We start from the raw sequence: 113,274 nt of genomic DNA, 5'->3' as shown, positions 1-113,274 counted from the left end.
GTGTCGTCGTCGGCGGCTGGGTCGTCGTGGGCGGCTGCGTGGTCGTCGTGGTGGGCGGCGGCGTCGTGGTCGTGGTGGTCGTCGTCGACGGGGTCGTCGTCGTCGACGGGGTCGTCGTCGTGGTGGTCGTGGAGGTGGTGGTCGTGGTCGTGGTCGTCGAGCTGGTGGTCGACGGATCGGTGGTGGTCGTGGTGACCGGCGCGTCGGTGGTGGTGACGGGGTTGGTCACCGTCGACGTCTCCACCTGGCCATTGGGATTCGTCTGTGTCACAACGGACTTCGTGGCCTTGTAGGTGCTCGTGGTGATGGAGCCGTCAGGACCGGTGATGGTGGTCGTCACGTCGACCGTCACCGGGCCGGACGGGGTGTCGTTGCTCGTGAGCCCGACGGCGGCCCAGCTGCCGCCGGCGACCAGGAACGCCGCCGCGGCGGCGCCGAAGATCAGCGGTGGGCGCCGGTACCAGGGGACCGGTGCCACGTCGGGCAGGTTGTCCTCTTCTTCGTGGGCGAAGTCCATCACCGGCCGCGCCGTGGTCTCGCCGTAGGGGGCGGCCTCGGCGTAGCCGGTCGAGAAGTCGGTGGGGTACTCGCCGCCGACTGCGGCGCCGGGGTCCTCGTCGTCGGACCAGGCGAGCGACGGCCCGACGGTCGAGGACGGGTTCGCGTCGGCCGGCGGTACCGGAGCGGCCATGGTCGCGGGCCCGCCTGCCCATGCCGCGCCGCCGGCTGCCCAGCCCATCGTCGGGGCCATACCCGTCGGGGCGTCGGCGCTCATGGTGCGCTGATCCACCATCGGGGCGCCGCCCGCCGCGGTCAGCGCCGGCTGCGGTGAGGTCACCACCGGCACCCGGAAGTGCTCCGAAAGGCGTTGGGTGACAATCGGAATCGATGCACCGCCACCGGCAGTGGCCACGGCGGTCAGGACGCCGGCCGGAATCTGGTTGCGCTGCAGGGTTTCCTGCAAGACGGCGAGAAGACCGGCGAGGGCCGGTTCGAGCAGCCGTTCCAGCTCGGGGCGGGTGATGCGCAGTGCCGACGCGAAGCCGGGCAGGTTGGCGTTCACCGACGTCGCCGTCTCCGACGAGAGGCGCTCCTTGGCCTGCCGGCACTGGTCGCGCAGCTGGGACAGCGAGCCGACGGCTGCGGTGCCGGCCGGGTCCGCATCGGACGACTCGCTGATGCCCGCGATGACGTGGTTCAGCAGTGCCTGGTCCACCAGGTCGCCGGAGAACTCGGGGTAGCGCACGGTCTCGCCGATCTGGCTGAGCGTCGCGGCGTCGGCGATGGTGACGCTGGTGCCGCTGCCACCGAAATCGCACAGCGCCACGACGCCGTGATCAGGCAACCCCGCGCCGGCCTTGAGGCCGGCCAGGGCGGCGGCCGCGTCGGAGACCACGGGTGCGGCCGCCAGACCCGGCTTGCCACGCAGGGCCGCGGAGAGCGCGCCGATGGTGGACATGCCCCAGTGCGCCGGAGCGGCGATGACGATCGGGGCGCCGCCGCCCGCGGTGCGGGCCATCGAGTCGAGGGCCTCGGCCAGGACGGCTTCGCCGCGGTGCGCCGAGCCGTCGGGAGCGATCAGGGGGATCGGGTCACCGACCCGCTCCACGAAGCCGGTCAGCACCAGGCCGCCCGGCTGCGTCGGGATGCCGACTTCGGCGGGCCGGTCCGGGTACAGGGCCAAGATGGCGCGACGGCTCACCGGCGGTCGCCCGGCCGGCACGGCCACCAGGTTGGTCTGGCCGATCGACAAACCGAGGCTCATAAACGTCCACTCCTTTGACGCGCTATCGACTCAGGCCACCCTATGCGCTGGCAGCCCGGGGTTGGGACACAATCCCCTAACGATTGATGAATCCCTAATGGGAGTGCCCCTAACGGAAGGTGTCGGGTGCTGGGGTCAGCACCGATCTCTGGGAGCTATATCGGCGATAGCATCGAAATAGTTATCAAGCGGCCTACCTGGTGTAAGGGCCGAAACATCGATTCGACGGAAGGAGTAGGTGCCGTGGCAAATCCGCTACTGGATTTCGTCATGTCGGTGGTCCGTGACCCCGACGTGGCTGCGCACTACGCCGCCGACCCCGCCGGCGCCATCGCCGACGCCAATCTCACCGGCGTGACCACGGCGGACGTCGCGCACCTGATCCCGGTGGTGTCCGAGTCCCTGGGCACAGTGTCCTCCGCGGCGGGCGGCGTGCCAACCGCCGGATTCGACGATCCCGGCGTCAACGTCTGGACCAGCGGTGCCGCCACCGCGGCGTTCGACGCGTTCGATGCTTTCGACACACACGTGCCGACGGTCGTGTCGCCGCACGTCATTTCCGATCCTGACCTGGGCGGATTCGACAGTGGACCGGCGCTGCCGGACCACGTCGCAGTCCCGGACCTCGCAGTGTCGGACGACCTGGGCCTGCAGGGCGACGTTCCGGTCGTCGATGCCGGCCAGCTGTCGGATCCCGGTGCGCTCGACTGGCACCCCGTCGACACCGCCGACCCGTCTGCCGGTGTCGAACACCACCAGGGCTTCGACTTCTTCAGCTGAAGCTGACCACCAAATCACGCCGACAAACGCCGGTGGCCGTCATGGCCACCGGCGTTTTGCGTCTCTCACCGCATATTCAGCAAACACCCTAACTATCCCCTAATCCCCTAATAGGGGGAGCTTGGATACCCCACTAAGTTTTGTTGGGGGTAGGGGTGGTTGCCCCGTTTGCACGGCCCTTGACGGCCCCTAACGTTGTTCTCAGTTCGCCGGACAGCGGCGAGAAGAACTTCCAAAGAGCAACACCCCAACGAAAGGGACTCCAATGACCAGCCTGATCGAGTTCATCATCGACCTCTTCCGCTTCCCCACCATCGCGAGCTCGTTCGTCGCGAACCCCGAGCAGACCATGCGCGATGCCGGCCTCGCCGGTGTCACCTCCGCGCAGCTCGCCTCGGTGGCCGCCAGCGCCGTCCCGGCCGGCGTGGTCCTCGGTGGCGGCGACCCGGTCGTCGGCCTGCAGAACGCGGTTTCGGACTACTACAGCATGTCCTCGCCGTTCTCCCCGCAGACCTCCTTCGCCCCCGAGTTCGCCAGCCGCAACCAGACCGACTTCGCCAGCCACAACAACGTGCCGATCGCCAGTGGCAACGACATCCCGGTGCTGAGCCCCGAGCAGCACGCCGGCGCCAACGCCCAGCAGGGTGCCTTCAACCTGGGCTTCGGTGACATCACCCTCGGCGGCAGCCACGTCCAGCAGGGCGACGGCGGCGTCAACATCGCGGGCAACAACCACGGTGACATCGCCAGCGGCAAGGGCGCCGTGCAGGGCGACGGCAACACCGTCACCAACGGCGACATCCTGACCGGCAGCCACTCGCCGGTGATCGTCGGCACGGGCAACCACGCCACCGACAACTCGCAGACGGCGGGCGGCCACATCGTCCAGGGCAACTCCGGCCCGGTGGTCAACGACGTCAACACCGGTGGCGGCAACGGCGGCGGCGCGAGTGCCGGCGGCGGCCTGATCGGTGGCGGCCACGCCAGCGGCGGCAGCGGCGGCAGCGGCGGCAACATCGTCATCAACGACGGCAACACCTCGTCGACGCACGTCGGTGGCAACCAGACGACGGTCGGTGGCGACCTGGGCAGCGGCAACAAGAGCGTCATCGACGACTCGTCGCACTCCTCCACGGTCAACACCAGCCTGAACAGCGGGAACACGGCCAACACCAGCATCGGTAGCGGCAACAGCACCCACACCAACATCGGCAGCGGGAACACCACCCACACCGACCTGAGCGCCGACAACGCGGTGCACAGCACGGTTGCCGACAGCTCGGTGCACGAGGCCAGCATGAACACCTACGCACCGACCGAAACCCACACCACCACCGATTTCAGCCACACCACCCACGTCGATCCGCACATGCACTGATCGATCGCGACAAAACCGTCCGGCGGGGCCACCTACAGGCCCCGCCGGATGTTTGCGCATACCGTTAGACAGTGAGAATGCAGTCGAGGAGAGCCCAGTGACGCAGCCGAACGAGGCGAACCCGCGCCCGGTCGCGGTGATCGTCGAGTTGATCGACCACACCAGCCGGATCGCAGGGCTCAACGACCGCGACGACCTGGCGCAGCGGTTGCTGGCGGCCAAGACCCGGATCAGTGATCCACAGATCCGGGTGGTCATCGCCGGGCAGCTCAAGCAGGGCAAGAGTCAGTTGCTGAACTCGTTGCTGAACATGCCGGTCGCGCGTGTCGGCGATGACGAGAGCACCGTGCTCACCACCGTCGTCCACTACGGCGATGCGGCGGCCGCCGAGCTCGTGCTGGCCCCCGCGCAGGAGGGTGCCGACCCGTCCGTCGTCGCCATTCCGCCCAACCAGCTGTCGACCGATCTGCGCCACGCCCCGCAGGCCCAGGGCCGTCAGGTGCTGCGCGTCGAGGTGGCGGCGCCGAGCCCGATGCTCAAGGGCGGCCTCACGTTCATCGACACTCCCGGCGTGGGCGGGCTGGGACAGCCGCACCTGTCGGCCACGCTCGGCCTGTTGCCCGACGCCGATGCCCTCCTGATGGTCAGTGACACGAGCCAGGAATTCACCGAGCCCGAGCTCACGTTCATCCGGCAGGCCGTCGAAATCTGCCCGGTGGCAACCATTGTCGCCACCAAGACCGATCTGTACCCGCACTGGCGCGAGATCATCGCGGCCAACGCCGCGCACCTGCAGCGGGCCCGGCTGAACGTTCCCGTGGTTCCGGTCTCGTCTGCGCTGCGCACCCACGCGCTGGCGCTGAACGACAAGGACCTCAACGACGAGTCCAACTTCCCGGCGATCATCAAGTTCCTCACCGACAAGGTGCTCAGCCGCGAGAACGACCGCATCAAGGACCAGGTGGTCACCGAAATTCATTCGGCCGCAGAACATCTCAGGCTGGCGGTGTCCACCGAGCTGGCGGCGATCAACGACCCCGAGAAGATCGAGCGCATCAAGGCGGAGCTCGAGCAGAAGAAGGAAGAAGCCCAGAATGCGCTGCAGCAGACCGCATTGTGGCAGCAGGTGCTCAACGACGGCATCGCCGACCTGACCGCCGACGTCGACCACGACCTGCGCAACCGCTTCCGCAACATCACCGCGCACACCGAGCGCATCATCGACGGCTGCGATCCCACGCAGCACTGGGCCGAGATCGGCGCCGAGTTGGAGAATGTGGTCGCCACCGCTGTCGGCGACAACTTCGTCTGGGCGCACCAGCGTGCCGAGGCGCTCGCCGCGGAAGTGGCCCGCACGTTCGTCGAGGCCGGTCTGGATTCGGTCGAGCTGGCCGAGGTCCGGGCGCGGGACATGGGCGCGGGCCTGGGTGAGTTCAACCCCGTCGCGCGGCTGGAATCCGAGCCGATCCGGGCCGGCCACAAGGTGATCACCGGGATGCGCGGCTCGTACGGTGGTGTGCTGATGTTCGGCATGCTGACGTCGTTCGCGGGCCTCGGCATGTTCAACCCGCTGTCGCTGGGCGCCGGACTCGTGCTGGGCCGCAAGGCCTATAAGGAGGACATGGAGAACCGCATGCTGCGGGTGCGCGGCGAGGCGAAGATGAACGTTCGCCGGTTCATCGACGACGTGTCGTTCGCCGTCGGCAAGGAGTCGCGTGACCGGCTGCGAAACATCCAGCGGCACTTGCGGGATCACTACCGCAACATCGCCAACCAGACCACCCGCTCGCTCAACGAATCGCTGCAGGCGACCCTTGCGGCAGCGCAGATCGAAGCGGGTGAGCGTGACAACCGCGTGCGGGAACTGGAGCGGCAGTTGAACATTCTGCGCCAGGTCCTCGAGAACACGGTGAAACTGACTCCCGCACTCGCCCAGTGAGCACCAGTGCACGCGTCCGTGCCATCCTGGGCGGCGTCATCTCGGCCTACCGGTCCGACCCCGTCTACCAGCACCGGCCGCAGGCCCTGGCCGAGCTCGACTGGATCGGCCGCCGGCTCGATCAGCCGATCCGCATCGCCCTGGCCGGCACGCTCAAGTCCGGCAAGTCGACATTGGTGAATGCGCTTGTGGGCGAAGAGATCGCGCCTACCGACGCCACCGAGGCCACCCGCCTGGTCACCTGGTTCCGGCACGGCGCCACGCCGCGCGTCACCGCCAACCATCGGGACGGCCGCCGTACCGACGTACCGATCACGCGCGGTGACGGCCTCACCTTCGACCTCGCACGATATTCCGGGGCGCAGGGTGCCGCCAACATCGGAGACATCGTCGACCTCGACGTGCAGTGGCCCGCAGCGGAATTGGAACAGACGACCATCATCGACACCCCGGGCACGTCGTCGCTGTCACGTGACGTCTCCGACCGCACGCTGCAACTGCTGGTGCCGCGCGACGGCGTACCGCGGGTGGACGCCGTCGTTTTCCTGCTGCGCACCCTCAACGCGCCAGACATCGCGCTGCTCAAGCAGATCGGGGAACTCGTCGGCAGCGGCTCGGGCGCTCTCGGTGTCATCGGGGTCGCGTCGCGCGCCGACGAGATCGGGGCGGGGCGCATCGACGCCATGATGTCGGCCCGCGAGGTGGCCACCCGATTCACCGCGGAACTGGACCGCACCGGCGTGTGCCAGGCCGTCGTCCCGGTGTCGGGACTGCTGGCGCTGACCGCGCGCACATTGCAGCAGAGTGAATTCACGGCGCTGCAGAAGCTGGCCGCCCTGGACGGCGACGGCGCGACGGCGCTGACCAAGGCCATGCTGTCGGCGGATCGCTTTGCCCGACACGATGATTCGCTGCCCGTGGACGCCATCACCCGGGCCGCGCTGCTGGACAGGTTCGGCATGTTCGGCATCCGGATCGCGATCGCGGTGCTGCGTGCCGGCGTCACCGACTCCCAGGGGCTGGCCGACGAACTGCTCGAGCGTAGCGGGCTGGTGGCCCTGCGGGACGTCATCGATCAGCAGTTCGCGCAACGCGCCGACATGCTCAAGGCACACACCGCGTTGCGTTCGCTGCGGCGCTTCGTGGAAGCCAATCCCATCTACGCGACGCCGTTCATCCTGGCGGACATCGATCCACTGCTGGCCGATACGCACGCCTTCGAAGAATTGCGACTGCTCGGTCAGTTACGCTCCCGGCCAACCACTTTGAACGACGACGAGATGGCCTCACTGCGCCGCATCATCGGTGGCTCGGGGACCGATGCGGCGAGCCGGCTCGGGCTGAGCAACGACGCGCCGTACGACGGCCCGCGGGCGGCGTTCGCGGCGGTGCAGCGGTGGCGCCGCCGGGCCGATCACCCGCTCAACGACCCCTTCACCGCACGCGCCTGCCGGGCCGCCGTGCGCAGCGCCGAGGCCCTGGTCGCCGACTATGCGGCGCAGGGAAGGTGAGATATTCGAGATCGTTGGCAATTTGGTACCCCGCGCGGCTACCGTTTGCGGGTGGCTCAATCGTTTGATCCCTTCGGCCTGGTAGGACGCGCGGTGGACGCCGCTCGACTCGGTCTGGACGTCTACAGCTGGACCGAGCAGCAGATCGTCGGCGCGCTGCGCAAAGGCCTCAACGAACTGGAACCGGAAGACGATGCCGACGACGTCGTCGCGGCGGCCGATACGGCCAAATCGGCGCCCGCCGAAGAGTCGCTCAACTCCAAGATGAGCCAGCTGCTCAACAGGGCGCTCGACCAGAACACCGCCGGCAGCCAGACCGAGCTCTACCACCATCTCCTCGATCAGCTGGTCGCCGACGAGGCCCGCATCGTCGGCGCCCTGTCCGACGGCTCCGTATCCCCCTTGGTCAACGTCTACGACCGCACCCGCAAGCCCGTGCTGGAGAACGCGGCACTCGTCGGCCGGACCGCGAACGTCGCCCTCCCACAGATGACGCCGCAGTACGTCGGGCATTTGCTGGCGCTGCGCCTCGTGGAGATCGGTCCGGAGGATTCTGCGCTGAAAACCGAGTACGAGGTGTTGATGGCTGAGACCATCGTCCTCAACGCGATCAAGGCCGCGTCGAAGGGTCCGCTGCCCGCCAAGGTGGAGAAGCTGACGCTGACGCTGTCGCCGCTGGGCCGATCGCTGTGGGCCGCCGCCACCGCGGAGGACGACCAGAACGGGTGGCGCTGATGTCCCTGACCGAGATCCTCCTCGACTTCCGCGAGCACTGGATCATCTACTTCTCGATGCCATTGGTGGCCGCCTTCGTCGGGTGGAGCACCAAGATCGTCGCGATGGAGATGATCTACCGGCCGCTGGAGTTCAAGGGCATCGGTCCCATCGGCTGGCAGGGCATCATCCCGCGGCGGGCCGGCAAGGTCGGCTCGACCACGATCGAGCTGCTCACCGCGAATCTGCTCAAACCCGAGGAACTGCTGTCGCGGATCGACGCCAAAGAGGCAGTCGAGGTGCTGCGCGAACCGCTGTCGGCATCGATCAACGACATCGCCCGCGACGTCGCCGAGGAGATCCGTCCGGGGCTGTGGGATTCCCTGCCCGAGGCGGGCCGCCAGGCGATCCTCAACCGCATCCACGCCCAGGCGCCGCGCATCACCGAGAAGATGCTGAACGAGATGCAGTCGGACCTCAGCCGGTTCGTCGACCTGCAGTTCCTCGCGGTCACCACGCTGGTGCGCAACAAGGAGAAGCTCAACAAGCTGATGCGCGGCCTGTCCGACGACGCCATGGCGTTCGTCCGGCGCAGCGGCATCTACTTCGGCCTGATCATCGGTACCGCGCAGATGTTCGTCTGGGCCATCTTCAAGCTGCCGTGGATCATGCCGGCCTTCGGCTTCGGTATCGGTCTGATCAGCGACTACATCGCGCTCAACATGCTGTTCCGGCCCATCAAGCCGACCAAGTACCTGGGCTTCATCAAGTTCCAGGGACTGCTGCACGCCCAGCGCGAGAAGATCACCGCCGACTACGCGCGCATCCTCTCCGAGGACCTGTTCGCGCCCGACATCCTCTTCGACGGCATCCTCAAAGGTCCCGGCGCCGACAAGCTGTTCGCCATGATCGCGCGGGAGGTCGAGGCCGCCATCGACAACGAGATCGGCGGGTGGACCGGCACCGTCGTGAAGTTCGCCGTGGGCACGTCGAAGTACAACGCGCTGAAAGACCGCGTCGTCGATCTCGTCGTCGAGAGGCTGCCGGCCACGCTGCTGGACGCGCAGGACTACGCCATGAGCAAGATCGATCTGGAAAAGACGATCATCGAGAAGATGAATCAGCTCACCAACGAGGAGTACGAGTCGATTCTGCGGCCGGTGTTCAAGGACGACGAGCCGCTGATGGTCGCCATCGGCGCCATCCTCGGTGGCTGCGTCGGTGAGCTCCAGGTGCTGATGATCGAGTTCTTCACGCACTAGTGCGGGCGCGGCCCCGGCGGGTGGGTGCGCCGGGACTGGGTGATCGACGACGACGTCGTCGGGGTCCGGCTGGTGGTCGTGCTGTCGCCCCTCGGCGCGGACGTCGTGTCGGTCGTGTCCGTCGTCTCCGGGGTGAGCGGCACGTCGATGTCCGTGGTCGACGGCGTCACCGACGAGTAGCTGGTTGATGTCGGCGCGGTCGTGGTGAGCGTCGTGGTCGACGAGTGGCCGGTGTCATCCACGATGACGGGCACCGGCGGCGGCTGCGGCTCGTTGTAGTGCCGCACCAGCCAGGACCCCGCGAAATACAGCAGCGCGATCGCGGCGAGCGCGGCGAGGCTGGCGCCGACGACATGCGGGGTGCGCTCGTGCCACGGCCGCTCGGTCATGGCCGGTCAGCGTAGCTGGGGAATGACCTCCGTGCTGAAGAACTCGATGTGGTCGAGATCGGCCATGTCCAGCACCTGCAGGTAGATGCGCTCGACCCCGGCCGCGACGAACGGCGCCAGCTTGTCGACGATCTCCGCCGGCGTGCCGACGGTGGGGGAGTTGCCGCGCATCTCGTCGACCTCGCGGCCGATGGCGGCGGCCCGGCGCGCGATCTCCGCCTCGTCCCTGCCCGCACACAGCACGAAAGCCGCCGAGTACGTGATGCTTTCGGGCGCCCGGCCGGCCGCTTCGACAGCCGCCCGGACCCGGCCGAACTGGGTGGTCAGGGTGTCGATGTCGACGAACGGAATGTTGAATTCGGAGGCGAACCGGGCGGCCAGCGCCGGGGTCCGCTTGGCGCCGCCACCACCGATGATGACCGGCGGATGGGCCTGTGCCGGCTTGGGCAGCGCCGGGGAGTTCTTGACGGTGTAGTGCTTGCCGGTGAAGTCGAAGTGCTCGCCGACCGGGGTGTCCCAGAAGCCGGTGATGATCTGCAGCTGTTCTTCCAGCCGCTCGAAGCGTTCGCCCAGCCCCGGGAACGGGATGGCGTAGGCCTCGTGCTCTTCGGCGAACCACCCGGCGCCGAGGCCCAATTCGACACGGCCCCCGCTCATTTCGTCGACCTGCGCGACGGCGATGGCGAGCGGGCCCGGGTAGCGGAACGTGGCGGAGGTGACCATGGTGCCCAGCCGGATGGTGCTCGTCTCACGGGCGATGCCGCCGAGCGTCACCCAGGAGTCGGTGGGGCCGGGCAGCCCGTCGCCGGCCATGGCCAGGTAGTGGTCGGAGCGGAAAAACGCTGAGTAACCGAGCCTTTCGGCGGCCTGAGCGACGGCGAGCTGGTCGGCGTAGGTGGCACCCTGCTGTGGTTCGACGAATACCCGGAAGTCCATGCCGCCCAGCCTAATGAATCAGAACGACTTCACACCCGCCGTCGAGACGAACATCCCATGGCCCGTCGCCGCATTGGTGAAGCGGGTGCCTTCGGCTCCGGCGAGGATGGTCCAGCCCACCGCCGAGTAGGTCTGGTAATCCAGCGTCACGGTTGGAATGGCGCCGAGATTGCCCACCACCCAAGACAATTTGCCGTCGGCGGTGACCCGGACGCCATTGGCGCTCTCTCCGCTGACCTTGGGTGGGTTGGTGAAGGCCGACTCACAGTCGACTTCGGTCTTGCTGAGTTGGCACCGGGTCTGGCCGGATTTGGTCGCGATGAAGACATAGCCGTTCTGCGGAGCGAGCGCCTGGGCCGTCGGTGGCGCGGCGCTCGGTGCGGGGAGGGGGCTCACCGGCACCGGGCGGATCGCCTTCTCACTCGGGGTCGGCGTGCTGGTGGCAGACGTTTCTCCGCTGGGCAGCCCCGTCTTCGGGCTTCCGGGGGTGGTGCTGTCGCAGCCGGCAAGCAGCGCGGCCGTCAGCGCAGCGGTGGCAGACATGGTGAGCCGTGTGTGGTTCATCGGCCATCAGGCTACGGGAGATCTGATCGCGCTGATCCAGACCGCTGCCCCGGCGCGTCCTGCTGCCTAACGTCGATCTTCCGTAGTGAACAGAGGTGGCGATGAGCAGACAACACATATCCCCGCTCGGTGTGGTCGGCGTCGTCGCCATCGCGGTGGCCGGAGTTCTGATCGGGTTCAAGAACATTCACGGCTCGTCACCGGACGCGCTGCTGAACGTGTCGTACGACCCGACGCGTGAGCTGTACGCGGCGCTGGACCCGCAGTTCGTCGCGCAGTACCGCAAGCAGTCCGGCGTCACCGTCGACATCGCACAGTCGCACGGCGGATCCGGCCGGCAGGCGCGCAACGTCATCGACGGTACGTCGAAAGCCGGTGTGGTCTCACTGGCGTTGGTCAGTGACGTCGACAAACTGGCCAAGCGCGGGCTGATCGCCAAGGACTGGCAGCACCGGCTGCCCAACAACTCGGTCCCCTACACGTCGACCATCGTGTTCGTGGTCCGCAAGGACAACCCGAAGAACATCCATGACTGGCCCGATCTGGTCAAGGACGATGTCTCGGTGGTGACGCCGGACCCGCGCACCTCGGGCAACGGCAAGCTCAGCGTGCTCGCCGGGTGGGGGTCGGTGACGACCCGCGGCGGCTCCGAGGCGGCGGCCCACGACTACCTGGCGGCATTGTTCAAACACGTCGCCGTCGCCGACGAGGGCGCGCGCGGCGCGGCCACCAGCTTCGCCGTGCAGAAGATCGGCGATGTGCACCTGACATGGGAGAACGAAGCCATCCGCGAGGTGGCTGCGGCACCCTACGAGCTGCAGATCGTGTATCCACCGGTGAGTATCAAGGCCGAGCCCGCGGTGGCCTGGGTCGATGCGAACGTGGCAGGCAAGAAGACCGAGGCCTACGCCAAGGCCTACCTGAACTACCTGTTCACCGACCCGGCGCAGGACGTCATCGCGAAGTACGGGTACCGCTCCATCAACCCGCAGATCCAGGCCAAGTATCGCGCCCAGTTGCCGGACATCGCGCTGTTCCCGGTGACCGCGATCGCCAAGGACTGGGACGACGCCGCCGAAAAGTTCTTCGGCGACAACGGAATCATCGACACCATTCATATCCCTGCGCAGCGAACGGTGGTGGGATCGTGAGCCTGCTTTCCAACCTGAAACCCGTCTACGACCGCACCCTCGCCCGGCGCGATCTGATCGCAGGCCTGACGGTGGCCGCCATCGCGCTGCCGCAGGGCATGGCCTACGCCCTCATCGCGGGCGTCGACCCCAAATACGGTGTCTTCTCTGCGATCGTGGTGACGCTCATCGCGTCGATATTCGGCTCGTCGTCGCACCTGATCAACGGACCCACCAGCGCCATCTCGCTGTTGGTGTTCAGCTCGTTGGCGTTCATCGATCCAGAGAACCGCACCGAGCTGTTCGAGGCGCTGTTCGTGCTCGGGGTGCTGGTGGGCACCATTCAGATCCTGATCTCGGTGTTCAAACTGGGTGACCTGACCCGCTACATCTCCGAGTCCGTGATCGTCGGGTTCATGGCAGCAGCCGCGTTCCTACTTGCCTTGGGCCAGTTGGGAAATGCGCTCGGTGTCAAGGATCGGGGCAACGGCAACATGCAGGTGCTGTACCGCACCTACCTCACGCTGTTCCACGGCGACGCGATCAATTACCGAGCCGTGGTCCTGAGCGTCACAGCTGTCGTCGCGGCCGTCGTGCTCCGAAAGTTGGTGCAGCGCTACGGCTGGCCGCAGATCGACATGCTCGCCGTGTTGGTCATCGCGGCGCTGATCGCCTACTTCTCGGGCTGGTCGACGCCCGGCCACGGGGGTAAGACCGCCGTGTCGATCACCGGGAAGATTCCCGCCAGCCTGCCCGACTTCCACATTCCTGTGGTGCATTGGGAGTGGCTGCCGCATCTGTCGGAAGGCGCGCTGGCGGTGGCTTTCATCGGCTTGATCGAGGCGCTGTCGATCGCGAAAGCCATTGCGCACCAGACGCAGCAGAAGATCGACTACAACCGGCAGATCGTGGCGGAAGGGCTGGCCAACCTGACCGGTGGCTTCTTCCAGAGCCTGCCCGGTTCGGGTTCGCTGTCGCGGTCGGCCATCAACTTCCAGGCCGGTGCGGCCACCAGGTTCTCGGGCGTCATCGCGTCGGTGGCGGTGGCCGGCGCCCTGCTGCTGTTCGCGCCGCTGCTGAGCTACATCCCGAAGGCGGCGCTGGCCGGCCTGCTGCTGGTGACCGCGGTTCGCCTGGTCGATTTCCATCGCCTGGTGCACACCGTCAGGGCATCGCGTTACGACGCCGGCCTGGTGATCGTCACGGCGATCACCGGCGTGGTCGTCGATCTGGACAAGGCGGTGCTGCTGGGCGTGGCGCTGTCGATCCTGCTGTTCGTGCCGCGGGCCTCCAAGCTCAAGATCGCCGAGCTGGTGGTCACGCCGGAGCGTGTGGTCCGGGAACGGGTCGGCGACGAGCCCGACAATCCGGCGGTGCTGATCTACGACATCGAGGGCGAGTTGTTCTTCGGTGCCGCACCGGAAATCGAACACGCACTGGACGCGCTCACCGAGCGGGTCAAGAACGAAGGCACCCAATTCGTGGTGCTCCGCCTCAAACGCGCCCGCAACCCCGACGCGGTCGGCATCGAGCGTGTCGAGCGGTTCCTGCATGACCTGACCGAGTTGGGCGTCACGGTCCTGCTGGCCGGGGTTCGGCCCGACACCCTGGACGTCCTGAGCAACGTCGGGCTGCGCGACTGGTTCCCGGACGAGCGCATCTTCCCGGAAGAGGAGAAGGAGTTCTCTGCCACGCTCAAGGCGGTCCGCTACGCGGAGTCGCGGCTGGTCCCCGCCCGCGTCGGCAGCGACGAGGAGCTGTACTACCTGGTCTGACCGGACCCGCTACTGCGGCAGCAGCGGCGGACGGCAGATGTTGTTGATCGGGTCCCACCACGCGCCGTCGCGGCAGTCGAGCGGCGTCGTCGAGACCGGCGGCCGGCAGCTGTTGATGTTCGGGTCCCACCAGCCGCCGGGACAGTTCTGCACCAGCGGGGCCTGGCACCGGTTCTGCACCGGGTCCCACCAGGTGCCGTTGTCGCAGTCCGCGTTGCTGACGGCCGGTGCGATCGCAGCGGTGATGGCCATGGGTGCCAAGGCGGCCGCGGCGATGACGGCGGCTCGCTGCAGAGTCTTGTGCATGCCGTCAGCCTAAATGGCCTCAGTTACAAGGCAAGTCACCCGGTGTGTAGTAGGGCACCCCGGCCGGGGTGTAGCACGGTGGCCGGCCGGCGGCGGCCTGGGCGGCCGCGTCCTCCGGAGCCGCCGCGGCCACCGCCGCGTCGCCGGCGACGTTCGTGCAGCCACCGGCACTGACGTGGCGACCGCCGACGCTGCCGCACACATCGGCGTGTGCGGCCGGTGCGCCGACGGCCGGCACGGCCGCAGACGCCAGCAGGAACAGCACTGCAGCAATGCTTTTCTTCATGTGTCAATTATTGACGACTTCGTCAGGCCGGTGTCAGCTTTCCTTGTAACTGCCGTCGTCGGTCCGGGTGAAGTAGCGGCCGGGCGGGGGCAGCGGGTCGCGACGCAGCGGCCCGGCGACCGGGCGGTGCCACGGCGTCATCGGCACCTCGTCGACGACGCGGACGAACGCGGGCCGCTGCTGGAGCGGCAGGGTCGCGAGCGCCTCGTCCAGGTCGGCCGCGGAGATGTCCTGCCCGTCCAGCAGGGACACTGCCGCGACCGCCACTTCGGCGTCGTCCGAGGCGACTCCATAGGTGTGCACCAGGTCGACGGCGGGCAGCTTGCCGAGGGCCGCGGTGATCGGCAGGGACGCCACCACTTCGTCGGCGGCGCGGATCTGGGTGTCGACGGAGTCGATCAGCCAGTAGTCGCCGTCGGCGTCCCGGCTGACCAGGCTGCCGCTGGAGAACCAGGCGTCGCCGGCCTCGAACAGATTGCGCAGCGGCGGCGCCGACGCGGTGGTGGCCGAACTGATCTTCACCAGCAGCAGACCGGTCTCGTCGTCGGCGCACCGGATGGCGTACCCGTCTGCGCCCGAAACGACTTGCTGCGCTTCGGGATCCCACCGCACGACCTCGACCGTCGCGCTACCCGGGAGCGGCCGGCCCAGCGATCCGGGCTTGGCCGGGTTGACGTTGGCCAGGATGGCCTCGCCCTCGCTCGTGGACCAGAAGTCAAGAACCCCGGCCGGCGCGAACCGGTCCAGCACGCGGCGCCACAGGCCGCGCGGCATGCCGGAGCCGACGAACAGGCGCACCGAGTGGTTGCGCTCGGCGGGCTGCGGCGCGGCGTTGACCAGTGGCCGCAACTGCGCCCACGTGTAGCAGACGATGGTCACGCCGTAGCGGCGCACTTCAGTCCAGAACGTGGTCGGGTCCAGGTCCTTGGCCATCGCCAGTCGGCTACCACCGGCGACCGCACCGCCGATGCCGGTCAGCAGACCGGAGGTGTGGTAGATCGGGTTGATGCAGTAGACGGTGTCGGAGTTGTTGAGCGTCGCCGACGTCGCAGTGCCGTACGCCGACAAACCGAAGCGGCCGTTGGTGACTCGGATGGGGCGGGGATCGTCGTCCGGGCCGCCGAAGAAGATGAACGCGAGCTCGCCGGCGCGGCCCGGGTTGGGGCGGTACCAGTCCGGGATGCGCACGGCGTTGGTCTCGCCGATCTCCAGGGCGGTCAGGGTGCGGTCCCGGTTGAGGTACGGGGTGTCCAACAGGAATGTGTGCAGCGGACGGCCGGCGAAGTCGGCCTCGGAGTGTTCGGGGTCGGCGATGACGCGGTTGACCCTGCCGAGTTCGACCTCACGCGCGGTATCGGCGCCGGGGCGGAGCATCACCGCCACCGCGCCGATGCGGTTGAGCGCCGTCACCACCGCCAGCGCCGACGGGCGCGTGCCCATCAACACGCCGACGTGCTCACCGGCGCGCACGCCCGCGGCGAGCAGGCCGCGTACCACCGCGTCGATACGGACCTTGTTCTCGCCGTAGGTGTAGCTGCGGTCCTCGTACATGAAGCTGACGTCGTTGGGTGCGTGCTGCGCCTGCTCATCGAACAAGAGCGCCAACGAGATTCGGGTGTTCGCGTCCAGTCTCCGGATGCGCGCCAACCGGGGCATCTGCCGCGACACGGTGCCGAACATGCCGCGCACGTCCCCGACCGAACGGGCGACGGAGCCGGCAACCATGCACCCGGCGTCGATCAACGCCTGGACACCCTCGGCCGGTCCGGTCGGCGCCGGTTCGGCGGCGGTGGTCGCGGTGTCGACCTTGGTGACGTGCTCCGGCTGCGGGCCGTTGCCCTCGGCATACCGCATCCAGTCGGCGACCAGCGGCCACGTGTGCGACGTCGCCGTGCTGCCGACGACCAACCCGAAATGCCCGGCGTGCAAGGTGCTTTCGTAGATGTCCGCGCGTGGCGCCGCACCGAGGATGCCGCGCACCGAGGCCGGCGGGGCGATCTCGTCGACATCGCCGACGAACGCCAGGATCGGCGAGGTGATGTCGGCGAGCGTCACCGGCCGTCCGGCGATGCTGAACCCGCCCGTCAGCATCCGGTTGTGCATCAGGAACTGCTGCAGGAACTCGGCGAGCGCCGGGCCGGGCCACGCCACCCAGCCGTCGTTCATCAGGTAGCGGCGCTGCCCTTCGCGCGGCAGCAGGGCGTCGCGGTCGTGCAGTGCGGCCAGGAACTGCAGCTGGCCCGTCACCGCTTTCACGGGGTCGAGCAGCTGGAACCCGAGCCGCGTCGCCCAGCCCGGTACGGACCGGCCGCGCAGCACGTTCTCCATCACAAACCCCATGCCGGGGATCGCGATTTCTGCCGGGACACCCATCGGGGCGGTTTTGCTGAGATCGACCGGGCTGCCGAAGGTGATGACGCTGGCGATGCCGGCGCTGCGCCGGTACGCGGAGGTCTGATAGCAGAACATGCCGCCCTGCGAGTAGCCGGCGAGGTGGACGTCGCCGCCGGTCAAGTTGACCATCTCATCGATGGCCGCGTCGACCGCCAGCACATGGTCGGCCAGGTTGCGCTCGAGACCGCCCGCTTCCTTCTCCGGCGAGCCGAAGTCGATGACCCACGGGTCGATGCCGTTGTCGATCAGAGTGCGGACGCCGCTGGCCTGCGGCGATACGTCGAATACGTCGGCGGTGAGCATCAGCGGTGGCACCAGCAGCACCTGGGGACGGCCTGCCTCACCCGTGGTGCGGTACCGCCGGAGCTTGTGGATGCGGCCCTGGGCGACGATGTCGTACGGCGACGGCTCTTCGCCTGTCTCCAGTCCGCCGTAGCGGGCAACTTCCAGCCAGTTGCGAGTCGTCGCAACAACCCTGTCGAACATTCAGTCCGCCCTTTCGATCAACACTCGGTGCTGATCATGCCAAGCGGACGGGTTCACCACGGCAGTTTGACCGCCAGTTTGGGTGTCGGCGGGTTGGTCGACCGCAAATGCACGTCGGTCGAGCGGATCGGATCGAGCACGCGGGTCAGGAACGTCAGCTCGTCGGCGAGGGCCGCCTCGAAGCAGGGCCCGTCGTAGAAATCGAAATGGTCGGCGGGGTATTCGCACAGATGCGCCAGGTAGCCCGCCTTCTTCGCGGCGCGGCGAGCGGCGTCCGGCGGCGCGATGAGGTCGTTGGTCCCGACCTGCACCAGCAGCGGGCACTCCAACTGACTGGCGTGGACGGTCGGCCGGTTGAACGCGATCTCCAGCACCGTGCGGGCGGTGAATTCGTTGCGCCACGTCGGGCCGGACATGGCCACGTAAGCCTCTTCGGCGCCGGGAGTGGTCAGCACAGCAGTGGCGCCGTGCGGCCCCGTGAGGGCGACGTTGTGCGGCTTGCGCCCGAGGCGCGCTCCCGCGGCATCGAGCACCCCGTGGGCGACCAGACGGGCCAGCGGCCCCACGCCGCCCTCCTGGTACCCCTTCACCAACGCGGCCAGCCCGTCGGTCGCGGGACACAGTGCCACCACGGCGGCCACCCGCTGGTCCTCGGCGGCGACGGCGATGACGTGCCCGCCCGAATACGACGTGCCCCACAGCGCGATGCGGTCGCGGTCGACACCCGGGAGGTTTCGGGCGGCGTCGACGGCGGCGTGATAGTCCTGCCGCTGCTTGTTCACCGAAATATCCTGGCGGGGTTCGCCTTCCGAATCGCCGAAGCCGCGGTAGTCGAACAGCACCACGTCCATCCCGGCGGCGGCGAAAGGCTCGGCGAACGGCATCAGGCCGGAGTCGCGGGTGCCGCCGAAGCCGTGGGCCATGACCACGCACGGCCGTCCGGTCTGGCCGGTCAGCGCGTCGGTCCCGGCGGTCAGATGCCAAGCGGCGCAACGTTCGCCGTGGCTGAGGAAAAAGAAGTCGGATTTCATGATCGCTCCTTCGGTCAGACCATGGACAACGGGGCGGCGGCGGGCGTGAACACCAGAGCGGGGTCCTCGATGGGCCCGTTGCGCAGCCGCTCCTGGTCCATTTCGTAGGCATGCTTGAATGCCCACGGGCCGTAGGTGCCGCCCCGGGGGAACTTCGCGACCGCCCGCTGGACGTAGCCGGACGTCATGTCCAGCAAGGGAACTCGTTCCATGGTGCCGTCCTCCAGGATCGGGACCACGTTGGCGTACCCGTGCTCGTCCATGTAGTCGAGCATCCGGCAGAAGTGCTCGCAGACCAGGTCGACCTTCAACGTCCAGGCGATGTTGGTATAGCCGACCGCGAACGCGAAGTTGGGCACCCCGGACAGCATCATCGCCTTGTAGACCGTGAGGTCGGGCAGGTTGAGGGCGTGCCCGTCGACGCTCAGCGCGACCTTGCCGAACGGTGTCATGTTCAGCCCGGTCGCCGAGATGATGACGTCGGCGGCCAGCTCTTGCCCGGACTTCAGCAGGATGCCGTTCTTGGTGAACCGCTCGATGTGGTCGGTGACGATCGAAGCCTTGCCTGTCGACACCATCTTGAACAGGTCGCCGTCGGGCACCATGGCCAGGCGTTGCTGCCACGGGTTGTACTTGGGTGTGAAGTGCGTGTCCACGTCGAAATTCTTGGGCAGTTGTCGAGCCACGTTGGCGATCAACAGCTTTCGCATCAGCTTCGGGTAACGCATACACATCTTGAACAGGCCGCGGTTCATCGAGATGTTCTTGCGCCGCACGAGCTTGTATGCCCGCTCGTGGCCGAGCACCTTGTTGAGCACGTTGGCGATGGGATCGGACGCCGGGATCGAGAACACGTAACTCGGGGAGCGCTGCAGCATGGTCACGTGCGCGGCCTTGTCGGCCATGTTCGGGATCAGCGTGACGGCGGTGGCGCCACTGCCGATGACGACGACGTTCTTGCCGGTGTAGTCCAGGTCTTTCGGCCACAGCTGGGGGTGGACCAGCGGACCCTCGAAGTCCTCCTTGCCGGGGAAGTCGGGGATGTACGGGTTGTCGTAGTCGTAGTACCCGGTGCCCATGAACAGGAAGCGTGAGGTGAACGTCTCGGCTTGCCCGTTGTGCGTCGTATTGACGGTCCAAAGGCCTTGCTGAGAATCGTAATTCGCCGAGTCCACGTGGTAACCGAACCGGATGTGGCCGGCCAGGTCGTTCTCCTCGACGGTCTGTTGCAGGTAGTCGAGGATGATGTGCCCGTCGGCGATGGACTTGCGATGCGTCCACGGCTTGAAGCCGAAGCCGAAGGTCGGCATGTCCGAGTCGGAGCGGATGCCCGGGTACTGGTGCAGGCTCCAGGTGCCACCGATCGCGTCTCGTCCCTCGAGCACCACGAACGACGTGTCCGGGCGAAGAGTCTTGAGGTGGTACGCCATTCCGATTCCGGAGATCCCGGCGCCGATGACCAGGACGTCGATGGGAGCGGTGGTTGTCATGGGCACTCCTTTGCCGGTCCGGCGGGTGTACCTGCGACGTTAGTAGCGCGACGACGCGTCCACGCCGGGTTTTGCAGACTTGCCGCGCTTACCGCGTCCACTGCGAGTTCCGGCCCGGCCGGGGTCGCCGGGCGGGCGCGCTGTCCATCGACCCGGGCACGGATCGTCGACGGTTAGGTGGGCTCGGTGGTTCTGGCCGTGCCCATCCCGACTCGCGCTGCCCGGGTGTCCGATCCGCGCTGCGATCCTCGACGGTTAGGTGTGCTCGGTAGTTGGTGCCGGCTCGTGCCCGGCTCGGTTGGCTGTGCCGCGATCCTCGACGGTTAGGGCGGCTAATCGGTAGCGCTCGCCCGACCGCACCCAGCCCGGGCTCCGCACTCCGGGCCGCGTCGCGATCCCCATCGGTTAGGTCGCCTAATCACTGTCGGTCGCCTGACTGTCGCGGGTCCGGGATGGTCGGCGGCGCGTCCCGTCGGCGCCGTCTGCGTGTGTCGGGTGGCTAGTCGATCTAACCGTCGACGATCCCCTTCCCGTCGTTCCCACGGCGCCCGGCCGGGTCCAATCTGGCTGCGGCCCTTCTATTTAGCTGCTCTAACCGTCGCCGATGGGTCGCGTCCGCGGCCTCTAATTCGTGTCGGTGGGCAGGTATACATTCGAACGTATGAGCGAATCAAATGGTGATCCCCACGCCGCGGCCGCGGCGGTCGACGCGATCACCCTGGCCACCCGGCAAGAGAACGCCGCCGGCGCCCGCCGCCTGGGGGCGATCGGTGACCTGTGGGCGCTGCGGGCCCCCGACGACGACATCGAGAAACGGTATTGGGCGATCGACGGCTATGCCGGGCTGGTCGTCGAGGTCGCCGCCGCATTGGGGATATCCCGTAAGCGGGCCCAAGCCCAGGTGGACCGGGCGGTGACGCTCCGCACCCGCCTGCCGAAGGTGGCGGCCATCTACGCCAACGGCCTGATCGATGCGGTGATGGTCGCCATGATCGTCGCCCGCACCGACCTGATCATCGACGACGACGTCGCCGGGCAGGTCGATGCCGACCTGGCCGCCAAGATCGTGGCCTGGGGCCGGTTGTCGAAACCGAAAATGGAACAACGCATCGACGCCATCATCGCCGCGTCCGACCAGGCCGGGGTCCACCAACCCAAACCCCCGTCGCAGGCCCGCTACCTCGACATCCGCGCCTGCGGCCCCGGCGCAGCCAGCATCTGCGGCACGATAGACGCGGCGACCGCCGCCGTGCTCGACGCCGCCATCGACGACCTCGCCAAGAGTGTGTGCCGCAACGATCCGCGCTCCCATGATCAGCGCCGCGCCGCCGCCATCGACGCCCTCGCCCGCGGGCAGCGGCTGGCCTGCCAATGCGACAACCCGGACTGCCCCGCCGCCGCGGCCGCCATGGGGGAACCGCCGGCCGCGACCGTCGGCACCCGCGCCGTCATCTACGTGATCGCCGGCCCCAAAACCCTCGCCGGCCAAGCCCCGGGGTTCCTGCCCGGATACGGGCAGATCCCCGCCGAGCAGGTCGCCCGGCTCGCCGAGGGGGCGACCATCCGCGAGGTCGAGATTCCGCCGGATGCGGCCGAGCCCCGCTACCGTCCGTCGGCCAAGCTGGCGGAGTTCGTGCGCTGCCGAGACCTGACCTGCCGATTCCCCGGCTGCGACCGGCCCGCGCAAGCCTGCGACCTCGACCACACCGTCCCGTACCCGGCCGGGCCGACGCACCCGTCAGACCTCAAATGCCTGTGCCGGTTCCACCACCTACTCAAAACGTTCCACGGCTGGACCGACCACCAATACCCCGACGGCACCGTCGTCTGGGTCGCCCCCACCGGACACACCTACATCACCAAACCCGAAGGCGCCCACTGGTACCCACAACTGGCCACACCCACCGGAACACCCACAATCACCGAACAACCACCACGAACCCCCGGGCGCGGGCACTGCATGCCCAAACGCAAACGCACCCGCGCCCAAGAACGCCAACAACTCATCAACGAAGCCCGCATGGTCAACGAAGAACGCATCGCCAGCGAAGAATGGCACCGATACCGCGAACTCGAAACGGCCCGCGCCGCAGAGGAATGGGATGAACCCGCACCCTTCTAGGCGGCCATCGCGGCATACCCCTCGGCGAGTGCTCGCAATTGAGCCGCACCATCGCCGGCGTAGGACGAACCGTGCATGAGGGCAAGCGTCGAGGGGTTCAACGCGGCGAGTTGCTCGAGCGTCGGTGCGAGGTTCGTCGTCAGCCCGGTGGCGTGGAAGATGGCCTCTGCCTCGAGCGCCGGGGCCACGCAGTCGGATTCGGTCAGTGCCGGGCAGTGTCCGGTGTGGGTGAAGAGGTCGCCGGCGAGCAGGGTGGAGGTCGTCTCGTCGAACCACAATCCCGCTTCCCAATTGTGCGGGACATGCGGTGTGGCAATGAATCTCAGTCGGTGCCCGCCGATGTCCAGCGCCGTGTCAGGGGCGGGGACGGGAGGTCGGTCGCACATGTCGACCAACGACAGCATCAGAGCCAGCCCGCCGTGCACGACCTCGGCATGCGGTGCCGCGGCCAGCATGAGGTTCATCGCGCCGCACTCGTCGGCTTCGAGGTGTCCGAACGAGATCCAGCGCAGCGTGGGCAGTGGGATGACCCGGCTGATGGCATCCGAGACGAGTGGGAACAGTTGTCGCTGCCCGCAATGGAAGAGGAACGGCTCATCGCCGGTCAGGAGGAACTGGTTGAACGTGAAGCCGTTCTCGGTGATGTCCGGAATCCACGTGGAGAGCCGGTAGATGTCGGGGGCAATCTCGTCGACTGCCGTTTGCGGGTCGGCATTCATCTCACCATGGTGCGCCCTGCGCGAGAGCTGCGGCAGTGCATTCGGCGAAGCGCCTGGCGGTCGAGCGGTCGATCTGCGCGAAATTGACTGTGATGCCGTTTATTTCGGAGCCGGGATGCTGGGGAAAGGTCGACAGCGGCGAGACGAGCAGGCCATCGGCGCGGAGCAATTCGGCAACGTCGAGATCGGGGCAGCTATCGGGCAGCAGGATGGCGACGTGCAACCCCGCCTGGACGCCGAGCACTTCCAGTCCGGGGCGGCGCGCTTCGAGTTCGGTGATGAGAATGTCTCGGCGGCAACGGTATTCGCGGCTTGCGCGTGCCAGGTGTCGCTGTAGCTCGCCGCCGGTGATCAAGGTGGTGAGGGCGATGCGCGTGATGGTGGAGACCGCGATGCGGTGCTCGCGAAGGTAGGTCTGGACGGCGTTGTGCAGGGGCAGTGGCGGCACCAGCCAGGCGGCGCCCAGGCTCGGCGCCAGCATCTTGGACGCGGTGCCGACGTAGGCGACGTGTTCTCCGGCGCCCGGAATCGACCGAATCGCGGGCAGCGGCGCGACGCAGTAGCGGAACTCGCCGTCGTAGTCGTCTTCGATGACGATCGACCCGGTCCGCTTGGCCCACGCAACGAGTTCGGCCCGCCGATTCACCGAGAGCCGGTGTCCGAGCGGGTACTGGTGCGCCGGTGTGGTGTAGACGATGCCGGGTTCGTCACCGAGGCTGTCGACGCACAGCCCGTCGTGGTCGACGGGGACGAAAGCCAGATCCAAGCCGGCGCGGCTGAATTCGTCAGCGGCGGCGGGGTAGCAGGGCGATTCGAGATAACAGCGCGTGAGGCCACTGACGGCCGCCAGTGTCTGAAAGGCCGCGGTCGATCCGGGAACGTCGAAAACCGTGTCGGTGTCGATACCCCGATTGGTGCGCAGGTGGCGCGACATGGCGGCGGTGAAGGCATCGTCGGTGTCCTGCCACGGTGAGAGCGTCGTCGGTCGGGTCGACGCCGCGGCCCGCCACGCGCGGGCCCATGCCCGCATGTCGATGAGGCCGGTGTCCGGGGTGCCCGGACGGAGATCGACGGCATCGGTTTGGTGCGCCGTGACATGCGCTGCCGGTACGACGTTCGACTTCTCCAGGCGCGGTGCGCGGCTGGACAGCCCGGCGCGGGCGGCTGCGGTGGCGCCGACGGTTGTCCGGGTTCCGGCACCGGGCACACCCTCGAGAAATCCGGCGGCCACCAGTTCGTCGTAGGCGGCCGCGACCATCGTTCGCGAGGCGCCGACCTCATGCGCAAGGGCGCGGGTCGACGGCAGCCAGTCGCCGTCGCCGACCTGTCCAGCGGCGATCAGCGCCACCAACTGACTCGCGATCGCCCTGGCACTGAGATCGGTGGTGTCGAGGGGCAGATGGACCGCCCGTGTGTGCCGCGCCACCCAGTCAGAATACTGGCCTGCCAGAACTGGGTATTTCTGGCTATTCTAACCAGGCCGCAATCATGGTGATCTGAATTCATGGAAAAGGTCACTCGCAAGTACGGTCGTCAGTCCACGGCGCGCGCCGCTCTCGAGGAGTTCCTCGATGGGCAGTGGTGGGGCGTGCTCAGCGTCGGCGATGTGGCCCGTCCGAACGGCAAGGTTCGGCCCCTTGCGGTGCCGACGCTGTTCGTCCGTCACGAGGATCGGATTCTCATCCACGGCTCGACCGGTGCGGGCACACTGGGCGTCAAGGGGGCGGGGAAACAGGTTGCCTTCTGTGTGACGGCCATGGATGCACTTGTGGTGGCGCACAGCACTTTTGACTCCTCGGTGCACTACCGTTCCGCGGTGATCTACGGCGAAGTGCAACCCGCCGAACGCGAAGACCGGGAAGCCCTCCTGGAGCGCTTCAGCGAGCTGCTGATCCCCGGCCGTACTGCCGAGGTGCGCGCGATGCTGCCGAAGGAGGTCGCGGCGACCAACGTCATCTCCCTGCCGATCGTCGACGGCGACTGGGTGTACAAGGTCAACGGTGGTCCGCTGGCCGAACCGGACGAGGAAACCACCGCCTGGGCGGGCATCGTGCCCTTCTCGGTCACCTACGGGGAGCCGCGGCGGGCGGAGTGGTCGACAGCCGAATTGCCGGACTCGGTGCGGGCAATGGTCGCTGCTGGAGGTGCCTGACCAGCGTTGATGGCCCCGGATGGACATTTTTGGGGAATCGGGAATAGATCGCGAACCGCCCAGGTTGGACTGACCGACAACAAGTTGAGTGCAACAGACTCAAGTTCGGCTTGACAGACGGCCTCGTCCGATAGCAAGCTTGAGCGCAGTTCGCTCAGATCACCCAACAATGTCTATCAGGAGGCATCACTATGGCTCGTGCGGTCGGTATCGACCTCGGGACCACCAACTCTTGCGTCTCGGTGCTGGAGGGCGGCGACCCCGTCGTCGTAGCCAACTCTGAGGGCTCCCGGACCACCCCGTCGGTCGTCGCGTTCGCGCGTAACGGCGAGGTGCTGGTCGGCCAGCCCGCGAAGAACCAGGCAGTGACCAACGTCGACCGGACCATCCGTTCGGTGAAGCGGCACATCGGTACTGACTGGACCATCGACATCGACGGCAAGCAGTACACCTCGCAGGAGATCAGCGCGCGCACGCTGCAGAAGCTGAAGCGCGACGCGGAGGCGTACCTCGGTGAGGACATCACCGACGCCGTGATCACCGTCCCGGCCTACTTCAACGACGCTCAGCGTCAGGCCACCAAGGAAGCCGGCCAGATCGCCGGCCTCAACGTGCTCCGCATCGTCAACGAGCCGACCGCGGCCGCCCTGGCCTACGGCCTGGACAAGGGCGAGAAGGAGCAGACCATCCTGGTCTTCGACCTCGGTGGCGGCACCTTCGACGTCTCGCTGCTGGAAATCGGCGAGGGCGTCGTCGAGGTCAAGGCGACCTCCGGTGACAACCACCTCGGTGGCGACGACTGGGACGAGCGCATCGTGCAGTGGCTGGTCGACAAGTTCAAGGGCACCAGCGGCATCGACCTGACCAAGGACAAGATGGCGATGCAGCGTCTGCGTGAGGCTGCGGAGAAGGCCAAGATCGAGCTGAGCTCGAGCCAGAGCACCTCGATCAACCTGCCGTACATCACCGTCGACGCCGACAAGAACCCGCTGTTCCTCGACGAGCAGCTGACCCGTGCCGAGTTCCAGCGCATCACGCAGGACCTGCTCGACCGGACCCGTCAGCCGTTCCAGTCGGTGATCAAGGACGCCGGCATCTCGGTCTCCGACATCGACCACGTGGTCCTCGTCGGTGGCTCGACCCGTATGCCCGCCGTCACCGAACTGGTCAAGGAACTGACCGGTGGCAAGGAGCCCAACAAGGGCGTGAACCCGGACGAGGTCGTGGCCGTTGGTGCCGCGCTGCAGGCCGGTGTGCTCAAGGGTGAGGTGAAAGACGTTCTGCTGCTTGACGTCACCCCGCTGTCCCTCGGTATCGAGACCAAGGGTGGCGTGATGACCAAGCTGATCGAGCGCAACACCACCATCCCGACCAAGCGGTCCGAGACCTTCACCACGGCCGACGACAACCAGCCGTCGGTGCAGATTCAGGTCTTCCAGGGTGAGCGTGAGATCGCGGCGCACAACAAGCTGCTCGGCAGCTTCGAGCTGACCGGCATCCCGCCGGCTCCGCGTGGCGTGCCGCAGATCGAGGTCACCTTCGACATCGACGTCAACGGCATCGTGCACGTCACCGCCAAGGACAAGGGCACCGGCAAGGAAAACACGATCAAGATCCAGGAAGGCTCGGGCCTGTCGCAGGACGAGATCGACCGGATGATCAAGGACGCCGAGGCGCACGCCGAAGAGGACAAGAAGCGTCGCGAAGAGGCGGACGTCCGCAACCAGGCCGAGTCGCTGGTCTACCAGACGGAGAAGTTCGTCAAGGACCAGCGTGAAGCCGAAGGTGGCTCGAAGGTCCCCGAGGAGACCCTGACCAAGGTCGACGGTGCCATCGCCGAGGCCAAGACCGCGCTCGCCGGCACCGACATCGCCGCCATCAAGACGGCCATGGAGAAGCTGGGCGTCGAGAGCCAGGCCCTGGGCCAGGCGATCTACGAGGCCACTCAGGCCGAGCAGGCCGGTGCGGGTGCGGGTGCTCCGAGTGGCGCCGCCGCAGATGACAACGTCGTGGACGCCGAGGTTGTCGAGGACGATCAGGAGAACAAGTGAGCCAGGACGATTCGCACGAGCCGGTGACCATCACCGACAAGCGGCGCATCGATCCGGAAACCGGCGAACCACGTGAGGGCGCTCCGGCGTCGGCCCCTGAGGGGTCGGCGCCGGGCTCCCCGGCCTCCGGTGGGGCCGCCGAGTCTCCGGTGTCCGACGAAGCCGCCGAGCTCAAGGCAGACCTGCAGCGGCTCAAGGCCGAGTACGACAACTACCGCAAGCGGGCCATCCGTCAGGAGCAGGCCGCAGCCGAGCGGGCCAAAGCCATTGTCGTGCAGCAGTTCTTGCCGGTGCTCGACGACCTCGAGCGGGCCCGCGCCCACGGTGATCTCGAGTCGGGGCCGCTGAAGTCGGTGGCAGACAAGCTTTCCGGTGCGCTGGAGAGCCTCGGTCTGGCATCGTTCGGCGCCGAGGGCGACGCGTTCGACCCGTCGCTGCACGAAGCCGTTCAGCACGAAGGCGACGGCTCCAACCCGGTGTTGGGGACCGTCATGCGTCGCGGCTACAAGCTCGGTGAGCAGGTGCTGCGGCACGCGATGGTCGGTGTCGTCGACGCCGAACCCGCAGCTGATACGCCCGACACGCCCATCAATACCGACGCTGCGACCGAACAGAAATCAGAATCAAACGAGTAACCGAGCGACGCTGAGGAGGTGACGCGACATGGCTCAACGTGAATGGGTCGAGAAGGACTTCTACAAGGAACTCGGCGTCACCTCTGACGCCACCAAGGATGAGATCAAGCGCGCCGCGCGCAAGGTGCTGGCCGACAACCATCCGGACCGCAATCCGAACAACCCGGCGGCCGAGGAACGCTACAAAGCGGCGACCGAGGCCAAGGAAATTCTGACCGACGACACCAAGCGTGCCGAATACGACGAAACCCGAAGGCTTTTCGCCAACGGTGGATTCGGCCGCCGGTTCAGCGGCGGTGGAGGCGGCTTCGGAGGTTTCGGCGGCGACTCCGCGGAGTTCAACCTGGGCGACCTGTTCGACCAGGCGGGGCAGACCGGCGGCGCCAACATCGGTGACCTGTTCGGCGGCCTGTTCGGCCGGGGCGCGCAGCAGCCGCGCCCCAGCCGTCCGCGCCGCGGCAACGACCTGGAAACCGAAACCGAGCTGAGCTTCCTCGAAGCGACCAAGGGCGTGGCCATGCCGCTGCGCCTGACCAGCCCGGCACCCTGCACCAACTGCCACGGCAGTGGCGCGCGTCCGGGCACCAGCCCGAAGGTGTGTCCCAACTGCAACGGCGCCGGTGTCATCAACCGCAACCAGGGTGCGTTCGGCTTCTCGGAGCCGTGCACCGAATGCCGCGGCACGGGCTCGATCATCGAGCACCCGTGTGACGAGTGCAAAGGCACCGGCGTCTCCACCCGGACGCGCACCATCAACGTGCGCATCCCTCCGGGTGTCACCGACGGTCAGCGCATCCGGCTGGCCGGGCAGGGGGAAGCGGGTCTACGCGGGGCGCCCTCGGGCGACCTGTACGTCACCGTCCACGTCCGGCCCGACAAGGTCTTCGGGCGGGACGGCGACGATCTCACTGTCACCGTTCCGGTGAGCTTCCATGAATTGGCATTGGGGACAACGCTTTCCGTGCCGACTCTGGAGGGCAAGGTCGGCGTCAGGGTGCCCAAGGGCACGTCCGACGGCCGCATCCTGCGGGTGCGCGGGCGCGGTGTGCCCAAGCGCGGCAGCGACGGCGGCCATGGCGACCTGCTGGTCACCGTCAAGGTGGCCGTGCCGCCCAACCTCGAGGGTGAAGCGGCGGAGGCGCTGGAGGCGTACGCAAAGGCAGAGCGGGCCAGTGGATTTGATCCGCGGGCCGGTTGGGCAGGCTCGTTATGAGCGCAGCCCGGCGTAAGACAGAGGAAGCCCGGACCTTCCTGATCTCGGTGGCCGCCGAGCTGGCCGGTATGCACGCGCAGACGTTGCGGACATACGACCGGCTCGGCCTGGTCAGCCCGCAGCGCACTTCGGGCGGCGGTCGACGGTATTCGCAGCACGATGTCGACCTGCTGCGCGAGGTGCAGCGGCTGTCCCAGGACGAGGGCGTCAACCTGGCCGGCATCAAGCGCATCATCGAGCTGACCAATCAGGTCGAGGCGCTGCAGGCCAGGCTCGCCGAGGTCACCGCCGAGCTCGAACGCGTCCGTAAGCCCAGCACCGCACTGGTGCTGTGGGAACCGCGGCGGCGGGGGAATTCGCAGCGGAGCTGAACCCCAGCGGTTCAACGGGTTTGGCGGTCCACCTCGTCAGGGGTGTAGAAGAACTCGCGGTCGTCTTCGCGGTCGTCGAACATGCCGGCTTGTTCCAAGAGTTGGAAAAACACTCGATACAGCCGACGGTAAATCACGAGTTCTTGATCGATAAGCGCTGCCACCCACGGGTTGTGCTCGGGTGTGGCAGCCAGCCCGCCGACGCAATCGAGTTGCACCCGAAGAGGAACCTGGTCGCGGTGGGTTGTGAAAATTTCGCCAGCGGCAAGCAACACCCCGTAGAACGGGTCGTTCGACAGCGGTGGGATCGGGCCAAAGTCGACGTCCAAGAACGCAAATGCGGCGCGTCGGATGCACTCGGCGGACGCGACGGTGACGCGGCTCAGGTCCTCGTTGTCAGCCGCGGCGACTTCGTCGACAGTTACGTTGAACCAGGACCGCTGCCGCCGCCAATGACCGAGAATGCGCTGGACCCATTCTCCGATCTCTGGCGCACCGCGCTCGAACAGCTTTAGGGCGTGCCGGTCGATCGACTCGATCGTGGCGTCCGCATCGATGTTCAGAACCCATGGTTCACGTAGATGAGCGATTCGCTCAACTACCTCACGACTGCCAGCACCGATCGCAGCCGCGCGGCTAGCATCGTCGCCTTTTGCGATCGCCGACAGCAGCTGGATGTCCATGTGACGATAGAGCTCTGGGAAAACCTCGAACGGCCGGACAGCGGTACGTTCCCATCCGTCACTGTGGTCGCTCACGCTTGAACACTGCCAAGAACAGGATTCGTGGCGTCCTGGCAGATCGACGAAACGTGCTGCCAGTAAATCCAATCCGACATTGCCTCGCGCTGTGCGGCCACATGTGGGGCGGTGTACGCCTTGTACAGCTCGATGCTCTGCATGTGGTCGGCGTAAGCGATGAGCTTGGTCAGATGATCGACCGGACCGTTGGTACCGGTGGTGCGCAGTAGCGGCTTGATGGTCTCCACCCAGAGTTTCATCGTCTGCTTGGCGTCGGGCGGGGCATCCTGCACCGGTCGAGGCGGCAGGGCCTCGTACAGCGTGACGTCAGACCATTCCTCCAGTCGCGCAGCGGCTTCCGGCGCGATCACTTGCAGTCGGGACCGTCCCTGCATGGTGCCATCGGCGGGAATGTCATCGGGTGCCAACTCTTCGGCATGCATGCTCGACTTGTAGGGCTTGACCTCTTCAGGCGTGCCGATGATCGCGCGAAGCGTCTTGCCATGGAACTGCGCCCAGCCTTGTAATGCGAGGAACGGAACATTCACCCAGCGGCCGCGCTCAGCCGGCGAGATTGCCTCGTCCGCGCTGACCAGGGTCACCTGTCCCGGAAGTTTCACACCATCCGGGATGTAGCCGATCCCGTATGAGTTGGCCGCCAGTATCTGACCTTCAGACGTGACACCGACTGCCCACACGAATTGATAGCTGGCCGCCGGAATAGACGGCGGCGCATGCAATGCCGCGGAGATGCGCCGTGCGATCTCGATATCTGCGTCGGTGTTTCCCGCCGACTTACGTTGCAGCAGGCCGGCTTTGGCGGCAGCTGCCATGGCGTCGCGCTCTGCGCGCGCCGGACTGACCGGGATCGGCGCGGCTGCGGCAGCAGCCTGCTGATTATTCGTACCGGCTGCGGCGACACCTGGGCCTGTTGGTCCGACGGGGCCGCCCTGTCCGGGTTGTGCAACCGGTGCTGCCGGAGACGGTGTCGGGGCAGGGCCCAACGGTGCTGCCGGCGCGGCCGGTGTTGCAGCCGCTGGCCCGCCGACGGAACCGCCACCGCCCGCCGCCGACGCGGCGCCGACGGGAGCGGCACTCGTCCCGGACGTGCCGCCAGCTGCGCCAGTCGGGGTTGCCGGGGGCGGCGGCGTGGTGGGTTGTTGCGTCGCCGGTTGGGCTGCCGCCAGCGGTTGTGACGTGTTACCCGCGCCGCTCTGCAGACCCTGGCCGAATTGCTGCAATCCCTGCTGCAGTGGATTGTTCGGTTGGCCGCCCGGCTGCTGTGCTCCGGTTGGCTGGCCGCTTGGGTTGCTCGTCTGCGAGGCACTGGTGCTGCTAGGCGATCCCCCCAGCCCACTGACAGGACTGCTGCTTCCGCTGCTGGTGGCCGCGGCAGATGTGCCGCCGCCCGCAGGCGCGGGACCTGTCGGCCTCGCTCCCTGCGTTGACGAAGCTACGACGGGGGTTTGGGCGCTGCCGGGCACCGGATTGGCTGCTGCGACCGCTTGGTTTGGCAGCTGGCCCTGTGTCGGTTGACTTTGTGCTTCTGCGGGAACTGTGTCGCCGCGAGACTGAGTGGTTTTGCCTGGTGTGGCCTGTTGCGGGCTATTCTGCCCCTCATTCGCGGAAGTCTCACCACGCGTGGTGGGTGCCGGCGTTGCAGGAGCCGTGCCAGCCGTTGGGGCAGTCGCGGGCGGCAATCCAGCCGGGACCGGTGCACCTTGGGGCGATGTGACTTCGGTACTTCCCCTCTGTCCCGGAGTCGTTTCGGGCGTCTTCCCAGGCGTGGAACCGGCTGGTGGCTTGCTGGGCGACAGGTCTCTGCCCAGTAGCTCGTTGGTCGTTTGGTCGGGTTTGTACGTGTCGGGTGTCTGCACATCGCGTGCGGCATCGCCGACAATGCCCTGGTGTACTTTCAGATAGTGTTTCTTTAGATTATCTATCTGAGATTGAGCGTCTTCGTCCGTAGGCTTGACGGCGTTGATTTTTTCCCAAGCCTCCAACAGGCTATTGGTAATCCGGCTTTTAGCACTGCTGATAATGCCTGCAGTGTTATAGTTCCAGTTTGCCGCGCGGGTAAGAAGCTGCTCTTGAGCTGTGAACGCATCACTCAGGCTGCCGCCCTTAGTTGCCGCAGCACCGGACGCGCCCCCTATCCAATGTCCACCCCCATTGTGGAAGGTATCAGCAACCTGCCTATTCCAGGGGGCTGTCGAGTTTGTTCTCAGGGTTTGTAGCGCCCGCGTGTATGCATCGCCTACGCGATGGAATGCATCCTCGTCAGCGTCGGGCCAGCCACCGGGTTCGAGCATTTCATCGGAGCCGCTCGGTTTTCCTAAGCCCATTTAGCGATCACCAGCCACTTTGCAGGCTGCCGTAATTACTGCGGGGATCTTTCTGAATACGTCGTATAAATTTGAGTCAGCCTGAGTATAGGTCGGAATAGCCTTGACAAATGCGCGTCCGTATTGGGCGGCTAGAATCCCGAAGTCCTGAATTATCGGGTTAGGATTTTGGCGAGCTAATTTCTCATAAGCATCTGCAAATCGCAGCAGTACCGGCATTACAGAAATATTCTCTGTTTTGTATTCCGGTGACCAACTGCTAGCGGGTATGCTTGGATCTTCCTTATTCCATGCGGAATAAGCGGGATCGGAATTTAACTGGTCAACAGTGGTCCGCCAATCTGTGCATTGGCTATCGGCGGCAGTCAGAAATCTAGAAGGGTTCTGGGTATCGCCAGCCGGTGCAATATTGTCGGGTGCGGCCCCCGCTGGGACGAACGGAGCTCTTGAGGCAGCGGATCCGAAGGATATTGCTTGGCAGATGCCTGTGATTGTGTCCCCGAGCGTCGAGCCGACTCGGATGGCGTCGTTATCCGCTGCCACGTACTGTGGAATGCGATCAGAATAGTAGCGAATGTAGGCAATGTACTGTGAGTACAGTTCTCGCATGACTCGATGGGTAGTCAATTTGACAAGCGGCACTACCTCGTTCGCAGCGCTTTTGAGGGCCTCGCCCACTGCCTGATATTGCGTGCGCATTTCGGGTGTCCATGCGGTTGCTGGAATCGAATGATCGATTTGAGTCCAGCCGTTCTTTTCAGCGTTTGCGACAGTCGTCGCAATCGGATTCCACGGCGCGCACGACGGGTCCTCGGTTATCACCGAAACAGGTCCAGTGTCGTTAGCGCTAGCGATGTCGGATTTCGAACCCGGTGATGGTATACCGCCGCCGTTCCCATTGTTGGAACCATTGCCACCCGCGCATGACACCGCCACCACGGCGGTGACCGCGATGACAGCAATCAGGGCGATTGCACCGAGGATCCACTTCAGCGGGCCCTTCTTCTGAGGAGCAGGAGCTGGATTCGGCCACTGCTGTTGCGGGTTCCACTGCCCCCGCGGACCCGGCCCATGTTGTCCACCGGGGTAGCCCTGCCAGTTTCCGGGCTGCTGCGGGGGCTGAGCACCCCACGGGCCGGACTGCGGTGGCTGGGTCACAGTTGTTCCTCCACATTGGGTCGGGTCGGTGCCGCGTGGCGTGGTGCAGACGAGGACGGGGGGACGGGGGGAGCGCTTGAACCGTGGATCGGCGCTGCAGCATGCTTGCCCTCGACCGGAGCCTTCGGCTGCGCTTTCTCGGACTGCGCCTGCGACTTGTCTTTGTCGTCTGCCGACTTCTTTTCGTCGTCGGTTTTCTTGTCGTCAGCAGCTTTCTGTGCAGCGTCTTCTGGCTTGTCCTTGTCGGACTCGCCCTTCTTGCCGGCCATTTGGCCGATCTGCTGGCCCACTTGCTGGGCCATCTGCATCGCCGCTTGCGGGATTGCTCCCGCTGCCTGGGCCATCTGCATAGGCATCTGCAGCATCTGGCCGCCCATCTGGCCGAGTTGGCTCAGCTGGCTCATCGGATCCCCACCGGCACTTGGCGCGCCTGGTGCGGCCGCGGACGTTGCGCCAGCTTTGGCCGAATTGGCGGCGCCGCCGGGTGAGCCCGCCCCGCCGCCACCGCCTGGCACGCCACCGCCGCCGCCAGACCCTTGGCCTGCCGGATCATCGAGCTTTTGTTTCAGCACGTCTGCCGCGGCCTGTTGATCAGTCGTCGCGTAGGTGGACGCCGCGTCTTTGATATTCGCTGCATAGGCCGCGGTCTCGGTTTTCAGCTTGGGCAAGCCGGTCGTTATCGGGTCCGCGTACTTTGGGGCATTGGTCGCCGCGGCAGACGACAGCGCATCTGCAGCGGGCGGAATGTAGAAAGCCGGAGCAGCCGGCACCGCGTCCGACGCTGCTTGAAACGCTTGACCGGCAGCCGCGAGTTGGGTCGTATCAACCTTCAACGTAGGCGTCATCTGCTGCCCGCCCTGCGATGCGCCCCCAGCGGACGGTGACTACTCGACACCGAATTCCCCTCCCTGAGTCGGTCAGCCGAACTTGCCCTTGAGCTTCCCCTCGGCGGATTCCATCGAATCATGACCGCCCTGGATGGCGCCGATCAGCTTGTTCAAGGCTTCCAGCGCAGCGTCGGCCTTCTCACCCCACGAGCGCTCGGCAGCTTGCCACCCCTCACGAGCGGTGCCGTGCCAGATGTCGCTGCTGACCATCTGAATCCGAGCGCGCTCCTCGGCCAGAACGTCATTCAACCGCTTGTGCTCATCCTTGAGGTCGCCGACCGTCTGCTCGATCTTCGCAAAGTGCCACTCTTGCTCGGCCATTGATGTCCCCCTACAGATGCATTGCTTGGGTCAGCCCTGAGGCGGCGTTGGTGTCGGTCGAGTCGTAGGCCGCAACCGCGGAGTGCAGCTTTTCAGCAATGCCGTGTTGCTCGGTGCGCAGTGCGGCCATCGCCTTCTGATAGCTGCTCAGAGCCGCCGCGACGGCCTTGCCCGTGTCGCCCTTCAGTGCCTCACCGAATGAGTCGATGGCGTGCCCGACCGTCTTCTCATGCGACTCGAGATGACCGATAGTCTCCTCGAGTTTCGCCACCTGATGCCGCAGCATCTCTGTGTCGACCTTGACTACGTCCACGCCGCCCCCTTCACACGACAACCCCGGACCGATTTTACGCCGGGGCGGTTATCAGTCGTCCCAACAAGGATAGTGGGCCGGAAGAGCGGTTACCTGCACCAAAAGTGTGGGCAGATCGTGCGAGGCGCGTGGCTTCGCTGACTTTTCGAGTGGCGCGTCATGGCCCCGATAGGATTGGGCTGTCGTCGACAGCACAAGTTTGCGCTTGACGCTGACTGCGGCCCGACATCCATCCGAAGCAGATACCTAGAGCGATTCTTGCCAGTGGCCTCGACCGATCCTGCACCGAGATTGTGGGTGTCCGAAGACGCTCAGATTGGTGAACTCGTCGCTGGCTTTGATGCGGTCGCGAACCTGCGCATTCCGTACGGAAAGTTGCCGCCTCGTGCGCGGAGTTTGTACGCATCGCGCTACACAACGTGGTCCGACATCGCCGAAACGACGATCGCCGAACTGCTTGAATCCCGATCGAGCGGGGTCCGTACCGTCGCGTCGATCGTGGCGGCAGCACATGACGCAGTGAGCCAATTGGCGGACTCTGTGGACGGTCCTCAACCGTCGCTTGCAGACGGGCTCGATCGATTGGTGGCCGGCATCGGGGAGCGCGACCACCACGTTCTGCGCGCTCGAGCATGGGGATCCACTCAAGTCACTCAAGAGCGACTCGCCGAAGAGCTTGGTGTGCACCCGACCTGGTTGTGGCGAAACGAGAGCCGGATTCGGTCGCGCTTCGCGGAACTACTCAGCGAACCTGGCCACTTTCGGATCCGGCAGTCGGCAGATGAATTGCGCCGCAGGCTCGGCATCTATGTGCCGCGAGAAACAGTCGAGTCAGAGATTCAGCAGCTGGGGCTAGAGCCGACGAGCGAAGCCGCCCGGCTGTTGCTGTACGTCGCCGGGCCGTACAAGGAGCGTGGGGACTGGTTCGAAGATGCGTCGCAGGGCGGACTTCGACGGGTCGATGCTTGTGTCCGGAGGCTGTTCCGTGGCGAGCCCGCCCAGACCCTGGAAGCGCTGACTCGGGAACTCGCAGCCGAAGGGATGCGGCGAGATGCAGTGCCTCCGTATTTGGACACGCTGGCACTGAGCAGGATCGGCGGCGCCTACCTGCCGCCGCGCTCTGGGCTCAGGGCCAAAATCGTAGCGGCATTGGACGCTGCTGGGCGGCCGATGACTGCCGAAGAAATCAGCGACATGGTGGGGGATTCGGCCAGCGCCAAATCTGTACTGAAAGCGTTGCACGGCAACGACACATTTAGGCGAACGAGCCGAACTGGATGGGCCTTGGCCGGGTGGAGTTATCCCGAGTACGGCGGCATCGCGCAAGAACTGACCAACCGTATCGAGGCTGCCGGCGGGCGGATGCCGGTGCGGACGTTGCTTGACGACATGCTCAAGGCATTCCCGGACATCAAGGAAAGCTCAGTCCGTACGTACCTGGCGACTCTCGCGTTCGTAACCGAAGGGGGCATGGTGCGTTGCCGAGGCCCCGAAGACGCATGGCCACCAGTACCTTCACTGAGCACCGTGCCTGGAGCAGTTCGCCAGTCCGACGGCTGCATCGGAATTGCAATCCCAGTGACCGCACACGTTCTCCGAGGCTCGGGCTTGTCGATCGATCCGCCTGTCGCACAGGCGATTGGTGTGACGCCGGGGAACCGCCGTGACTTCGAAACATCCAGCGGGTCCGTCTCCGTTGCGTGGGCACTGTCCGAGCCCGCTGCGCCCAACATGGGATCAATTCGCCGCCTCGCCAAGGCCGCTGGAGTTCGCCTTGGTGATTCCCTTGTGCTGATCTTTGACCCAAATGAAGGCGTGCTGCGTGCAGAGCGTGGCCAACGGAACGAATCGGACTAGCTGTCAGGCGGCTCAGTTGACCGGAGTTGCATCTCCACTCACCTTGTCACGCAACAACTCCCGCAGTTGCGCGATCTCACCTCGCAGGTCTTCGATGTGCGCCGCCGTCACGGCGTCTTGTTTCTGATCGTCGATCGACACGCTCTGCACGATCCATGACGCGATGGTCGCCGTGATCGAACCGACCAGGCTGATGCCGCCGATCATCATGAGGCTGGCCATGACTCGACCCGTGGTGGTGACGGGGTACATGTCGCCGTAGCCGACGGTGGTGATGGTGGTCATCGCCCACCACACCGCCAGGCCGAAGCTCGTGATGTGGGCGTCCGGCGCACCGCGTTCGGCTTCGTACACCGCCAGCGCCCCGACGTACACCAACAGCACGGCGCCCGAGATGGTGTAGATGATCACCTTGCCGCGAATGGCGTTGCCGATGGCCTTCTGCAGGGCACCGACGAGCACGACCAGCCGGAGTAGACGAAGCGGCCGCAGCAGCGGCAGCAGCACGACGGCGAGGTCGACCAGATGCCGGAAGAACCACTGCCTGCGGTCGGGGGCCAGGTAGAGCCGCGCCGCGTAGTCGGCCGTGAACACCGCCCACGCCAACCAGGTCACCAGGGTCAGAAGCCGGGCGAGCAGGCCCGTCGGCTGGACGAGGACCTCGATGCTGTACGCGGCCAGGAACAGGGCGGCGACGGCGGCCAGGGGCCACTCCGCGCGGTGTTCCCACCGGTCGAGGCGGTCTTGCGTATCCACGTCAGAAAGTGTGCGGCACCGGCCGCGATTTCGGAACTCAGTTGACCGTGATCGAGAACCGCGCTGTCGCCGGTCGACCCGGCGCCGCGACGCGGTGGCCGCCACGACGCAGCGCGTCGGTGGGCGCGGCCATGGGCTCGATGGCCACCAATGCGTCGCCGGGCGGCGCGAACAGCTGCGCGGCGGGGTAGCCGGTTTCGAACGTCACCGTGATCCGGTGGTCGCCACCGCTGAGGATGAACTGCGCGCCGTCGGGCACCTGGTCGAACCCGTCGTCGTAGGCGGTGTCGCCGAGCGGCGCGGACTGCGCCGGCCACGGTTCGACAACACCGCACGGCAATCCGCGATCATCGGTCGGCAGGTGCCGCATCGCCGGCGTCTCCAGTACCCAATCCTCACGGGGCACACCCGGAATCGTCAGGTACGGGTGGTACCCGAAGCACAGCGGCACCGCTGCGGACGCCGACGGCCGGACGGTCGTCTCGACCGACAGGACACGACCCACCAACGTGGCCCGCTGCGTCAGCACATGCGGGAACGGGAACGACGCCAACAGGCCGGGCCGGTTGAAATCGACTGCGGCGGTGACCGAATTCGCGGACTGCTCGACGATCACCCAACCCGGGTACGCGGCCAGGACACCGTGCATGGGTGCGCCGTGCGGGTCGGTACGGACACCGCCGGAGCCGGGCGTCAACGTGACGACGCCACCGTCGACGTCATATGTGTTGGCGCCCAACCGGTTCGCCCACGGATACAGCAGCGGGATACCCATGGTCTTGGCGTTCGCCAGGTAGGCGTCGAGGCCGCGGCGCTGGCCGAGGAACTCGAGATCGCCTTCGGCGAACGACGTGCCGATCATGCCGGCACCGGGGACGAACGTCGCCCTCATCGCGGACTCGGGGTCGCGCAAGACGACGGTGTCGAGTTCGGCCATCGATTCCTCCAGCGTCAGTGGGCCAACGGGTCGTGCTGAATACGTTCTGGTGGTGCGCCTTTGGCGATCAGGGCGGCTTTGGTCGCCGTGACCATCGCGGGCCCGCCGCACAGCAGGATCTGCCGGTCGCCCCAGCTGCCGTAGCTCGTCACGACGTCTGCCAGCAGCCCCGTCTGCCGGACGTGCAGCCCGCGCGGCGGCGTCACATCGGGATAGTCGGCGGCCCACGGCGGATCGGTGGAGTACTCGGACACCGGCGTGACGGACAGCCACGGATTGGTGGCCGCGATCTCCCAGAGGACACGCAGGTCGTACAGGTCGCACGGGTAGCGCCCGCCGAAGAACAGGTGCACGCGCGGATTCTCGGCCTCGCGGCACAGATTCATCAACAGCGCCCGCAGCGGGGCGAGTCCGGTGCTGCCGGCCACCATGAGCACATCACCGTCGGAACGTGAAACATGCATTCCGCCATGCGGATTGGACAGTCGCCAGCGGTCGCCGGGCGCGGTCTGGTTGACGATCGCGGTGCTCACCATGCCGCCGCTGACGGAGCGGACGTGAAACTCGATGGCGCCGCTGGCATCTGACGGCATCGAGGGACTCAGGTGTCGCCAGCGTCGCGGCCACTGCGGCACCTGCACCGCGACGTACTGCCCGGCGTGATACGGCAGCGCCTGGTCGAGCTGCAGTCGTACCACCGAGACATCCCGGGTGACGCGCAGATGCTCGACGACGGTGCCGTCGACATAGGGCGGCGTCTGTTCGGCATCGGCCGCGCCGCGCATGACGCCGACGATCAGGTCCACGGCATGCGTGGTGGCCTCGGCGACCCGGGCATCCCAGCGGTCGCCGAGTTCATCGCGCAGGGTGGTCAGCAGCGCGTCCTGCAGCGCCGCGTAATGCTGATGTCCCACACCGTATTTGCGGTGATCCCGGCCGAGCTGGGCCAGGAATGCCACCGGCTCCTCGGCGCGCTGCTCGATGAACTCGCCCAGCACCCAGAACAGCGCCTGGCTGAAGGCGGTGCGCTGGCCGGCCAGGTCGGGTGGGAAGAGGTCGCGCGCCGACAGGTCGCCGGCGAACCACCGGGTGTAGAAGCGGCCGATCACGTCGTCCCCGCCGCGCGCAGGGTCGACCACGGCCCGCACCGTCATCAGCGCTTCGCGGTCGTCAAGTCCCATCAGGCATCGTCGAAGTGGTTCTGCCCCAACGTGTTGACGAAGCTGGGGCCCAGCCGGTCGAGTTCGCGCCGGTGTGCGTCGGCCCACGTGCCGTACGGCTGGTGGGCCAGGTACTCGTTGCGGAACCGGTCGTCCTCGGACACCTCGGTGACACAGAACGTCGGGATCGCCAGGTCGACCACCGGTCCGCCGCGCTCGACCTCGGCCAGCAGGAGCGGGGCATTGCCGCCGGTGAATCGGTCGATGATCCAGCCGTCCTCACCCAGCCACACCGAATACCGCACCTTGGTGACGACGTGCTCGGCGCGACGGACGATTTCGCCGGCCACCAACGGATCGAGTTCGCGTTCGGCCTCATAGCGGGTGCCGCCGGTGGCCGGGCCCTTGGCGGTCATGGTGCCGATCGAGTCGCTGCCGATGGCGTCGATGAGGTCCAGCGCCGGATCACTGAGATCGGCCGGAGCGGGGCCCTGGACGCGCACCCGGACGGCATAGCCATCGGACGCGAACAGGTAGGCCTGCACGATCAGGGCAGGGCTCGGGTCGGACGCTGTGACAGCGGGCAGGTCGCGGACGAGGAACTTTCGTTCGAACTCGAAATCGCCGAAGCCGGACTCGGACATGGTTAAACGGTAGTCCTAGAGGTGGCTCAGGCCCTTGTATGCCACGAGAAGTCCGATGACGATCAGGATTCCGGCGACCAGCACCGCGTGCTGGCGGTGCAGCCAGGCGCCGAGGCGGGCCATGGCCGGGTCCAGCCGTTCGCCGGCGGCGGCGTAGGTCAGGATCGGGATGGCGACCGAGCTGCCCGCCACCACGGTGAAACACAGCACCGATGCCAAGGCAGCCGCGTGGGGGAGTTCGTCGGTGCTGATCGCCAGACCGGCGGCGACGCACATGAACAGCACTTTCGGGTTCACGACCGCGAGCACCGCGGCGGTCACGAAGCCCCGGCCGGGGGTGACACTGGTCAGCTTCCGCATCCAGGCCGGCTCGGGAGCGTCGTGGTTGCGGTTGGCCCAGCGGTAGATGCCGAAGACGACCAGCAGGACGCCGATCACGATGCGCACCCACGACGCCGTCGTCGACGGATGGCCGGCCTCGGGCATGAGGCCGGACAGCTGGACGAAAACCCCGGTGAGTACGCCGATGGCCACGAGCCAGCCCGCGAGAAACGTCAGGCCGGTGATGCGGGCGTGGGGGGATTGCAGCACCAGGACCGCGGGAATGATCGACAGTGGAGAAAGGGCGATCACCAAGGCGAGGGGAATCAGTTCGGTCAGGACCGAAGCCCAATCTGTCATGCGTGCACCCCTTCGCGGTCGCGACAAGTATGCCTTCACCGACAAGGGGCATTCGGACAGCGTGGAAAAGGACTTGTGGCGGTATTGAAAATTGGTCGGAATTTTCTAGACTTGAGCGGAACAGACTCAACCTTGACGACGTTGAACTCAGCGACAAGCATTTTTCTGTAGACGAAAGGGAGGTGTCGTGGACTCGTTCAACCCGACCACGAAGACTCAGGCGGCGCTGACCTCAGCGTTGCAGGCGGCGACTGCCGCCGGAAACCCGGAGATCCGTCCGGCGCACTTGTTGATGGCTCTGCTGACCCAGAATGACGGCATCGCCGCGCCTCTGCTGGAGGCCGTCGGTGTCGAGCCCGCCGCCATCCGGGCCGAAGCCCAGCGGCTGATCGACCAGCTGCCGAGTGCCAGTGGCGCCAACTCGACGCCGCAACTGTCTCGTGAGTCGGTGGCAGCCCTGACGGCTGCCCAGCACCTGGCCACCGAGATGGACGACGAATACGTCTCCACCGAGCACCTGCTGTACGGCCTGGCCAGTGGCGACTCCGACGTCGCCAAGCTGCTGGTCAACCACGGCGCCGCGCCGCAGACCCTGCGCGAGGCGTTCGTGAAGGTCCGCGGCAGCGCCCGCGTCACCAGCCCCGACCCCGAGGGCAGCTACCAGGCGCTGGAGAAGTACTCCACCGACCTGACAGCACGCGCCCGGGACGGCAAGCTCGACCCGGTCATCGGTCGCGACAACGAGATTCGTCGTGTCGTGCAGGTCCTGAGCCGGCGCACGAAGAACAACCCCGTGCTGATCGGTGAGCCCGGCGTCGGTAAGACCGCGATCGTCGAGGGCCTGGCCCAGCGCATCGTCCAAGGTGACGTGCCGGAGAGCCTGCGGGACAAGACCGTCATCTCCCTGGACCTCGGCTCGATGGTGGCCGGCGCCAAGTACCGCGGCGAGTTCGAAGAGCGGCTCAAGGCCGTCCTGGATGACATCAAGAACTCGGCCGGTCAGGTCATCACCTTCATCGACGAGTTGCACACCATCGTGGGTGCCGGCGCGACCGGCGAATCCGCGATGGACGCCGGCAACATGATCAAGCCCATGCTGGCCCGTGGCGAGCTGCGGCTGGTGGGTGCGACCACGCTCGAGGAGTACCGCAAGTACATCGAGAAGGACGCCGCCCTGGAGCGCCGCTTCCAGCAGGTGCTGGTCGGTGAGCCGTCGGTCGAGGACACCGTCGGCATCCTGCGCGGCCTCAAGGACCGCTACGAGGTACACCACGGTGTGCGCATCACGGACTCGGCTCTGGTGGCCGCGGCGACCCTTTCCGATCGCTACATCACGAGCCGCTTCCTGCCGGACAAGGCCATCGACCTGGTCGACGAGGCCGCGTCCCGGCTGCGCATGGAGATCGACTCGCGGCCTGTCGAGATCGACGAGGTCGAGCGACTGGTCCGTCGCCTCGAGATCGAGGAGATGGCGCTGTCCAAGGAAGAGGACGACGCGTCGAAGGAGCGGCTCGAGAAGCTGCGCTCGGAGTTGGCCGACTACAAGGAGAAGCTCTCCGAGCTGACCACCCGGTGGCAGAACGAGAAGAACGCCATCGACATCGTCCGCGAGCTCAAGGAACAGCTGGAGACGTTGCGCGGTGAGGCCGACCGGGCCGAGCGCGACGGCGATCTGGCCAAGGCCGCCGAGCTGCGGTACGGCCGGATCCCCGCGGTCGAGAAGCAACTCGACGCGGCGCTGCCCGTTGCCGAGGCCCGCGAGAACGTCATGCTCAAGGAAGAGGTCAGCCCCGACGACATCGCCGACGTGGTGTCGGCGTGGACAGGCATCCCGGCCGGCCGCATGCTCGAGGGTGAGACGGCCAAGCTGCTGCGGATGGAGAGCGAGCTGGGCAAGCGCGTCATCGGCCAGGCCGAAGCGGTGGTTGCGGTGTCCGACGCCGTGCGCCGGGCCCGGGCCGGGGTCGCCGACCCCAACCGCCCGACGGGTTCGTTCCTGTTCCTGGGCCCGACCGGTGTCGGTAAGACCGAGCTGGCAAAGGCGTTGGCGGAGTTCCTGTTCGACGACGAACGCGCGATGGTCCGCATCGACATGAGCGAGTACGGCGAGAAGCACTCGGTGGCTCGTCTGGTCGGTGCCCCTCCCGGCTACGTCGGCTACGACGCCGGCGGTCAGCTGACCGAGGCGGTGCGGCGACGCCCGTACACGGTGGTGCTGTTCGACGAGGTCGAGAAGGCCCACCCGGACGTCTTCGACGTGCTGCTGCAGGTGCTCGACGAAGGACGGCTGACCGACGGTCAGGGCCGCACGGTCGACTTCCGCAACACCATCCTGATCCTGACGTCCAACCTGGGCGCCGGAGGTACTCCGGATCAGGTGATGGCGGCGGTGCGTGCCAAGTTCAAGCCGGAGTTCATCAACCGGCTCGACGACGTGCTGATCTTCGACGCGCTGAACCCGGACCAGCTGGTGTCCATCGTCGACATCCAGCTGCAGCAGCTGCAGAAGCGGCTGGCTCAGCGGCGCCTCCAGCTGGAGGTCTCGCTGGACGCCAAGAAGTGGCTGGGCGACCGTGGCTTCGACCCGCTGTACGGTGCGCGCCCGCTGCGCCGGCTGGTGCAGCAGGCGATCGGCGACCAGTTGGCCAAGAAGCTGCTGGCCGGCGAGGTGCACGACGGCGACACCGTCCCGGTGAACGTCAGCGAAGACGGCGAGAGCCTGGTGCTCGGCTGAGTCTCAGGTAGTTCCCGAGTAGACGTGAAAACCCCCTATTTCTTTGGAAATAGGGGGTTTTCGCTTGGGGTGCGCAACAGTGCCGACGAAAAGTGCATGAGTTCAACCGGACTGCCATCTCCAGTTGGAGATTGAACTGAGGGACGTCTGAGGGCCCAGAACGGTCCCTGGCTTCTGTCGGGCCGGATGCAAGTGCCTAGTGATTGAAGCTACGTACTTTTCGCTGGGCGTCAGATGTTGAAGCGGCCCGCGAAACCACGCAGCGGCACGTCGGCGCTCGTCAACAGTCCCGGCGGGGCCTTGACCACCGAGGCGATGACGTTGAGTGCGGGCAGCCCCGTCACGGTCATGCCGATCGAGGCGAAATTGTCCGGATTCGACAGGTCCACACCGGGTTTCGGGTAGATCATGTGCTTGTTGTAGACGCACGGGTCACCCTTGATCTGAGTGATGTAGCAGCCCTTGATGTTCCAGCTCGGGTCGGTGTGCGGCGTCATCTGCCATTCCAGGTGCGTCTCGATGCGCGGCACCCCGTCGACCATGCCCTGGTACTTGATGTAGTTGCCGCCAAGGGAGCCCTTCGGCAGCGTGTACCAGCCCAGGTCGACATCCTTGGTGCAGGCGCCGAGTTCCGCGCTGAATGTCACCTCGTCGAGCTCGAGCCCGAAGCAGTCGGCCATCATCAGCACACTGTCGGCGAACACCCGTGTGTACTTCTCCAGTTTCGCCGGGATCGACGGATCGTCAACGGGCAGGCCGTATCCCACCTCGATCCAGGTGTCCTTGCTGTGATGGCACGACACGTCGACGGATTCGATGGTGGTGACGTTCTCGATCTCGGCGACGTCCGCCGAACACACCACGCCCAGGATCTGGTTGACGCCGGGGTTCATCCCGGTGCCGTAGAACGTCGACCCGCCCTTGGCACAGGCCTCGGCCAGCAGCTGCGACACCGGCCTGCCCGAGGGGTGCGGGTGGTTGGTGTCGCGGTGCCAGCCGGTGATCCAGTCGGCCGTCGTCACGATATTGATCCCGGCCTCAAGGACTTTCACGTAGAGATCCTCGTCGGGGAAGACGCCGTGAAAGGTGAGGACATCGGGTTTCGCGGCGATGATGTCGTCGACCGAGCCGGTGGCGATGACGCCGATCGGCCCGATACCCGCGATCTCGCCGGCATCGCGTCCCACTTTTTCCGTTGTATAGCAATGCAATCCGACCAACTCGAGGTCGGGACGCTTGCCGATGCGCCTGATCATCTCGGTACCGACGTTGCCGGTTGCCACCTGGAAGACGCGAATCTTGGACATCTGGTCAGCCCTTCGGGGTTTCGGGATAGAACTGCATGGCCCACTTGCGGATTGCGGTGAAGCCCTCGTATTCGGCGGTGGCCAGCGCCGGCGGATCCGCATAGCGCTGATGCGACCAGATGTGGATGTCCTGGGTGAACTGCCGGATCACCTCGTCGCCGAAGGCGGCGGCGCGCTCGGCGGCCCGGGGGCTGTCCTTGCCCGGTGTCCGCCCGATGTAGACCATGAATCGCACGTCGGAGGTGCACTCGTCGACGGGGGTGACGGCCGAGATGGTGCGGTTGTCGATCATGCCCCAGCTCTTGGTGACGGCGATGCCGAGACCGCCGTTGATCGCCTCGACGCCGCTGCGGACATCCTCGATCGACTGCTGGTCGCTGCCCTCGAAGGTGATCGTGAAGTCGACGTAGGAGACCGGTGCCGCGAAGTCGTGCCGGGTGAACACCGGCACGATCGGCGTCTGGTGCACGAACTTGAAGTGCGCGAAGTCGACGCCGTTCTCCAGGACGTACTGCGGATGCAGCTCGAGGGTTTCGCGGAACAGTCGCTGCTGGGGGTAGTAGTCGGCGGCGCTGCTGCCGTCGTTGAACGATGCGAACACGTCGGGCGCCTCGAAGAACGGCTCCCGGCCCTCGACGTCGTGCCAGATGTAGATGGCCTCGTTGCGCTCGGTGACGGGGTAGGTACGAATCCGGCGGCCGCGGTTGGGCCGGTCCTGGTACGGGATGCAGACGTTGCGGCCTTCGGCGTTCCACTGCCAGCCGTGGAACGGGCACTGGATGGTCTCGCCGACGACGTGGCCGCCGAAGCCGAGGTGTGCGCCGAGATGCTCGCAGTAGGCGTTCATGACGGTGACGGCGCCGGATTCGGCGCGCCAGGCGACCATCTCCTCGCCGAAGTACTTCATGGCGTGCACCACGCCGACTTCGACCTCGTCCGACCAGGCGACCTGGAACCATCCCGTCGGCTTCATGGGCAGCGTGGGTTTGGCCATGAGCCGAATCGTAGGAGGTTCTGTGAAACTTTGAAAGAGGGTTCTGCGAAACTGCGCTAATCTCGGACGATGACCGCGGCGGCACGACGAACCAACAAGCGCGGTGACGCCACCCGGGAGAGCATGTTGGAGGCCGCGCGCAAGGCGCTGGCCACCGGCGATCCGGGCGCGGTATCGGCCAACCGGATCGCCAAGGAGATCGGCGTCACCTGGGGTGCCGTGAAGTACCAGTTCGGCGATATCGACGGCTTCTGGGCCGCCGTCCTGCGCCGGACCGCCGAGCGCCGCGCGGGCATGCTGAGCCACCACGACAGCGCCACTACGCTGCACCAACGCGTCGCGACCATCATCGACCTGCTCTACGACGGCCTGACCATCGGCGATTCGCGGGCCATCGAGAACCTGCGCGCGGCGCTGCCACGAGACCACGCCGAGCTGGAACGGCTGTACCCGAAGACCGCCGCCGAACTGTCGTCATGGGGGCAGAGCTGGCTGCAGACCTGCCAACAGGCCTTCGCCGACCTGGACGTCGACCCCGAGCGGGTGCGCGAGGTGGCCTCGTTCATCCCCGGCGCGATGCGCGGTATCGCCTCCGAACGCCAGCTCGGTACCTACACCGACCTCGACGTGGCCCGGCGGGGGCTCACGAGCGCGATCGTGGCCTACCTCAAATAGCGCGTGACCAGCTTGTAACCAATTCGAGTTCGAGCATTTCGGGTACCAACCAGTAGGCTTGGTCCGATGGTCCCGCTCTGGTTCACGCTTTCCGCACTCTGCTTCGTGGGTGCGGCAGTGCTGCTGTATGTCGACATCGACCGTCGACGTGGCCTCGGCCGGCGCCGCAAGTCATGGGCGAAGTCGCACGGGTTCGACTACGAACACGAGACTCCCGACCTGGTCAAGCGGTGGAGCCGCGGCATCATGTCGACCGTCGGTGAGAACGTGCACGCCCGCAATGTCGTCCTCGGACAGATCCGCGGCGAGGCCGTGTTCATCTTCGACCTCGACGACGTGGCCACCGTCATCGCCCTGCACCGCAAGGTCGGCACCAACGTGGCCATGGACGTCCGCCTCAAGGACATCCCGGAGCCGCGGGAAAACGACATCTGGCTGCTCGGCGCCATCGGGCCCCGCATGGTCTACTCCACGAACCTCGATGCCGCCCGTCGCGCCTGTGACCGCCGCATGGTGACGTTCTCGCACACCGCCCCGGATTGCGCCGAGATCATGTGGAACGAGCAGAACTGGACGCTGGTGTCCATGCCGATCACCAGCACCCGCGCTCAGTGGGACGAGGGTCTGCGCACCGTCCGCCAGTTCAACGACCTGCTGCGGGTGCTGCCGCCGGTGCCGTCCGGCCAGAACAGTGTCGCCGGTCAGGCCGTCGCCCGTCGCAGCGGTTCGCCGAGCCGCCCGCTCAGCGCCGGCCCGATGCGTCAGAACGAACTGCCCACCGGCCGCAGCAACCAGGCCCCCGGCCGCGCCGACGTCGGGCGCTACACGCAGTTCGCGCCGGCCCGTAACGGCCGTCCCGCGCCGAATTATCAGCGCTGATTCGCCTGCGGCTAACCTTGGCCGCATGTCTTTTCGCAGGTTGGCCTCGCGGCTGCTGATTGTGTTGCTGGCCGGTGTGCTGGTCGCCTGTTCGGGCGACGGTGCCGCCAGCTCCGTCATCTTCGGTGCGCCCAGTGTCAAGGTCGGTGAGTCGCAGGCGCTGCTGGGCTGGAACGTCTCGGTGTCCAACCTGCGCTTCCAGGATGATCAGGTGCTGATCGACGTCGACCTGGCCGCGGCGAAAGCCGGCGGCGAACACGCCAAGCCCGAGACGCTGCGCTTCGGCCTCTATGGCGCACTGGCGCACCCCCTCGAATCGAACCTGATCGGCGGCTGCGCCGGCGTCCCCAGTCTCAAGATCAATCCGGCCGTGGTGCAGAACCCGGACAAGGTAACGGGCACAGTCTGTTTGGGTCCGATGCGCGACCAGACTCAGGTTCGTGGCGTCTACCTCTACTCGCCCGCCGACCGGATCAAGGACACCACCGTCGCCTACGGTGCGGCGTACCCCGTTGGCCTGACACCGACCAACGAGTCCGACACCGGGCTCACTCTCAAGGCCACCAGCGTCGACGGGTTCCGCGCCGACGGTGGGCAGCTGATCCCCGCGGCGCTGGGCGACCCGGCGGCGTTCACCGGCAAGGGCTACATGCTGCTCGGTCTCGAGATCGGTGGTCTGGCAAGCAGGTACAGAGATGACTCGGCCAAGCGCGGCGGGCCGTTGATGATCGCGGTGGCGCCGACGCTGCCGCCGCCCGGGCTGTCGCACCTGTGTGACGTCTACGGTGCGACGCTGCTGGTGCTGCCGGATTCGAAGGTCGGGGCGATCAACACCCGTGCCTCGCTGTGCACGCAGGGCGACATCAACCAGGCGCTGCTGTACGCCACCGTCACCGTGGTGGGAACCCGTGCGGCGGTGTGGATTTCGCGTGAGTGATCACGTCGCCGACCACCCCGATCACACCGACGTGCCAGGGCCCACCGAGTGGGGCGCCGGGCCCGGCGTCGGCCCCTGGCCCGGTGAGCTGCCCGACGATCCGCGTTATGACCCGGAGTTGTTGCGCGAGGGCGACACTCGCAACGTCGTCGACGCCTACCGCTATTGGACACGTGAGGCGATCATCGCGGACATCGACCAGCGCCGGCACCCGCTGCACATCGCGATCGAGAACTTCGGCAACGACGCCAACATCGGTGCGGTGGTGCGGACCGCCAACGCGTTTGCGGTGGACACCGTGCACATCGTCGGCCGCCGGCGGTGGAATCGCCGGGGCGCCATGGTGACCGACCGCTACCAGCGGCTCCTGCACCATGCCACCACGGCGGAATTGCTGGCCTTCGCCGACGAGAAGGGCCTGACTCCGGTGGCCGTCGACAACGTGCCCGGCTCGGTGCGGCTGGAAGAGACGACGCTGCCGCGCGAATGCCTGTTGATCTTCGGGCAGGAGGGACCGGGCATCACCGACGACGCCAAGACGGGGTCGATGATGACGGTGTCCATCGCGCAATTCGGCTCGACGCGGAGCATCAATGCCGGCGTGGCCGCCGGCATCGTGATGCACACCTGGATCACGCAACATGCCGGACTGGATCGGGCCTGGTAGGGCAGGATAGAACGCATGGATCAGCGTCCGGTGGAGCGCAGCGACGGGGATGCAGTCTGGGCCAACCGTGCGGCCAGCGCCGAAACGGCTGTGTTCAACCGGCATATCCGGCGGCTCTGGGGGATACCCGGAACCCAGCTGGGCGTCGTGGCCTGGCCGTCGACGCGTGCCGACCGGCTTTTCAAGAGCTGGGACTACTGGTGGCAGGCGCACCTGCTGGACTGCATGGTCGACGCGCAGTTGCGCGACCCGCAGGAGTACCGCGTCGCCCGCATCAGTCGGCAGATCCGTGGACATCGACTGCGCAACAACGGATCCTGGACCAACAACTACTACGACGACATGGCCTGGCTGGCACTCGCGCTGGAGCGTTCCGGCCGGCTGGTCGGCGTGGGCCGGCCCAAGGCGCTCAAGACGTTTGCCGACCAGTTCCTCAATGCCTGGGTGCCCGAGGACGGCGGCGGCATCCCGTGGCGCAAGCAGGACCAGTTCTTCAACGCCCCGGCGAACGGCCCGGCCGGCATCTTCCTGGCCCGCCACGACCGCCTGCGGCGGGCGCAGCAGATGGCCGACTGGATCGACGGCACGCTGATCGACCCCGATACGCACCTGGTGTTCGACGGCATCAAGGGCGGCTCGATGGTGCGCGCCCAGTACACCTACTGCCAGGGCGTGGTGCTGGGCCTGGAAGTGGAGCTGGCGGTGCGCACCGGCGATCCGCGGCACGCCGAGCGGGTGCATCGCCTGGTGGCCGCCGTCAAGGACCACATGCTCGACGACGGCGTCATCAGGGGTGCCGGCGGCGGCGACGGTGGCCTGTTCGGCGCCATCCTGGCCCGGTACCTGACGCTGGTCGCCACCACCTTGCCCGGGGACACCGAGGACGACGACACCGCCAGGACGACGGCCCGCGAGTTGGTGCTGAAGTCCGCGCAGTCTGCGTGGGACTACCGGCAGTCCGTCAACGGCATCCCGCTGTTCGGCGCCTTCTGGGACCGCGCGGCCGAGCTGCCGAACACCGGCGAGACGGCGAAATCGGTTGACGGCGCGGTGAATTCATCCGATATCGCGGAACGCGACCTGTCGGTGCAGGTGGCCGGCTGGATGCTGATGGAAGCGGCGCACGCCCTGACCGCCGAGACAGAGACAGAGGCAGCGGCCGAGGGGCCCTGACCTACTGTCCCTTCGGCGTCAGCTCGCGGCAGTACGCGTAGATGGCCAGCCCGCCGAACTTGACGGCGTCGTCGTTGGACAGGTTGCCGGCGTTCTTCTTCAGGTAGCTCAGCGCCGAGTTGACGCCCCCGCTGCGCATCGCGCTACAGGTGCCGTGCGCGAGCTTGATGGCGGTGCTGTTCGGCATCAGGATGCCCTTGTCGTGCACCGCTTGCAGGAACATGGGGTCGACGTCGTCGGCGTGGGCGGGAACGGCCATCACGATGGCGACTGCCGACGAGGCCGCCGCGAGCAGAGCTGCCGTGCGAGTGCGTTTCATCCGGATCTCCCATGCAAGATCGATTTGCTGACAGGCTACGCGAGGCCCGCCGATCCGGGGCGGAGTCGCTTGCCGACGAACCCAGGAATTTCTTCAGCAACGTCAGCGTCATATACTTAGATCGCATATTGCATTTTGATTTTTTGCTTATTTCGGAGGATGGCTATGGCCACGATGAAGAAGATTGCGTCGACTACAGCACTTGCAGCAAGCCTGGGAGCTGCGTTTTTGGGTTTCGGTGCGGGTATTTCCGCAGCTGCGCCGGTGACTGACCCGGCCATCATCCCGATGGACCGCGGCCACGGCCACGGCCACGACGACTGGGACGACCACGGCCGCGGTTGGGGTGGCCCGGGTTGGCGCGGTGGCGGCTGGGATGGCCCTGAGGTCTACGTCAACCTGCCTTGCGTGACCGGCCCCGCCGGGATCGTCACCGTCTGCCCGTAGCTCGTCGCCGCGGACGATTGATCTCCTCCGCTCCGGGGAACCCTGGCGTTGTACCGCCAGACATCCCGGACGTGAAGGAGGAGAAACGTTGGTACGTAAGAGTGTCGTGATCGGTGTGGTCGCCCTGGGGCTGGCCGGTTGTTCCACGCAGAACTCCCAATCGGGGGCCGGCTCGCCAAATGTGGGCATGCGCGCGCCGCAGGTCATCGTCGACGGACAACAACGTGCCGTGAGCGGCGGAGTGACCTGCCACCAGGCGGGTGACAACGTCACGATCGGGATCGGCGACGTGTCCAGCGGCGTGGGTGCCGTGGTGACGACGAGCGATCCGCCACAGGTTCGTACCGTCGGGCTCGGCACCGTCGACGGTGTCGCGCTGGGATTCACGAGCTCCGAGCCCGGCGAGGCCGACAATGCCGTAGCCGCCGTGCGGGGCAAGTCGTACGCGATCAAGGGCACCGCCAGCGGCAGCGACCTGAGCAATCCGCGATCGCCGCAGCAGGTGAACAAGAGCTTCGAGATGGACGTCGCCTGCCCGTAAGGTGCGCGCTGCGGCGTGACCTGCCAGGATGATTGGTCGTGACCACGCCCGCAGAGGATTCACCGCCCCGAGTGCCCTTGGGCACCGTCCTGCGGGAGTGGGGCACCATCGGCTGTATCGGTTTCGGTGGCCCGCCCACGCACATCAGGTTGCTGCGCAGCCTGTGCGTGGAGCGGCGCCGCTGGATCGGCGCCACCGAGTTCGAAGACGCGATCGCCACCTGCAATCTGCTGCCGGGGCCGGCGTCGACCCAGCTGTCGATCTACTGCGCCTGGCGCGTCCGCGGCAGGCTGGGTGCGCTGGTCGGCGGCGCCGCCTTCATCATTCCCGGGCTCATCGTCATCCTCGGGCTGGCGGCGTTGTTCCTGGCCGGTTCGCCGCCGCGGTGGGTGCTGGCGGCAGGTGCCGGCGCGGGCGCGGCAGTGGCTGCCGTGGCCGTGCACGCGGGCGCCGCATTGATCCCCGCCAGTTGGCAGCGGCGCACCAGTTCCGTCCGGTGGCCGGTGTACCTCGCGGCCGGTGCGATCGCCGCCGCGTTGCTGGGACCGTGGCTGGTTGTGGTGCTGTTGGCCTGTGGCGCAATCGAATTGGCGCGGACGACGACGCTGCCCCGGTCCGGTGCACGCAGCATGCCGGTCCTGGCGTTCCAGTCCCTGACGCTGGGCACGTTGGGTTCGCTGTGCTGGGTGGCGCTGAAGGTCGGTGCGCTGTCGTATGGCGGCGGCTTCGTCATCATTCCGCTCATGCAGGCCGACGCCGTCGACCACTACCACTGGATGACCGGGGCGCAGTTCCTCAATGCCGTTGCGCTGGGCCAGATCACGCCGGGACCGGTGGTGCAGACCGTCGCTGTCGTCGGCTATGCCGCCGCCGGATTGCTCGGCGGGGTGCTGGCCTCGGTAGTGGCGTTCAGCCCGTCGTTCCTGTTCATCCTGTTGGGCGCCAAGCACTTCGACAGGATTCGCAGCAACAGCTATGTGCGCGCCTTCCTGGACGGCGCGGGTCCGGCCGCCATCGGCGCGATTCTGGGTTCGGCCGTGCCGCTGGCCATGTCGATCAGCCAGACCTGGCAGTACGTCGTCCTGGCGGTGGCGGTGGTTGCGGTGTTCAGCCGGGTAAACGTCGTGATCACGTTGCTGCTGGCCGCCGTGGCGGGCGTCCTCGCCACCTCTCTGGGCCTGCCGCTGCCGAGCTGATCGGCGGTCAGCAGCAGTTCGGGTCGAGCACCCGGCACAGCGCGGCGAGCGCGTCGCGCCGCGGGGTGTGGTGCACGTTCATGCCCTGACGTTCGGAGATGACGAACCCGGCGGCCCGCAGTTGGCCGAGGTGGTGACTGACCGTCGATTCGGCCAGGCCCACCACGGCCGCAAGGGAGCCGGTGGTGCAGGGCTCGCCACAGGTGAACAGCAGCGACATCAGTTTCACGCGCGCGGGGTCGGCGAGTGCCTTGAGCCGCATGGCGAGGTCGAGTGCGGCGGCGTCGTCGGTCGGGCTCGCGGCCACCGGGGCGCAACACAACGGTTCCGACATGTCGATCACGGGCAGTGCCTTGGGCATGCCACCGATGCTACCTCAGCTTGTTGACATATATCGAAAAGGTGCGGTAGAACTGTGCTACGGATTTCGATATACGTCACATACCTCAGGAGGTCTGCCATGTCTCGTGTCCAGCTCGCTCTGAACGTCGACAACCTCGACGAGTCGATCGCTTTCTACCGCAACCTCTTTGGCGCCGAGCCGGCCAAGGTGAAGCCCGGCTACGCGAACTTCGCGATCGCGAATCCGCCGCTCAAACTGGTGCTGCTCGAGAACCCGGGACACGGCGGGTCGATCAACCATCTGGGTGTGGAGGTCGAATCAAGCGACGCCGTGCACACCGAGATCGCCCGCCTGGCCGAGGCAGGAATGTTCACCGAAGAGGAGATCGGCACCACCTGCTGCTTCGCCACGCAGGACAAGGTGTGGGTGACCGCCCCCGGCGGGGAACGCTGGGAGGTCTACACCGTGCTGGCCGACAGTGAAACCTTCGGCGCTGCGCCGAGCGGATCGGATGATGCGGTGTGCTGCGGGGCGCAGGCATGACGCAGAGCGCTGACGCCGCTCAGGCGACAGCTCGACTCTCGACGCTCGACCGGTATCTGCCGGTCTGGATCGGGTTGGCGATGGCGGCCGGGCTCTTGCTCGGCCGCTGGGTCCCCGGACTGGACGTCGTGCTGGAAAAGGTTCAGGTGGATGGCATTTCGTTGCCGATCGCGCTGGGCCTGCTGGTCATGATGTACCCGGTGCTGGCCAAGGTCCGGTACGACCGACTCGAGACCGTCACGTCCGACCGTAAGCTGCTGCTGTCGTCACTGATGCTGAACTGGGTGCTCGGGCCGGCGCTGATGTTCGCGCTGGCCTGGCTGTTCCTCGCGGACCTGCCCGAGTATCGGACCGGGCTTATCGTCGTCGGCCTGGCTCGCTGCATCGCCATGGTGATCATCTGGAATGACCTGGCGTGCGGCGACCGGGAGGCTGCAGCTGTTCTGGTGGCGCTCAATTCGGTGTTCCAGGTGCTGATGTTCGCGGTGCTCGGCTGGTTCTACCTCTCGGTGCTGCCGGGCTGGCTGCATCTGCCGCAGACCTCGATTGCGACGTCCCCGTGGCAGATCGCGAAGTCGGTGCTGATCTTCCTCGGCATCCCGCTGGCTGCCGGCTACCTGTCGCGCCGGCTCGGCGAAAAGGCCAAGGGCCGGGCCTGGTACGAGTCGACGTTCCTGCCCCGGATCGGGCCGTGGGCATTGTACGGTTTGCTGTTCACCATCGTGATTCTCTTTGCGCTGCAAGGGCATCAGATCACCACTCGCCCGTGGGACGTCGCCCGCATCGCGCTCCCGCTGCTGGTCTACTTCGCGATCATGTGGGGCGGTGGTTACGTGCTGGGAGCCGTCCTCGGACTCGGCTACGAACGCACCACGACGCTGGCGTTCACCGCGGCGGGCAACAACTTCGAACTGGCCATCGCCGTGGCCATCGCGACGTGGGGCGCGACCTCCGGGCAGGCCCTGGCCGGCGTCGTCGGGCCGCTGATCGAAGTGCCGGTTCTGGTCGCGCTGGTTTACCTGTCACTCGCATTGCGACCGAGGTCGAGGAGCATTGCCGCATGAGTGCCAAACCCAGCGTCCTGTTCGTCTGCGTCCACAACGCCGGCCGGTCGCAGATGGCGGCCGCGCTGTTGGCTCAGCTGTCCGACGGGCAGATCGAAGTTCGTTCTGCGGGAACGGCACCCGCTGATGCGATCAACCCCGTCGCAGTCGCGGCCATGGCGGAACTCGGCATCGACATCACCGCAGAAGCCCCGAAGGTGCTCACCGCCGACACCGTGCAAACCAGTGACGTGGTGATCACCATGGGGTGCGGCGACACCTGCCCGTACTTCCCGGGGGTGTCCTACCGCGACTGGAAACTCGAGGACCCCGCGGGGCAGCCGCTCGAGGCCGTCCGGCCCATCCGCGACGCCATCGCCGGCCGGGTCCGGGACCTGGTCGACGAACTGCTGCCCGGCTAGGCCAGGCTCCCGAGATACGCCTGCGATTCGATCAGCCCTTCGTCGCTGGGCGCCCGGCCGTCACCGAAGACCCGCTGCTGTTGCTTGGCACGCAGATCATGGTGTGCGTCAGCGGGTTTCGCGTAACCGTAACGGCTACGCGCCTCCTGTGGAGTGAGCACCTCGCCGGACACCGGTGCGATGCCGAGAATGTACGGCGCGGCCACCTGGGTCACCGACGGCGCGATCAGCTGCGCCACAGCGAGTTTCAATCGCGGGTTCGCATCGACGACCCCGTAGCCCAACTTCAGCAGTGGACGCACGGCGATGTCGACGGCCCGCGGCTGGTCGAAACCGCTGAGCTTGCGCATCCAGCGGGGCATGGTGGCAATCGTGCCGGCGCGTAGGACGAGGTTGATGAGCTCGACGACCGGCTTCAGTGCCCACGGCGCCGGCGGCAGCACGACTTTGGCGTTCAGCAGATGGTCCATCATGGTGCGGGCGGCTTCGCTGACCGCCAGGTGCGGGCGCATCTCGTCGAAGTACGCGCGGACGCCGGCGCTGGTGCGCGGCACGTCGGCCGGGTCGCAGGTCTGGAACTCCGCCGCGATGGCGCACTCTTCCCAGTACTGGTTCTCTTCCTCCGGCGTGAGCTTGCCGCCGCCGTACATCTCGTAGGCGGTCAGCACCGAATGCCATCCGGTCAGCAGGATCCACAGCTGGGAGTGCGGGTTGTTGGCGTCGTACTTGTTGCCGCTGACGGGCTCGGTCCCGATCGCCTTGGAGTGAACCTTGACCAGCACGTCGGCGGCCTTGATGACCGACTCGCTGTCGCCGAACGCGACGGTCGCGAAATAGCGCACGGTGCGGTCGTAGCGGGTGCGGGGCCGGTCGTAGTTGGCCTGGGTGGCATCGACCGCGGCGATCAGCGACGGGTCGAGTTCTTCCACCACGACGGCGCGCTGAAGGCCGGTCACAGGAGTGGTGGTGTGTCCCCACACCTTCCAGGTGACGGTGCCGGGCCCGAAGTATCCGTAGTCGGCAAGGGGCTGCACTGGCTGGGTCACGATTGGCTCCTTGGTTGTCAGGCCGCGGCGAATGCGCGGCACATCAGTCGTCCGTAAAACTCACCGAGACTGTCAGCGTCCCAGTCATTTTCGGGGTCGAGTAGGGACCGGACCGCGGCCTCGCTGGAGGACACGAACAGTTCGGTCAGAATCGGCATCTTGCGATTGAGGTCGGTGGTCTGCCACCACGTCGTCAACGCCGGCGCGATCCAGCGCGAAGAACTTCTCGCGAGCGCGCGGCGGGTCTCGGCGACCATGTCGGCGACCGCCGGATCGGCGTGCGCCAGGTAGACGAAACGCCAGGTGTTCGGTTGGTCCTCGACGGCATGCAGCAGCGCGCGGTACCCGTCGATGAATGCGGCCTCCGGATCGTCGCCGCGGCCGGTGTGGAGAGCGGCCAGCAGGGTCTCGCGAAGCGAGTCGCCCTCTCGATCCAGCAGCGCGGCAAGGAGTTCCACCCGGTCCTTGAAGCAGGAGTAGATGACCGGCCGGGTGACGCCGAGGTGGCCGGCGACCGCCCCGATGGTCACGGCCGCGGTGCCGGATTCCGCGGCGATCTGGAGCGCGGCGTCGAGAATCTGCGGCCGCCGGCGCTCCGGGCCCAGATGGGCTGCCCGTTCCCGGGTCTTCGTTGCGGCGTCGGTGGCCATGAACCGAATGTAGCAGAATTATTCTTGTTTGAATAATTTTTCTTCATTCTTGTAGGATTCCTCGGCATGACCATGCTCAACCCGCACAAGCCGGACTTCGCCGACTTCGACGAGCGGACCCAGCAGATCTTCATCGCGACCATCGAGTTCTTCGAGAGCCACGGCAAGGCCTGGCTGACGCAGCAGGACCGCGATCGCGTCTGGTACGCGGAGTTCATCGAATTCCTCAAGAAGGAACGGGTTTTCGCGACGTTCCTGACGCCGGCATCGGAGGCGGACGGTGACCCCGACAAGCGCTGGGATACCGCACGCAACGCGATGTTCAGCGAGATCCTGGGCTTCTACGGCATGCAGTACTGGTACGTCTGGCAGGTCACCATCCTGGGGCTCGGCCCCATCTGGCAGTCGTCCAACACCGCGGCCCGCAGGCGCGCCGCAGAGTTCCTCGAGGCCGGTGAGATCTTCGCGTTCGGCCTCTCCGAGAAGGAGCACGGTGCCGACGTGTACTCCACGGACATGGTGTTGACTCCGGTCGACGACGGCTACCGCGCGAACGGCGGTAAGTACTACATCGGCAACGGCAACCTGGCCCGCATGGTGTCGGTGTTCGGCCGACGGGCCGACAAGCCGATCCTGGACAGCTCCACTGCACTGGACGGCGGCAAGCCCGACGAGGATTTCGAGGGGTATCTCTTCTTCGCGGCCGACAGCCGGCATGCCGACTACAAGCTGCGCAAGAACGTCGTCAACGGCCAGATGTACGTCGCCGCATTCGATCTGGAGGACTACCCGGTCGCCGCCGACGACATCCTGCATGCCGGCAAGGGCGCATTCCATGCCGCGATCAACACCGTCAACATCGGTAAATTCAACCTGGGGTTCGGCGCGATCGGCAGCTGTGAACACGCGATGTACGAAGCGATCACGCACGCAGAGAACCGAATCCTGTTCGGGCAGCACGTCACCGAGTTCCCGCAGATCCGCCGCATGCTCACCGAGGCGTATGTCCGGCTGGCCGGGATGAAGCTCTACAGTGAGCGGGCCATCGACTACATGCGGTCGGCGTCCGCGTCCGATCGTCGCTATCTGCTGTTCAACGCCATCGAGAAGATGACCGTCACCCGCGAGGGCGAGAAGATCGTGACGCTGTTGTCGGACACCATCGCCGCCCGCGGTTTCGAGAACGACATGTTCTTCCCGATGGCGCTGCTCGGTTCGGTCGGCCTGCCCCGCCTCGAGGGCACCGTCCACGTCAACATGGCACTGTCGCTGAAGTTCATGCAGAACTTCATGTTCCGTCCCGCCGACGCCGGACTTCTTGCACTGCAGCAGCTGCCCGTCGAATACGCGCCCAACGCGGCTACCCGGGCCGTGGCGGGCAGTCTGCGGGCCGCGGGTTCGGCCCTGGTGCCGCGGATCGCACGAATTCCGAAGGCCCCGAAAGCCCTACGCGCCGAGAAGCTGCCGCACGTGCGCCGCCGCCGCGACTTCACCGACGACGACTTCCTGTTCGCGCAAGGCCCCAGCCGCGGCCTGGGCCGGGTCGGCTTCGCAGACTGGCGCGGCATCCTTCAGGAGTTCGCTCATCTGCCGAACGTCGCGGTCTTCCTCAAGCAGGCCAACGGTTTCCAGACGCTGCTCGCGGCGGCCACACCGACCGCCGCGCAGCAGGACGACGTCGACTTCCTGTTCTCGATCGGTGAGCTGTTCACGCTGTTGCCCTACGCGCAGCTGATCCTCGAGCAGGCCGCGATGGAGGGCACCGGCGACGACGTGCTGGACCAGTTGTTCGAAGTGCTCGTCACCGACTTCTCCCGGCACGCCACCACGCTGCACTGCAAAACGACCGCCACCGCGGCGCAGAAGAAGCTCGCACTGGATCTGATCGCGGAACCCGTGGGCGACCCGGCCCGCATGGACCGCATGGTCCGTACGGTGCGGGACCTGGCTGGTCGTTACGAGATGGCGCCCTAGTCGGACACGAACTGAGTTACGTAGGCGCTCAACGGAACCAGCGAAATCCGGTCCAGCAGCTCTTGCGCCGCGGCGCGGTCCTCCGCCGTGTTCGTGCACTCGACCCGGCCCAGCAGCCAGATGATCGGCGCGAGTGAACGGTGCTCGATGACTCCGGTGGGCAGTTCGCCGTTCCAGCTCGGGCCGGTGATGGCATACGTCTGCGGCGTCGTCCAGGCGACGTGCTCGCCGGCGTCGTCGAAGACATCGGCCCGGCCGGAGAGCACCTGGAACAGATAGCCGCGGTCGGCGGCGTCGGGCAGGGTCAGCACCCACGGCTCGGCGTTCACGTCGAGGAAACGGTCGACGTACATGGCGTCGGTTGGGCTCGTGCGCATGAGCTGCTGCAGCGGGCAGCGGCGGGATGAGGTCTCGCCCTCGGCGCGGTAGGCACGGCGGCCCGCGGGTCCGGCCAGGATCACCAGTGCGGCCACGGCGATGGACAACGTGCCGCACCATGGGAGGACGTCGGCTGCTGACATGACGGCCGTAGCTCCAATCCGGGTGGGGCCCATGGTTTGTCGCGGGCCGGGTTCGGTCCGCTCATCCACTGTGCAGGACGGCGCTGCCCGAAGTCTTGACACCTAGGGACTGATTCTTGACAGTTCGGGACAGCGCCGTCCGAGGCGACGGCGGGACTCAGCAGGGGGCGCCGGGCGGCGTGTAGTACGGCACGCCTTCGTCGGTGTAGCAGGGAACTTCACCGGCGACATACGGGACGTGGGCCGCCGCGATGGCGGTGCCCACGGCGACGTCGCCCGCGATGTTGGTGCAGCCGCCGGCGGAGAAGTGACGGCCACCCGCGCTGGCGCAGACGTCGGCGGCGGCGGTGGGGGCCACCGCCAGCGGCGCCACGGCCAGGGCGGCGCCCATCAGTGGGACGGCTACCAGCGCGGTGATGCGTGGGGTCATGGAGCTCCTCGGGTTGCTGGAGACGAAACGGTCGCGCTTTGCTGAATGTGCGACGTGCGGGAGATGCAGTCATCGATGGGCCGGTGCGACGCTGCGCCGGCCCATCGTGGAATTCGACTGTGCTGCACCGTACCGGTTTGTGTCTTGACATTTCGCGACAAATTTTTGACAGTTAGGGACATGTCGGTCATCCGCGGCACGGCGCTCACGAGCTTCCATGAGTTGGTTGCTGAACTGGGCGGCGACAGTGATGCGCTTCTTGCCGCGGCGAACATCGCGAGCGGCGACATCGGCCGTCACGATCGCTTCATCTCGCTGCCCAGCGGTACCCAGGCGCTCGAGTTCGCGGCAGTGGCCCTGCGCACGCCCGATTTCGGACGTCGACTTGCGTTGCGCCAGAACATCGACATCCTCGGCCCCGTCGGGCTGGCGGCACGCAACGCCGAAACGGTCGCCGACGCATTCGTCATCTTCGACAAGTTCATGGCCGCCTACAGTCCCGCGATCAGTGCCCGCATCACCGTCCCCGTAGGTACGGACCTGCGCCGCTTCGAATTCGAGTACCTCCTGGACCCGGCGCCGCCGCAGGCGCAGGCCATCGAGCTCTCGCTCGGTGTCACGCTGCAGGTGTTACGACTGTTCCTCGGCCCGGACTACCGCCCGCTCTCGGTGCACCTGCCGCACTCGGCACGCACCCCGGCCCGCGAGTACCAGTCCTACTTCGGCTGCCCGCCGTCGTTCGGTGAACCGGTTGCCGCGTTCACGCTGCGCGCCGCCGACCTGGAGCGACCATTGCGCACCGACCGGATCGCGCATCAGACGGCCTTGGACTACCTCATCAGCACCATCGGTGAATCCGAGCCTGCCACAACCCAATTGGTTCGCACCTTGGTTCGTCAGCTGCTACCCGGTGGGGCCGTGGGACTGCAGGACATCGCCCGCCATGTCGGGCTGCATCCGAAGACGCTGCAGCGGCGGCTCTCGGCCGAGGGCGCGACGTTCGGCGACCTGGTCGATCAGATCCGCCGCGAGACCGCGCAGCGGTTACTGCTCGATACCGAGCTGACCCTCGACCAGCTCTGCCGGAATCTCGGCTATGCCGAACAGAGCGTGCTCACGCGGTCGTGCAAGCGGTGGTTCGGCACGACGCCCACGGCCTACCGGAACGGCCGGCGCTGACGACTCAGCCGAGCCGCGTCCAGAGGCAATAGCCGGAGAACTCGACCGAGGACGCGGTGGGCGCCACGTCGAAGTGCAGCGTTTGGTCCGGTCCGCCGTCGGTCGCCACGGGCGCGCTGACCACACCGGCGCTGATCACCGCGCGCTGCTCGACATGGCATCGGTTCCCAGGACCGAGCGGCGTGCCACTCCACTTGCCGGACATCAGGTTTGGATTACGCATGCCCTGACCGTGCAGGGCGATGACGGGGCCGGTGCTCCACCAACGGTCGCTGGGTTCCGCGGGTAGTGCGACGGGCTGCCAGCGCCCTTCGTGGCACTGCAGCGGGGTGTTGGCGCCCGACCTGGGCGCCGGCGTCGTCGGCATGGTGGTGGCTTCGTCCGCCGTCGGCGGACACGGCTGATCCTGTTGTGGCGCAACGGGATCAGCCGCGCAGAGGGGCGCGACCGCGGTCGCCAGGGCGACTGCGGCCATCGCGACGGTCGTGCGAATCATGGCTACAGCTTCGTCAGATCGGTCTTCATCAGCATGACGTTGTACTCACTCCACAGTGACAGGTTCCAGTACAAGTCGGTACCCGTGCCCAGGGTCGACGGCGACCAGGGTTGCATCATGGGCGCGTAGATGCCGCCGTTCTGTTGCGGTATCAGCACGGTGGCCGCCGACCACGTGCCCTGTGGGGCGTCGGCGGTGCGCAGCACGACGTTGTTGAACTGGTCGGCGTAGAGCGTCACGTACTTGCCGAGCGTCGGGTTGTACTGCACCGACATCTCGCTGACCTGGTTGCCCGGCTTGCCGATGCCACACGCGCCGGTGTCCCTGCCGAACACCACGCCGGCCTTCGACGGGTCCTTGTACCAGCCCTGTTTGATCGCACCGATGCCGAACCAGCCGCCTGCGCTGCCCTTGTTGTAGTACTCGTACTTCGACACGTCGAGGATGTCGGCTTCGGCCACTCGCGAGATGTAGGCCGCTCCGCCGCGGCCGTTCGGGGTGCCATACGAGTAGACGTAGCCGTCCCCCGGACGAACCAGGGCCGCCTGTTGGAAATTGGCGTTGCCGCCCCAGTTCTGGCGGACGCTCTGCGGTGCGATGGTCCAGTTCTCGCCGTTGTCGGTCGAGTAGGCCATGGCCGAGTAATTCGTCGTCCACTGCCCGGGCGCGCCCCACTGCTTGACCGACATGAAGCTCAGGTACTGGGTGGCGCCGAACTGGGTGCCCGGTGTCGGCACCGAGATGCCGGAGGTCGGGATCAGCGTCACCCCGGACGGTAGACCCGCCGGGAGTTTGGCGGGCAGGATGATCTGGCGTGCTGTCGTCGGCGACGACAGCGGCGTACCGCCGAACATGTTGCCGTTGAACCACTGACCGGCCGGGATCGAGATGCCGTCGGCGAGGTTGGCATCCGACGAGCGGAACAGGATGTTGTTGAGCCAGTTCCCGGTCATGTTGGGGCCGCTGAAGGTGTCGCCGAACGCCATCAGCACCTGGTGCTCGTTGATCGGGGTGCTGGGATCGTCGGCGATGCCGTTGTCCCACGCGGTGCCGACGTCGGTGCCCCAGACGCCGAACCGGTTGTAGGTGTCGTTGGGCGCGAAGTTGCCCGTCACCCAGTCGACGAAACTCGTCGAGGGACTGAGCTGTTGACCCGGTGTGGGCCAGGCCGGCCGCGGGTTCATGACCGTGGTGAGCGCGGCCATGGGATTGCTCAGCACCTGGCCGGTGGTGGTGAGTGCGCTGACGACGTTCTGCGGCTTGATCGCTGTCAGGAGGTTGTCGATCTCTTTGCGCGCGAAGGCCAGCACGGTCCAGGCCAGCGTCGGCTGGGCCGGAGTGCCCAACGGGTTGAACGCCCAATTCAGCGCGCCCGACACGGCTTTCATCACGGCGGCCACCGGGTTGGTCGGCTTGACCGTGGGTGCGGTGACGTTGGGCGTGAGCAGGTTCGTCGTCGCCGAGACGGGGCTCGGAGCCGCGGTGACCGCGCTGGTGGTGACCTTCATGACCGTCGGTGCGACGGCCGCCACGCCGGCCGGCTTAGGTGCGGCGGTCTGCTGCTGGTTGGCGAGCGCCTTGGTGCCGGCGGGCTTGTCCGGCGTCAGCCGTGGGCGTTTCGGGGTTTTCGGGACCGCGGCGGCCGGTGCGGCGTCGTTGGCGTTGTTGTTCTTCTGCTGGTTCGCGCGATCACGGCCCTTGCCGGGCGCTTTGGCCGGCTTGTCGGTCTTGGGGTCGGACGGGGTCTCGGTCTTGGGGTCGGACGAGCTGTCGTCGGCGGAGCCCGCGGCCGGCGTTTCGGTCTTGTCGTCGCCCTTCTTGGGCCGGGGCTTGTCGCGACGCGGTTTGGCGGGGGTTCCCGAAGTGCCGGACGCACCGGCGCTTTCGCCTGTCGCGGACGCCGCGGGTGGGCCGGCGGCCGCTCCGGTTTCGGTCTGGTCGGCCCACGCGGCGCCCTGGCCGGATGCGATCGCGGTGCCGATGCCGAGTGCGACGGCGAGCCTTCCGACCCGGCCGACGTAGCGTGCGGCGCTCATCGTGTCTCCCTGCTGTTCCAGCTAATTAACCTATGGAACAACATCGGCTCGCACCGCGGGAGAGTTTCGACGGGTTGTTTCCGTCTCGATACCGTCAGCGCAGCAGGCCGGCTTCCCGCAGCGCGTCCTCGTACAACTCGATGGCGTGATCGATGCCGCGATCGACCCAGCTGTCCACGAAGGCCACGCGGTCCGCGATCAGCTGGATTCCGGTGGCCCAGCGCTCGAAATCCCCAGCGCGGCGCAGCATGTCGATCTGGACGCGGGTGCCCTTGACGTGGATGAAGCCGCCCAGCTCCGTCGTCTGCGGGCGCAGCACCGTGACGTCGAAACTGTCGATCCGGCCGTCGTCGACGAGTGCCTGCAGGTAGCCGCGGGCATCGCGCAGCGCCGCGAGGGCCTGCAGTTCCCGTCCCGGGGTGGGCAATCCCCAGGCAATCCAGATTCCGGTCTCGGACATGGCGCCTTACGCTACGCGCGAGCCGAGCAGTCGGCGGGGAAGACGCGGGCGGCGCATGGTGCGCGCCACCCATTCGCCGAGGGTCACCCCGGCCGCCAGCGTGCAGCCCACCATGACGGCGGTGAAGAGGTTGGAGATGGCCGCCAGGGTCTGGCCGGCCATGATCTCGGACAGTCCGCGGTAGACCGCGAGACCGGGCACCAATGGCGTGATGCCGGCGACGGCGACGATGATCGGCGGGACGACGGCGCGCCGGGCCAGCAGGCCACCGGCCAGACCGACAACGGTGGCGGCGACCGCGGAGGCCACGATCGGACCCAGCCCCGCGTTCAAGATGGACCCGACCAGTCCCGCGCCGACGGCACCCGACGCGAACGAGGTGGTGAGCGCTTTCGGTGACGCGTAGCTGGCGAGCGCGAAGGCCGCCGACGCGAGACCGCCGGTGAGCACCATGATCGGCAGCGGCGCGTAGGGGAGCACCTCCTGCTGCATCGGCGGCAGGCCGGCGCCGAGGGTGGCGGTGAGTCGCAGCGCGATGCCCACGCCACCGACCAGTCCGGCGGTGTAGACCATCACCTCGATGAACCGGCCGGCCGCCGTGACGGGCGCACCGGTGATGGCGTCCTGCACCGAACCTACGAGCGACAGCCCGGCCATGAGCACGATGATGCCGGAGACGATGATGCGGTACGGCGCGACGACGGCGCTGTGTTCGATGGCCAGCTTGTAGATGAACGCTGCCGGGACCGTTGCCATGAAACCGCCCATGACCTGCTGGAAGAAGTAGGGCAGGCCGAGCTTGCCGAGTGCGACGTTGGTGCCGTAGATCGCGGCGGTGGTGATGAACGAGACGACGGCGAGTGTCGGGCTGCCGCCCAGCATCAGCGTCACCGCGGCCGCCATCAGTGCCCAGCCGGACAGCGCGACCTTGCGTGAATACGGGTGGTCGGCGGCGACGATGTGGTCCAGCGCCGCGCGGGCGGGCTTGAGGCCGAGGTGTCCGCGGCCGATCTGCCGGAGCAGCGTGTCGACCTGTTCGAGGCGCGTGTAGTCCAGCGAGCGGTATTTCACCGTGCGCATGTAGTTGGTCGGTGGCAGGCCGGGACCGCGCCGGGCCGAGACGTGGATGGCGTTGTAGGTGACGTCGACGGCGCAGTCCGGCAGCCCGTAGGTGGCGGCGACGAAGGCGATCTGCTTACTGGTGTCGATGGCGCCGGTGCCGGAGTCCAGCAGCACCTCGCCCACGTTCATCGCCAGCTCGACGACCTCGGTGACGGCACGTTCGTCGCTCAGGTCGATGGGTCGTGCCGGCGCGATGACGGGCAGGCCCGCGGTATCGGCGGTGGACGGCCGGTCACCGAGGATGCGGCGTCGAGCGGCGGCGACGCGGTCGCGCAGTGTCACAACAGAATCGTAGGTCCCATGACTGGCCACTCTCCGCCGTGTGCCAGATCACTGCCGGGCGGCGTTCGGTTGGCCGAGTGCCCGCCGACTACACCTTGCGGAACGTTTTCAGAGGGAGTCGTGCGTTGGGGGACCTTGGGCCGGGTGACCGGCTGTGGCGTCGTGCTGCCCGCTGGTGGCCGGTGCTGGTGGCGTTGGCCGTCACCGTCGCGCTCGCGATCGGTGGGCACTACTGGATCGCTGCCGGCTGGTCCGGGCCTCGGTGACCGGGCAGCTGCCGGTACTGCCGACTTAGGATTGAAGTCGGCTCGGGGGCGAGGGGGATGGAAATGACCGACGATCCGGTGATCGCACAGTTGGTGCAGGCCGTCGAGCAGAGCCCGGACGCGCTGGCTCTGCGCCTGCACCTGGCCGCATTGCTGGCCGATCGGGGCCGGCACGCCGAGGCACTGGCGCACTGTGGTGCGGTACTGGCCGCCGACCCGACCGACACCACGGCGCAGAACTTGTTGCAGCAGTGCACCGCGGCACTTGCCGCCCCAGTACCCGTAGCTGAACCCGAAGTGCCGCAACCGAAGTCGTCGTTCGACTGGGATGCGGCCGAAGATCAGGTGTCCGACATCGTCAAGCCCGCTTTTGTCGACGAACCGGCGCAGGCGGTGGGAGCGGACGACTTCGAGGCCGTCACGCGCAGTGGGGTGCGGCTTGCCGACGTCGGCGGCATGGACGCCGTCAAGAAGCAGCTCGAACTCTCGCTACTCGGGCCACTGCGCAACCCCGAGCTGATGAAGGCCTTCAAGATGTCGGCCCGCGGCGGGCTGCTGCTCTACGGGCCGCCCGGGTGCGGGAAGTCGTTCATCGCCAAGGCGGTGTCGGGCGAGTTGGGTGCGAACTTCTACCAGGTCGGCATCGCGGACGTGTTGCACCGCTGGTTCGGGGAGAGTGAACGCAGCATCCGCGCGGTCTTCGACACCGCGCGGCGCAACGCGCCGTGTGTGCTGTTCTTCGACGAGGTTGACGCACTGGGCCACCGCCGGTCCGCCCTGAGCGGGACGTCCGGCATCCGGACCATCGTCAATACCCTTCTCGAGGAACTGGATTCGGCCTCGGCGAGCAATGACGGCGTGTACATCCTGGGCGCCACCAACGCGCCGTGGGATGTCGATGCGGCGCTGCGCCGGCCGGGCCGGTTCGACCGGATGGTCTTCGTCGGGTTGCCCGACACCGCGGCCCGGGCCAGCATCGGGCGGTTGCACCTACAGGATCGTCCGATCGAGGGCATCGACCTGTCCGCACTGGCGGCTCGCACGTCGGGCTTCTCGGGCGCGGATCTGGCGCACGTCTGTGACACCGCAACACAATTGGCGATGGCCGATTCACTGCACACCGGGCAGGTCCGGCCGGTGCGGATGTCCGATGTGGAGGCGGCGCTGCGGCAGGTTCGCCCGTCGACCGGTCCGTGGTTCGATACGGCGCGCAACGTCGTCGAATTCGGCAATCGCGACGGCGCCTACGACGAACTGGCGAAGTACCTGCGTCGCAACAAGATTCGGTGACGGCCGAGGCTGTCGATGCCGCGCTGCAGCAGGCGCGGATGTACCTCGACGTCGACAATCATCAGCGCGCCCGTGAAGTGCTGGCCCACGCGCTGTCGATGGCGCCGGACCATCCGGCCCTGCTGATCTTCGATGCCCAGGCCGCCATCGGGCTCGGCGACTACATCGGCGCCGAGCGCAGGCTGTATGCGGCGCTGAAATCGGCGCCTGACAACGAGCACGCGATTCGGTTGTACGCGTTGGCGCTTCGCGGGCAAGGCCGGTGGCACGAGGCGAAATGGATGGCCTGGCGCGCGGTATGCGCTGACCCGAACGAGTATCGAACCCACCTGGTGTATGCCCACATCCTGTCCGATGAAGGCTGGCTGGATGCCGCGCTGGCCGAGGTGACCGAAGCGATCCGGCTGGAACCCTCGGATCCCGACCTGTTCGTGTTGCGCGGGAACATCTTTCGGAAGCTGTCGCGCACCGCCGAATCGGATGCTGAATACACTGCCGCGCTGCGGTTGCAACCCGATCACGCCATCGCGACGCACAACTTGGCAGTCAACCGGATGGCGCGGGGACGGCTACTGGGCGCGCTGCAGGGCTTCCTCGGCGCCGGCACGCTCGATCCGACCCTCGGCGGTCTGGCACGCCGCAACATCGCATTGGCGATGGCCCGGTGGCTGCGATGGTGTACCGCCGGAGTGCTGTTCCTGCTGTGGCTGCTGCTCGTCACGGCGGCCCCGGGCAACACCCTGGGTGTCGGACCCCGGCTCGGGATCTCGGCGGCGACCATCGGCCTTGGCGCTGCACTCGGAAGGCTGGTGGTCACCGTCGGGCGCCGGACCTTGGCGTCGGCGCTGAAAAGCCGGCCACTGCTGGCGATGCGCCTTGTGGTCGTTGTCGTCGCGGTGGTCCTGGGGGCCTTGACGGTCGTCAGCCGCCGGCAGTTGGAGGTGGTGCAGATCGGCGCTCCGATGCTGCTCATCGTCACGCTCGTGCTGGCCTGGGTAGGCCGCTTCACCCGGCAGTAGGCGGATTCGACGGCTGCATCGTCCTCAGTACGACTGGCCGTTGGCATATCGCTCGCGACGGTAGTGGCGGCCGTTGCCGCGGTTGCGACTCTTGTACGTCGGCAGCTGGGAGTCGCAGTTCGGACAGATCAGCCGCAGGTTCTCCCGACGGTTGTTCGTTGGGTTGCCGTCGATGTGGTCCAGTACCAACGCCAGCGGCAGGTCCTGCCAGGTCGTGTCTCCGCCACAGATCGCGCAGCAGCCGGACTGAGCGACTCCAAGGTATTCGCGCACGTAATGATCCGGGTAGCTGGCGAGGGCCGTCTCGCCGGTCTCGAGCCATCGCTTCGTCTTCGCGTCGCGGCGTGCTGACGCCTGACACGCATTACCGCAATAACTCTTCTGGCTGCGCTTCGTAAGGGGCGAACCGCATCCCAGGCAGAACCTCATGCGCGGACACTACGGCGAGCCACCGACAAGTGGTCGCTTCCTGTTGGAGCCCCCCGTCGGGATTGAACCGACGACCTTCGCTTTACAAGAGCGGTGCTCTACCACTGAGCTAGGGAGGCATGCGGCTCGAGCACGCCCGAACCGCCCCGAATCCTAACCCGTCAGCTTCACTGGCCGGATATCGGCGGGTCCTGCCCATTCTGGTCGACGACTTGCCGCGCGGCTGCGGCCTTGGCGGCTCGCTTGCCGCGTTGGCGGCTCAGCGGGATGCGCCCGGCGATGTTGCTCAGCGGGTTCACTGCCTCGTTGAGCACGAGCACCGCGTCGTACAGCTTGTCGACGGTCGGAGCCAGCCCGGCGAGCACGGGCGCCAGCTGGTTGAGGTTGTCGACGACGTCGTTCAACTTCATCAGGGCACCGTCGGGTGCGGTGAGGACGTCGATGGCGCCGCCCTCATCGAGCAGCCGTTCGGCGATGCCGCCCTCGCTCAGCAGGCGGTCCACCAGGCCGCCGTCGGAGAGCATCTTGTCGACCGGCCCGCCATCGCCGAGCAGGCGGTCGGCGATGCCGTCGGCACGCAGCACGCGATCGACCACACCGTTGTCGGCCAACAGCCGGTCGGCGATACCGCCTTCGCCGACCAATCGGTCCGCGATGCCCTCCGGGCGAAGAACCCGGTCCACGATGCCGCCGTCGGCGAGCATCTGTTCCACGACGCCGCCCTCGGCGAGGCCACGGTCGGCCACCCCGCCCGGGGCGAGCACTCTGTCGAGGATGCCGTCGGTGGACAGCACGCGGTCGACGACGCCGCCGTCGGCCAGGACGCGGTCGGCGGGGCCGCCCGGTTCGAGCAGCCGGTCGACGATGCCGCCCGAACTCAGCAGCCGGTCGACGACACCGCCGTCGGCGAGCACGCGGTCGGCCGGTCCGTCCTTGGCGATCAGGCGGGCGGCGATGCCCTCCTCGCTGAGTACCCGATCGACGACACCGTCGGGGGCGAGCACCTGTTCGGCGAAGCCGCCCGGGGCGAGCACGCGGGACAACGCGCCGTCGTCGGATGTCAATTGGTCCAGCAGGCCGCCGTCGAGGGTCAGCCGATCGATGACGCCGCCCGGTGCCAGGGCCCGGGTCACGGCGCCACCCTCGGCGGTCAGGCGGTCGAGGAGGCCGCCGTCCTGGCTGATCTGATCGACCAGGCCACCCGGGCGGAGCAACCGATCGAGCACACCGCCCGGTGCCAGCGCCCGGCCCAGCGGAGCGTCGTCGTCGACCAGGCGGGTGAGGCGGCCGGCCCGGCTCAGCGTGTCGTCGAGGCCGAGCATGGACATGACGGGCGAACCCACGCTGGTGTCGCCGAGCGCGTGTTGCACGGTGGACAGCGTGCCGCTGGCGATCTCCAGACCGGCGCTGGCGATCTTCAGCGGCGCCGCGGCCAGGTCTGACAGGGCTTTACCCAAATCCATCGGCCAAGTGTATGGCGCCGGTCACATCTGATGTGACCGAGATGCGGGAGGTCTGGCAAATGGCTGTACGACTCACAGCATCTTCACAGTCACCAGGCAGGGAGGATTTAAGGCCTGCGAGGACCATGGCTGCATGGCCATGGCTGCAGTTCCTGAGGCGACCCCCGAAGCGCGGATTCTCGTCGTGGACGACGAGACCAATATCGTCGAGCTGTTGTCGGTCAGTCTGAAGTTCCAGGGCTTCGAGGTGCACTCCGCCTCCAACGGCCCCGCCGCGCTCGACAAGGCCCGCGAGGTCAAGCCCGATGCGGTGATCCTCGACGTGATGATGCCCGGCATGGACGGTTTCGGCGTGCTCCGCCGGATGCGCGCCGACGGTATCGACGCGCCCGCGCTCTTCCTCACCGCCCGCGACAGCCTGCAGGACAAGGTGGCCGGCCTGACGCTCGGCGGCGACGACTACGTCACCAAGCCGTTCAGCCTGGAAGAGGTCGTGGCCCGGCTGCGGGTGATCCTGCGTCGCACGGGCCGCGGGGTCGAAGAGCCGCGCAGTGCCCGGCTGACGTTCGCCGACATCGAGCTCGACGAGGACACCCATGAGGTGTGGAAGGCCGGCGAACCGGTGTCGCTGTCGCCCACCGAGTTCACGCTGCTGCGCTACTTCATCATCAATGCGGGCACGGTGCTGTCGAAGCCCAAGATCCTCGACCACGTGTGGCGCTACGACTTCGGTGGCGATGTGAACGTCGTCGAGTCCTATGTGTCGTACCTGCGCCGCAAGATCGACACCGGTGAGAAGCGCCTGCTGCACACGTTGCGGGGGGTCGGTTACGTGCTCCGCGAGCCGCGGTGATGAGCGCTCGCGCGAAGAACAGACGGCGCTGAGACATTTTTGGCGGGGCATCACCAACAATGGAGTGATGACACGCCACCTGGGCGAGCGCAGCGACGGGACATGGCGCGGTACACGCGGCATTCCGCTGCGGGTGGGGCTGGTCGCCGCGATGGTGCTGCTGGCGGCCCTCGGCCTGCTGGCCTCCGGCGTCGCCGTCACCTCGATCATGCAGCACAGCCTGATCAACCGCGTCGACGAGACACTGCTCGACGCGTCGCGGAGCTGGGCGCAGGAGCCGCGGCGTATCCCGGCCACCCCGATCGAGGGCCCGAACCCGGCGCGGCCGCCGTCGAACTTCTACGTCCGCGGCATCGACCCCGACGGCCGGGCGTGGATCGCCGTCAACGACAACGACGCGCAGCCGGCGCTGCCCGACAGCAACGACGTCGGCCCGGTGCCGACGACGGTCGGCTCGATCCACCACTCCGACGTGAAGTGGCGGGCCATGACGGTGCGCGGCCCGGACGGGGAACTGACGACGGTCGCGATCGACCTGTCCGACGTGGCGTCGACGGTGCGGGCGCTGGCCTGGTCGCAGGTGGGTATCGGTGCCGCGGTGCTGCTGATCCTGGGCATCGCCGGGTACGTCGCGGTGCACCGCAGCCTCCGGCCGCTGGACGAGGTGGAGCGCACTGCCGCGGACATCGCTTCGGGTCAGCTCGACCGTCGTGTGCCCGAGCGGGACTCCCGCACCGAGGTCGGCCGATTGTCGTTGGCGCTCAACGGAATGCTGGCGCAGATTCAGAACGCCGTGGCCTCGTCGGAACAGTCGGCAGAGTCGGCGCGGACTTCCGAGGAGCGGATGCGCCGCTTCATCACCGACGCCAGCCACGAGCTGCGGACGCCGCTGACCACCATTCGCGGCTTCGCCGAGCTGTACCGGCAGGGTGCTGCCAGCGACGTCGAGATGTTGATGAGCCGCATCGAGAGCGAGGCCCGGCGCATGGGTCTGCTGGTCGAGGATCTGCTGCTGCTCGCACGGCTGGACCAGCAGCGACCGCTGGAGCAGCGGCCCGTCGACCTGCTGATCCTGGCGACCGATGCGGTGCACGACGCGCGGTCCATCGCGCCGCGGCGGACGGTGTCGCTGGAGTTGTTGGACGGCCCCGGGACTCCGGAAGTCCTGGGCGATGAAGCCCGGCTGCGCCAGGTGCTGGGCAACCTGGTCATGAACGCCGTGCAGCACACGCCGGAGACCGGTGGCATCACGGTGCGCGTCGGCACCGTCGGCACCGATGCCGTGCTCGAGGTCTGCGATCAGGGCCCGGGCCTGTCGGCCGAGGACGCCCACCGCATCTTCGAGCGCTTCTACCGCACCGACTCGTCACGTACCCGGACCAGCGGCGGCACGGGCCTGGGGCTCTCGATCGTCGACTCGCTGGTGCGGGCGCACGGCGGCGTCGTCACCGTGACGACCTCGCCGGGGCAGGGCTGCCGATTCACCGTGCGCCTGCCGCGGATCGGCGGCGCGGCCGGCTCTGCCGAATCAGCCGACGGTGCCGAGGGCGGCGATGATCTTGGCCTGAGCCTCGTCGAGTGATTCGGGCGACGGGTTGCGGTCGACGTTGGCGAACCCGAAGTCGGACAGGTTGCGGGCCGGGAACACGTGGACGTGCAGGTGCGGCACCTCGAGCCCGGCGATGATGACGCCGGCCCGCTCGGTGTCGAAGGCGGTGCACACCGCGCGGCCGATCTTCTGCGACACGGCCATCACCTTGCCCCACAGCTCGGGGTCCACGTCCTGCCAGTTGTCCACCTCGGCCCGGGGCACGACCAGAGTGTGACCCGGCGTCATGGGCTCGATGGTGAGGAACGCGACGACGTCGTCGTCCTCGTAGACGAATCGGCCCGGCAGGTCGCGGTTGATGATCATGGTGAAGACGGACGGCATGGGTCCAGCCTATTGCTCGACGCGGGTGCCGGATAGCCAGGGCTCGATGTGGCCGGCGAAGGGACTGTCGCCGATGGTCTCGTAGTCCTGCTGAAAAGCGTCCGCCGTCAAGTGCTTTCGCGGATTGCGGCCGGTCCCGACGAATCCCGCGAGCTCGAAGTCGAGGGCCGCGGACAACGACCTGTTGCCGCCGAAGTAGACGGCGCGTTTGACGGCCGCGATGGCGTAGGGGGAGCGGCGGGCCAGGCGCTGCGCGGTGGCCTGCACGTCGTCGAGCAATCCCTGGGCAGGCGCGAGCCGGTGCACGATGCCGGCGTCGAGCGCCTCGCGCGCGGTGAGCGGGCGGCCCTCCAGCATGTGCTCCAGCGCGGCGGACATGCCGAGCATCGCCGGAAGTCGTTGGCTCCCACCGCCTCCCGGTACCAGGCCGGCCAGAATCTCGATCAGGCCGATGCGGACCCGGTCGGCGTCGGCCGCGATGCGCAGGTCGCAGAACAGCGCGAGTTCGAACCCACCGCCGAGGGCCGTGCCGTTGATGGCCGCGAGGTAGACGACGCCCGACCGGTTCATCCGGGTGATGGTCCGCTTGAGGATTGCGCTGTAGACGATGCCGGTGCCCCAGTCGCCGCCGCGGGTCTCGGTGGCCCTGAGCAGGGCGGGCACGCGCATGGCGGCGTTGTTGAGCTTGATGGACCACGTCACCGCGCGTGACGGCAGCGGCGGCGTCGCCATCTGGAAGAACAGTTGCACCTGTTCGGGTTCGGAGTGCGAGATGAACTTGTCTCCGGTGCCGGTCAGGATGACGGCGCCGACCGACGGGTCCCGATCCGCGGCCCGGGTCAGCCGGTCCATGTCCTTGACGAGCCGCAGCGACAGGAAGTGGTTGGGCGGGTCGTCGAACCGCGCGGTCAGGACGCGGCCGTCCTGCTGCAGCGTCAGGGTTTCCAGGTTCAGCTCGGCGGTGCGTACCGGGGCTCGTCGTGGCACGGCGTCTTCCTAGGCGTTGACGGTCTGGACCAGGGCGGGGATGGGCCCGTCCGGCACGATGGTGAGCGGCGCGGTGATCGGGAACGTCGCGCTGCGCGACGTCAGCCGGCAGTGCCGGACGATCGACGCGAGTTCCAGGGTCGCGGCGGTCAGCGCGAAGAACTCGCCGATGCACGACCGCGGCCCACCGCCGAACGGCAGGAACTGCCACTGCATCCGGGAGCGCCCCGCGGTGAACCGATCGGGATCGAATTCCAGTGGGCGGTCCCACAATTGGGGGTCGCGGTGCATCGCGTAGACGCCGACCATGAGCATGCTGCCCGCCTCGACGCGGAAGCCGTCGACGGCCATGTCCTGCCGGGCGATCCGCATCACCGCGGGTGTCGGGCCGCCCAGGCGCAGGGCCTCCTGGATGACGCTGACGGTGTAAGGCAGGTGGCTGCGCGGATTGGTCCGTAGCGCGGCCTCGTCGACGGCGGCGACCTCGGCGGCGACCCGGTCGAAGATCTCGGGATGACGGCCCAGTGCCCACAGCGCGTAGGCGAGCGTCGTCGCGGTGGTCTCCAGTCCGGAGGCCAGGAAGATGACGAGCTCGTGGCAGATGTCCTCGTCCGTCAGCGGTTCTGAGGTCTCCGGGTCGCGGGCCTCCATCATGGCGCGGACGAGGGGCGCACTCAGCTCTGGATCGGTGCGGCAGTCCTGCAGAATCTGCGCGGCGAGATCGTGTGCCACGTTGTTGAACCTGACCGCGAAGCGCCGCTCCTTGGTCGGCACCCAACTCGGCAGCTTCACCGGCGCGCGGCCCCGGTCGGCGATGTACTTGCTGATGCGGCGCAGCGGATCGACCAATTCGTCTGTGTAAGAACCGGGTTCGAATCCCATGATGGTGCGGCCCAGCACCCGCATGGTGATCCGCCGGCTCTCCTGGTCGAGGTCGATCTCGGACCCGTCGCGCCACGAGGTCGCGGCGTCGGTGGCGATGTCATACATCTGCTCGTTGAGCTCGGCGATGCGCGCGGTGGTGAACACCGGTTGCAGCATGCGGCGCCGCCCGACCCACTCCTTGTGGCTGAAATTCAGCAGCGAGCCGCCGTTGAGCTTCTGTTGTTCCGTCATGAACGGGAAGTCGCGGTCGACGGCCGGGTACGTGGCGGTCAGGACGTCGCGGGCACCCTGCGGCGACGTGACGGCGATGATCGGCGGCATCATCCACTTCGGCGCGATGCGCACGGTGGTGACGGGCCCGCCGGCGTCACGGAACGTCTCACATCCGCTGTGCGCCACCTGGATTGCGGCGATGCGCTCGCGCAGACTCAGAGGCACGTCGGGGGCGAGGGGCAGCCGGGCGACGTCCGGTGCGTCGGTTGACACGGTCGGCTCCTGTTGTCAGATGTCGTACCGGACACCGGTGTGGTGTTCGGCGGCAACCCAATTCGCGGTCATCAGGGCCTGGTCGGTGGCCGCGCGGCCGGCCTTCGCCGGCGCCGGTAGCCCGCGCATGCCGAAGAATCGGTCGGGTCCGTAATAGCCACCGCCGGCGACGTCATCCGCGGCGGCGGCGTAGGTGATCGAGAGGGCCGCGACGTCGGCCGGCTGGCCGATGGCCCGGCACGAGGCGCGCCACGAGAGGTCGCCCCACTTGCGGCCCGAGTGCATGCCGGCGTCGGTGTCGGCCCAACCGGGTTGTGCGGATATCGATTTCACCGTGCTGCCGGCTGCCGTCAGGCGCCGCTGCAGTTCATTGGCGAACAGCAGGTTGGCCAGCTTGGCTTGGCAGTACCCGTCGAAAGCGGAGTAGCGACGGGTCCGCCATCCCGGATCAGCGGGCATGAGCCTGCCGAATCCCGGCCGCCCGACGAACTCGTGCGCGCGGCTGGTGACCACCACGACGCGATCGGTGATGCGGTCCAGGAGCCTGCCGACCAACGCGAAATGTCCGAGATGGTTGATGCCGGTGTGTAATTCGAAACCGTCGGCGGTCAGGCCGTAGGGCACGTGGCACACCCCGGCCAGCGCGACCACGGTGTCGACGGGTCCGCAGGCGGCCGCGGCCGACTTCACGGAGTCCAGACTCGCCAGGTCGAGGTTCAGCGTGTGCGCGGCAGAACCGATTTCGGCGGCCAGTGCCTCGGCCTGTGCCGGGCGGCGGCAGGCCAGGATCACCCGGGCGCCGGCGGCCGCCAGATGCCGCGCGGTCGCGGCACCGAGACCGCCGTTGGCGCCGGTGATCAGGACCGTGCGGCCGGTCTGGTCAGGAATGTGGGCGCCGAGCCAGTCTTTGGCGCCGATCGACCGCGTCATCTAGCCGCGGGCCCACTTGGGCTGGATGAAGACACCTTCGGCTTCGATGGTGACGCCCTGGTCGTCGGCGATGTGGGCGACCCCGTAGGCCTTGAAACCCTCGGTGCGCACGATGCGTGCCTCGGCCCGCAGCTTGCCCAGCGGCGTGGGACGCACGTACTTCACGTTGATCGTGCCGGTGAACCGGGTGGTGCCGTCGTTCGATGCGACCTCACCCAGCACGTGGTCCAGGATCATGGCGCAGACGCCGCCGTGCGCGTGGTTGGGCGGGCCCTCATAGGCGGCGCCGAGGGAGAATTCGGACCACACATAGTCGGTTGCTTCGAGCACGACCGTCAGCGGCGGCGCGACCGGGTTGCGCAGGCCCACAACGGCATTGGTCCACGGCAGCCACTCGCCTTCGGTGGTGAAGCGCAGGCCCCAGGTCTTCTCCAGTTGCTTGGAGCGCAACCGCGCGGTGGCCGACTCGATTTCGGCTTTCGCGGCCGCGATGGTGTCGGCATCGGCATCGCTGCGGGCGGTCGCGTCCATCAGTTCGCGGACGGACTGGGTCAGCGGCTCGAATACGGAACGGAGGCGCTGCGCTTCCTCCGGGCTGAGGGTGTCGGTGCTGAAGTCGAGCATGCCGCTACTAGAACATGTTCTACCGGATGCTGTCGAGCCCAGAGTTTGCTGCAGGACCGACCGCTGGTTTGCCACGGCGACGGGCTCCACTGAATTGACTGCGCGGTCAACGGGCCGATTCATGGCGCCGGCGGGTGGCGTTCGAAACGGTGTTATCGGTTGTGCGCCAACGCTGTTCCGACTGTGACCGGGGTTACACCGACCCATGCCATATGCAAATATTGAAACAAGTTCTAACTAGTTCGCTAAATTCATAATTAACGCTCTTGACGTGGATATTTACGCTTCTGGAATATAGACCGCGTCCGATTCGCGTGCTACAAACTATTGCCGTTAGTCGCTGGCATCAGCACAACGAAGAACAGCCATGCCGTTATGTCCGCGCGCACACGACAGTTCTGGGCAGTCCGCGGATTGCGCGGTGCCGTACGCGGACGTCGTTGCCGAGGAGGGCAAGAACCTTGACCAATCCCGTAGTCGTTGCGTATGCGCGAACCCCGTTCACGCGTTCGCTGGTAGGTGGACTGGCCAACGTTTCCGAGTTCGACCTCGCCAGCACCGTGATCCGCGAGGTCATCAACCGCTCGGGTGTCGACCCCGAACTGATCGACAACATCGTGCTCGGTGAGGTGTTGCAGGGCGGCGGATGTATCGCCCGCTACTCGGCCCTCGACATGGGACTGCCGCTGGACACTCCCGCCGTCGCGGTCGGCGGCTGGTGTGCGTCGGGCATGATGGCGATGCACCAGGCGGTCGCGACCATCAAGGCGGGCATGGGCAACTGCGTCATCGCCGGTGGCCTGAACACGCCCTCGGCGTCGCCGCTGGCCGGTCCGCACTTCGCGGCCACCGGGATCACCGACACCCAGATCGCCCCGATGCATCCCGGCATCGGCGAGATGCCCGCGCTCGACCTGGCCCGCACGCTCGGCGAAGGCACCGCGCGGCAGTACGGCCTGACGCGGCAGGAGGTCGACGAGTGGTCCGCGCGGGCGCACACGCTGGCCTCGGACGCCATCGAGGGCGGTGTCCTGGACACCGAGAAGGTCGCGGTAAGCGTCGACGGCACAGAAGTTTTCGCCGACGAGCTGCCGTGCCGCGAATTCAACATGACCAATCTGTCGGCACTGACGTCGTTCCTCGGCGAGGACTGCACGGTGACGCCCGGCAACCAGACGGGCCTGACCGACGGCGCCGCCGCGATGATGATCTGCGACCCTGACTTCGCGAGCCGCCACGGCCTCACCCCGCTTGCCGAGATCATCGGCTGGTCCGTCGTCGGTTCGGAGCCCGAGCGCGCCACCGATGCGGCGATCACCGCCACCCGGCGTGCCCTGGACGGCGCCGGCATCGACACCGAAGCCGTCGACCTGTACGACGTCCACGACTCCTACGCCTCGATCGGCATCGCCTACGAGCGCTCGCTGAACATCAGCCGCGACCGGCTCAACGTGCACGGCGGCGGTCTGGCACTCGGCCACCCGTACGGCGCCTCCGGTACGCGCGTGGCCGGCACCTTGATCAACGAACTGCAGCGCCGCGGCGGCGGCATCGGCGCGGGCGCGATCGTCAGCGCGGGTGGCCTGGGTGCCGCCGTCGTGCTCAACGTCTTCCCGAAGGCTGCGTGACCCGGGCGATGCTCGATCTGATCTCGCGCGCGGTGATCGCCGCGCCCAAGCGAATTCTCGTCGCCACCGTCCTGCTGATGTCGGTCTTCGGCATCCTGTCCGCGCCCGTCGCGGATCTGCTCGGCGCCGGCGGCTTCACCGACCCCGACGCCCAGTCCAACCGCGCCAACAAGGTGCTCACCGAAGAGTTCCATCGCGGCTTCGTGAACCTGAACCTGCTGGTGCAGGCCAGAGACCCGGGGGTGCCGGTGACCGCTGCTCCTCAGCGGGCTGCGGTCGACCGGTTGGTGACCGAGCTGCGCGGCACCGAACACGTCGCGCGGGTGCTGTCGCCGTTCGAGGCGCCCGATCCGGTCGCGGCCGGCCTGGTGAGCAAGGACGGGCGCTCGGCCCTGGTCATCGCCTTCATGGACGGCAACGAGACCACCGGCATAGCGTCCTCCACCGCGTTGGTGGAACGCTATGTCGGCCAACGCGATCCGGGCCTCACGATCTCGGCAGGCGGCCCCGGTGCGGTGTACTCCGCCGTCAACGAGCAGAGCCGGCACGACCTGACCCTCAGCGAGGCCATCGTGCTGCCACTGACATTCCTGGTGCTGGTGTGGGTCTTCGGCGGCGTCGTCGCCGCCCTGGTGCCCCTGGCGGTCGGAGCCTTCGCGATCTCGGGTTCCGTTGCGATCCTTCGGGTTCTGGCCGAGTTCGTCGACGTCTCGGTGTTCGCGCTCAACCTCGCCGTGGCGCTCGGCCTGGCCCTGGCGATCGACTACTCACTGCTGTTGGTGAGCAGATACCGCGAAGAGATCGGCGACGGCTCCCACCCCGACGAGGCGTTGCGGCGCACCATGCGCACCGCGGGCCGCACGGTGGTGTTCTCGGCGGCCACCGTCGCGCTGTGCCTGGCGACCATGGCGGTCTTCCCGATGTACTTCCTGCGGTCGTTCGCGTACGGCGCGGTATCGGTGGTGGCCATGGCCGCACTCGCGGCGCTCGTCATCACGCCGGCCGCCATCCGCGTCGCCGGCAAGCGGATCGGCAAGCCGGGCCGGCGCGGACCGCTCACCGAATCACGGTGGTACACCTGGACGCACGCCGTGATGCGCCGTCCCAGGATCGCCGCCGCCGTCACCCTGATTCCGCTCGTGATCGTCGGACTGCCGTTCCTCAACATCAAGTTCGGCTTCCCCGACGACCGCATCCTGCCGACCACATCGTCGGCCCGGCAGGTGGGCGACCACGTGCGCAGCGACTTCACGCAGGACGCCGGGCTGCCGGTGCACATCGTGCTGTTGCACGGCAACGGGTCCCGTGACAACGCCGCCATCGACGCCTACGCCGCCGAGCTGTCCAAGGTGCCGACCGTGGTGGCCGCGGCCGGGCCGGGTGCCACCTATGCCGGTGGCCGGGCGATCGGGCCCGCCGGGCACGAAGCCGGTACCGGGAAAGACGCCAGCTTCCTGACCGTCACCACCACGACGCTGCCGTTCAGCGCGGCGTCCGACGAAGCGCTGGACCGGCTGCACGCCGTGCCGCCGCCGGCCGGCATGACGCCGCTGTTCACGGGCGCCGCGCAGTCGAACCGCGACGGCGTCGAGGCCATCGCGAGCCGGGTGCCGACGATGCTCGGGTTGATCGCCGTGGTGATGTTCGTCCTGCTGTTCCTGCTGAGCGGCAGTGTGATCATCCCGCTGAAAGCGTTGGTGCTCAACGCCTTGTCGCTCACTGCGACGTTCGGGGCGCTGGTGTGGATCTTCCAGGAGGGGCACCTCGGTGGGCTGGGGACCACGGTCGTGGGCACCCTGGTGTCGACCATGCCAGTGTTGATGTTCTGCGTGGCGTTCGGGCTGTCGATGGACTATGAAGTGTTCATCATCGCTCGCATCCGCGAATTCTGGCTCGCCTCGGACAAATCCGATGTGGCCGGCCGCGAATCGGTGGCTCTCGGTCTGGCCGGAACCGGCCGGATCGTCACTGCCGCGGCGCTCGTCATGGCCATCACGTTCGCCGGATTGATCGCTTCGCAGGTGTCGTTCCTGCGTATCTTCGGGTTCGGGCTGGCGGTGGCGATCCTGGTGGACGCCATCGTGATCCGGACCATCCTGCTCCCGGCCGTCATGGTGCTGCTGGGCAAGGCCAACTGGTGGGCGCCCGCGCCGCTGGCTCGCCTGCATGCCCGCATCGGCCTGAATGAGGGGGCACCGTCCAGCAATTCGTCGGTTCCAGCGGAAGTCGGGTGATGAATCAGATGGAAACCCGCAGTCTGCTGCTGACGGGCGCCACCTCCGGGCTGGGGCTCGGACTGGCGAAACGAATCGTGGGAACGCCGGGCTGGCACTGCGTGCTGCCCGTCCGGAACGCCGAGCGGGGCGAGGAACTCAAGGCGCTGCTCGGTGACCGCGCGGCCGACGGCACCACCCACATCGTGGTGTGCGACCAGGGTTCGCGCGAAAGCGTGCGTCGCGCCGCAGACGAGATCGCGTGCCTGGTGACGGACGGCGTCATCCCGCCGCTCAGCACTGTCGTGCTCAACGCTGCGGTGCTGCGCAACGACGCCCGTGAACTCAGCCCTGACGGCATCGAATTGACCGTCGCCACCAATCTTTTCGGCCCACACGCGCTGCTGGCGCGGATCAGCCCGCAGCTGGCCGCTGATGCCCGGATCATGATCGTCGGGTCCCCGACCATTCGCCAGACGCTGTTCCAGCGGCTGGCGCGGGTGAAGACCGCGGAATGGCAGCCGCTCGCCGAGCAGTGCCTGCCCAGCGATGACGGTGTCCAGGCCTACGCGCGTACCAAGCTCGGTCTGTTCTATCTGTCGCGCGCGGCGGGGCAGCTGGTGCCCGAAGGGATGTCCGCGGCGTACTTCGATCCGGGCGTGATGCCGGGCACGAACATTCTGCGGGAACGCGGCACGTTCAGCCAGGTGTACTGGCGCCGGGTGCTCCCGTACATCGCGTGGACGTTCGGCGGGGTCACCGTCGGCCGCGGTGCGCGGTCGATGTCTCCCTATGTGCTGCACCAGAAGTCGATGGGGGACAGCGGCTTCCTCTCGGTCAAATGGGGCAAGCGCGCACCCGCCGTCGACCCCGCACGGGTGCACGAATACTTCGTCGAAGCCAACGACATCACCGGGATCGGTGAGGCCGACGCCGCGCCGTGGTGGTCGCAACCGGACCGCCTGCTCGGCCGGCCGGTCGGGCCGCGCGCCTGATGGCACCGCGCAAGTCTCTGGTGATGGGAGCCAGTGGCTTCCTCGGCTCGCACGTCACGCGCCAGCTCGTCGAGCGCGGCGACGACGTTCGGGTGCTGCTGCGGGAGACCAGCTCGACCCGCGGCATCGACGATCTCGACGTCGAGCGTTGCTACGGAGACATTTTCGACGACGACGCGGTGCGGGCCGCCATGTGCGATCGGGACGTCGTCTTCTACTGCGTCGTCGACGCCCGGGCCATGCTGCCGGACCCGGCGCCGTTGTTCCGGACCAACGTCGACGGACTGCGGCGGGTACTGGACATCGCGGTGGACGCCGATCTCGACAAGTTCGTGTTCGTCAGCACGATCTGCACCATCGCCGTCAGCGATGACGGCTCCGTCGTCACCGAGGACACGCCGTTCAACTGGGCCGACAAGGGTGGCGACTACGTCCGATCACGGCGTGCCGCAGAGCAACTCGTGCTGGATGCGGTGGCGCAGCGGGGGCTGCCGGCCGTCGCGATGTGTGTGTCGAACACCTATGGCCCTCGGGACTGGCAGCCGACGCCGCACGGCGAGATCGTGGCGCGTACCGCGGCCGGCCGGATGCGGTTCTATGCCGCTGATGCGGCCGCGGAAGTGGTCGGTATCGAGGACGCCGCCCGGGCGCTGCTGCTGGCCGCCGAGCACGGCCGCGTCGGTGAGCGCTACATCATCTCGGAGAGCTACCTGCCGCTGCGCACCATCCTCGAGACGGCGGCCGACGAAACCGGTGTGCGGCCACCGCGATTCGGGGTGCCCAAGGCCGCGATGTACGCCGGTGCCTACGCCACGGAGCCGCTGCGTGCGGTGCGCCCGGGCAAGATTCCGCCGCTGGTCACCATCACGCGGCTGCTGCACATGACGTCACCGGCCGACAACAGCAAGGCGCGGCGGGAGCTGGGCTGGGAACCGGAGCCGACGGTGAACGCGATTCGCCGCGCGGCCCGGTTCTACGCCGACAATCAGTTGGCCTGATCGGCCGGCTGCTCGAACTTCATGGCCTCGAGGTTCCAGTACCCGCGCAGGTTGGTGATGAGCCCCTCGGCACTGACCTTGTAGGTGAACACGCCGCGGACGCTGGCCACGAAGCCGTTCGGAAATTCGGTGCGCAGCACCAGGATGTAGGCGATCTCGTCGGGCGAGCTGGACGGGAACGTCTCCTCGCACGTCACCGTCAGCTGGTTAGGACCGATGTTGGTGTCGTAGAAGGCGGCGAGCGCCTCCTTGCCCTTCACTCCCGTGCCGTCGGGGTTGGTGACGGCCTCGCCGATCGGGTCTTCGACGACGATGTCGTCGGCCATCAGGGCCAGCCAGCCCTCGCGGTCGTGGCTCTGCACGCATCGCCACGACGACTGCGAGGCGATGACAACGGGACTGTCGGACAAGGGTTTTCCTCCTACGGACAACGCCGAGTCGGCCTGGGACGTCCCCCAGGCCGACTCAGCGAAAGTGGGTTCAGCGGTCGGCGTCGGTGTACCGGATGACGCCGCGGATGTTGCGGCCCTCCAGCATGTCCTGGTAGCCCTCGTTGATCTGCTCCAGCTTGTACTGGCGGGTGACCATGTCGTCGAGGTTGAGGCGGCCGGCCTTGTACATGGCCAGCAGCGACGGGATGTCGTGGTGCGGGTTGCCGCCGCCGAAGATGGTGCCCTGCAGGCGCTTCTGCATCAGCGTCAGCATCGACAGGTTGAGCTTGACGTCCAGGCTGGCCATGTTCGCGACCGCCGTCACCACGCAGGTGCCGCCCTTGCTGGTGATGTTGAGGTAGTTGTCGATGTCCTCACCGTGCAGCTCACCGACGGTGACGATGGTCTTGGTGGCCATGCGGCCTTCGGTGACCTCCGCGACGCCGGCCATGGCACTGTAGATGTCGGGGTAGGCGTGCGTGGCGCCGAACTTCAGGGCGTTGTCCCGTTTGAATTCAACGGGATCCACGACGAACACGTTGCGGGCACCGGCATTGAGCGCACCCTGGAGGGCACCCGTGCCGACGCCGCCGACGCCGACGATGCAGACGTCGTCACCGGGGCGGACGTCGCCGCTGCGGACCGCCGAGCCGTAGCCGGTGGTGACGCCGCAGCCGACGAGGCAGGCGACCTCGAACGGGATGGTGGGGTCGATCTTCACGACGGAGCTCTTGTGCACCACCATGTACGGGCTGAAGGTGCCCAGCAGGGTCATCGGGATCACCGGCGTGCCGTCGGCGGCATGCACGCGGTTGGTGCCGTCGGACACCGCGGTGCCGGTCAACAGGTACATGCCCAGGTCGCACAGATTGCGCATACCGGCCTGACACGACGGGCACTCGCCACACGACGGGATGAACGACAGCACGACGTGGTCGCCGACGGCGATGTGGTCCACGCCCGGGCCGACCTCGACCACGATGCCGGCGCCTTCATGGCCGCCGAGCACCGGGAAACCGGCCATCGGGATGTCGCCGGTCACCAGGTGGTGGTCCGAGTGGCACATGCCCGAGGCTTCCATCTGGATCTTGACCTCGTCCTTGACGGGGTCACCGATCTCGATCTCCTCGATCGACCACGGCTGGTTGAACTCCCAGATGAGAGCACCTTTTGTCTTCACCGCACGTGCCTTCCACTAGAACCTGTTTCAGTTAGCGTAGAGGGAAAAGTTACGTTCGTCACACCCCACCCCCAATAACCGCTCGGCCGGTTTTCACCAGATCGGGACGGGAGCCTCGCCCAGGGGGTAGTAACCCGGCAGCTGCTCGCCGGCGAGGCTGCGCTGGATGCGCTGCTGCATGCCCTTTGACAGTTTTCCGGCCGTCATCAGGTCCAGGTAGAGCTTCTGCACGTGGCCGAAGTCGAAGAAGTCGCGCTGCCAGGCGATCTTCGGTTCGCCGTCGACGTTCTCCAGCCGGAACCAGCTGCCGCCGATGCCGTAGATCTCGCGCGCGGGGGCCGAGGCGTCGTCCGGATCTGTCACGACCTGCTTCCAGAAGCCGACGACCTCACCCTGCTTGTCGTCGATCACCACGCGCTGGTACGGGTATTTCCAGCCTTCGAGGCCCTCCATCTCCAAACCCAGGGCGATGTCGCGGATTTCGGCCTTGCCGAGGCACATGACGTCCTCTTTGGGGCCGATGTTCCAGCCGTACGTGGCGTCGTCGGTGTAGAAGTCGGCCATGGGCTTCCAGTCGCCGGCCGCCTCGGCGTCACGGTTGACCTGCAGCCACCGCTCGACCCACTCTTCGAGTTGTTCGCGGGGGAATGACGTCATTGTCTTGTCCTTTGTTTTCAGCTGGTTTCGCGAATGAACAGGGCTTGGGTCGGGCACTCGGCGACAGCGCGCTCGATCTCCTCGCGCGCGTCGTCGGGCGGGGTCTCGTCGAGGATCTCGACAGTGCCGCGCTTGGGGACGTTGAAGTAGTCCGGTGCCTCCAGGGAGCACATGGCGTGGCCCTGGCACAGGTCGCGGTCGACCTCAACGCGGTAGGAACCCATCAGGCGCGCTTCCGGTAGCGGACGGTGGCGGGCCGGGCCAGTTGGACGACCATCTTGGAATGGTCGTTCTGGTAGCTCTCCGGCGGCTGGGCCATCTCGAACTCGTACTCGCGCAACAGGACCGAGAAGATCGCCTTGATCTGCATCTGAGCGAAGGCCGCTCCCACGCAGCGATGCTTGCCGGCGCCGAACGGGATCCAGGTCCAGCGGTTCAGCAGGTCTTCCTGACGCGGCTTCTCGTACCGGTTCGGGTTGAAGGCGTCGGGGTCGGGGAAGTCCTCGGGGATGCGGTTCGAGATCGCCGGTGAGGCCGCCACCATCTGGCCCTTGTGGATCGGGTGCTCGGCGACCTCGAACTCATCCTGCGCGACGCGCATCAGGATGATCAGCGGAGGGTGCAGGCGCAGCGTCTCCTTCAGGGCGTTGTCCAGATTCGGAATCTGGCGCAGCGCATGGAAACTCACCTCCTGGCCGTCGGCGTAGAGGTCGTCGAGCTCCTGCTGGACCTTGGCGTAGAAGTCGGGGTGACGCAGCAGTTCGATCAGCGTCCACGATGACGTGCCCGAGCTGGTGTGGTGCCCGGCGAACATCAGGGAGATGAACATGCCGGTGACTTCGTTGGCGCTGAAACGGTGGTTGCCCTCTTCGTCCTTGATGGAGACCAGGACGTCGAGCAGATCGCGATCGCTCTTGTCGGTGGGCGGGTTGGCGATTCGCCCGTTCATGACCTCCTGCACGAGCTCCACCAGGTTGGCCCGCGCCTCGTCACGGATGCGGAAGCTCTCGATGGGCAGGTAGGGGTCGACGTAGCAGAGCGGATCGGTGCCGCGCTCGAGCAGGTGGTAGTAGTTCGCGAACCGGGAATCGAGCTGGTTGCGGAACTTCGGTCCGATCAGGCAGGCCGTGGAGGTGTAGATGGTGAGCTCGGAGAAGAACTCCAGCAGATCGATTTCACCGGATTCACCCCAGTTCTCGGTCATCCGCCGGACCTCGCGCTCGATGGTCGCGGCGTGGCCCTTCATCTGCTCGCCGCGCAGCGCGGTGTTGTGCAGCATCTCGGCGCGGCGTTCCGGATCGGCGTCGAAAACCACGCCCTCACCGAAGATCGGGGTCATGAACGGGTAGGCCTCGGCCTGGTTGAGCTCGCTGTCGCTGGAGCGGAAGAAGAACTCGTTGGCCTCGGCGCCGGTCAGCAGCACCACCTGCTTGTCGGCCAGCTGGAACCAGCCGACGTCACCGCATTCGTCGCGGACGCGTTGCATCAGGCCGATCGGGTCGGTGCGGAACTCCTCCAGGTGGCCGTGCTCCTCGGCGCCACCCGAAACCCGTTGAACCTCTTTGGTAATGGTCATTGGTTGGGCATTCCTTCCTCGCCCAGCGCGAGCGACTGACGGTCCTTGGCCTCGGTCAGTGGCGCCTCGGGCTGTAGTTCCATGTTGGCGATGAACCCGCCGCGCGGGGTCTCGGCGACGAACGCGATGGCACGGGCCAGGTCGGCCGCGCGCAGGAAATAGCTGTGCCGGGCCTGGCCCCACTTGGCCCAATCCTCAAGGGCCGGGCCGATTTTCTCGGCAGGCAGGCTCCAGCCCATGGACGTCATGGTCGGCCCCGGGTGCACCACCGAAGCGCGGACGCCGGTGCCTTCCAGCTCCATCTGGAGGTTGGTGACCATCGCGACCAGCCCGGCCTTCGCGGCGCCGTAGGCGCCCATGTGCGGGCGCTGGCGCAGCGCCACGTCGGAGCCGACGAAGATCAGGTCGCCGCGGCGGCGCTCGACCATGCCGTCGAGAACGGCGCGGGCCATCCGGTTGGCGCCGACCAGATGAATCTGCAGCTGCTCGGCGAACTCGTCGGTGCTCATCTCGTGCAGCCGGCCGAAGTTGGTGTCACCGGCGCCGGTGACCAGTACCTCGATGTCGCCGAGCGCGGCCGTCGCCTTGGCGACGAAGTTCTCGACCGACGCGGTGTCGGTGACGTCCAGCGGCAGCGCAACCGCTTCTCCGCCTTCGGCTTTGATCTGGTCGACGAGTTCCTGACACTTCTCCACCCGGCGGGCGCCGAGCGCGACCGGGAAGCCGCGCGCGGCGAGCGCTGTCGCCGTCGCGGCGCCGATGCCCGACGAGGCGCCGGCCACGATGGCGGGCCGGCGGGCGGGGTGTGGTTCGAAACGGGCCATTTAGCGTGCCTTCACAGTTATTGGGAGATGGGCAAATCCGCGTACCGAACTCGAGTGGACGCGGACGGAGTTGTCCTCGTCGACCTCGTAGCCGCGGATACGTTTGAACAGTTCGGTGAGGGCCACCCGGGCTTCCATCCGCGCCAGGTGCGCGCCCAGGCAGAAGTGTGCGCCGCTGCCGAAACTCACGAGCTTCGAACCGATGTCACGGCCGATGCGGTACTCGTCGGGCGCCTCGAACACCCGCTCGTCGCGGTTGGCCGAGCCGGCCAGCAGAATCAGTACGTCACCCGCGGGGACGGTGGTGCCGTAGAACTCGAGGTCCTCCACAACGGCCCGGGCAAGGAGCTGGCTGGAGGTGTCGTAGCGCAGCGTCTCCTCGATCCACGGCGAGATCAGCTCGTGGTCGTCGAAGATCGGATCCAGCTGGTCGGGGTTTTTGTATCCCCAATAGGCCGCGTTGGCAAGCAGTTTCGTGGTCGTCTCGTTGCCGGCGATGACCATGAGGAACAGGAATGCCATGATCTCGTCGTCGGTGAGCTTGTCGCCGTCGATCTCGGCCTCCACCAGCGCCGAGGTGAGGTCGTCGGACTGATTCTTGCGGCGCTGCTTGACCATGTCGGCGTAGTACATCAGCAGCTCACCCGATGCGGCCATGGCAGACGCCGGGACGTCGGCCGTCCCGTCCTCGCGGTGCATCACGCCGTCGGCCAGTGCGCGGATGCGCACGCGGTCTTCTTGCGGGACGCCCATCAGCTCGCTGATCACGTCCATCGGCAGCTTGCCGGCGAAATCGTCGACGTAGTCGAAGGTGTTGTTCTGCAACGCCTCGTCGAGATGCTGGACGGCGATCTCGGTGACCCGGCCCTCCAACTCACGGATGCGCCGCGGGGTGAAGCCCTTGGATACCAGGGTGCGCAGCCGCAGGTGCGCCGGATCGTCAAGGGCCAGAAAGGACATCACGCGGTGGGCTTCGTCGTTGCGGGATATCGGATCCAGCGAGACGCCGTGCTTGTTGGACAGCGCGGTGCTGTTCCGGAAGCCGCGCAGCACGTCCTCGTGGCGGGACAGGGCCCAGAAGTTGAGCTTGTCGTTCCGGTAGATCGGCGCCTCGTCCCGCAGCCGCCGGTAGTACGGGTACGGATCTTCGTGGAAGTCGTAGCTGTACGGGTCGATCAGCAGCTCTACTTGCCGGGGCGAGCGAAGCGACGGGGATGTGTTGGCTGTCATGCGTTGTCTCCCACGATGAGTCCGACGACATAGGACAGCCGGTCGGCGATCTGGTGATAGGTGTAGACGCCGCTGCCGGCGTTGACGAGCGCACCGAAGTACGTCATCTCCAGGGCCGACAGCAGGCGCGGATCGGCGTCGGGGCCGACGGCCGAGCGGATGCGCTTGTGGATTTCGCCACCGATGCGGTCGCGCACCTTGCGGACCGTCTCGTCGTCGCCGGACAGCAGGGCCGTCGTGCAGGCCGCGGCCACCCCCGGTTCGTCGGCGACCACGAGTGCGAGGCTGCGCAGTGCCTGTTCGACACGGCTGGCCCTCGACTGGTTGACGTCGGTGAAGTAGGGCACCTGCCGAACCATGTCCAGGTACACCTCGGCGATGAGGTGGTTCTTGGACGAGAAGTAGGTGTAGGCGGTAGCCGGTGCGACCTTGGCGCGCGCCGCGACGGCCCGCACCGTCAGGTCGGCGTAGGACGACTCCCGCAGCATTTCGCGACCGGCCGCCAGGACCTTCTGGAAGGTTTCCTCCTGGCGGCGGTTGCGCGGCTGGTCGTCCGCATCTTGGCCGGTGCTTGTGAGGGCGGCCACTGCATCGCTGGACACATGTCCAAGTTAGCCGATGGCGCGGCGTTGAAGCAAGAACCGCCCACAAAGAGCCTGATAAACAGGCATTTATGTCGTGCTTGCGGTTGCTGATCCCGCTGGACCCTTGCTACTCGAGGCCGCGTGGGGTTATGGTTCGACCAACGTTGTCGGACAGCTGTCCAGTAAAAATCAGATCGCTGGATTTCGTCCCGAAGGCAGGAGCGCAGATGACCTTGTTGGGTGATGGCGAAAGTCGCCTTCTCATCGACGGAAAATTGGTGCCGGGTTCGCGAGGCACGTTCCCGACCGTCAATCCCGCGACCGAGGAAGTCCTCGGGGTGGCGGCCGATGCCACGGTGGGCGACATGGTGGACGCCATCGATGCCGCCCGTCGGGCGTTCGACGAGACCGACTGGTCGACCAACGTCGAGTTCCGGGTGCGGTGCCTGCGGCAGTTGCAGCAGGCCATGCGCGACCACGCCGACGAATTGCGCGAACTGACGATCTCGGAGGTCGGCGCGCCCCGGATGCTCACGGCCGGAGCGCATTTGGACGGTCCGATCGAAGACCTGAGCTTCGCCGCCGACACCGCGGAGGGCTACCAGTGGACCACCGACCTGGGACATGCCACGCCGCAAGGCATTCCGACCAACCGCACCATCGCCCGGGAGGCCGTCGGCGTCGTCGGGGCCATCACGCCGTGGAACTTCCCGCACCAGATCAACCTGGCCAAGGTCGGCCCGGCACTCGCGGCGGGCAATACCCTGGTTCTCAAGCCCGCACCTGACACCCCGTGGGCCGCCGCAGTGCTCGGCGAACTGATCACCCAGCACACCGATTTCCCGGCGGGCACCATCAACATCGTCACCTCCCGGGACCACAGCGTCGGTGCCATGCTGTCGAAACACGCTGACGTGGACATGGTTTCGTTCACCGGCTCGACCGTGACCGGCCGGGCCGTGATGACCGACGCTGCCGAGACCATCAAGAAGGTGTTCCTGGAACTCGGCGGTAAGTCGGCGTTCCTGGTGCTCGACGATGCCGATGTCGCCGCTGCCTGCGCGATGGCCGCGTTCACGGCGTCGATGCACGCCGGCCAGGGGTGCGCGATCACCACCCGGCTCGTGGTGCCGCGGGCCCGCTACGACGAGGCCGTCGCAGCCGCGGCCGGCACGATGGGCGGCATCAAGCCCGGCGATCCGTCCAGCCCGCGCACCGTCTGCGGCCCCGTGATCTCGGCGCGCCAGCGGGACCGGGTGCAGGGCTACCTCGACCTCGCCCTCCAAGAAGGTGGCACGTTCGCCTGTGGTGGCGGCCGGCCGGCCGACCGCGACAAGGGCTTCTTCATCGAGCCGACCGTCATTGCCGGGCTGGACAATTCGGCGCGCGTCGCCCGCGAGGAGATCTTCGGGCCCGTGCTGACCGTCATCGCGCACGACGGCGACGACGACGCCGTCCGCATCGCCAACGACTCGCCGTACGGCCTGTCCGGCACGGTGTTCTCGGCCGACCCGCAGCGGGCGGCCGGCGTGGCGGCGCGGCTGCGGGTCGGCACCGTCAACGTCAACGGCGGTGTCTGGTACTCCGCCGACGCACCGTTCGGCGGCTACAAGCAGTCCGGCAACGGGCGGGAGATGGGCATCGCCGGATTCGAGGAATACCTGGAGACCAAGTGCATCGCCACGCTGGCCACGTAACCGTCGGCGTCCCAAGACCATTGGCTCACACGAAGTAGACGAGAGGACATCATGAGCAGGTTCGAGAACAAGGTCGCGATCGTGACCGGCGCGGGCGGCGGCATCGGCCAGGTGTACGCCGAGTCGCTGGCCCGCGAGGGCGCCGCCGTTGTCATCGCCGACATCAACGTCGAAGGTGCCGAGCAGGTGGCCGCCGGCATCAAGGCCGACGGCGGCAAGGCGCTGGCCGTGCGGGTCGACGTGTCGGATATCGATTCGGCGAACGACATGGCCGCCCAGGCCGTGGCGGAGTTCGGCGGCATCGATTACCTGGTGAACAATGCCGCGATCTTCGGCGGCATGAAGCTCGACGGGCTACTGACCGTCGACTGGGAGTACTACCGCAAGTTCATGAGCGTCAACCTCGACGGGGCGCTGGTGTGTACCCGCGCGGTTTTCCCCCACATGGAGAAGCGGGGCGGCGGGGCCATCGTCAACCAGTCCTCTACCGCGGCATGGGTTTACGCCAACTTCTACGGTCTGGCGAAGGTCGGTGTCAACGGCCTGACGCAGCAGCTGTCCCGTGAACTGGGGTGGCGCAACATCCGGATCAACGCGATCGCGCCGGGACCCATCGACACCGAGGCCAACCGCAGCACCACTCCGCAGGCCATCGTCAAGCAGATCGTCCAGACCCTGCCGCTGGCGCGGATGGGCACGCCCGAAGATCTCGCCGGCATGTGCCTGTTCCTGCTGTCCGACGAAGCCAGCTGGATCACCGGACAGATCTTCAACGTCGACGGCGGACAGATCATCCGGTCATGAGTTCTGAGGTGAAACTGGGCTATATCGGCCTGGGCAACCAGGGCGCGCCCATGGCCAAGCGGCTGGCCGAATGGCCCGGCGGGCTCATCGTTTTCGACATGCGCGCCGAGGCCATGGCGCCGTTCGCCGAACTCGGCGCCACTCTGGCCGACAGCGTCGCCGAGGTCGCCAAGGCCGATGTCATCAGCGTGACGGTGCTCAACGACGAGCAGGTCCGTGACGTCGTGGCCCAGCTGGCCGAGCACGCCGGGCCCGGCACCGTGATCGCTATCCACTCCACGATCGAGCCGACGACGGCGGTCGAGCTGGCTGAGCAGTTGCGGCCCAAGGGCATTCACATTGTCGACGCTCCGGTGAGCGGCGGCGCCCATGCCGCGAGCCAGGGTGAGCTGGCTGTGATGGTCGGCGCCGACGACGAGGCCTACGACAAGGTCAAGCCCGTTTTCAAGCAGTGGGCGTCGCTGGTGGTGCGCGCCGGCGAGCCGGGCGCGGGCACCAAGATGAAGCTGGCACGGAACATGCTGACGTTCATCGGTTTCGCCGCCGCGTGCGAAGCGCAGAAGCTGGCCGAGGCCTCGGGCATCGACCTGCAGAAGCTGGGCCGCGTCGTCCGGCACAGTGACGCGCAGTCCGGTGGACCCGGCGCCATCATGGCGCGCGACGACACCAAGCCGCTGGCGCCCGACCACTTCCTCTACAACATGTTCGTCCACACCCGAGGGCTGGCGGAGAAGGACCTGGCGCTGGCACTCGGGCTGGGTTCGGCTGTGGGAGTGGACCTTCCGCTTGCCGAGCTGGCCCTGGCCAACATCGCCGAGGGCCTCGGCGTACCGCACCCGAAGGAGTCATGATGGACGAGCTGCGCGCCAAGGGCCTGGCGAAGATGAACGAGGTCTACGGCTGGGAGATGCCCAACATCGAGGGTGACCCCTACTTCGACCTCACCGTGGATCACCTGTTCGGCACCATCTGGAGCAAGCCCGGACTGTCCATGCGGGAGAAGCGGCTGATGACGTTCACGTGCGTCACCGCCGTCGGCTCGCAGGACCTGGCCGAGATCCAGATCAACGCCGCCTTGCTCAACGAGGAATTCACCGAGGCCGAGCTCAAGGACATCGGCATCTTCCTCACGCAGTATCTGGGCTTCCCGCTCGGTTCGGCGTTCAACGGCGCCGTGTCCAAGGTGGTCGCCAGGCGGCGCAAGGCGGCCGAGAAGGGTCTCGCCGAGGACCGCAAGGCCAACGTCAATGCCGCGGTCAAGATGAACACCGGGAGCGAGCTCGATGACAAGTAGATACGCGTCGCTGTCGCGAGCGGAGCTCGCGGCGCTGGTGCCGGAGCTGCTGCTCATCGGCCAGCTCATCGACCGTGCTGCAATGGCCTGGTGCATCGTCGAATTCGGCCGGGAGGAGATGCTGCAGGTCGCCATCGAGGAGTGGGCCGGGGCCAGCCCGCTCTACACCAAGCGCATGCAGAAGGCGCTGAAGTACGAAGGCGTGGACGTCATCACGATCTTCAAGGGCCTGCAGCTCGACATCGGTGCGCCGCCGCAGTTCATGGATTTCCGGTACACCGTGCACGACCGCTGGCACGGCGAATTCCACCTCGACCACTGCGGTGCCCTCATGGACGTCGAGCCGATGGGCCCCGACTACGTGCGCGGCATGTGCCACGACATCGAGGACCCGACGTTCGACGCGACAGCCCTGGCCACCAACCGCCGCTGCCAGGTGCGGCCCATCCACCGGCCGCCGCGCGTCCCGGCAGGCCGGACGCCGGCCTGCGCCTGGACCGTCATCATCGACGAGTCGTACCCGGAGGTCGGCTTCATCCCGCAGCTCGACATCATCGGTGCGACAAACGCCTACCGCTGCGAGCTCGACGACATCGATCCCGCGGACGAAGGCCAGGCCGACTACTCCGGCCCGCTGGTGAGCGACGTCGACTTCGCGGAGTTCTCGCACTCGGCGCTGGTGCGCATCGCCGACGAGGTGTGTCTGCAGATGCACCTGCTGGTGCTGTCATTCGCGCTGGCCGTGCGGGCCCGCTGCGACGGCGACGCCGAGAAGGAACGGTCCATCCGGACCAAGTCCCTGATCGGTATCTCCGGGGTCGCGGCCGAACGCATCCGGAAGGTGCTGGACCTGCCGAACACCGCCGCCGGTGCCCTGCGGGTACTGGAGCTGCATCCGCTGCTCAACCCGGCCGCCTATGTCTCCGTTGATGTTTCGGGCGACGAGGCGCACGTGCACCCGTCACCCGCCCACGAGGACGGTGCCTGGATCACGCTGGTGTCCCCGGAGTCCGATCTGCCGCTGCAGGCCATCGCGACGGCCGTCAACCCGCTGCTGCGCGCCGAGATGGCGGGTGACGCCACCGACTGGACCGTACGGTTCATCGAAACCGACACCCCGGCAAAGGAACTCGGTGAGGTCTCGGTGTGCAAGGTCAGCAGCGGGGCGGCGTGGGTTTTCGAGGAACGCAAGTCCCTGCCGTTGACGGTGGTGTAGGGCGTCACTCAGAAGTCGTCGAACTCGCTGTCGAGGCTCTGGATGCGGCCGGCGACTCCCGACAGGTCGGTGTGGGAGCGCTGGATGATGTCGGCGACGTCGCCGCTGGCCTTGCCGATCGCCGACCACAACGCGTGGTCGGCGGCGGCGGTGGGCGTCTTCTTCGATTCGTCGGCGAGGTCCGTCACCCACCGCTTGAGCGCGTCGAGTTCGCGGCGTCCGCCGTTGACCACGTCCGCGGACCGCTCGAGTTCGTCGCCCACACGCTTGTCGAGTTCGGCCAGCCGGCCGAGGGCCTGGGCGTGCTTGGCGTTGGCGTCGGCGTAGCGGTCGGCCGCACCGCCGGTCCAGTGCGAACCGGGACCCGCGGCCTTCACCTGATCCTGCAGTTCGCGTAGCTGCTCGCTCTTGTCGAACTCGGAGCGGTCGTGCGGAACGCCCTCGCCGAAGGTGGCGCGCGCCCGCTCCCACATCAGCAGGAAGGCATCCAGCGGCTCCACCGGTGCGGACCTCCTCGCGTACGTCGGGCCTGCCCAGTTTAGGACGAGCCGACCAGCTACTAGGGTGTGGCTGTGCGCGTCCTCGTGATCGGCTCTGGTGCCCGTGAACATGCCCTGCTGCTCGCCCTGAGCCGCGACCCCCAGGTGGACTACCTGGCCGTCGCTCCCGGCAACGCCGGTACCTCCGCCGTCGCCGAGCAGCACGACGTCGACATCACCGCCGCCGACGACGTCGTCGCGCTGGCCAAGAAGCTGACCGCCGACCTGGTCGTGATCGGGCCCGAGGTGCCGCTGGTGCTCGGTGTGGCCGACGCGCTGCGGGCGGCAGGCATCGCCTGCTTCGGTCCGAGTCGTGAAGCCGCACGTATCGAAGGGTCGAAGGCATTCGCCAAGGCCGTCATGGCTGCCGCCGGGGTCCGCACCGCGACCAGCGAGATCGTCGACAACCCCGCCCACCTCGACGCCGCACTCGACCGCTTCGGTCCGCCCGCCGGACAACAGGCCTGGGTCGTCAAGGACGACGGTCTGGCCGCCGGCAAGGGCGTCGTCGTCTCCGCCGACCGCGAGGCGGCCCGCGCGCACGCCGCCGAACTGCTGGAGTCCGGCCATCCCGTGCTGCTCGAGTCCTTCCTCGACGGCCCCGAGGTGTCGCTGTTCTGCGTCGTCGACGGCGAGACCGTGGTGCCGCTGCTGCCCGCCCAGGACTTCAAGCGCGTCGGCGACAACGACAGCGGACCCAACACCGGCGGCATGGGCGCCTACACGCCGCTGCCGTGGCTGCCTGCCGCGGTCGTCGACCAGATTGTCGACGAGGTCGTCAAACCTGTTGCCGCTGAACTGGTTCGGCGCGACAGCTCCTTCTCGGGGCTGCTGTATGCGGGCCTGGCCATCACCTCGAACGGGCCGGCCGTCGTCGAATTCAACTGCCGCTTCGGCGATCCCGAGACCCAGGCCGTCCTGGCGCTACTGGAGACGCCGCTGGGCACGCTGCTGAACGCCGCCGCCACCGGCACGCTGGACTCGTTGGGTCCGCTGCAGTGGCAGGACGGATCGGCCGTGACGGTTGTTGTCGCCGCCGAGAACTACCCGGGCCGCCCCCGCGTCGGCGACGTCATCACCGGATCGGAGACCGCCGGCGTGCTGCACGCGGGCACCACCCGCCGGGCCGACGGCAGCGTCGTCTCCTCGGGCGGCCGGGTGCTGTCGGTGGTCGGCACCGGCGCAGACCTGGCGGCCGCGCGGGCCGAGGCGTACCGGATCATCCAGGCAATTCGCCTGCCGGGCAGCCACTTCCGCACCGACATCGGCCTCGCCGCGGCTGAAGGCCGCATCTCGCTCTAACCGGGATTTGTGCACGATTTTCCGCGGTCGCCGCGGAAAATCGTGCACAAATCACTGGACGAGGAGCGGGGCCAGCCAGGAGATCTCGGCCGGCAGCTGTGCACTCCAGAACGATCCGTCGTGCCCGCCGGGGGAGAAGCCGCCCGCGGCGCCACCCGGCAGCTGCGCGATGAACTGCTTGGTCGCCGAGTAGAACGGGTCGCTGTCGCCGCAGTCGATGCGGATCGGGATGCCGGCCAGTCCCGGCAGGCCCCACACCGAGTTGGCCGCGTAGTCGCCCGCGCCGTCGAAGGCGCCCGGGGCCGTCGCGCCTGATGACGTCCACAGCGCGGGGCTGACGGCGCAGATCGCCGCGGTCCGGGCGGCAGCCAGCCGGCCGCCCAGCAGCAGCGCGCCGTAGCCGCCCATCGACCAGCCGAGGAAACCCACGCGCGAGGTATCGAGGCCCTGCGAAGCCAGCATCGGGATCAGCTCGTCGAGCACCATCGCGCCCGAATCCTCCCCGGACGCCCGCTTGTGCCAGTAACCGCCACCGCCGTCGACCGCCACCACCGCGAACGGCGGCAGTCCGGCCGCCACGGCCTGTGCCAGGCCCTGTTCGACACCGCCGGCCATCACCGTCGCGGCGTCACTGCCCTTCCCGTGTAGCGCGATCACGGGCCGCAACGGCGCGGTCTGGCCCGGCGGGCGGGCGATGGCCCAGTTGGTCGAGATGCCGCCGCGGGCCTGCGAGACGAAGGAACCCGTCACGTAGGTCGGCGCCGGATCCGCGACGGCCGGAGGCGGCGCCAGCGGCACCCCGACGCTCGTCATGGTCACCGGGTTCGCGGTGACCGTCGGGCGGCCCGACGTCGACCCCAGCGCGAACGCGCCGGCGGCCCCTGCGGCGGCGCCGGCTCCGAGACGGAGGACGGCGCGTCGGCTCAGCTCTGCCATGGCCGCCATCATGCCATCGGCCGCAGCCCGTCATTCCTGAGTAATGCCTAATGGATTACGTGAAATCGTGATCGCCGCGTGACCATTCCTGGCAGCATTTACAGCGTGATGACAGCAGTCACCCCGAAGGGGGAACGGCGACGGTATGCGCTGGTCAGCGCGGCCGCCGAGCTGCTGTGCGAGGGCGGCTTCGACGCCGTCCGGCACCGCGCCGTGGCGCAGCGGGCCGGGCTGCCGCTGGCCTCCACGACGTACTACTTCTCGTCCCTCGACGACCTCATCGAAAAGGCGGTCGAGCACGTCGGAGAATCGGAATCCCAGCAGCTGCGCATGCGCGTCTCGGCGTTGTCGCGGCGGCGCCGGGGCGCGGACGCGACGGCGGATCTGCTGGTCGACCTGCTGGTCGGTGACGGTAACCGGGCGTCCGACCAGTTGATCTCCCGCTACGAGCGCTACATCGCCTGCGCCCGTCAGCCCGGGCTGCGCGATGTGCAGCGGCGCATTCTCAAGCAGCGGTCCGAGGCCGTTGTCGAGGTCGTGGAACGGTCCGGGCGCTCGGTGCGCGCCGAACTGCTGACGGCCCTGGTCTGCGCGGTGGACGGGGCGGTAGTGGCGTCGATGGTGAGCGACGGCGACGGTCCGCGCGCGACGGCCCGGGCGACCCTCGTGGACGTCATCGACGTCCTGGCCCCCTTCGACCAGGAACGCCGGGTCGCCCTGTAAGCGGGCTTAGTAGGCTGTAGTTCCGTGAGCATCCCCAACGTGCTGGCCAATCGTTACGCCAGCGACGAGATGGTGGCCATCTGGTCCCCGGAGAACAAGATCGTCGCCGAACGCCGGCTGTGGCTGGCCGTGCTGCGCGCGCAGTCCGAACTGGGCGTGGCCGTGCCGTCCGGCGTCGTTGAGGACTACGAGCGGGTGCTGGACCAGGTCGACCTGGATTCCATCGCCGCGCGCGAACGCGTCACCCGGCACGACGTCAAGGCGCGCATCGAAGAGTTCAACGCGCTGGCCGGCCACGAGCACGTCCACAAGGGCATGACGAGCCGCGACCTCACCGAGAACGTCGAGCAGCTGCAGATCCGGCAGTCGCTGGAACTGGTGTTCTCGCACGGCGTCGCGGTGGTGGCCCGGCTCGCCGAGCGCGCCGCGCTGTACCGCGACCTGGTGATGGCCGGCCGCTCGCACAACGTCGCGGCGCAGACCACCACCCTCGGCAAGCGGTTCGCCTCGGCCGCCGAGGAGACCCTGGTCGCGCTGACCCGGCTGCGGGAGCTGATCGACCGCTACCCGCTGCGCGGCATCAAGGGCCCGATGGGCACCGCGCAGGACATGCTGGATCTGTTCGGCGGTGACGCCTCGCGGTTGGCCGACCTGGAGCGCCGGGTTGCGGAATTCCTGGGATTCACCGAGGTTTTCACCTCCGTCGGGCAGGTGTACCCGCGGTCGCTGGACCACGACGTGCTGTCCGCGCTGGTGCAGCTGGGCGCCGGCCCGTCGTCGTTCGCGCACACCATCCGGCTGATGGCCGGCCACGAACTGGCCACCGAGGGCTTCGCGCCCGGGCAGGTCGGCTCCTCGGCCATGCCGCACAAGATGAACACCCGCTCGTGCGAGCGCGTCAACGGCCTGCAGGTCGTCCTTCGTGGTTACGGCTCCATGGCCGCGGAACTGGCTGGGGCGCAATGGAATGAAGGCGACGTCTTCTGCTCGGTGGTGCGCCGCGTCGCGCTGCCCGATGCGTTCTTCGCCATCGACGGACAGACCGAGACGTTCCTGACGGTGCTCGACGAGTTCGGCGCCTACCCGGCCGTGATCCAGCGCGAGCTGGACCGCTACCTGCCGTTCCTGGCGACGACCCGCATCCTGATGGCGGCGGTGCGCGCCGGTGTCGGCCGCGAGACCGCGCACGAGGTCATCAAGGAGCACGCCGTCGCCGTCGCGCTCGCGATGCGCGAAAAGGGTTTGGAGCCAGACCTTCTGGACCGGCTGGCAGCCGACTCGCGCCTCCCGCTGGACCGCGTCGAGCTCGACGCGGCGCTGGCCGACAAGCAGGCGTTCAGCGGCGCCGCCGGTGACCAGGTCGACGCCGTCGTCGCGGCGGTGGACCGTCTGGTCGCGCAGTACCCGGAAGCGGCCAAGTACACCTCGGGCGCCATCCTGTGACCTTGGCGGGAAGCTTGGCCGGGGTTGACCTGACCGACCTCGACAACTTCGCGTCGGGCTTCCCGCACGAGTTGTTCGCACGGCACCGCGCGGAAGCTCCGGTGTACTGGCACGAGCCGACCGAGAACACCCCGGACGGCGAAGGCTTCTGGTCGGTCGCCACACATGCGGAAACCCTTGCGGTGCTGCGGGATCCGGTCACATACTCGTCGGTGACGGGCGGTGCACGCCCGTTCGGCGGGACGCTGATCCAGGACCTGTCGATCGCCGGCCAGGTGCTGAACATGATGGACGACCCGCGGCACGCGGAGATTCGGCGGCTGGTGTCGTCGGGGCTGACGCCGCGGATGATCGCGCGGGTCGAGGACGACCTTCGCGTGCGCAGCCAGGCCCTGCTGGACGCGGTGTCGCCGGGGGTGCCGTTCGACTTCCTGGTCGACATCGCCGCCGAGCTGCCCATGCAGATGATCTGCATCCTGATGGGCATCCCTGAGTCGCAACGACATTGGCTGTTCGAGGCCATCGAGCCGAGCTTCGATTTCGGCGGCTCGCGCAAGGCCGCCATCACCCGGTTGTCCGTGGAGGAAGCCGGCTCCCGGATGTACAACTTCGGCATGGAGCTGATCGCTGCCAAGCGAGCCGAGCCGACCGACGACATGCTGTCGGTGGTGGCCAACGCCGAGGGGGTATCCGATCTCGAGGTGTACCTGTTCTTCAACCTACTGTTCAGTGCGGGCGCCGAGACCACCCGGAATTCGGTGGCCGGCGGTCTTTTGGCCCTGTGCGAGAACCCATCTCAGCTGGCGCTGCTACGCGCCGACCTGTCGCTGCTGCCGTCGGCGATCGAGGAGATGGTGCGCTGGACGTCACCGTCGCCGTCCAAGCGGCGCACCGCCACGCGTGCCGTGTCGCTCGGCGGCTGCGATATCGAGGCGGGACAGAAGGTGGTCGTGTGGGAAGGTTCGGCCAACCGTGACGAGCTGGTGTTCGCCGACCCCATGACGTTCGACGTGACCCGGAAGCCCAACCCGCACTTGGGATTCGGGCAGGGACTGCACTACTGCCTGGGAGCCAACCTGGCGCGGCTGGAGCTGCGGGTGTTGTTCGAGGAGCTGCTCACCCGGTTCCCCGACATCCAGGTGGTCGAGCCGCCCGAATGGACCCGCAGCAACCGGCACACCGGCCTCCGGCACCTCTGGGTGTCCCTGTCGTGATTTGTGCACGAAAATCCGCGGGTGGCGCGGAAAGTCGTGCACAGATCACGACTTTTCGAGGGTGAATTGATTGACGTCGACCTGGCGCAGCCGGAACAACTTCGCGCACCCGGTCAGGTATTTCATGTACCGGTCGTAGACCTCGACCGATTGCACTGCGATGGCTTCGTCGCGGTGTGATTCCAGGGCTTCGGCCCAGAGGTCGAGGGTTTTCGCGTAGTGCGGCTGCAGCGACTGGACTCGAGTCACCTTGAATCCGGCCGCCGCGGCGTGCTGACGGACCATCGGGGCGGACGGCAGTCGGCCGCCCGGGAAAATCTCGGTCATGATGAACTTGACGAACCGCAGGAGGTCAATCGTCACGGGCAGGTTCGTGTAACGCGGATCGGTGGTGCAGATGGTGTGCAGCAGCATGACGCCGTCGGGTGGGAGGGCGTCGTAGGCCATCCGGAAGAACGCCGCATAGCGTTCGTGACCGAAATGTTCGAAGGCGCCGATCGACACGATCCGGTCGGCTGTTCCGTCGTATTGTTCCCAGCCTCCGAGGTGGACGCGACGGGAGCGGGTGGTGTCCATGTCGTCGAAGAGCCGCTCGACGTGGGTGGCCTGATTTCTGGACAAGGTGAGGCCGATGACGTTCACGTCGTACTTCTCGATGGCGCGGCACATGGTGGCACCCCAGCCGCAGCCGACGTCGAGCAGCGTCATTCCCGGTGTGAGGCCGAGTTTTCCGAGGGCGAGGTCGATCTTGGCTGTTTGGGCTTGTTCGAGCGTCATGTCGTCGCGCTCGAAGTATGCGCAGCTGTATGTCTGGCTGGGGTCCAGGAACAGTCTGAAGAAGTCGTCGGACAGGTCATAGTGGGCTTGAACGTCCGCGAAATGGGGTTGAAGTTTCTGCGCCATGAGGTTCCTTCCTGGCGGTAGGACTGGATTCAGTCGCTTATGAAAAGCCTTGAAGTGCAACGGATATCGATTTGACGGCTGCGACTTCGGCTGATCAGTACCGAATCGCGGTGTGATTCCGTCAGGTCGGCGGCATCAGGACCGAATCGATCATGTACACCGTGGCATTCGCGGTCTTGACTCCGCCGCACACCAGCGCGGCGTCATTGACTTTCAGACCTGCGCCGTCGCCGGTGACGCTCACCGGCGAGCTCTCGAGGGTGGTGTGGGCTCCGGCCACCGCCGCAGGCGAGAGTTGGCCTTGTACAACGTGATACGTGAGGATCCTGGTCAGGGTGGCGGAGTCCGTCTTGAGTGAGTCCAGAGTCGCTGCCGGCAGCTTCTTGAAGGCATCATCGGTGGGCGCGAAAACGGTGTATTCGCCATTGTTCAGAGTCGCGACCAGGTTGACGTTTGGGTTCAGCTTGCCCGACAGCGCCGCCGTCAGCGTGGTCAGCATCGGATTGTCGGAGGCTGCCGTCGCGACCGGGTGCAACCCCATCCCGGCGACCGAACCCGGCCCGGTGGGGACCTGCTGTGCGTAAGCCTGGCAACCAGTGCCCACGAGTGCCGTGTCGGGTGGGGCCGATGTCACTGCCGAGGCAGCACTTGGCATAGAAGCCATGTTCGTACTCGGCGCAGCCGAGGATGCCGACTTGGTGCCGGCGTCCGAACACGCTGATAGGCCGATGACGGCGACAATCGACAGGCCGGCGGCCGCGATGTGTGGATAGCGAGGGTGTTGCATCCGGGTCTCCTCAGTGCGGACGACTGCCGCCGTTGGTTTGTTCTTTGTTTACTGATTCGGAGCCCCGGCGCTTTTGGATGGGTCTGCGGGCAGATGGAATCAGGATTGTCCGCCAACGTGATTCGACTGAGGGGAGGGAGCGGCCAGACTCGTGTACCCGAAGACACCGAATTCGCTGCCGCACCCATCCGGGCCGTCCCTGGCTCCGAATCCCTCCTGCGACCCGCAGCGTGGTGGCTCGGGCGTCGGACGAGAGTGAAACCAGATGACGCAGCGATTTGACGTGGTGATCGTGGGCGGCGGCCCGGCAGGGTCGGCGGCCGCATGGCAGGCGGCGCAGGCCGGGGCTCGCGTGCTCCTGCTGGACAAGGCTGAGTTCCCCCGCGACAAGCCGTGCGGTGATGGCCTGACACCCCGGGCCATCAGCTACATCCAGAAGATGGGACTCGCTGAGCAGGTCGCGAAGTTCCACCGCGTGAATCGAGCCACGGTCTACAGTCCGAGCCGCTGGGACCTGGCATTCCCGGACCGCCCGGGGATGCCTGATCACGGTCACGTGGCGCGCCGACTGGATCTCGACTTGATGCTGCTCGACCGGGCCGAGTTCTGCGGTGCCGAGGTGCGCCGCGGCACCGAGGTCGCCGGACCGATCCTCGATGACGGTGGGCGCGTGGCAGGAGTGGTGCTCAAAAGCGGCGAACGGGTCGCAGCTGATGCGGTGATTGCCGCCGACGGCGCCCATTCGCCGATCAAGCGGGCCCTGAATCTCGTCTCGCAGCACAACGGTTACGCCGCGATCGCGATCCGGGCCGAGATGTCCGCCAATCGACCGGACGTCGACTCGCTCGATGTGCACTTGCAACTGAGATTCCGCGGCGACCAACTGCCGGGTTATGGCTGGGTTTTCCCACTCGGCGGGGGCCGGGTGAACATCGGTCTCGGATATGTGAACAGCTACAAGAAGTGGCAACAGATCAACGCGACGCAGTTGTTGGGTGAGTTCCTGGCCGGACTACCCCATGAGTGGCAGCTACCGTCGATCGGCGAGTTGATGAAAGCGAAGGCCGTACGGGCGTGGCGGCTACCGATGGGATTCACGGCGTGGCCGCCGTGGCGTCCCGGTGTCTTGTTCGCCGGCGACGCGCTCGGAGCGGCGAGGCCGGCTTCAGGTGCGGGGATCTCCAAGGGATTGCAGTCCGGACTGGCGGCCGGTGAATGCGCCATCGCGGCGCTGACCAACGGTGGGCCAGACGATTTCACCAACTACACCCAGCGGGTGGAAGCGGCATGGGGCAAGGAGTATCGCCGCGGTCGATGGTTCCACCGGCTGGTCGGTGTGCCTGCGATCGCGGCTGCCGGGGTGCGCACGCTCGATGCTGTCAGCAATCCATCGGTGCGGGCGAGGCTGCTGTTCTGGGAGCAATGGTCCGACCCCGGCGCCCTGCCGCATGTTGCAGGGCCGGGTACCGAATCCTAGGTATTAGCAAAAGAGCTGAGGGGCAACGCATTAAACGTGCGACCGGCCCGCCCGGGCCGGTCGCACGTTTACCTAGGCGCTGCGCTTGTGATAACTGGCGAGCGTGACGTCGAGCAGGCCTTCGGTGAAGTACCGTTCACACCCGCGCAGATACCTCATGAAGCGCTGGTAGACCTCCTCGGATTGGATTTCCACCGCCTCGCTGTGGTTGGACTCCAGCGCGTCGCCCCACGTCTTGAGCGTCCGGATGTAGTGCGGCCGTAGGGAGATGGCCTCGGGGACAACGAAACCGGCCCGTTCGCCGTGTTCGACCATCATGTCCGTCGTCGGAATCCGACCGCCCGGGAAGATTTCGGTGACGATGAATTTGATGAAGCGCGCGGTCTCGAAGGTGACCTTCTTGCCGTCCGCGTTCAACTGATACGGATGGAAGCCGACGCTGCTCTGGATGGTCATCCGGCCGTCGGCGGGAAGGATGTCGAAACACTTCTTGAAGAAATCCGGATAGCGCTCGAAACCGAAGTGCTCGAAGGCCTCGATGGACACGATCCGGTCGACGGGCTCGTCGAATTGTTCCCAGCCCTGCAGGAGGACCCGGCGGGTCCGGTCGCTGTCGATGCCGTCCAGAAGTTGTTGTGTGAACGCCCTCTGGTTCTTCGACAGCGTCAATCCGATGACGTTGACGTCGTACTTCTCGACTGCTCGTCTAGCGGTCGCGCCCCAGCCACAACCGATGTCCAACAACGTCATTCCCGGTTTCAGGTCGAGTTTGTCGAGGTTGAGATCGATCTTGGCGAGCTGCGCTTCCTCAAGGGTCAGGGTCGGAGGCTCGAAGTACGCGCAGCTGTAGGTGCGCGACGGGTCTTGGAATAGGGCGAAGAAATCGTCCGACAGGTCGTAGTGGGCTTGAATCTCTTCGAAATGTGGACGCATTTCTTCTTGGGAACCAGCAGGCATGGATCCGTGCTTTCCAACGCGGCGCAACGCCGCGTCTGTGTGATTGCGGTCTGGTGACAGGCTGTGGGTGGTCTGCTACTTCTGCAGGGTGAATTGATTGACGTCCACCTGGCGACGGTGGAACATGTCGGCGCAACCGGTCAGATATTTCATGTACCGGTCGTAGACCTCCACCGACTGGATCGCGATGGCCTCGTCGCGGTGCGCCTCCAGTGCCTCGGCCCAGTGGTCGAGGGTTTTCGCATAGTGCGGCTGCAGTGACTGCACGCGGGTGACGCGGAATCCGGCTGCGGTGGAGAGGTTTTCAACCATCTCGATGGACGGCAGACGGCCACCGGGGAAGATCTCGGTCACGATGAACTTCACAAATCTGGCCAACGCGAACGTCAACGGAATGCCCATTTCCGCGGCCCGGCGCGGGTCGATGCCGCAAATGGTGTGCAGCAGCATGACGCCATCGGACGGCAACGCGTCATAGGCCATCTGAAAGAACGCCGGATAACGGTCGTGACCGAAATGCTCGAACGCGCCGATAGACACGATGCGGTCGACCGTTTCGTCGAACTGTTCCCAGCCTTCGAGGTACACGCGGCGCGAACGCGTGGTGTCCACGCCGTCGAGCACATGATTGACATATGCGGCTTGGTTTTTCGACAGGGTCAGCCCGACGACGTTGACGTCGTACTTTTCGATCGCGCGCCGCATCGTCGCGCCCCAGCCGCAGCCGACGTCGAGCAGTGTGATGCCGGGTTCGAGGCCCAGCTTGCCCAACGCGAGGTCGATCTTCGCCAATTGGGCCTGTTCCAGCGTCATGTCGTCGCGCTCGAAATATGCACAACTGTAGGTCCGGCTCGGATCCAGAAACAGTCTGAAGAAATCATCTGACAGGTCGTAATGCGCCTGGACGTCCGCAAAATGCGGTTTGAGTTTTTCTGCCATGGCTTCCTCTCCAGGCCGGCGGCCTGAGAATGCTGATCGCGCGCACACCTGCTCGAGCCGGCGACGTCGACGGCTCGTTGGGAGGTGCTGTGCCCTGTACACGTATGTGGTGCCCGCACGGTTCACGAGCACGACACCCTGGTATTCGTTGCCAGGTTTCAGTTGGATGGGTGGGGCGCCGAAATTGAAGATTTGCCCGGTTGCTGGAGCGATATCGGCACAGCGATCGGCAGCGCAGGAATTCGCGGTCCGGCGGTGCCCGCGCTGCTGGAGCGATCAGCCAGAGAAGCCCTGAAGTATGTTGCCGACGGCTTACCAGTGAAGCAACGACTCAGCTGCAATGCAAGAGCAAACGCCCACCAACCGTCGACGTCATCCGTTAGGCCGACGTCGGCCGGGCCGGCCGTAGACCGGCCGACCGCAGCTCCAACGCCGCCAACTTCCGGATCGCGACGGTGTCGTGGGTGCGCCACGCGGTCACCGGGTCGTCGGAAACCTCGGTCAGCTTTGCCAGCGGCCGGTTGGCCAGCGCCCGCAACGCCAGCAGCTGTTCGCCGGCGTCGGTCGACGCCAGCGTCACGGCCGTCCACTTCCGGCGGAAGAACCTGATCCGCAGCACCAGCCACGGCATCGCGACGGCGAGGATCGGCGGCAGCGCCACCGCCAGCGCGAGCACCCAGGCCAGCCAGCTGGCGGTGCTGTTCAGGCTGTCACCGGCGCCCGCGATGTCGACCGCGGCGTGGCCGGCCGAGCGCAATGGACCGCCGAAGGCCTTTCCGATCAGAGGAATGCCGTCGGCGTTGTGGCCGGCGGAGGCCAGGCTGTCGGCGACGCCGTCGGCGCCGTCGTGCACCTGGCGCCCGACGTCGGCGATGGTGGCGATGGCGCTGTGCACCGCGACGCCGACCGAGATCCAGATGGCGAACCACACCAGCGCGACGACATCGCTGGTCAACTGGGCGAGCAGCCGGCCCGGCGTGCGGGCGTAGGGCACGTAGCGCGAACTCATGCCAACCATCCCAACAGATAGGGTGGTCCGATGCGCCCAGCTTTGTCCGACTACCGCCATCTCACCAGCGGCAAGGTTCGCGACCTGTACCGCATCGACGACGACCACCTGCTGTTCGTCGCATCGGACCGGATTTCCGCTTTCGACTATGTACTCGACAGCGAGATCCCGGACAAGGGCCGCGTGCTCACCGCCATGAGCGTCTTCTTCTTCGACTACCTGGCCGAGCAGCTGGGCACCGCCAACCACCTCGCCGGCCCGGCCGACGACGAGCGCATCCCCGCCGAGGTACTGGGCCGTGCCCTGGTGGTGCGCAGCCTGGAAATGATGCCGGTCGAGTGCGTGGCGCGCGGATACCTGACCGGTTCGGGGCTCATCGACTACCGCAAGACGGGCCAGGTGTGCGGCATCGCGCTGCCGGAGGGCCTGACGGAGGCCAGCCGGTTCGGTGAGCCGCTGTTCACGCCGGCGACCAAGGCCGAGATCGGTGCGCACGACGAGAACATCGCGTTCGACGCCGTCGTGAAGCTGGTCGGCGCCGAGCGGGCCGAGCAGCTGCGCGACGAGACCCTCAAGGTCTACAGCGCCGCCGCCGCGCACGCGCTGACCAAGGGAATTATCCTGGCGGACACCAAGTTCGAGTTCGGGGTCGACGCCGACGGTGGGCTGGTGCTGGCCGACGAGGTGCTCACTCCGGACTCGTCACGGTACTGGCCGGTGGACGGCTACGCCGAGGGCGTGGTGCAGCCCAGCTTCGACAAGCAGTTCGTCCGGAACTGGCTGACGGGCCCAGACTCCGGCTGGGACCGCGCCGGCGACACCCCGCCGCCGCCGCTGCCCGACGACATCGTCGAGGCCACCCGGGCGCGATACATCGAGGCGTACGAACGGATTTCGGGTCGCCGGTTCGCCGATTGGATCGGCGCATGAGCAACCCGCCGATCGCCAAGAAGGTCGAGCACCGCCGCGAACACCACGGCGACGTGTTCATCGACCCGTACGAGTGGATGCGGGACAAGAACGATCCCGAGGTGATCGCGCTCCTGAACGCGGAGAACGCCTACACCGAGGAGATCACCGCGCCGCTGGAACCGTTGCGGCAGAAGATCTTCGACGAGATCAAGGCCCGCACCAAAGAGACCGATCTGTCGGTGCCGACCCGGCGCGGCGACTGGTGGTACTACGCCCGCAGCTTCGAGGGCAAGCAGTACAGCGTGCACTGCCGGTGTCCCATCAGCGATCCCGACGACTGGACCCCGCCGCAGCTCGATGAGCACACCGAGGTCCCCGGCGAGCAGGTGCTGCTGGACGAGAACGTCGAGGCCGAGGGCCACGACTTCTTCTCGCTCGGCGCGGCCACCGTCAGCGTCGACGCCAACATCCTCGCCTACTCCGTCGACACCGTGGGCGACGAGCGATACACGTTGAAGTTCAAGGACTTACGCACCGGCGAGCTGTACGACGACCGGATCACCGGCATCGGCGCCGGCGGCACCTGGGCGGCCGACAACCGGACGCTCTACTACGTCACGGTCGACGACGCCTGGCGGCCGGACACCGTCTGGCGGCATCGACTGGGCTCCGGGCTGCCCGGTGAGAAGGTGCACCACGAGTCCGACGAGCGGTTCTGGGTGGGCGTGGGCCGCACCCGCAGTGACAAGTACATCTTCATCGCCGCCGGCAGTGCCGTCACCTCCGAGGTGCGTTACGCCGACGCGGGCGACGCCAAGGCCGAATTCAAAGTGGTGTTGCCGCGCAAGGACTCCGTCGAATATTCGGTCGAGCACGCGGTGGTCGGCGGCGAGGATCGGTTCCTGATCCTGCACAACGACGGTGCCGAGAACTTCACGCTGGTCGATGTGCCGGTGTCCGATGCTCCGCTGACGAGCCTCGACGGTGCCCGCACGCTCATCGAGCACCGCGACGACGTCCGCCTCGACGGTGTCGATGCGTTCGCCGACCAGTTGGTGGTGAGCTATCGGCGGGAGGCGTTGCCGCGAATCCAGCTGTGGCCCTTCGATTCCGACGGCAACTACGGCGAGACCCAGGAGATCGCGTTCGAGTCGGAGTTGATGTCGGTCGGCCTGTCGGGCAACCCGAACTGGTCGTCGCCGCGGCTGCGGGTGGGAGCGACGTCGTTCGTCATCCCGGTGCGGATCTATGACCTGGACCTGGCCACCGGTGAACGAATCCTGTTGCGCGAGCAGCCGGTTCTCGGTGACTACCGGCCCGAGGACTACCTCGAGCGCCGGGACTGGGCGGTGGCCGCCGATGGCACGAAGGTGCCGCTGTCGATCATCCAGCGCGTGGGCGCACCGACCCCGGCGCCGGCGCTGCTGTACGGCTACGGCGCCTACGAGTCCTGCGAGGACCCCCGTTTCTCGATCGCCCGGCTGTCGCTGCTGGACCGCGGCGTGGTGTTCGTCGTCGCGCACGTGCGTGGCGGCGGAGAGCTGGGGCGTGGCTGGTACGAGCACGGCAAGCTGCTGGAGAAGAAGAACACCTTCACCGACTTCATCAGTGCCGCAGAGCATCTGATCGCCACGGGCGTCACCAGGCCGGAGAATCTCGTGGCGCTCGGTGGCAGTGCCGGTGGCCTGCTGATGGGTGCCGTGGCCAACATGGCGCCGCACCTGTTCGCCGGCATCCTCGCCCAGGTGCCCTTCGTCGACGCGCTGACCACCATCCTCGACCCGTCGCTGCCGCTCACCGTCACCGAGTGGGACGAGTGGGGTAACCCGTTGGCGGACAAGGCCGTCTACGACTACATGAAGTCCTACACGCCGTACGAGAACGTGACGGCTCAGGACTACCCGGCGATTCTGGCGATGACGTCGCTCAACGACACCCGCGTGTACTACGTCGAGCCCGCGAAATGGGTTGCCGCGCTGCGCAGCACCAAGACAGACAACCATCCCGTCTTGCTCAAGACCGAGATGGCGGCCGGGCACGGCGGCACCAGTGGGCGCTACGAACGCTGGAAGGAAGCCGCGTTCCAGTACGCCTGGGTGCTAGCCACCGCGGACCGCGACAAATATGGCAGCGGCCAGGTAGATGACCTCCTGGACGGAGCGCACGCCTAGGTTCGACGCCATGGAGGGCGGCGTGTCGGGCATCTGCGCGGCGTAGATGTTGGCGGGGAACATGGCCAGCATCAGCAGGAACAGGCAGATGGCGGCCGCGACACGCGTGGGCGGGAACAGGAGCCCGACGGCGCCGAGCAGCTCCAGCACGCCGGTGATGGCCACCAGTCGTTCCGGCGACGGCAGCCGCGGCGGGACGATCGCGATCATGTCGCGCCGCATGCCCGGGGTGAAATGTGCGACGCCGGTCATGAAGAACATCAGAGCCAAGCCGACCGCGATGGCGCTCGGCCAGCTGTCGACGTAGCCGACCCCGAGCCAGCCGGCGACGCGTGCGGCCAGGCTGCCCAGCACGAGAGCGAGAAGAACGGCCATGGGCTGCGCCTCCGTAATCTAGTCGACGTCTAGATTGAAGGATATCCTGGAACTTGACACTGTCAAGATAGGATGCGGACATGGCCAGGCAGAGCTACCACCACGGCGACCTGAAGGCCGTCATCCTGGAGCAGGCGGCCGCGCTCGTCGCCGAACGTGGCGCCGACAGCATCTCGCTGCGCGAGTTGGCCCGCGCGGCCGGCGTATCGCACGCGGCGCCGGCGCACCACTTCACCGATCGGCGGGGGTTGTTCACCGCGCTGGCGACCGAGGGCTTCACGCAGCTGGCGGCTGCCCTCGCTGAGGCGGAGCCGGAATTCGCCTATGCGGCAAGGGCTTACGTGCAGTTCGCCCTCGACCACCCCGGCCACTACGCCGTCATGTTCGACAAGATGCTCTACGACGCATCCGACCCGGACCTGCGCGCCGCCGAAGCCGAGGCGGCCGCCGAACTCACCGGCGGCGTGGCGACCCTGGTTGATCCCAATGCCCAGAACGACCCCGAGGGCTCGGCGCTGGCCGCGTGGTCTCTGGTCCACGGTTTCGCGCTGCTGACCCTCAACGGCGCGGTCACCGACCCCGATCCCGTCGACACCGCCGAACGCCTCGCCCGCATCCTCTTCTCCGGCTAGTTCTCCGGCCAGCCCCGCCCACCTCCCGCCTCTCACCCCCACTTCCCGCGCACCCCACCTCCCGCCGCCCCCCTTCCCGCCTCCCACCCCCACTTCCCGCTGCCCCCACTTCCCGCGAGCGGCCGTGTTTGTACGGCGACGCGCCGCAATTTGCGTGCAGGAAGGTGCCGCTCACAACTGCTGAGCGGCCGTGTCTGTACGGCGACGCGCCGCAATCTGCGTGCAAGAAGGTGCCGCTCGTGGCTGCTGAGTGGCCGCGTTTTGTACACGTAGGTCGGCGTGTCGCCGTACAAACACGGCCGCTCGCGCTGAAGAGCAGGGAGAGAAAAGGGGCAGTGTTCAGGCGGCACCAATGTCACGGCAACCGACGGGACACCTGACGTTGTCACACTGCTTACATGGCTGGCCAATTGATCGTCTCGATCTCGGGGATCCGGGACCGCACGCTGGGTGACGTCGCAGACTTCTGCACCGAGCTCGATGCCCGGCAGATTCCGGCGTCGCTGCTGGTCGCCCCGCGGCTCAAAGGCGGCTACCGGCTGGAGCGTGACATCCCCACGGTCGAGTGGCTGACCAAACGCCGCGCGGCAGGGGCCGCTGTTGTCCTGCACGGGTTCGACGAAGCGGCCAGCAAGAAGCGCCGCGGCGAGTTCGCCGCCCTGCCCGCACACGAGGCGAACCTGCGCCTGATGGGCGCCGACCGGGTGCTCGAACACCTCGGCCTGCGCACCCGCTTGTTCGCCGCGCCCGGTTGGACGGCGTCGCAGGGCACCGTGACAGCGTTGCCGCGCAACGGCTTCCGGCTGTTGGTCGGTGATGCGGGCATCACCGACCTGGTGCGATCCACCACCTTGCGGTCGCGGGTCTTCGGCATCGGCGAGGGGTTCCTCACCGAACCCTGGTGGTGTCGCACCCTGGTGCTGGCCGCCGAGCGCACGGCCCGGCGCGGCGGCACCGTCCGGCTCGCGGTGGCCGCCGGTCAGCTGCGGCGGACCGGGCCGCGCCAGGCCATGCTCGACGCCATCGACCTCTCACTCATGCACGGCTGCGCCCCCGCGGCCTACGAGTGGACGCCCGACCCGGCACTAACTGACGCAGCCTGACCCCTGGGACGCTAGCGTGGCCCCATGGACGCTGACGTCATCGTCGTGGGGGCCGGGCTGGCCGGGCTGGTCGCCGCCGCCGAACTGCTCGAGCGGGGCCGGTCGGTTCTGATCGTCGACCAGGAGAACGAGGCCAACATCGGTGGCCAGGCGTTCTGGTCGTTCGGCGGGCTGTTCTTCGTCGACAGCGCCGAACAGCGACGAGTCGGTATCCGCGACAGCTACGAGCGGGCGCTGGAAGATTGGCTGCGCACAGCAGGTTTCGACCGCGACGAGGACCACTGGCCCGAGCAGTGGGCCCGCGCCTACGTCGACTTCGCCGCCGGCGAGAAGCGCAGCTGGCTGCGCGAGCGGGGCCTGCAGACCTTCGCGTTGGTCGGCTGGGCCGAACGCGGCGGCTGGGACGGCAAGGGGCCGGGCAACTCGGTGCCGCGCTTCCACATCACCTGGGGTACCGGCCCGGCACTGGTCGACATCTTCGCGCGACGGGTCGTCGGGCACCCCAAAGTGCGCTTCGCACACCGGCATCGGGTCGACGAACTGATTGTCGGTCAAGGCGCCGTCACCGGCGTGCGGGGCGCGGTGCTTGAGCCGGCGAACACCGCCCGTGGAGAGGCGTCATCGCGTAACACCTTGGGGGAGTTCGAGTTCCGCGCGCAGGCCGTGATCGTCGCCAGCGGCGGCATCGGCGGCAACCACGACCTGGTACGCCAGAACTGGCCCAAGCGCATGGGCCGGGTGCCCGGCCAGCTGTTGTCCGGTGTGCCCGCGCACGTCGACGGCCGCATGCTCGGCATCAGCCAGGCCGCCGGCGCCAGCGTCATCAACAACGACCGGATGTGGCACTACACCGAGGGCATCACCAACTACGACCCGATCTGGCCGCTGCACGGCATCCGCATCCTGCCCGGGCCGTCGTCGCTGTGGCTGGACGCCACCGGCAAGCGGCTGCCCGACCCGCTGTACCCGGGCTACGACACCCTGGGCACGCTGGAATACATCTGCCAAACCGGTTACGACTACACATGGTTCGTGCTCGACCAGAGCATCATCGCCAAGGAATTCGGGCTGTCCGGACAGGAGCAGAATCCCGACCTCACCGGCAAGAATCTGCGGGAAGTGCTGGGGCGTAGCCGGGGCGGTGGCCCGGCCCCGGTCCGCGCGTTCGTCGACAAGGGTGTGGACTTCGTGTCGGCGAACACGTTGTGCGACTTGGTTTCTGCCATGAACAAGGTGCCTGACGTCGAACCGCTGGACTACGCGACCGTCGAGGCCGAGGTCAATGCCCGCGACAAGGAGATGACCAGCAAGCTCACCAGCGACGGCCAGACCGTGGCCTACCGGGCCGCACGCTCGTACCTGCCGGACCGGCTGGCGCGCATCGCCGGACCGCACAAACTGACCGACCCCAAGGCCGGCCCGATGATCGCCGTCAAGCTGCACATCCTGACCCGAAAGTCCTTGGGCGGCTTGCACACCGACCTCGACTCGCGGGTGCTGACGCCGGAGGGCGCGGTGCTCGACGGGCTGTACGCGGCCGGCGAGGCGGCCGGTTTCGGCGGCGGCGGTGTGCACGGCTACCGGGCGCTGGAAGGCACCTTCCTGGGTGGCTGCATTTTCTCCGGCCGCGCCGCCGGACGTGCCGCGGCCCGCGCCGTCGGCTGAGTTCCTAGTGGTCCGTCTCAGTTTTGATTGACTACTTGTTGGAGTTTGGTGCGTGCGCGTCGGACTTTGGCCAGGATCGAC

At 67.1% G+C, this 113,274-nt stretch carries 108 protein-coding genes, 1 tRNA gene and 1 pseudogene (1 of these 110 only partly in view); 52 read left to right on the top strand and 58 right to left on the bottom strand.

The features are described from left to right. A protein-coding gene (locus ACJH6H_RS14710) for an Hsp70 family protein (RefSeq protein ID WP_406775156.1) crosses the window boundary here: on the bottom strand, window positions 1-1,765 show its 5' portion. It extends 239 nt beyond the left edge of the window; only the first 1,765 of its 2,004 coding nucleotides appear in the window; its start codon is at window positions 1,763-1,765; its stop codon lies beyond the left edge, outside the window. 243 nt (window positions 1,766-2,008) lie between these two features. Here ACJH6H_RS14710 and ACJH6H_RS14705 point away from each other — a divergent pair, with 243 nt between their 5' ends. The 6 genes from ACJH6H_RS14705 to ACJH6H_RS14680 all read left to right on the top strand — a co-directional run bounded on the left by ACJH6H_RS14705 (window position 2,009) and on the right by ACJH6H_RS14680 (window position 9,349). After that, window positions 2,009-2,545 carry an Rv0340 family IniB-related protein gene (locus tag ACJH6H_RS14705; RefSeq protein ID WP_406775155.1) on the top strand — a complete coding sequence of 179 codons (537 nt, stop codon included), beginning with the start codon at window positions 2,009-2,011 and terminating at the stop codon, window positions 2,543-2,545. Between the two features lie 265 nt (window positions 2,546-2,810). Further along, window positions 2,811-3,923, top strand: coding sequence for an IniB N-terminal domain-containing protein (locus ACJH6H_RS14700; protein WP_406775154.1), 1,113 nt, complete (start codon window positions 2,811-2,813; stop codon window positions 3,921-3,923). A gap of 97 nt (window positions 3,924-4,020) precedes the next feature. Beyond that, entirely contained in the window at window positions 4,021-5,862 is a 1,842-nt protein-coding gene (locus tag ACJH6H_RS14695) for a dynamin family protein (protein ID WP_406775153.1), read from the top strand. Further along, window positions 5,859-7,373 (top strand): dynamin-like GTPase family protein, encoded by a 1,515-nt coding sequence (locus ACJH6H_RS14690; RefSeq protein ID WP_212808119.1) that lies wholly within the window; start codon window positions 5,859-5,861, stop codon window positions 7,371-7,373. Before ACJH6H_RS14695 ends, ACJH6H_RS14690 begins: the two co-directional genes overlap by 4 nt. A 51-nt stretch (window positions 7,374-7,424) precedes the next feature. Next, window positions 7,425-8,108 carry an Abi-alpha family protein gene (locus ACJH6H_RS14685; protein ID WP_212808120.1) on the top strand — a complete coding sequence of 228 codons (684 nt, stop codon included), beginning with the start codon at window positions 7,425-7,427 and terminating at the stop codon, window positions 8,106-8,108. After that, on the top strand, window positions 8,108-9,349 hold the full coding sequence (locus ACJH6H_RS14680) for a DUF445 domain-containing protein (RefSeq protein ID WP_346415438.1): 1,242 nt from the start codon (window positions 8,108-8,110) through the stop codon (window positions 9,347-9,349). Before ACJH6H_RS14685 ends, ACJH6H_RS14680 begins: the two co-directional genes overlap by 1 nt. Here ACJH6H_RS14680 and ACJH6H_RS14675 read toward each other — a convergent pair. The 3 genes from ACJH6H_RS14675 to ACJH6H_RS14665 are packed head-to-tail and all read right to left on the bottom strand — an operon-like array spanning window position 9,346 to window position 11,238. After that, complete coding sequence (locus ACJH6H_RS14675; protein ID WP_346415437.1) at window positions 9,346-9,738, bottom strand: hypothetical protein; 393 nt, start codon at window positions 9,736-9,738, stop codon at window positions 9,346-9,348. The genes ACJH6H_RS14680 and ACJH6H_RS14675 overlap by 4 nt on opposite strands. Before the next feature lie 6 nt (window positions 9,739-9,744). After that, window positions 9,745-10,674: an LLM class F420-dependent oxidoreductase gene (locus tag ACJH6H_RS14670; RefSeq protein WP_406775152.1), complete on the bottom strand. Its 930-nt coding sequence runs from the start codon at window positions 10,672-10,674 to the stop codon at window positions 9,745-9,747. Window positions 10,675-10,692: 18 nt separating this feature from the next. Continuing rightward, the gene (locus ACJH6H_RS14665; RefSeq protein ID WP_406775151.1) at window positions 10,693-11,238 is read right to left on the bottom strand and encodes a hypothetical protein; all 546 of its coding nucleotides are present in this window, start codon (window positions 11,236-11,238) and stop codon (window positions 10,693-10,695) included. A 101-nt stretch (window positions 11,239-11,339) separates the two neighbouring features. Between ACJH6H_RS14665 and ACJH6H_RS14660 the strand changes: the two genes are divergently transcribed. Together ACJH6H_RS14660 and ACJH6H_RS14655 are read left to right on the top strand one after the other, a co-directional pair. Beyond that, the gene (locus ACJH6H_RS14660; protein ID WP_406775150.1) at window positions 11,340-12,389 is read left to right on the top strand and encodes a sulfate ABC transporter substrate-binding protein; all 1,050 of its coding nucleotides are present in this window, start codon (window positions 11,340-11,342) and stop codon (window positions 12,387-12,389) included. Next, the gene (locus ACJH6H_RS14655) at window positions 12,386-14,143 is read left to right on the top strand and encodes a SulP family inorganic anion transporter (RefSeq protein WP_406775149.1); all 1,758 of its coding nucleotides are present in this window, start codon (window positions 12,386-12,388) and stop codon (window positions 14,141-14,143) included. Before ACJH6H_RS14660 ends, ACJH6H_RS14655 begins: the two co-directional genes overlap by 4 nt. Window positions 14,144-14,152: 9 nt before the next feature. Here the strand turns inward: ACJH6H_RS14655 and ACJH6H_RS14650 are convergent, their stop codons facing one another. From ACJH6H_RS14650 to ACJH6H_RS14630, 5 genes are read right to left on the bottom strand one after another with little or no spacing between them, the layout of a single operon-like run. Then, the gene (locus ACJH6H_RS14650; RefSeq protein WP_212808126.1) at window positions 14,153-14,449 is read right to left on the bottom strand and encodes a hypothetical protein; all 297 of its coding nucleotides are present in this window, start codon (window positions 14,447-14,449) and stop codon (window positions 14,153-14,155) included. Between the two features lie 19 nt (window positions 14,450-14,468). Beyond that, window positions 14,469-14,735, bottom strand: a complete 267-nt coding sequence (locus tag ACJH6H_RS14645; protein ID WP_406775148.1) for a hypothetical protein — start codon at window positions 14,733-14,735, stop codon at window positions 14,469-14,471. Between the two features lie 33 nt (window positions 14,736-14,768). Next, window positions 14,769-17,615, bottom strand: coding sequence for an AMP-binding protein (locus tag ACJH6H_RS14640; protein ID WP_406775147.1), 2,847 nt, complete (start codon window positions 17,613-17,615; stop codon window positions 14,769-14,771). A gap of 53 nt (window positions 17,616-17,668) precedes the next feature. Beyond that, window positions 17,669-18,646: an alpha/beta hydrolase gene (locus tag ACJH6H_RS14635; protein WP_406775146.1), complete on the bottom strand. Its 978-nt coding sequence runs from the start codon at window positions 18,644-18,646 to the stop codon at window positions 17,669-17,671. 14 nt (window positions 18,647-18,660) lie between these two features. Next, window positions 18,661-20,136 carry a flavin-containing monooxygenase gene (locus tag ACJH6H_RS14630; RefSeq protein ID WP_406775145.1) on the bottom strand — a complete coding sequence of 492 codons (1,476 nt, stop codon included), beginning with the start codon at window positions 20,134-20,136 and terminating at the stop codon, window positions 18,661-18,663. Window positions 20,137-20,797: 661 nt separating this feature from the next. Between ACJH6H_RS14630 and ACJH6H_RS14625 the strand changes: the two genes are divergently transcribed. Beyond that, window positions 20,798-22,258 carry a DUF222 domain-containing protein gene (locus ACJH6H_RS14625; RefSeq protein WP_406775144.1) on the top strand — a complete coding sequence of 487 codons (1,461 nt, stop codon included), beginning with the start codon at window positions 20,798-20,800 and terminating at the stop codon, window positions 22,256-22,258. Here ACJH6H_RS14625 and ACJH6H_RS14620 read toward each other — a convergent pair. Continuing rightward, the gene (locus ACJH6H_RS14620) at window positions 22,255-22,977 is read right to left on the bottom strand and encodes an MBL fold metallo-hydrolase (RefSeq protein ID WP_406775143.1); all 723 of its coding nucleotides are present in this window, start codon (window positions 22,975-22,977) and stop codon (window positions 22,255-22,257) included. The two genes, ACJH6H_RS14625 and ACJH6H_RS14620, sit on opposite strands and share 4 nt — an antisense overlap. Window position 22,978: 1 nt before the next feature. Beyond that, window positions 22,979-24,403, bottom strand: coding sequence for a PLP-dependent aminotransferase family protein (locus ACJH6H_RS14615; protein WP_406775142.1), 1,425 nt, complete (start codon window positions 24,401-24,403; stop codon window positions 22,979-22,981). A 78-nt stretch (window positions 24,404-24,481) separates the two neighbouring features. Between ACJH6H_RS14615 and ACJH6H_RS14610 the strand changes: the two genes are divergently transcribed. The 5 genes from ACJH6H_RS14610 to ACJH6H_RS14590 all read left to right on the top strand — a co-directional run bounded on the left by ACJH6H_RS14610 (window position 24,482) and on the right by ACJH6H_RS14590 (window position 29,399). Then, window positions 24,482-25,129: a pyridoxamine 5'-phosphate oxidase family protein gene (locus ACJH6H_RS14610; protein ID WP_406775141.1), complete on the top strand. Its 648-nt coding sequence runs from the start codon at window positions 24,482-24,484 to the stop codon at window positions 25,127-25,129. 191 nt (window positions 25,130-25,320) lie between these two features. Further along, entirely contained in the window at window positions 25,321-27,180 is a 1,860-nt protein-coding gene (gene dnaK / locus ACJH6H_RS14605; protein WP_406775140.1) for a molecular chaperone DnaK, read from the top strand. Continuing rightward, window positions 27,177-27,815 (top strand): nucleotide exchange factor GrpE, encoded by a 639-nt coding sequence (gene grpE / locus ACJH6H_RS14600; protein ID WP_406775139.1) that lies wholly within the window; start codon window positions 27,177-27,179, stop codon window positions 27,813-27,815. Before dnaK ends, grpE begins: the two co-directional genes overlap by 4 nt. 28 nt (window positions 27,816-27,843) lie before the next feature. Continuing rightward, window positions 27,844-29,028 carry a molecular chaperone DnaJ gene (dnaJ, locus tag ACJH6H_RS14595; RefSeq protein WP_064857519.1) on the top strand — a complete coding sequence of 395 codons (1,185 nt, stop codon included), beginning with the start codon at window positions 27,844-27,846 and terminating at the stop codon, window positions 29,026-29,028. Continuing rightward, on the top strand, window positions 29,025-29,399 hold the full coding sequence (locus ACJH6H_RS14590; protein WP_406775138.1) for a heat shock protein transcriptional repressor HspR: 375 nt from the start codon (window positions 29,025-29,027) through the stop codon (window positions 29,397-29,399). Before dnaJ ends, ACJH6H_RS14590 begins: the two co-directional genes overlap by 4 nt. Before the next feature lie 11 nt (window positions 29,400-29,410). On the opposite strand, the gene ACJH6H_RS14585 is transcribed toward ACJH6H_RS14590, so the two are convergent. From ACJH6H_RS14585 to ACJH6H_RS14560, 6 genes are all read right to left on the bottom strand, one after another. After that, the gene (locus ACJH6H_RS14585) at window positions 29,411-30,157 is read right to left on the bottom strand and encodes a hypothetical protein (protein WP_406775137.1); all 747 of its coding nucleotides are present in this window, start codon (window positions 30,155-30,157) and stop codon (window positions 29,411-29,413) included. Further along, the gene (locus ACJH6H_RS14580; RefSeq protein ID WP_406775136.1) at window positions 30,154-30,972 is read right to left on the bottom strand and encodes a secretion protein EccK; all 819 of its coding nucleotides are present in this window, start codon (window positions 30,970-30,972) and stop codon (window positions 30,154-30,156) included. The genes ACJH6H_RS14585 and ACJH6H_RS14580 overlap by 4 nt, the downstream gene beginning before the upstream one ends. A gap of 1,512 nt (window positions 30,973-32,484) precedes the next feature. Beyond that, the gene (locus ACJH6H_RS14575; protein WP_406775135.1) at window positions 32,485-33,642 is read right to left on the bottom strand and encodes a hypothetical protein; all 1,158 of its coding nucleotides are present in this window, start codon (window positions 33,640-33,642) and stop codon (window positions 32,485-32,487) included. Beyond that, the gene (locus ACJH6H_RS14570) at window positions 33,639-34,487 is read right to left on the bottom strand and encodes a hypothetical protein (RefSeq protein ID WP_406775134.1); all 849 of its coding nucleotides are present in this window, start codon (window positions 34,485-34,487) and stop codon (window positions 33,639-33,641) included. Before ACJH6H_RS14570 ends, ACJH6H_RS14575 begins: the two co-directional genes overlap by 4 nt. A gap of 72 nt (window positions 34,488-34,559) precedes the next feature. Then, window positions 34,560-34,850 carry a WXG100 family type VII secretion target gene (locus ACJH6H_RS14565; protein WP_029120443.1) on the bottom strand — a complete coding sequence of 97 codons (291 nt, stop codon included), beginning with the start codon at window positions 34,848-34,850 and terminating at the stop codon, window positions 34,560-34,562. A 10-nt stretch (window positions 34,851-34,860) separates the two neighbouring features. Then, a complete protein-coding gene (locus ACJH6H_RS14560) occupies window positions 34,861-35,163 on the bottom strand; it encodes a WXG100 family type VII secretion target (protein ID WP_212808142.1) in 303 nt (100 codons plus the stop codon). A 297-nt stretch (window positions 35,164-35,460) separates the two neighbouring features. Here ACJH6H_RS14560 and ACJH6H_RS14555 point away from each other — a divergent pair, with 297 nt between their 5' ends. Next, window positions 35,461-37,020, top strand: coding sequence for a hypothetical protein (locus ACJH6H_RS14555; protein WP_212808143.1), 1,560 nt, complete (start codon window positions 35,461-35,463; stop codon window positions 37,018-37,020). Between the two features lie 12 nt (window positions 37,021-37,032). On the opposite strand, the gene ACJH6H_RS14550 is transcribed toward ACJH6H_RS14555, so the two are convergent. Genes ACJH6H_RS14550 through ACJH6H_RS14530 form a run of 5 tightly spaced genes read right to left on the bottom strand, consistent with a single transcriptional unit; the run spans window position 37,033 to window position 41,198 of the window. Beyond that, window positions 37,033-37,776: a potassium channel family protein gene (locus tag ACJH6H_RS14550; RefSeq protein WP_212808144.1), complete on the bottom strand. Its 744-nt coding sequence runs from the start codon at window positions 37,774-37,776 to the stop codon at window positions 37,033-37,035. A gap of 37 nt (window positions 37,777-37,813) precedes the next feature. Beyond that, window positions 37,814-38,713 carry an aldose 1-epimerase gene (locus tag ACJH6H_RS14545; protein ID WP_212808145.1) on the bottom strand — a complete coding sequence of 300 codons (900 nt, stop codon included), beginning with the start codon at window positions 38,711-38,713 and terminating at the stop codon, window positions 37,814-37,816. Window positions 38,714-38,727: 14 nt separating this feature from the next. Next, window positions 38,728-39,894, bottom strand: coding sequence for an FAD-binding oxidoreductase (locus ACJH6H_RS14540; protein ID WP_212808146.1), 1,167 nt, complete (start codon window positions 39,892-39,894; stop codon window positions 38,728-38,730). Then, complete coding sequence (locus ACJH6H_RS14535; RefSeq protein ID WP_212808147.1) at window positions 39,894-40,517, bottom strand: CYTH domain-containing protein; 624 nt, start codon at window positions 40,515-40,517, stop codon at window positions 39,894-39,896. The genes ACJH6H_RS14540 and ACJH6H_RS14535 overlap by 1 nt, the downstream gene beginning before the upstream one ends. A gap of 15 nt (window positions 40,518-40,532) precedes the next feature. Next, window positions 40,533-41,198, bottom strand: a complete 666-nt coding sequence (locus ACJH6H_RS14530) for a GAP family protein (RefSeq protein ID WP_212808148.1) — start codon at window positions 41,196-41,198, stop codon at window positions 40,533-40,535. A gap of 187 nt (window positions 41,199-41,385) precedes the next feature. On the opposite strand from ACJH6H_RS14530, the gene clpB reads away from it, so the two are divergent. Further along, window positions 41,386-43,932 (top strand): ATP-dependent chaperone ClpB, encoded by a 2,547-nt coding sequence (gene clpB, locus ACJH6H_RS14525; RefSeq protein WP_318984667.1) that lies wholly within the window; start codon window positions 41,386-41,388, stop codon window positions 43,930-43,932. Between the two features lie 230 nt (window positions 43,933-44,162). Here the strand turns inward: clpB and ACJH6H_RS14520 are convergent, their stop codons facing one another. Then, a complete protein-coding gene (locus ACJH6H_RS14520; protein WP_212808150.1) occupies window positions 44,163-45,239 on the bottom strand; it encodes a dihydrodipicolinate reductase in 1,077 nt (358 codons plus the stop codon). Window positions 45,240-45,243: 4 nt separating this feature from the next. Beyond that, window positions 45,244-46,233: a Rieske 2Fe-2S domain-containing protein gene (locus tag ACJH6H_RS14515; RefSeq protein ID WP_212808151.1), complete on the bottom strand. Its 990-nt coding sequence runs from the start codon at window positions 46,231-46,233 to the stop codon at window positions 45,244-45,246. A 69-nt stretch (window positions 46,234-46,302) separates the two neighbouring features. Between ACJH6H_RS14515 and ACJH6H_RS14510 the strand changes: the two genes are divergently transcribed. The 5 genes from ACJH6H_RS14510 to ACJH6H_RS14490 all read left to right on the top strand — a co-directional run bounded on the left by ACJH6H_RS14510 (window position 46,303) and on the right by ACJH6H_RS14490 (window position 50,564). Then, a complete protein-coding gene (locus tag ACJH6H_RS14510) occupies window positions 46,303-46,908 on the top strand; it encodes a TetR/AcrR family transcriptional regulator (protein WP_212808152.1) in 606 nt (201 codons plus the stop codon). A gap of 66 nt (window positions 46,909-46,974) precedes the next feature. Further along, a complete protein-coding gene (gene ttfA / locus ACJH6H_RS14505) occupies window positions 46,975-47,787 on the top strand; it encodes a trehalose monomycolate transport factor TtfA (protein ID WP_212808153.1) in 813 nt (270 codons plus the stop codon). A gap of 25 nt (window positions 47,788-47,812) precedes the next feature. Further along, on the top strand, window positions 47,813-48,724 hold the full coding sequence (locus tag ACJH6H_RS14500) for a hypothetical protein (protein WP_237163038.1): 912 nt from the start codon (window positions 47,813-47,815) through the stop codon (window positions 48,722-48,724). Next, on the top strand, window positions 48,717-49,391 hold the full coding sequence (locus ACJH6H_RS14495) for an RNA methyltransferase (RefSeq protein WP_060999472.1): 675 nt from the start codon (window positions 48,717-48,719) through the stop codon (window positions 49,389-49,391). The genes ACJH6H_RS14500 and ACJH6H_RS14495 overlap by 8 nt, the downstream gene beginning before the upstream one ends. A 15-nt stretch (window positions 49,392-49,406) precedes the next feature. After that, entirely contained in the window at window positions 49,407-50,564 is a 1,158-nt protein-coding gene (locus ACJH6H_RS14490; protein WP_133427983.1) for a glycoside hydrolase family 76 protein, read from the top strand. Between the two features lies 1 nt (window position 50,565). Here ACJH6H_RS14490 and ACJH6H_RS14485 read toward each other — a convergent pair whose 3' ends face one another. Further along, window positions 50,566-50,883, bottom strand: a complete 318-nt coding sequence (locus ACJH6H_RS14485) for a DUF732 domain-containing protein (protein WP_060999477.1) — start codon at window positions 50,881-50,883, stop codon at window positions 50,566-50,568. A gap of 264 nt (window positions 50,884-51,147) precedes the next feature. Between ACJH6H_RS14485 and ACJH6H_RS14480 the strand changes: the two genes are divergently transcribed. The 3 genes from ACJH6H_RS14480 (at window position 51,148) to chrA (ending at window position 53,067) form a co-directional block, all read left to right on the top strand. Continuing rightward, complete coding sequence (locus ACJH6H_RS14480) at window positions 51,148-51,330, top strand: hypothetical protein (protein WP_060999479.1); 183 nt, start codon at window positions 51,148-51,150, stop codon at window positions 51,328-51,330. 88 nt (window positions 51,331-51,418) lie between these two features. Further along, on the top strand, window positions 51,419-51,871 hold the full coding sequence (locus tag ACJH6H_RS14475; RefSeq protein WP_234880506.1) for a lipoprotein LpqH: 453 nt from the start codon (window positions 51,419-51,421) through the stop codon (window positions 51,869-51,871). 38 nt (window positions 51,872-51,909) lie between these two features. Continuing rightward, window positions 51,910-53,067 carry a chromate efflux transporter gene (gene chrA / locus ACJH6H_RS14470; protein ID WP_406775133.1) on the top strand — a complete coding sequence of 386 codons (1,158 nt, stop codon included), beginning with the start codon at window positions 51,910-51,912 and terminating at the stop codon, window positions 53,065-53,067. A 7-nt stretch (window positions 53,068-53,074) separates the two neighbouring features. On the opposite strand, the gene ACJH6H_RS14465 is transcribed toward chrA, so the two are convergent. Further along, window positions 53,075-53,428 carry an Rv2640c family ArsR-like transcriptional regulator gene (locus tag ACJH6H_RS14465; protein WP_060999484.1) on the bottom strand — a complete coding sequence of 118 codons (354 nt, stop codon included), beginning with the start codon at window positions 53,426-53,428 and terminating at the stop codon, window positions 53,075-53,077. Between the two features lie 99 nt (window positions 53,429-53,527). Between ACJH6H_RS14465 and ACJH6H_RS14460 the strand changes: the two genes are divergently transcribed. Then, on the top strand, window positions 53,528-53,953 hold the full coding sequence (locus tag ACJH6H_RS14460; RefSeq protein ID WP_060999486.1) for an ArsI/CadI family heavy metal resistance metalloenzyme: 426 nt from the start codon (window positions 53,528-53,530) through the stop codon (window positions 53,951-53,953). Continuing rightward, window positions 53,950-55,418: pseudogene (arsB, locus tag ACJH6H_RS14455) on the top strand (ACR3 family arsenite efflux transporter). Before ACJH6H_RS14460 ends, arsB begins: the two are co-directional and overlap by 4 nt. On the opposite strand, the gene ACJH6H_RS14450 reads toward arsB, so the two are convergent. Then, window positions 55,415-56,464: an oxygenase MpaB family protein gene (locus tag ACJH6H_RS14450; protein WP_406775132.1), complete on the bottom strand. Its 1,050-nt coding sequence runs from the start codon at window positions 56,462-56,464 to the stop codon at window positions 55,415-55,417. The pseudogene arsB and the gene ACJH6H_RS14450 overlap by 4 nt on opposite strands. Window positions 56,465-56,481: 17 nt before the next feature. After that, entirely contained in the window at window positions 56,482-57,114 is a 633-nt protein-coding gene (locus tag ACJH6H_RS14445; RefSeq protein WP_135357204.1) for a TetR/AcrR family transcriptional regulator, read from the bottom strand. A gap of 66 nt (window positions 57,115-57,180) precedes the next feature. On the opposite strand from ACJH6H_RS14445, the gene ACJH6H_RS14440 reads away from it, so the two are divergent. Then, on the top strand, window positions 57,181-59,088 hold the full coding sequence (locus ACJH6H_RS14440) for an acyl-CoA dehydrogenase (RefSeq protein WP_406775131.1): 1,908 nt from the start codon (window positions 57,181-57,183) through the stop codon (window positions 59,086-59,088). Here the strand turns inward: ACJH6H_RS14440 and ACJH6H_RS14435 are convergent. Beyond that, entirely contained in the window at window positions 59,085-59,609 is a 525-nt protein-coding gene (locus tag ACJH6H_RS14435; protein ID WP_406775130.1) for a DUF1254 domain-containing protein, read from the bottom strand. The two genes, ACJH6H_RS14440 and ACJH6H_RS14435, sit on opposite strands and share 4 nt — an antisense overlap. Window positions 59,610-59,766: 157 nt before the next feature. Continuing rightward, complete coding sequence (locus tag ACJH6H_RS14430) at window positions 59,767-60,039, bottom strand: hypothetical protein (RefSeq protein WP_406775129.1); 273 nt, start codon at window positions 60,037-60,039, stop codon at window positions 59,767-59,769. Between the two features lie 180 nt (window positions 60,040-60,219). Between ACJH6H_RS14430 and ACJH6H_RS14425 the strand changes: the two genes are divergently transcribed. Then, window positions 60,220-61,218, top strand: coding sequence for an AraC family transcriptional regulator (locus ACJH6H_RS14425; RefSeq protein WP_406775128.1), 999 nt, complete (start codon window positions 60,220-60,222; stop codon window positions 61,216-61,218). 4 nt (window positions 61,219-61,222) lie between these two features. Here ACJH6H_RS14425 and ACJH6H_RS14420 read toward each other — a convergent pair whose 3' ends face one another. From ACJH6H_RS14420 to ACJH6H_RS14405, 4 genes are all read right to left on the bottom strand, one after another. After that, entirely contained in the window at window positions 61,223-61,714 is a 492-nt protein-coding gene (locus ACJH6H_RS14420; protein WP_212808170.1) for a hypothetical protein, read from the bottom strand. A 2-nt stretch (window positions 61,715-61,716) separates the two neighbouring features. Continuing rightward, window positions 61,717-63,750 (bottom strand): DUF4185 domain-containing protein, encoded by a 2,034-nt coding sequence (locus ACJH6H_RS14415; protein ID WP_406775127.1) that lies wholly within the window; start codon window positions 63,748-63,750, stop codon window positions 61,717-61,719. A gap of 94 nt (window positions 63,751-63,844) precedes the next feature. After that, a complete protein-coding gene (locus tag ACJH6H_RS14410) occupies window positions 63,845-64,210 on the bottom strand; it encodes a hypothetical protein (protein ID WP_060999500.1) in 366 nt (121 codons plus the stop codon). Window positions 64,211-64,216: 6 nt separating this feature from the next. Further along, window positions 64,217-65,614, bottom strand: a complete 1,398-nt coding sequence (locus ACJH6H_RS14405; protein ID WP_267324589.1) for a threonine/serine exporter ThrE family protein — start codon at window positions 65,612-65,614, stop codon at window positions 64,217-64,219. Between the two features lie 125 nt (window positions 65,615-65,739). Here ACJH6H_RS14405 and ACJH6H_RS14400 point away from each other — a divergent pair, with 125 nt between their 5' ends. The 3 genes from ACJH6H_RS14400 to ACJH6H_RS14390 all read left to right on the top strand — a co-directional run bounded on the left by ACJH6H_RS14400 (window position 65,740) and on the right by ACJH6H_RS14390 (window position 68,189). Further along, complete coding sequence (locus ACJH6H_RS14400) at window positions 65,740-65,880, top strand: hypothetical protein (RefSeq protein ID WP_162563299.1); 141 nt, start codon at window positions 65,740-65,742, stop codon at window positions 65,878-65,880. 63 nt (window positions 65,881-65,943) lie between these two features. Further along, window positions 65,944-67,170: an ATP-binding protein gene (locus ACJH6H_RS14395; RefSeq protein ID WP_406775126.1), complete on the top strand. Its 1,227-nt coding sequence runs from the start codon at window positions 65,944-65,946 to the stop codon at window positions 67,168-67,170. Then, on the top strand, window positions 67,167-68,189 hold the full coding sequence (locus ACJH6H_RS14390; RefSeq protein WP_406775125.1) for a tetratricopeptide repeat protein: 1,023 nt from the start codon (window positions 67,167-67,169) through the stop codon (window positions 68,187-68,189). The genes ACJH6H_RS14395 and ACJH6H_RS14390 overlap by 4 nt, the downstream gene beginning before the upstream one ends. Before the next feature lie 24 nt (window positions 68,190-68,213). On the opposite strand, the gene ACJH6H_RS14385 is transcribed toward ACJH6H_RS14390, so the two are convergent. The 3 genes from ACJH6H_RS14385 to ACJH6H_RS14375 form a co-directional block, all read right to left on the bottom strand. Further along, the gene (locus tag ACJH6H_RS14385) at window positions 68,214-68,618 is read right to left on the bottom strand and encodes an HNH endonuclease (RefSeq protein WP_406775124.1); all 405 of its coding nucleotides are present in this window, start codon (window positions 68,616-68,618) and stop codon (window positions 68,214-68,216) included. 44 nt (window positions 68,619-68,662) lie between these two features. Next, window positions 68,663-68,737: transfer RNA gene (locus tag ACJH6H_RS14380), tRNA-Thr, on the bottom strand. A gap of 48 nt (window positions 68,738-68,785) precedes the next feature. Then, on the bottom strand, window positions 68,786-70,081 hold the full coding sequence (locus ACJH6H_RS14375; RefSeq protein WP_406775123.1) for a hypothetical protein: 1,296 nt from the start codon (window positions 70,079-70,081) through the stop codon (window positions 68,786-68,788). Window positions 70,082-70,214: 133 nt separating this feature from the next. On the opposite strand from ACJH6H_RS14375, the gene ACJH6H_RS14370 reads away from it, so the two are divergent. Together ACJH6H_RS14370 and ACJH6H_RS14365 are read left to right on the top strand one after the other, a co-directional pair. Beyond that, the gene (locus tag ACJH6H_RS14370; RefSeq protein WP_020098732.1) at window positions 70,215-70,934 is read left to right on the top strand and encodes a response regulator transcription factor; all 720 of its coding nucleotides are present in this window, start codon (window positions 70,215-70,217) and stop codon (window positions 70,932-70,934) included. Window positions 70,935-71,001: 67 nt separating this feature from the next. Beyond that, a complete protein-coding gene (locus ACJH6H_RS14365) occupies window positions 71,002-72,516 on the top strand; it encodes a sensor histidine kinase (protein ID WP_406775122.1) in 1,515 nt (504 codons plus the stop codon). Here ACJH6H_RS14365 and ACJH6H_RS14360 read toward each other — a convergent pair. From ACJH6H_RS14360 to ACJH6H_RS14340, 5 genes are read right to left on the bottom strand one after another with little or no spacing between them, the layout of a single operon-like run. Continuing rightward, complete coding sequence (locus ACJH6H_RS14360; RefSeq protein ID WP_064857336.1) at window positions 72,463-72,867, bottom strand: HIT family protein; 405 nt, start codon at window positions 72,865-72,867, stop codon at window positions 72,463-72,465. The genes ACJH6H_RS14365 and ACJH6H_RS14360 overlap by 54 nt on opposite strands. Window positions 72,868-72,876: 9 nt before the next feature. After that, window positions 72,877-73,854: an enoyl-CoA hydratase/isomerase family protein gene (locus ACJH6H_RS14355; protein WP_138247820.1), complete on the bottom strand. Its 978-nt coding sequence runs from the start codon at window positions 73,852-73,854 to the stop codon at window positions 72,877-72,879. Between the two features lie 9 nt (window positions 73,855-73,863). After that, entirely contained in the window at window positions 73,864-75,225 is a 1,362-nt protein-coding gene (locus ACJH6H_RS14350; protein ID WP_406775121.1) for a cytochrome P450, read from the bottom strand. A gap of 15 nt (window positions 75,226-75,240) precedes the next feature. Next, window positions 75,241-76,155: an SDR family NAD(P)-dependent oxidoreductase gene (locus ACJH6H_RS14345; RefSeq protein WP_406775120.1), complete on the bottom strand. Its 915-nt coding sequence runs from the start codon at window positions 76,153-76,155 to the stop codon at window positions 75,241-75,243. Next, window positions 76,156-76,779 carry a PaaI family thioesterase gene (locus tag ACJH6H_RS14340; protein ID WP_064857339.1) on the bottom strand — a complete coding sequence of 208 codons (624 nt, stop codon included), beginning with the start codon at window positions 76,777-76,779 and terminating at the stop codon, window positions 76,156-76,158. Between the two features lie 461 nt (window positions 76,780-77,240). On the opposite strand from ACJH6H_RS14340, the gene ACJH6H_RS14335 reads away from it, so the two are divergent. Genes ACJH6H_RS14335 through ACJH6H_RS14320 form a run of 4 tightly spaced genes read left to right on the top strand, consistent with a single transcriptional unit; the run spans window position 77,241 to window position 82,613 of the window. Next, window positions 77,241-78,407: a thiolase family protein gene (locus ACJH6H_RS14335; RefSeq protein WP_318984642.1), complete on the top strand. Its 1,167-nt coding sequence runs from the start codon at window positions 77,241-77,243 to the stop codon at window positions 78,405-78,407. Then, window positions 78,404-80,641 carry an MMPL family transporter gene (locus ACJH6H_RS14330; protein WP_318984641.1) on the top strand — a complete coding sequence of 746 codons (2,238 nt, stop codon included), beginning with the start codon at window positions 78,404-78,406 and terminating at the stop codon, window positions 80,639-80,641. Before ACJH6H_RS14335 ends, ACJH6H_RS14330 begins: the two co-directional genes overlap by 4 nt. An 8-nt stretch (window positions 80,642-80,649) precedes the next feature. Continuing rightward, window positions 80,650-81,615, top strand: a complete 966-nt coding sequence (locus tag ACJH6H_RS14325; protein WP_406775119.1) for an SDR family NAD(P)-dependent oxidoreductase — start codon at window positions 80,650-80,652, stop codon at window positions 81,613-81,615. Then, window positions 81,615-82,613 (top strand): NAD-dependent epimerase/dehydratase family protein, encoded by a 999-nt coding sequence (locus tag ACJH6H_RS14320; RefSeq protein ID WP_318984639.1) that lies wholly within the window; start codon window positions 81,615-81,617, stop codon window positions 82,611-82,613. The genes ACJH6H_RS14325 and ACJH6H_RS14320 overlap by 1 nt, the downstream gene beginning before the upstream one ends. Here ACJH6H_RS14320 and ACJH6H_RS14315 read toward each other — a convergent pair. The 8 genes from ACJH6H_RS14315 to ACJH6H_RS14280 all read right to left on the bottom strand — a co-directional run bounded on the left by ACJH6H_RS14315 (window position 82,601) and on the right by ACJH6H_RS14280 (window position 89,113). Next, the gene (locus tag ACJH6H_RS14315; RefSeq protein ID WP_318984638.1) at window positions 82,601-83,023 is read right to left on the bottom strand and encodes a nuclear transport factor 2 family protein; all 423 of its coding nucleotides are present in this window, start codon (window positions 83,021-83,023) and stop codon (window positions 82,601-82,603) included. The two genes, ACJH6H_RS14320 and ACJH6H_RS14315, sit on opposite strands and share 13 nt — an antisense overlap. Before the next feature lie 70 nt (window positions 83,024-83,093). Next, a complete protein-coding gene (locus ACJH6H_RS14310) occupies window positions 83,094-84,224 on the bottom strand; it encodes an NDMA-dependent alcohol dehydrogenase (RefSeq protein ID WP_064985444.1) in 1,131 nt (376 codons plus the stop codon). 93 nt (window positions 84,225-84,317) lie between these two features. Further along, window positions 84,318-84,881 (bottom strand): nuclear transport factor 2 family protein, encoded by a 564-nt coding sequence (locus tag ACJH6H_RS14305; RefSeq protein WP_053854654.1) that lies wholly within the window; start codon window positions 84,879-84,881, stop codon window positions 84,318-84,320. A gap of 17 nt (window positions 84,882-84,898) precedes the next feature. Next, on the bottom strand, window positions 84,899-85,105 hold the full coding sequence (locus tag ACJH6H_RS14300; RefSeq protein ID WP_212813545.1) for a ferredoxin: 207 nt from the start codon (window positions 85,103-85,105) through the stop codon (window positions 84,899-84,901). Beyond that, window positions 85,105-86,457, bottom strand: a complete 1,353-nt coding sequence (locus tag ACJH6H_RS14295; RefSeq protein WP_318984637.1) for a cytochrome P450 — start codon at window positions 86,455-86,457, stop codon at window positions 85,105-85,107. The genes ACJH6H_RS14300 and ACJH6H_RS14295 overlap by 1 nt, the downstream gene beginning before the upstream one ends. Further along, window positions 86,454-87,281, bottom strand: a complete 828-nt coding sequence (locus ACJH6H_RS14290; protein ID WP_318984636.1) for an SDR family oxidoreductase — start codon at window positions 87,279-87,281, stop codon at window positions 86,454-86,456. The genes ACJH6H_RS14295 and ACJH6H_RS14290 overlap by 4 nt, the downstream gene beginning before the upstream one ends. After that, window positions 87,282-88,511, bottom strand: a complete 1,230-nt coding sequence (locus ACJH6H_RS14285; protein WP_318984635.1) for a cytochrome P450 — start codon at window positions 88,509-88,511, stop codon at window positions 87,282-87,284. Continuing rightward, complete coding sequence (locus ACJH6H_RS14280; RefSeq protein WP_318984634.1) at window positions 88,508-89,113, bottom strand: TetR/AcrR family transcriptional regulator; 606 nt, start codon at window positions 89,111-89,113, stop codon at window positions 88,508-88,510. Before ACJH6H_RS14280 ends, ACJH6H_RS14285 begins: the two co-directional genes overlap by 4 nt. A 209-nt stretch (window positions 89,114-89,322) precedes the next feature. On the opposite strand from ACJH6H_RS14280, the gene ACJH6H_RS14275 reads away from it, so the two are divergent. The 5 genes from ACJH6H_RS14275 to ACJH6H_RS14255 are packed head-to-tail and all read left to right on the top strand — an operon-like array spanning window position 89,323 to window position 94,106. Then, entirely contained in the window at window positions 89,323-90,792 is a 1,470-nt protein-coding gene (locus ACJH6H_RS14275) for an aldehyde dehydrogenase (RefSeq protein ID WP_406775118.1), read from the top strand. 51 nt (window positions 90,793-90,843) lie between these two features. Beyond that, a complete protein-coding gene (locus tag ACJH6H_RS14270; protein ID WP_406775117.1) occupies window positions 90,844-91,596 on the top strand; it encodes an SDR family oxidoreductase in 753 nt (250 codons plus the stop codon). Further along, window positions 91,593-92,447, top strand: coding sequence for an NAD(P)-dependent oxidoreductase (locus ACJH6H_RS14265; protein ID WP_406775116.1), 855 nt, complete (start codon window positions 91,593-91,595; stop codon window positions 92,445-92,447). The genes ACJH6H_RS14270 and ACJH6H_RS14265 overlap by 4 nt, the downstream gene beginning before the upstream one ends. After that, entirely contained in the window at window positions 92,447-92,890 is a 444-nt protein-coding gene (locus ACJH6H_RS14260) for a carboxymuconolactone decarboxylase family protein (protein ID WP_073695680.1), read from the top strand. Before ACJH6H_RS14265 ends, ACJH6H_RS14260 begins: the two co-directional genes overlap by 1 nt. Next, a complete protein-coding gene (locus tag ACJH6H_RS14255; protein WP_406775115.1) occupies window positions 92,880-94,106 on the top strand; it encodes a hypothetical protein in 1,227 nt (408 codons plus the stop codon). The genes ACJH6H_RS14260 and ACJH6H_RS14255 overlap by 11 nt, the downstream gene beginning before the upstream one ends. An 8-nt stretch (window positions 94,107-94,114) precedes the next feature. Here ACJH6H_RS14255 and ACJH6H_RS14250 read toward each other — a convergent pair whose 3' ends face one another. Then, entirely contained in the window at window positions 94,115-94,606 is a 492-nt protein-coding gene (locus ACJH6H_RS14250; protein WP_318984629.1) for an EspA/EspE family type VII secretion system effector, read from the bottom strand. Window positions 94,607-94,678: 72 nt separating this feature from the next. Here ACJH6H_RS14250 and purD point away from each other — a divergent pair, with 72 nt between their 5' ends. Beyond that, entirely contained in the window at window positions 94,679-95,947 is a 1,269-nt protein-coding gene (gene purD / locus ACJH6H_RS14245; protein WP_406775114.1) for a phosphoribosylamine--glycine ligase, read from the top strand. 51 nt (window positions 95,948-95,998) lie between these two features. Here the strand turns inward: purD and ACJH6H_RS14240 are convergent, their stop codons facing one another. After that, window positions 95,999-96,895: an alpha/beta hydrolase gene (locus ACJH6H_RS14240; RefSeq protein ID WP_406775113.1), complete on the bottom strand. Its 897-nt coding sequence runs from the start codon at window positions 96,893-96,895 to the stop codon at window positions 95,999-96,001. A 96-nt stretch (window positions 96,896-96,991) separates the two neighbouring features. On the opposite strand from ACJH6H_RS14240, the gene ACJH6H_RS14235 reads away from it, so the two are divergent. The 3 genes from ACJH6H_RS14235 to ACJH6H_RS14225 are packed head-to-tail and all read left to right on the top strand — an operon-like array spanning window position 96,992 to window position 100,263. Further along, window positions 96,992-97,606, top strand: a complete 615-nt coding sequence (locus ACJH6H_RS14235; protein WP_020098760.1) for a TetR/AcrR family transcriptional regulator — start codon at window positions 96,992-96,994, stop codon at window positions 97,604-97,606. Between the two features lie 24 nt (window positions 97,607-97,630). Beyond that, a complete protein-coding gene (gene purB, locus ACJH6H_RS14230) occupies window positions 97,631-99,049 on the top strand; it encodes an adenylosuccinate lyase (RefSeq protein WP_406775112.1) in 1,419 nt (472 codons plus the stop codon). Then, window positions 99,046-100,263, top strand: a complete 1,218-nt coding sequence (locus ACJH6H_RS14225) for a cytochrome P450 (protein ID WP_406775111.1) — start codon at window positions 99,046-99,048, stop codon at window positions 100,261-100,263. Before purB ends, ACJH6H_RS14225 begins: the two co-directional genes overlap by 4 nt. A 45-nt stretch (window positions 100,264-100,308) precedes the next feature. Here the strand turns inward: ACJH6H_RS14225 and ACJH6H_RS14220 are convergent, their stop codons facing one another. After that, a complete protein-coding gene (locus ACJH6H_RS14220; RefSeq protein ID WP_406775110.1) occupies window positions 100,309-101,166 on the bottom strand; it encodes a cyclopropane mycolic acid synthase family methyltransferase in 858 nt (285 codons plus the stop codon). 121 nt (window positions 101,167-101,287) lie between these two features. Then, entirely contained in the window at window positions 101,288-101,953 is a 666-nt protein-coding gene (locus ACJH6H_RS14215; protein ID WP_406775109.1) for a fasciclin domain-containing protein, read from the bottom strand. Between the two features lie 265 nt (window positions 101,954-102,218). Here ACJH6H_RS14215 and ACJH6H_RS14210 point away from each other — a divergent pair, with 265 nt between their 5' ends. Further along, a complete protein-coding gene (locus tag ACJH6H_RS14210; RefSeq protein WP_406775108.1) occupies window positions 102,219-103,430 on the top strand; it encodes a geranylgeranyl reductase family protein in 1,212 nt (403 codons plus the stop codon). A gap of 72 nt (window positions 103,431-103,502) precedes the next feature. On the opposite strand, the gene ACJH6H_RS14205 is transcribed toward ACJH6H_RS14210, so the two are convergent. The 3 genes from ACJH6H_RS14205 to ACJH6H_RS14195 all read right to left on the bottom strand — a co-directional run bounded on the left by ACJH6H_RS14205 (window position 103,503) and on the right by ACJH6H_RS14195 (window position 106,335). After that, a complete protein-coding gene (locus tag ACJH6H_RS14205; protein WP_318987358.1) occupies window positions 103,503-104,387 on the bottom strand; it encodes a cyclopropane mycolic acid synthase family methyltransferase in 885 nt (294 codons plus the stop codon). A gap of 75 nt (window positions 104,388-104,462) precedes the next feature. After that, entirely contained in the window at window positions 104,463-105,326 is an 864-nt protein-coding gene (locus tag ACJH6H_RS14200) for a cyclopropane mycolic acid synthase family methyltransferase (RefSeq protein ID WP_406775169.1), read from the bottom strand. Window positions 105,327-105,705: 379 nt separating this feature from the next. Next, window positions 105,706-106,335, bottom strand: a complete 630-nt coding sequence (locus ACJH6H_RS14195) for a hypothetical protein (RefSeq protein WP_406775107.1) — start codon at window positions 106,333-106,335, stop codon at window positions 105,706-105,708. 30 nt (window positions 106,336-106,365) lie between these two features. On the opposite strand from ACJH6H_RS14195, the gene ACJH6H_RS14190 reads away from it, so the two are divergent. Next, window positions 106,366-107,265, top strand: coding sequence for a phosphoribosylaminoimidazolesuccinocarboxamide synthase (locus tag ACJH6H_RS14190; RefSeq protein WP_406775106.1), 900 nt, complete (start codon window positions 106,366-106,368; stop codon window positions 107,263-107,265). After that, window positions 107,262-109,418 carry a S9 family peptidase gene (locus tag ACJH6H_RS14185; RefSeq protein ID WP_406775105.1) on the top strand — a complete coding sequence of 719 codons (2,157 nt, stop codon included), beginning with the start codon at window positions 107,262-107,264 and terminating at the stop codon, window positions 109,416-109,418. Before ACJH6H_RS14190 ends, ACJH6H_RS14185 begins: the two co-directional genes overlap by 4 nt. On the opposite strand, the gene ACJH6H_RS14180 is transcribed toward ACJH6H_RS14185, so the two are convergent. Further along, window positions 109,347-109,793 (bottom strand): DoxX family protein, encoded by a 447-nt coding sequence (locus ACJH6H_RS14180; RefSeq protein WP_212813490.1) that lies wholly within the window; start codon window positions 109,791-109,793, stop codon window positions 109,347-109,349. The two genes, ACJH6H_RS14185 and ACJH6H_RS14180, sit on opposite strands and share 72 nt — an antisense overlap. An 80-nt stretch (window positions 109,794-109,873) precedes the next feature. Between ACJH6H_RS14180 and ACJH6H_RS14175 the strand changes: the two genes are divergently transcribed. The 3 genes from ACJH6H_RS14175 (at window position 109,874) to ACJH6H_RS14165 (ending at window position 113,193) form a co-directional block, all read left to right on the top strand. Beyond that, complete coding sequence (locus tag ACJH6H_RS14175) at window positions 109,874-110,425, top strand: TetR/AcrR family transcriptional regulator (protein ID WP_212813488.1); 552 nt, start codon at window positions 109,874-109,876, stop codon at window positions 110,423-110,425. A gap of 398 nt (window positions 110,426-110,823) precedes the next feature. After that, entirely contained in the window at window positions 110,824-111,528 is a 705-nt protein-coding gene (locus ACJH6H_RS14170) for a DUF2334 domain-containing protein (protein WP_406775104.1), read from the top strand. 24 nt (window positions 111,529-111,552) lie between these two features. Further along, a complete protein-coding gene (locus tag ACJH6H_RS14165) occupies window positions 111,553-113,193 on the top strand; it encodes an FAD-binding dehydrogenase (RefSeq protein ID WP_406775103.1) in 1,641 nt (546 codons plus the stop codon). Window positions 113,194-113,274: the final 81 nt, after the last annotated feature.

Origin of the sequence: Mycobacterium sp. SMC-21 (assembly GCF_045310825.1) — a bacterium.
GTDB lineage: Bacteria > Actinomycetota > Actinomycetes > Mycobacteriales > Mycobacteriaceae > Mycobacterium.
The sequence above is the reverse complement of the archived record's forward strand: the minus strand, read 5'-3'. Positions and strand labels throughout refer to the sequence as shown.

Coding starts and splice junctions, on each gene's coding strand:
- ACJH6H_RS14640 (WP_406775147.1), bottom strand. CDS start 17,615: ATGTTCGACAGGGTTGTTGCGACGACTCGCAACTGGCTGGAAGTTGCC.
- ACJH6H_RS14460 (WP_060999486.1), top strand. CDS start 53,528: ATGTCTCGTGTCCAGCTCGCTCTGAACGTCGACAACCTCGACGAGTCG.
- ACJH6H_RS14365 (WP_406775122.1), top strand. CDS start 71,002: ATGACACGCCACCTGGGCGAGCGCAGCGACGGGACATGGCGCGGTACA.
- ACJH6H_RS14220 (WP_406775110.1), bottom strand. CDS start 101,166: ATGGCGCAGAAACTTCAACCCCATTTCGCGGACGTTCAAGCCCACTAT.
- ACJH6H_RS14515 (WP_212808151.1), bottom strand. CDS start 46,233: ATGGCCAAACCCACGCTGCCCATGAAGCCGACGGGATGGTTCCAGGTC.
- ACJH6H_RS14200 (WP_406775169.1), bottom strand. CDS start 105,326: ATGGCAGAAAAACTCAAACCGCATTTTGCGGACGTCCAGGCGCATTAC.
- ACJH6H_RS14540 (WP_212808146.1), bottom strand. CDS start 39,894: ATGGGACTTGACGACCGCGAAGCGCTGATGACGGTGCGGGCCGTGGTC.
- ACJH6H_RS14445 (WP_135357204.1), bottom strand. CDS start 57,114: ATGGCCACCGACGCCGCAACGAAGACCCGGGAACGGGCAGCCCATCTG.
- ACJH6H_RS14630 (WP_406775145.1), bottom strand. CDS start 20,136: ATGACAACCACCGCTCCCATCGACGTCCTGGTCATCGGCGCCGGGATC.
- ACJH6H_RS14275 (WP_406775118.1), top strand. CDS start 89,323: ATGACCTTGTTGGGTGATGGCGAAAGTCGCCTTCTCATCGACGGAAAA.
- ACJH6H_RS14265 (WP_406775116.1), top strand. CDS start 91,593: ATGAGTTCTGAGGTGAAACTGGGCTATATCGGCCTGGGCAACCAGGGC.
- ACJH6H_RS14170 (WP_406775104.1), top strand. CDS start 110,824: ATGGCTGGCCAATTGATCGTCTCGATCTCGGGGATCCGGGACCGCACG.
- ACJH6H_RS14530 (WP_212808148.1), bottom strand. CDS start 41,198: ATGACAGATTGGGCTTCGGTCCTGACCGAACTGATTCCCCTCGCCTTG.
- ACJH6H_RS14415 (WP_406775127.1), bottom strand. CDS start 63,750: ATGAGCGCCGCACGCTACGTCGGCCGGGTCGGAAGGCTCGCCGTCGCA.
- ACJH6H_RS14395 (WP_406775126.1), top strand. CDS start 65,944: ATGACCGACGATCCGGTGATCGCACAGTTGGTGCAGGCCGTCGAGCAG.
- ACJH6H_RS14305 (WP_053854654.1), bottom strand. CDS start 84,881: ATGACGTCATTCCCCCGCGAACAACTCGAAGAGTGGGTCGAGCGGTGG.
- ACJH6H_RS14620 (WP_406775143.1), bottom strand. CDS start 22,977: ATGAATGCCGACCCGCAAACGGCAGTCGACGAGATTGCCCCCGACATC.
- ACJH6H_RS14500 (WP_237163038.1), top strand. CDS start 47,813: ATGTCTTTTCGCAGGTTGGCCTCGCGGCTGCTGATTGTGTTGCTGGCC.
- ACJH6H_RS14580 (WP_406775136.1), bottom strand. CDS start 30,972: ATGGCAGCTGCCGCCAAAGCCGGCCTGCTGCAACGTAAGTCGGCGGGA.
- ACJH6H_RS14215 (WP_406775109.1), bottom strand. CDS start 101,953: ATGCAACACCCTCGCTATCCACACATCGCGGCCGCCGGCCTGTCGATT.
- ACJH6H_RS14370 (WP_020098732.1), top strand. CDS start 70,215: ATGGCCATGGCTGCAGTTCCTGAGGCGACCCCCGAAGCGCGGATTCTC.
- ACJH6H_RS14185 (WP_406775105.1), top strand. CDS start 107,262: ATGAGCAACCCGCCGATCGCCAAGAAGGTCGAGCACCGCCGCGAACAC.
- ACJH6H_RS14430 (WP_406775129.1), bottom strand. CDS start 60,039: ATGACCCCACGCATCACCGCGCTGGTAGCCGTCCCACTGATGGGCGCC.
- ACJH6H_RS14665 (WP_406775151.1), bottom strand. CDS start 11,238: ATGAACCACACACGGCTCACCATGTCTGCCACCGCTGCGCTGACGGCC.
- ACJH6H_RS14680 (WP_346415438.1), top strand. CDS start 8,108: ATGTCCCTGACCGAGATCCTCCTCGACTTCCGCGAGCACTGGATCATC.
- ACJH6H_RS14300 (WP_212813545.1), bottom strand. CDS start 85,105: ATGGGTTCCTACCGCGTTGAGGTCGACCGCGACCTGTGCCAGGGCCAC.
- ACJH6H_RS14420 (WP_212808170.1), bottom strand. CDS start 61,714: ATGATTCGCACGACCGTCGCGATGGCCGCAGTCGCCCTGGCGACCGCG.
- ACJH6H_RS14700 (WP_406775154.1), top strand. CDS start 2,811: ATGACCAGCCTGATCGAGTTCATCATCGACCTCTTCCGCTTCCCCACC.
- ttfA (WP_212808153.1), top strand. CDS start 46,975: ATGGTCCCGCTCTGGTTCACGCTTTCCGCACTCTGCTTCGTGGGTGCG.
- ACJH6H_RS14440 (WP_406775131.1), top strand. CDS start 57,181: ATGACCATGCTCAACCCGCACAAGCCGGACTTCGCCGACTTCGACGAG.
- ACJH6H_RS14660 (WP_406775150.1), top strand. CDS start 11,340: ATGAGCAGACAACACATATCCCCGCTCGGTGTGGTCGGCGTCGTCGCC.
- ACJH6H_RS14410 (WP_060999500.1), bottom strand. CDS start 64,210: ATGTCCGAGACCGGAATCTGGATTGCCTGGGGATTGCCCACCCCGGGA.
- ACJH6H_RS14295 (WP_318984637.1), bottom strand. CDS start 86,457: ATGACCATTACCAAAGAGGTTCAACGGGTTTCGGGTGGCGCCGAGGAG.
- ACJH6H_RS14205 (WP_318987358.1), bottom strand. CDS start 104,387: ATGCCTGCTGGTTCCCAAGAAGAAATGCGTCCACATTTCGAAGAGATT.
- ACJH6H_RS14520 (WP_212808150.1), bottom strand. CDS start 45,239: ATGTCCAAGATTCGCGTCTTCCAGGTGGCAACCGGCAACGTCGGTACC.
- ACJH6H_RS14535 (WP_212808147.1), bottom strand. CDS start 40,517: ATGTCCGAGTCCGGCTTCGGCGATTTCGAGTTCGAACGAAAGTTCCTC.
- ACJH6H_RS14190 (WP_406775106.1), top strand. CDS start 106,366: ATGCGCCCAGCTTTGTCCGACTACCGCCATCTCACCAGCGGCAAGGTT.
- ACJH6H_RS14235 (WP_020098760.1), top strand. CDS start 96,992: ATGACAGCAGTCACCCCGAAGGGGGAACGGCGACGGTATGCGCTGGTC.
- ACJH6H_RS14465 (WP_060999484.1), bottom strand. CDS start 53,428: ATGCCCAAGGCACTGCCCGTGATCGACATGTCGGAACCGTTGTGTTGC.
- ACJH6H_RS14175 (WP_212813488.1), top strand. CDS start 109,874: ATGGCCAGGCAGAGCTACCACCACGGCGACCTGAAGGCCGTCATCCTG.
- ACJH6H_RS14320 (WP_318984639.1), top strand. CDS start 81,615: ATGGCACCGCGCAAGTCTCTGGTGATGGGAGCCAGTGGCTTCCTCGGC.
- ACJH6H_RS14485 (WP_060999477.1), bottom strand. CDS start 50,883: ATGAAACGCACTCGCACGGCAGCTCTGCTCGCGGCGGCCTCGTCGGCA.
- ACJH6H_RS14345 (WP_406775120.1), bottom strand. CDS start 76,155: ATGACGCGGTCGATCGGCGCCAAAGACTGGCTCGGCGCCCACATTCCT.
- ACJH6H_RS14435 (WP_406775130.1), bottom strand. CDS start 59,609: ATGTCAGCAGCCGACGTCCTCCCATGGTGCGGCACGTTGTCCATCGCC.
- ACJH6H_RS14240 (WP_406775113.1), bottom strand. CDS start 96,895: ATGATGGCGGCCATGGCAGAGCTGAGCCGACGCGCCGTCCTCCGTCTC.
- dnaK (WP_406775140.1), top strand. CDS start 25,321: ATGGCTCGTGCGGTCGGTATCGACCTCGGGACCACCAACTCTTGCGTC.
- ACJH6H_RS14625 (WP_406775144.1), top strand. CDS start 20,798: ATGAGCGAATCAAATGGTGATCCCCACGCCGCGGCCGCGGCGGTCGAC.
- ACJH6H_RS14610 (WP_406775141.1), top strand. CDS start 24,482: ATGGAAAAGGTCACTCGCAAGTACGGTCGTCAGTCCACGGCGCGCGCC.
- ACJH6H_RS14165 (WP_406775103.1), top strand. CDS start 111,553: ATGGACGCTGACGTCATCGTCGTGGGGGCCGGGCTGGCCGGGCTGGTC.
- ACJH6H_RS14510 (WP_212808152.1), top strand. CDS start 46,303: ATGACCGCGGCGGCACGACGAACCAACAAGCGCGGTGACGCCACCCGG.
- ACJH6H_RS14285 (WP_318984635.1), bottom strand. CDS start 88,511: ATGACAGCCAACACATCCCCGTCGCTTCGCTCGCCCCGGCAAGTAGAG.
- ACJH6H_RS14545 (WP_212808145.1), bottom strand. CDS start 38,713: ATGGCCGAACTCGACACCGTCGTCTTGCGCGACCCCGAGTCCGCGATG.
- ACJH6H_RS14670 (WP_406775152.1), bottom strand. CDS start 10,674: ATGGACTTCCGGGTATTCGTCGAACCACAGCAGGGTGCCACCTACGCC.
- ACJH6H_RS14255 (WP_406775115.1), top strand. CDS start 92,880: ATGACAAGTAGATACGCGTCGCTGTCGCGAGCGGAGCTCGCGGCGCTG.
- ACJH6H_RS14260 (WP_073695680.1), top strand. CDS start 92,447: ATGGACGAGCTGCGCGCCAAGGGCCTGGCGAAGATGAACGAGGTCTAC.
- ACJH6H_RS14650 (WP_212808126.1), bottom strand. CDS start 14,449: ATGCACAAGACTCTGCAGCGAGCCGCCGTCATCGCCGCGGCCGCCTTG.
- ACJH6H_RS14385 (WP_406775124.1), bottom strand. CDS start 68,618: ATGAGGTTCTGCCTGGGATGCGGTTCGCCCCTTACGAAGCGCAGCCAG.
- ACJH6H_RS14290 (WP_318984636.1), bottom strand. CDS start 87,281: ATGGCCCGTTTCGAACCACACCCCGCCCGCCGGCCCGCCATCGTGGCC.
- ACJH6H_RS14210 (WP_406775108.1), top strand. CDS start 102,219: ATGACGCAGCGATTTGACGTGGTGATCGTGGGCGGCGGCCCGGCAGGG.
- ACJH6H_RS14565 (WP_029120443.1), bottom strand. CDS start 34,850: ATGGCCGAGCAAGAGTGGCACTTTGCGAAGATCGAGCAGACGGTCGGC.
- ACJH6H_RS14340 (WP_064857339.1), bottom strand. CDS start 76,779: ATGCTCGACTTCAGCACCGACACCCTCAGCCCGGAGGAAGCGCAGCGC.
- ACJH6H_RS14325 (WP_406775119.1), top strand. CDS start 80,650: ATGGAAACCCGCAGTCTGCTGCTGACGGGCGCCACCTCCGGGCTGGGG.
- ACJH6H_RS14375 (WP_406775123.1), bottom strand. CDS start 70,081: ATGGATTTGGGTAAAGCCCTGTCAGACCTGGCCGCGGCGCCGCTGAAG.
- ACJH6H_RS14645 (WP_406775148.1), bottom strand. CDS start 14,735: ATGAAGAAAAGCATTGCTGCAGTGCTGTTCCTGCTGGCGTCTGCGGCC.
- ACJH6H_RS14195 (WP_406775107.1), bottom strand. CDS start 106,335: ATGAGTTCGCGCTACGTGCCCTACGCCCGCACGCCGGGCCGGCTGCTC.
- ACJH6H_RS14425 (WP_406775128.1), top strand. CDS start 60,220: ATGTCGGTCATCCGCGGCACGGCGCTCACGAGCTTCCATGAGTTGGTT.
- ACJH6H_RS14490 (WP_133427983.1), top strand. CDS start 49,407: ATGGATCAGCGTCCGGTGGAGCGCAGCGACGGGGATGCAGTCTGGGCC.
- ACJH6H_RS14270 (WP_406775117.1), top strand. CDS start 90,844: ATGAGCAGGTTCGAGAACAAGGTCGCGATCGTGACCGGCGCGGGCGGC.
- ACJH6H_RS14635 (WP_406775146.1), bottom strand. CDS start 18,646: ATGAAATCCGACTTCTTTTTCCTCAGCCACGGCGAACGTTGCGCCGCT.
- ACJH6H_RS14590 (WP_406775138.1), top strand. CDS start 29,025: ATGAGCGCAGCCCGGCGTAAGACAGAGGAAGCCCGGACCTTCCTGATC.
- ACJH6H_RS14360 (WP_064857336.1), bottom strand. CDS start 72,867: ATGCCGTCCGTCTTCACCATGATCATCAACCGCGACCTGCCGGGCCGA.
- ACJH6H_RS14180 (WP_212813490.1), bottom strand. CDS start 109,793: ATGGCCGTTCTTCTCGCTCTCGTGCTGGGCAGCCTGGCCGCACGCGTC.
- dnaJ (WP_064857519.1), top strand. CDS start 27,844: ATGGCTCAACGTGAATGGGTCGAGAAGGACTTCTACAAGGAACTCGGC.
- ACJH6H_RS14675 (WP_346415437.1), bottom strand. CDS start 9,738: ATGACCGAGCGGCCGTGGCACGAGCGCACCCCGCATGTCGTCGGCGCC.
- ACJH6H_RS14570 (WP_406775134.1), bottom strand. CDS start 34,487: ATGACGCCTACGTTGAAGGTTGATACGACCCAACTCGCGGCTGCCGGT.